The 87,963-nt window shown below is 30.2% G+C and carries 71 protein-coding genes and 1 tRNA gene; 19 read left to right on the forward strand and 53 right to left on the reverse strand.

The features are described 5' to 3' along the window. Window positions 1-130 precede the first annotated feature (130 nt). Window positions 131-961, forward strand: coding sequence for a BT1926 family outer membrane beta-barrel protein (locus tag HKP59_RS09640; protein WP_291806184.1), 831 nt, complete (start codon window positions 131-133; stop codon window positions 959-961). Window positions 962-1,037: 76 nt separating this feature from the next. On the opposite strand, the gene HKP59_RS09645 is transcribed toward HKP59_RS09640, so the two are convergent. The 3 genes from HKP59_RS09645 to metG form a co-directional block, all read right to left on the reverse strand. Further along, window positions 1,038-3,161 carry a Tex family protein gene (locus HKP59_RS09645; protein WP_291806186.1) on the reverse strand — a complete coding sequence of 708 codons (2,124 nt, stop codon included), beginning with the start codon at window positions 3,159-3,161 and terminating at the stop codon, window positions 1,038-1,040. Between the two features lie 269 nt (window positions 3,162-3,430). Then, the gene (locus tag HKP59_RS09650) at window positions 3,431-5,767 is read right to left on the reverse strand and encodes a T9SS type B sorting domain-containing protein (RefSeq protein WP_291806190.1); all 2,337 of its coding nucleotides are present in this window, start codon (window positions 5,765-5,767) and stop codon (window positions 3,431-3,433) included. Window positions 5,768-5,821: 54 nt separating this feature from the next. Then, complete coding sequence (metG, locus tag HKP59_RS09655; RefSeq protein WP_291806192.1) at window positions 5,822-7,879, reverse strand: methionine--tRNA ligase; 2,058 nt, start codon at window positions 7,877-7,879, stop codon at window positions 5,822-5,824. Between the two features lie 143 nt (window positions 7,880-8,022). Here metG and HKP59_RS09660 point away from each other — a divergent pair, with 143 nt between their 5' ends. Beyond that, the gene (locus tag HKP59_RS09660) at window positions 8,023-9,033 is read left to right on the forward strand and encodes an LD-carboxypeptidase (RefSeq protein WP_291806195.1); all 1,011 of its coding nucleotides are present in this window, start codon (window positions 8,023-8,025) and stop codon (window positions 9,031-9,033) included. A 23-nt stretch (window positions 9,034-9,056) separates the two neighbouring features. Continuing rightward, window positions 9,057-9,416 carry a YraN family protein gene (locus HKP59_RS09665; RefSeq protein WP_291806197.1) on the forward strand — a complete coding sequence of 120 codons (360 nt, stop codon included), beginning with the start codon at window positions 9,057-9,059 and terminating at the stop codon, window positions 9,414-9,416. On the opposite strand, the gene HKP59_RS09670 is transcribed toward HKP59_RS09665, so the two are convergent. Next, on the reverse strand, window positions 9,413-10,756 hold the full coding sequence (locus HKP59_RS09670) for a redoxin family protein (protein ID WP_291806200.1): 1,344 nt from the start codon (window positions 10,754-10,756) through the stop codon (window positions 9,413-9,415). The two genes, HKP59_RS09665 and HKP59_RS09670, sit on opposite strands and share 4 nt — an antisense overlap. 75 nt (window positions 10,757-10,831) lie before the next feature. On the opposite strand from HKP59_RS09670, the gene HKP59_RS09675 reads away from it, so the two are divergent. Beyond that, the gene (locus tag HKP59_RS09675; RefSeq protein ID WP_291806203.1) at window positions 10,832-11,626 is read left to right on the forward strand and encodes an SDR family oxidoreductase; all 795 of its coding nucleotides are present in this window, start codon (window positions 10,832-10,834) and stop codon (window positions 11,624-11,626) included. Here HKP59_RS09675 and HKP59_RS09680 read toward each other — a convergent pair. After that, on the reverse strand, window positions 11,623-11,976 hold the full coding sequence (locus tag HKP59_RS09680; protein ID WP_291806208.1) for a hypothetical protein: 354 nt from the start codon (window positions 11,974-11,976) through the stop codon (window positions 11,623-11,625). The two genes, HKP59_RS09675 and HKP59_RS09680, sit on opposite strands and share 4 nt — an antisense overlap. A 64-nt stretch (window positions 11,977-12,040) precedes the next feature. Between HKP59_RS09680 and HKP59_RS09685 the strand changes: the two genes are divergently transcribed. Both HKP59_RS09685 and HKP59_RS09690 read left to right on the forward strand, forming a co-directional pair. Then, window positions 12,041-12,556 (forward strand): CvpA family protein, encoded by a 516-nt coding sequence (locus HKP59_RS09685; protein ID WP_291806211.1) that lies wholly within the window; start codon window positions 12,041-12,043, stop codon window positions 12,554-12,556. A gap of 70 nt (window positions 12,557-12,626) precedes the next feature. Next, window positions 12,627-13,745 (forward strand): TlpA disulfide reductase family protein, encoded by a 1,119-nt coding sequence (locus HKP59_RS09690; RefSeq protein ID WP_291806214.1) that lies wholly within the window; start codon window positions 12,627-12,629, stop codon window positions 13,743-13,745. Here the strand turns inward: HKP59_RS09690 and HKP59_RS09695 are convergent. From HKP59_RS09695 to HKP59_RS09780, 18 genes are all read right to left on the reverse strand, one after another. Next, entirely contained in the window at window positions 13,742-14,494 is a 753-nt protein-coding gene (locus tag HKP59_RS09695; protein ID WP_291806217.1) for a tetratricopeptide repeat protein, read from the reverse strand. The two genes, HKP59_RS09690 and HKP59_RS09695, sit on opposite strands and share 4 nt — an antisense overlap. Window position 14,495: 1 nt before the next feature. Beyond that, window positions 14,496-16,256 carry a BatD family protein gene (locus HKP59_RS09700; RefSeq protein WP_363289134.1) on the reverse strand — a complete coding sequence of 587 codons (1,761 nt, stop codon included), beginning with the start codon at window positions 16,254-16,256 and terminating at the stop codon, window positions 14,496-14,498. Between the two features lie 10 nt (window positions 16,257-16,266). Then, window positions 16,267-17,082, reverse strand: a complete 816-nt coding sequence (locus tag HKP59_RS09705; protein ID WP_291806223.1) for a tetratricopeptide repeat protein — start codon at window positions 17,080-17,082, stop codon at window positions 16,267-16,269. A gap of 3 nt (window positions 17,083-17,085) precedes the next feature. Next, on the reverse strand, window positions 17,086-18,138 hold the full coding sequence (locus HKP59_RS09710; RefSeq protein ID WP_291806226.1) for a VWA domain-containing protein: 1,053 nt from the start codon (window positions 18,136-18,138) through the stop codon (window positions 17,086-17,088). 65 nt (window positions 18,139-18,203) lie between these two features. Next, window positions 18,204-19,208: a VWA domain-containing protein gene (locus tag HKP59_RS09715; protein ID WP_291806229.1), complete on the reverse strand. Its 1,005-nt coding sequence runs from the start codon at window positions 19,206-19,208 to the stop codon at window positions 18,204-18,206. Window positions 19,209-19,210: 2 nt separating this feature from the next. Further along, window positions 19,211-20,803, reverse strand: a complete 1,593-nt coding sequence (locus HKP59_RS09720) for a hypothetical protein (RefSeq protein WP_291806231.1) — start codon at window positions 20,801-20,803, stop codon at window positions 19,211-19,213. A 33-nt stretch (window positions 20,804-20,836) separates the two neighbouring features. Beyond that, window positions 20,837-21,709 carry a DUF58 domain-containing protein gene (locus HKP59_RS09725; protein WP_291806232.1) on the reverse strand — a complete coding sequence of 291 codons (873 nt, stop codon included), beginning with the start codon at window positions 21,707-21,709 and terminating at the stop codon, window positions 20,837-20,839. An 83-nt stretch (window positions 21,710-21,792) separates the two neighbouring features. Further along, a complete protein-coding gene (locus HKP59_RS09730) occupies window positions 21,793-22,800 on the reverse strand; it encodes a MoxR family ATPase (protein WP_291806234.1) in 1,008 nt (335 codons plus the stop codon). Window positions 22,801-23,056: 256 nt separating this feature from the next. Continuing rightward, window positions 23,057-23,809 (reverse strand): UDP-2,3-diacylglucosamine diphosphatase, encoded by a 753-nt coding sequence (locus HKP59_RS09735; protein ID WP_291806236.1) that lies wholly within the window; start codon window positions 23,807-23,809, stop codon window positions 23,057-23,059. Between the two features lie 57 nt (window positions 23,810-23,866). Continuing rightward, on the reverse strand, window positions 23,867-25,501 hold the full coding sequence (locus tag HKP59_RS09740; RefSeq protein WP_291806238.1) for a S41 family peptidase: 1,635 nt from the start codon (window positions 25,499-25,501) through the stop codon (window positions 23,867-23,869). A gap of 2 nt (window positions 25,502-25,503) precedes the next feature. Next, window positions 25,504-25,920 (reverse strand): dCMP deaminase family protein, encoded by a 417-nt coding sequence (locus HKP59_RS09745; RefSeq protein WP_291806240.1) that lies wholly within the window; start codon window positions 25,918-25,920, stop codon window positions 25,504-25,506. Window positions 25,921-25,977: 57 nt separating this feature from the next. Further along, window positions 25,978-26,562: a HupE/UreJ family protein gene (locus HKP59_RS09750; RefSeq protein WP_291806243.1), complete on the reverse strand. Its 585-nt coding sequence runs from the start codon at window positions 26,560-26,562 to the stop codon at window positions 25,978-25,980. Between the two features lie 51 nt (window positions 26,563-26,613). Further along, the gene (locus HKP59_RS09755) at window positions 26,614-28,101 is read right to left on the reverse strand and encodes an aminotransferase class V-fold PLP-dependent enzyme (protein ID WP_291806245.1); all 1,488 of its coding nucleotides are present in this window, start codon (window positions 28,099-28,101) and stop codon (window positions 26,614-26,616) included. A 61-nt stretch (window positions 28,102-28,162) separates the two neighbouring features. Next, a complete protein-coding gene (locus HKP59_RS09760; protein WP_291806248.1) occupies window positions 28,163-30,157 on the reverse strand; it encodes a cytochrome c biogenesis protein CcdA in 1,995 nt (664 codons plus the stop codon). A 411-nt stretch (window positions 30,158-30,568) separates the two neighbouring features. Further along, a complete protein-coding gene (locus HKP59_RS09765) occupies window positions 30,569-31,246 on the reverse strand; it encodes a response regulator (RefSeq protein ID WP_291806251.1) in 678 nt (225 codons plus the stop codon). Between the two features lie 4 nt (window positions 31,247-31,250). Then, entirely contained in the window at window positions 31,251-33,299 is a 2,049-nt protein-coding gene (locus HKP59_RS09770) for a sensor histidine kinase (RefSeq protein ID WP_291806254.1), read from the reverse strand. A gap of 100 nt (window positions 33,300-33,399) precedes the next feature. Further along, a complete protein-coding gene (locus HKP59_RS09775; protein WP_291806256.1) occupies window positions 33,400-33,561 on the reverse strand; it encodes a hypothetical protein in 162 nt (53 codons plus the stop codon). 141 nt (window positions 33,562-33,702) lie between these two features. Then, window positions 33,703-34,428 (reverse strand): LytTR family DNA-binding domain-containing protein, encoded by a 726-nt coding sequence (locus HKP59_RS09780; RefSeq protein ID WP_291806258.1) that lies wholly within the window; start codon window positions 34,426-34,428, stop codon window positions 33,703-33,705. A 262-nt stretch (window positions 34,429-34,690) separates the two neighbouring features. Between HKP59_RS09780 and HKP59_RS09785 the strand changes: the two genes are divergently transcribed. Then, window positions 34,691-34,840, forward strand: coding sequence for a hypothetical protein (locus tag HKP59_RS09785; protein WP_291806260.1), 150 nt, complete (start codon window positions 34,691-34,693; stop codon window positions 34,838-34,840). Window positions 34,841-35,002: 162 nt separating this feature from the next. On the opposite strand, the gene HKP59_RS09790 is transcribed toward HKP59_RS09785, so the two are convergent. From HKP59_RS09790 to HKP59_RS09800, 3 genes are all read right to left on the reverse strand, one after another. Next, a complete protein-coding gene (locus HKP59_RS09790; protein WP_291806262.1) occupies window positions 35,003-36,652 on the reverse strand; it encodes a RagB/SusD family nutrient uptake outer membrane protein in 1,650 nt (549 codons plus the stop codon). A 29-nt stretch (window positions 36,653-36,681) separates the two neighbouring features. Continuing rightward, window positions 36,682-39,807 (reverse strand): TonB-dependent receptor, encoded by a 3,126-nt coding sequence (locus HKP59_RS09795; protein ID WP_291806264.1) that lies wholly within the window; start codon window positions 39,805-39,807, stop codon window positions 36,682-36,684. A 487-nt stretch (window positions 39,808-40,294) separates the two neighbouring features. Continuing rightward, window positions 40,295-40,376: transfer RNA gene (locus tag HKP59_RS09800), tRNA-Leu, on the reverse strand. A gap of 149 nt (window positions 40,377-40,525) precedes the next feature. Here HKP59_RS09800 and HKP59_RS09805 point away from each other — a divergent pair. From HKP59_RS09805 to pth, 3 genes are all read left to right on the forward strand, one after another. Further along, window positions 40,526-41,467, forward strand: a complete 942-nt coding sequence (locus HKP59_RS09805) for a ribose-phosphate pyrophosphokinase (RefSeq protein ID WP_291806267.1) — start codon at window positions 40,526-40,528, stop codon at window positions 41,465-41,467. A gap of 23 nt (window positions 41,468-41,490) precedes the next feature. Further along, a complete protein-coding gene (locus HKP59_RS09810) occupies window positions 41,491-42,129 on the forward strand; it encodes a 50S ribosomal protein L25/general stress protein Ctc (RefSeq protein WP_291806269.1) in 639 nt (212 codons plus the stop codon). Between the two features lie 136 nt (window positions 42,130-42,265). After that, a complete protein-coding gene (gene pth / locus HKP59_RS09815) occupies window positions 42,266-42,832 on the forward strand; it encodes an aminoacyl-tRNA hydrolase (RefSeq protein ID WP_291806272.1) in 567 nt (188 codons plus the stop codon). A 38-nt stretch (window positions 42,833-42,870) separates the two neighbouring features. Here the strand turns inward: pth and HKP59_RS09820 are convergent, their stop codons facing one another. The 14 genes from HKP59_RS09820 to HKP59_RS09885 all read right to left on the reverse strand — a co-directional run bounded on the left by HKP59_RS09820 (window position 42,871) and on the right by HKP59_RS09885 (window position 58,941). Further along, window positions 42,871-43,323 (reverse strand): 6-carboxytetrahydropterin synthase, encoded by a 453-nt coding sequence (locus HKP59_RS09820; protein WP_291806274.1) that lies wholly within the window; start codon window positions 43,321-43,323, stop codon window positions 42,871-42,873. Between the two features lie 15 nt (window positions 43,324-43,338). After that, the gene (locus HKP59_RS09825; protein ID WP_291806277.1) at window positions 43,339-43,521 is read right to left on the reverse strand and encodes a hypothetical protein; all 183 of its coding nucleotides are present in this window, start codon (window positions 43,519-43,521) and stop codon (window positions 43,339-43,341) included. A gap of 6 nt (window positions 43,522-43,527) precedes the next feature. Then, entirely contained in the window at window positions 43,528-44,283 is a 756-nt protein-coding gene (locus tag HKP59_RS09830; RefSeq protein ID WP_291806280.1) for an enoyl-CoA hydratase/isomerase family protein, read from the reverse strand. Window positions 44,284-44,293: 10 nt separating this feature from the next. Then, complete coding sequence (locus HKP59_RS09835) at window positions 44,294-45,628, reverse strand: MATE family efflux transporter (protein ID WP_291806283.1); 1,335 nt, start codon at window positions 45,626-45,628, stop codon at window positions 44,294-44,296. Further along, window positions 45,621-46,127: a GNAT family N-acetyltransferase gene (locus HKP59_RS09840; RefSeq protein ID WP_291806284.1), complete on the reverse strand. Its 507-nt coding sequence runs from the start codon at window positions 46,125-46,127 to the stop codon at window positions 45,621-45,623. Before HKP59_RS09840 ends, HKP59_RS09835 begins: the two co-directional genes overlap by 8 nt. An 8-nt stretch (window positions 46,128-46,135) precedes the next feature. Next, the gene (locus HKP59_RS09845; RefSeq protein ID WP_291806286.1) at window positions 46,136-46,984 is read right to left on the reverse strand and encodes an alpha/beta fold hydrolase; all 849 of its coding nucleotides are present in this window, start codon (window positions 46,982-46,984) and stop codon (window positions 46,136-46,138) included. Between the two features lie 9 nt (window positions 46,985-46,993). Further along, window positions 46,994-49,735: a PD-(D/E)XK nuclease family protein gene (locus tag HKP59_RS09850; protein WP_291806288.1), complete on the reverse strand. Its 2,742-nt coding sequence runs from the start codon at window positions 49,733-49,735 to the stop codon at window positions 46,994-46,996. 114 nt (window positions 49,736-49,849) lie between these two features. Further along, window positions 49,850-51,214: an OmpA family protein gene (locus tag HKP59_RS09855; RefSeq protein ID WP_291806291.1), complete on the reverse strand. Its 1,365-nt coding sequence runs from the start codon at window positions 51,212-51,214 to the stop codon at window positions 49,850-49,852. A gap of 178 nt (window positions 51,215-51,392) precedes the next feature. Further along, complete coding sequence (locus HKP59_RS09860; protein WP_291806294.1) at window positions 51,393-52,700, reverse strand: OmpA family protein; 1,308 nt, start codon at window positions 52,698-52,700, stop codon at window positions 51,393-51,395. Window positions 52,701-52,814: 114 nt separating this feature from the next. Beyond that, complete coding sequence (gene kbl / locus HKP59_RS09865; protein ID WP_291806296.1) at window positions 52,815-54,008, reverse strand: glycine C-acetyltransferase; 1,194 nt, start codon at window positions 54,006-54,008, stop codon at window positions 52,815-52,817. Between the two features lie 31 nt (window positions 54,009-54,039). Then, window positions 54,040-57,213, reverse strand: coding sequence for an exodeoxyribonuclease V subunit beta (locus HKP59_RS09870; RefSeq protein ID WP_291806300.1), 3,174 nt, complete (start codon window positions 57,211-57,213; stop codon window positions 54,040-54,042). Window positions 57,214-57,268: 55 nt separating this feature from the next. Further along, window positions 57,269-57,895, reverse strand: coding sequence for an outer membrane beta-barrel protein (locus tag HKP59_RS09875; RefSeq protein ID WP_291806304.1), 627 nt, complete (start codon window positions 57,893-57,895; stop codon window positions 57,269-57,271). 107 nt (window positions 57,896-58,002) lie between these two features. Further along, entirely contained in the window at window positions 58,003-58,437 is a 435-nt protein-coding gene (locus HKP59_RS09880; RefSeq protein ID WP_291806309.1) for a TerB family tellurite resistance protein, read from the reverse strand. A gap of 63 nt (window positions 58,438-58,500) precedes the next feature. Then, complete coding sequence (locus tag HKP59_RS09885; protein ID WP_291806312.1) at window positions 58,501-58,941, reverse strand: TerB family tellurite resistance protein; 441 nt, start codon at window positions 58,939-58,941, stop codon at window positions 58,501-58,503. 99 nt (window positions 58,942-59,040) lie between these two features. On the opposite strand from HKP59_RS09885, the gene mfd reads away from it, so the two are divergent. From mfd to HKP59_RS09900, 3 genes are read left to right on the forward strand one after another with little or no spacing between them, the layout of a single operon-like run. Further along, window positions 59,041-62,403: a transcription-repair coupling factor gene (mfd, locus tag HKP59_RS09890; protein WP_291806315.1), complete on the forward strand. Its 3,363-nt coding sequence runs from the start codon at window positions 59,041-59,043 to the stop codon at window positions 62,401-62,403. Window positions 62,404-62,406: 3 nt separating this feature from the next. Continuing rightward, window positions 62,407-63,267, forward strand: a complete 861-nt coding sequence (locus HKP59_RS09895; protein WP_291806318.1) for a DMT family transporter — start codon at window positions 62,407-62,409, stop codon at window positions 63,265-63,267. A 1-nt stretch (window position 63,268) separates the two neighbouring features. Then, on the forward strand, window positions 63,269-63,637 hold the full coding sequence (locus HKP59_RS09900; RefSeq protein ID WP_291806321.1) for a hypothetical protein: 369 nt from the start codon (window positions 63,269-63,271) through the stop codon (window positions 63,635-63,637). Here the strand turns inward: HKP59_RS09900 and dprA are convergent. Further along, on the reverse strand, window positions 63,634-64,737 hold the full coding sequence (gene dprA / locus HKP59_RS09905; protein ID WP_291806324.1) for a DNA-processing protein DprA: 1,104 nt from the start codon (window positions 64,735-64,737) through the stop codon (window positions 63,634-63,636). The genes HKP59_RS09900 and dprA overlap by 4 nt on opposite strands. Window positions 64,738-64,833: 96 nt before the next feature. On the opposite strand from dprA, the gene HKP59_RS09910 reads away from it, so the two are divergent. Then, the gene (locus HKP59_RS09910; protein WP_291806327.1) at window positions 64,834-65,766 is read left to right on the forward strand and encodes an SPOR domain-containing protein; all 933 of its coding nucleotides are present in this window, start codon (window positions 64,834-64,836) and stop codon (window positions 65,764-65,766) included. A gap of 64 nt (window positions 65,767-65,830) precedes the next feature. Next, entirely contained in the window at window positions 65,831-66,340 is a 510-nt protein-coding gene (locus tag HKP59_RS09915; RefSeq protein WP_291806330.1) for an acyl-CoA thioesterase, read from the forward strand. 2 nt (window positions 66,341-66,342) lie between these two features. Here the strand turns inward: HKP59_RS09915 and HKP59_RS09920 are convergent, their stop codons facing one another. The 3 genes from HKP59_RS09920 to HKP59_RS09930 are packed head-to-tail and all read right to left on the reverse strand — an operon-like array spanning window position 66,343 to window position 69,307. Then, window positions 66,343-67,572, reverse strand: a complete 1,230-nt coding sequence (locus HKP59_RS09920; protein ID WP_291806333.1) for a peptidoglycan DD-metalloendopeptidase family protein — start codon at window positions 67,570-67,572, stop codon at window positions 66,343-66,345. Next, window positions 67,572-68,348: a DUF4292 domain-containing protein gene (locus HKP59_RS09925; protein WP_291806336.1), complete on the reverse strand. Its 777-nt coding sequence runs from the start codon at window positions 68,346-68,348 to the stop codon at window positions 67,572-67,574. The genes HKP59_RS09920 and HKP59_RS09925 overlap by 1 nt, the downstream gene beginning before the upstream one ends. Then, window positions 68,345-69,307, reverse strand: a complete 963-nt coding sequence (locus tag HKP59_RS09930) for a hypothetical protein (protein WP_291806338.1) — start codon at window positions 69,305-69,307, stop codon at window positions 68,345-68,347. Before HKP59_RS09930 ends, HKP59_RS09925 begins: the two co-directional genes overlap by 4 nt. Window positions 69,308-69,505: 198 nt before the next feature. Here HKP59_RS09930 and HKP59_RS09935 point away from each other — a divergent pair, with 198 nt between their 5' ends. Beyond that, a complete protein-coding gene (locus HKP59_RS09935; RefSeq protein ID WP_291806340.1) occupies window positions 69,506-71,365 on the forward strand; it encodes an ABC-F family ATP-binding cassette domain-containing protein in 1,860 nt (619 codons plus the stop codon). On the opposite strand, the gene HKP59_RS09940 is transcribed toward HKP59_RS09935, so the two are convergent. Then, window positions 71,362-72,081 carry a 3'-5' exonuclease gene (locus tag HKP59_RS09940; RefSeq protein WP_291806343.1) on the reverse strand — a complete coding sequence of 240 codons (720 nt, stop codon included), beginning with the start codon at window positions 72,079-72,081 and terminating at the stop codon, window positions 71,362-71,364. The genes HKP59_RS09935 and HKP59_RS09940 overlap by 4 nt on opposite strands. Before the next feature lie 22 nt (window positions 72,082-72,103). After that, window positions 72,104-72,898: a T9SS type A sorting domain-containing protein gene (locus tag HKP59_RS09945; protein ID WP_291806346.1), complete on the reverse strand. Its 795-nt coding sequence runs from the start codon at window positions 72,896-72,898 to the stop codon at window positions 72,104-72,106. A gap of 242 nt (window positions 72,899-73,140) precedes the next feature. Between HKP59_RS09945 and HKP59_RS09950 the strand changes: the two genes are divergently transcribed. Both HKP59_RS09950 and HKP59_RS09955 read left to right on the forward strand, forming a co-directional pair. Then, on the forward strand, window positions 73,141-73,839 hold the full coding sequence (locus tag HKP59_RS09950) for a response regulator transcription factor (protein WP_291806348.1): 699 nt from the start codon (window positions 73,141-73,143) through the stop codon (window positions 73,837-73,839). Further along, a complete protein-coding gene (locus HKP59_RS09955) occupies window positions 73,829-74,878 on the forward strand; it encodes an ATP-binding protein (RefSeq protein WP_291806350.1) in 1,050 nt (349 codons plus the stop codon). The genes HKP59_RS09950 and HKP59_RS09955 overlap by 11 nt, the downstream gene beginning before the upstream one ends. Here the strand turns inward: HKP59_RS09955 and HKP59_RS09960 are convergent. The 5 genes from HKP59_RS09960 to rnpA all read right to left on the reverse strand — a co-directional run bounded on the left by HKP59_RS09960 (window position 74,846) and on the right by rnpA (window position 80,960). Further along, a complete protein-coding gene (locus HKP59_RS09960) occupies window positions 74,846-75,790 on the reverse strand; it encodes a glycosyltransferase (protein ID WP_291806353.1) in 945 nt (314 codons plus the stop codon). The two genes, HKP59_RS09955 and HKP59_RS09960, sit on opposite strands and share 33 nt — an antisense overlap. A gap of 99 nt (window positions 75,791-75,889) precedes the next feature. After that, the gene (purD, locus tag HKP59_RS09965) at window positions 75,890-77,161 is read right to left on the reverse strand and encodes a phosphoribosylamine--glycine ligase (protein ID WP_291806356.1); all 1,272 of its coding nucleotides are present in this window, start codon (window positions 77,159-77,161) and stop codon (window positions 75,890-75,892) included. 32 nt (window positions 77,162-77,193) lie between these two features. After that, window positions 77,194-78,882, reverse strand: coding sequence for a hypothetical protein (locus HKP59_RS09970; protein ID WP_291806359.1), 1,689 nt, complete (start codon window positions 78,880-78,882; stop codon window positions 77,194-77,196). Window positions 78,883-78,949: 67 nt separating this feature from the next. Next, window positions 78,950-80,587 (reverse strand): S41 family peptidase, encoded by a 1,638-nt coding sequence (locus HKP59_RS09975; protein ID WP_291806362.1) that lies wholly within the window; start codon window positions 80,585-80,587, stop codon window positions 78,950-78,952. Next, window positions 80,580-80,960 (reverse strand): ribonuclease P protein component, encoded by a 381-nt coding sequence (rnpA, locus tag HKP59_RS09980; RefSeq protein ID WP_291806364.1) that lies wholly within the window; start codon window positions 80,958-80,960, stop codon window positions 80,580-80,582. Before rnpA ends, HKP59_RS09975 begins: the two co-directional genes overlap by 8 nt. A gap of 90 nt (window positions 80,961-81,050) precedes the next feature. On the opposite strand from rnpA, the gene HKP59_RS09985 reads away from it, so the two are divergent. After that, window positions 81,051-82,229: an acyl-CoA dehydrogenase family protein gene (locus tag HKP59_RS09985; RefSeq protein WP_291806366.1), complete on the forward strand. Its 1,179-nt coding sequence runs from the start codon at window positions 81,051-81,053 to the stop codon at window positions 82,227-82,229. Window positions 82,230-82,284: 55 nt separating this feature from the next. On the opposite strand, the gene HKP59_RS09990 is transcribed toward HKP59_RS09985, so the two are convergent. Both HKP59_RS09990 and HKP59_RS09995 read right to left on the reverse strand, forming a co-directional pair. Then, complete coding sequence (locus HKP59_RS09990) at window positions 82,285-85,056, reverse strand: GEVED domain-containing protein (RefSeq protein ID WP_291806368.1); 2,772 nt, start codon at window positions 85,054-85,056, stop codon at window positions 82,285-82,287. Window positions 85,057-85,158: 102 nt separating this feature from the next. Continuing rightward, window positions 85,159-87,963 (reverse strand): M14 family zinc carboxypeptidase (locus HKP59_RS09995; protein WP_291806370.1); only part of this gene is annotated, 2,805 nt, incomplete at its 5' end.

Consider the following 87,963-nt stretch of genomic DNA (forward strand, 5'->3'; position numbering starts at 1 on the left):
TTGCTGCTGAATATGAAGCTTTAATGTTAGCTGCATTAGGAAACTAAGATATTCTTTAAGTAAAATATATAAGGGCTGTTAAGGCAGCCCTTTATAAAACAAATTTTTAACTCTTAAAGAACTAAAACATATGAAAAAATATTTAATATTAAGCTTTATCCTACTGGTCTCACTTACGAGTGTGAACGCGCAGGGTAAAGATTCAAAATCAAGTTGTAAAAGTAGTGATACTTGCAATGTTGTTAAATATGCACCAGAGAAAGGAGACTTTACCGCTGCCATGCTTTTTGGTAGAGGGGCGTTTCTAAATGGAGGTCTTGTAGTTCCTAGTTCTAACGGTTCTGTTTCAGGTGTTGCACCCTACGCAAATGACGTAGATGCAAACTCAAACAGTATTGGCAATATGGTAGGTGCTGAAGGTAGATTTTATGTAACTGATAAATTTGCGCTTACTTTAAGCGGAGGTGCTATCATACGTAACACACCATCGCAATTATCAATACCAGCTGTTATTGATGGGAATGGAAATACAATTATCCAGTCTTACAATGCAGTAGTTGCTGATGAACGAATTGATGCAAACGCAACACTTGGTTTTCAATGGCTATTTAACACAAAAAATGATAGGCTATTTCCTTATGTAGGAGTTGCTCTTCCTTTTGATTACGCAAGAAGATCATTATTTGATCCATCTATTTCCGTTGATGACAACGGTGATGTGAACATTACAGATTTAACTGCACGCCACGTTGATATAACAGCGTTTGGAATACAAGCAGTTGCAGGTGTAGATTATTACGTACTCAAAGATGTATTCTTTGGTTTCGATATCAAACCAGTTTCTTATAACTATGCATTTAGTGTAAAATCTCCAGCAGATGGTCAGATTAAACTAGAAGCAGATACAAATACAGTTTCATTCTTTGCCCAATTTTCATTCAAACTTGGGTTTAAATTTTAACTTGTAGGTTAATATGAAATGTAAAAAGGGTTACCTAACGGTAACCCTTTTTTTATTTATACTAATAATAATGATACTAAAAATTTAAAGAAAGTTGAATTCTTTTCCGTGTACTATCAACTTCCAAAACTTTTACAATAACTTGTTGGTGCAAATGAACAATGGCATTCACATCACTCACAAAGGTATCAGACAAATTAGAAATATGAACCAAACCACTTTCTTTTATACCAATGTCAACAAAACAACCAAAATTTGTAATATTATTTACGATCCCAGGTAGCAATTGACCTTCACGTAGATCAGCAATCGTATGAATGTGTTGATTAAACGTAAAAACCTTGGCAGTTTCTCTTGGATCTAAACCAGGTTTTTCTAACTCACTAATAATTCCTTTTAATGTAGGTAAGCCAATATTTATTGAAGTATAGTTTTGAAATTCAATTCTTTGCAAAATTTGTTTATTTCCAATTAATTCTGAAATAGGTAAATTATAGTCATTTGCCATAGCAGATACAATTGGATAACTTTCAGGATGAACCGCAGAATCATCCAAAGGATTTTTGCCGTTTTTTATCCTTAAAAAACCAGCGGATTGTTCAAAGGCTTTTGCTCCTAAACGAGGAACCTCTAACATTTGATTTCTAGTTGTAAAAGCTCCTTGCTCTTTCCTATACTTAATAATATTTTGAGCTAATTTCTCACTAATACCAGAAACATAGCTTAGTAACGAAACACTCGCCGTATTGATATTAACCCCAACAGCATTTACACAACTTTCAACAACCATATCTAAACTGTGTTTCAACTTATGTTGATCGACATCATGTTGATACTGTCCAACTCCAATAGATTTTGCATCAATTTTTACCAATTCGGCTAAGGGATCCGCCAAACGCCTGCCAATCGAAACAGCTCCGCGCACGGTAACATCATAATTTGGAAATTCTCCACGAGCTATCTTTGATGCCGAATATATAGATGCTCCAGCTTCACTCACCACAAACACCTGAATATCCTTATTAAATCTTATTTTTCGAATTAATTGCTCTGTTTCTCTTGAAGCGGTGCCATTTCCAATAGCAATTGCTTCAATTTTGTAAGCATCAACCAAAGAACTAATTTTTTTTATCGCACCTATTCGATCGTTTTGTGGCGCATGTGGATAAATTGTTTCATTATACGCTAAACCTCCTTGTGCATTTAAACACACAACCTTACAACCAGATCTAAATCCGGGGTCAACAGCCAAAATTGCTTTTTCTCCTAAAGGTGCTCCTAACAATAATTGCTTCAGATTAGTTGCAAAAACCTCAATTGCAACATCATCAGCCTTTTCTCTTGCGATATTTAAAATTTCATTGGAAAGTGCAGGAAATAAAATTCGTTTATATGCATCTTTTATGGCAAGCTCTATTTGTAAAGCGCAATCATTGCTTGAACGAATGATTCGGCTTTCAATTTTAGAAAGCGCTATTTCATCATCAATCTCAATTTTTAAGCGAATAAATCCTTCTTTTTCCGCTCTTAGCAATGCCAATAAACGATGCGACGGACAACGTTTCAACAATTCAGAAAAATCAAAAAAATCTTTAAATTTTTGCGCTTTTTCATCATTTTCAACTTTTTTTATCACTTTAGTAGTAATCACAGCAAATTTATCCAACTGATATCGAATGATATTACGAATGTCCATTCGTTCATTTATCCATTCTGCCATAATAAACCTAGCTCCCTCTAGAGCTAATTCAATAGATTCTACCTCCTTATTCAGGTGTTTAGATGCTATACCATAAATATCAGTTGCTTTTTGACTCATTATGATTTTTGCCAAAGGTTCTAAACCATTTAAACGAGCTGTTTCAGCCTTTGTCTTACGTTTTTTCTTAAATGGTAAGTACATATCTTCTAACGCAATAAAGTCGGTTGTAGCTTTAATTTTTTGCCTTAAGTCGTTGCTTAAAACATCTTGTTCATCTAATGCTTTTAAAATGGTTACTTTTCGCTTCTCTAACTCCTCAAATTGACTCTTGTACTTTACTATTTCACCTATTTCAACTTCATCTAAATTACCAGTTCGTTCTTTTCTATATCGAGCAATAAATGGAATGGTACAATCTTCATTCAGAAGCAGAACCGTTTGATGTATGTTTTTTTCAGATAAATTAGTACTTGCTTTTATAAATTGTAGTGCGTTCATGTGATTCTAAGTAAGCTAAACTTTTGTGCTCTTATAGCGTTAGACAAAAGACCTAAAATAACAATTTTAAATGAAGAAACTGCTCAAATTAAAAAAGTTAAGAAGCTTTTTATAAAAGTACAAGTGCTTTATACAAAAAGTAACTGAGCTTTTTGAAAAAGTACAAGAGCTTTGCATGAAAAGTACAAGAGCTTTTTGAAAAAAATACAAGAGCTTTTTGAAAAAAATACAAGTGCTTTTAGCCATGTAAAAACATCACTTTACCTACATTACCTTTTTAATGAAAAGTGACCATTAAACACTTTGCCATTTTCTAATACAATCTTATACCAATAATCAGCACTTGGTAACATCACACCATTAAAGGTTCCATCCCAACCTAGTCCAAAAGGAATAATTTCTTTAACCATTTTGCCAAAACGGTCAAAAACATAAATTTTAGTCGCTAAATTTCCTCCAATTTTCTCGATTGATGGGCTCCAAGTATCATTATAACCATCATTATTTGGAGTGAAAAATTTAGGAAAAGTTTCTAACACCTCAACAAAAACCTCTACAGTTTCACAACCCTTATTATCTTTAATAAAAATAATATAATCTCCAGGAATTACATTTAAAAATACGTTACTCTCTTGAAATATTTCAATTGTATCTAAAGCATAGGTATAGTTTCCGTCACCTAACGTACTTACTTCAATGCTATTTAATCCGTTCACCTCTTCTATATAAATAGCATCAACTATTGCAACCTCAGAAATAGTCACGTCAATATTTCTTTCTGAAGTACAACCATATGGATTAGTTACAATAACATGATAAAGTCCCGTTTCTAGGACTTCAATCTCAAAATCATCGAGTTCTAACTCAACACCATCTTTTTCCCAAACAATTATGTAATTCTCATTATAAGTATCACTTAAGAAACCAGCATTTATAGTAAAGCTAGTATTGTTATCATCTAAACAAAAAGTAATTTCTTCATATGGTAACAGTTCTTCAGGTGAAAGTACTTTTAGAGTAACTATAGTAAATAACTCACAAGAAGTAGTTTGTGCTATTACATATATTTCTTCGATAAAAGCTGCACTATTAGTATATGAATCACTTAATTGATTGCTATGATTTACAGCATCTTCATAGGAAGCATAAAACATAATTTCTGCACTTTGAGATACCTCAGGTTCTAATAGAATTCGTAACTCATTTAAATTAAACATTGCAAACCCATCATTATCAACATCACAAACTTCAAAAGAAGTAATGTTTGAAGTGGTGTAATTTGCAGTTAACGTAAGTGGTTCCACCGCAAAACAACCATACTCATTTTCAAGCCTCGCAAAGATAATTTGATTAGGTAGTGTAGCACTAAACTTAGTTGTATTAGAAATAGGATTTATACGTTGAATAGCATCACTCTCCAATACATAATAATTTTTTACTGGTACCATTGAAAAAGAATCAATTGTAAATAAAGAATCGGCCAAATGTAAATCAAAGAAGGTCAAACCGTCGGTGTCATTATCACAAGATTCTAAATAAGCCTTAGTTGTATGAAGTTCTTCAGCATACTCAATCATAGTTTCTCCATAAGAAATGCAATTATTACCTAAAGTAGTTTCAAGTCTATAGGTTCCGGCTTCTGAAACCATAATAGTGCTATTAGTAGCCAAGGGAATTTCAATATTGTTTTTAAACCATTTATAAGTACTACCACTTGCAGGATTTGATTCACCAATTTCAATAATTTCTCCAAAACATAGTGGATTGTTATTTGAAATCAATCTATCTCCTCCCAAATCCATGCTAAGTTGAAAACTTCCTGCCTCTAAAAAAACAGCGGAGTCATACCTGTAATTTTGCTCATCAGCAATCACCAACTTCACGTGATACGTTTCATTTGGGATTGTAATTGCAGTAGCTGTTAATACTTTTGTTTGCCCATTAAAATTAATTGGGGCAGTAGCATCATTCCAACTTTCAAAATAGATATCGTTTTGAGCAGCACAACCATTAGGAATAAAAGGGTGAACAGTGGTAACTTTTACAGGTGTTTGCGTATTAGGAACTAAGGCAATATTTGTATATTCCGCACTGTTAATAGGCCGAATTAAAAAGCCAAATAAATCTGAATAATTACAAGTATTACTATTATTCTCTTGATATTCCTCTGAAGCAAAAATATATTTAAAACTAATTTGATTTGCTACTGAAGTAAAATCAAACTCAATAATTGTGGCATTGGTTGTGTTTGATTCGTTCAATGCAGTTTCTAAATCGCTATCTCCATCCCAATTTGGAGCATCATCATCACTTAATGTTGTATTAGGTCCTTGTGTGTTTTGAATCTTTCCAGTACTTAACATTACTCCTTTCTTAAAAGGAAATGATGTACCTGCTGCATCAAAAAAACCATAACTTTGATCTGCACCACTAAAATTGCCTCCAACAACGTTAGTAACTTCTACATTGGTAATACAATCACTATCAATTAAAATATCTTCTATTAGTTGTTGTGCAGTATAGGTATTGGTATCAACTTGGATATTTTGAGCATCTATTAAAAATGGTACTAAAAAAAATACAAAAACAATAGCATATTTCATCATTCAAATTGTAGGAAAATCGAGCAAACTATTACTTAAGCAGCTTGCAATTAAAATCTAGCTTACCTGTTCACCATTGGCTACAGAATCATTTTCAGGTTCAATAAACGCTAATTTACCATCAGGTGTATCTGCCATTAATATCATTCCTTGGCTTTCAACGCCACGTAATTTTCTAGGTGCTAAATTTACCAAAACAATTACTTTTTGGCCAATAATATCGTCAGGCTTAAAACTTTCTGCAATACCTGAAACAATAGTTCTAGTATCAATCCCAACATCCACTTTTAATTGGAGTAATTTTTTGGTTTTTGGAACTTTTATTGCCTCAATAATAGTTCCAACACGCATGTCTAATTTCGTAAAATCATCGAATTCAATGGTTTCCTTTTGAGGTTCAACAACTTTGTTTTCAGCTTCATTTGCTAATTTAGTAGCCTCTAATTTATCTAGTTGAGCCTGTACTTCATTATCTTCAATTTTAGCAAAAAGCAACTCTGCTTTTCCAATTTTATGATTTGAAGTAATTAACTCATTTGTATCAGCTACATCATCCCAAGCAATACTATTAGAAACATTTAAAATTCCTTTTAATTTGGTGGATGTAAATGGTAAAAATGGTTCAGCTACAATCGATAAACCGGTTGCAATTTGCAATGCAATATACATCACCGTTTTAACACGTTCTGGATCTTCTTTTATGACTTTCCAAGGTTCTTCATCTGCTAAATATTTATTCCCTAATCGTGCTAAATTCATTAATTCTTGTGAAGCTTCTCTAAATCTATATCTGTCTATTGAACTTCCTATAATAGAAGGAAATTTTTGTAATTTTTCTAACGTTTCATTATCAATATCAGAGAATTCATTTGGTTCAGGAATAATTCCATCGTAATATTTATTGGTAAGCACCACTACTCTATTAATGAAATTCCCAAAAATAGCAACCAATTCATTATTATTTCTTGCCTGGAAATCTTTCCAAGTAAAATCGTTATCCTTTGTTTCAGGGGCATTTGCAGTTAATGCATAACGCAATACATCTTGCTTATCAGGAAAATCTTCTAAATATTCATGCAACCAAACTGCCCAATTTTTAGAGGTTGAAATTTTGTTTCCTTCTAAATTTAAAAATTCATTCGCTGGCACGTTTTCAGGCAAAATAAAACTTCCTTCTGCCTTTAACATAGCAGGAAATATAATACAGTGAAACACAATATTATCCTTTCCAATAAAATGAATCAATTTAGTTTTTTCATCTTTCCAATAAGGTTCCCAATCTTTTCCCTCACGAGCTGCCCATTCCTTGGTTGAAGAAATATAACCAATAGGAGCATCAAACCAAACATATAACACTTTTCCTTCTGCTCCTTCAACAGGTACAGGAATTCCCCAATCCAAATCGCGTGTTACGGCTCTAGGCTTTAACCCATCGTCTAACCACGATTTTACTTGTCCTAGTACATTTGTTTTCCAATCGTTTTTATGACCTTCAACAATCCATTCTCGTAACCATTTTTCATATGTATCTAGGGGTAAATACCAATGCTTCGTTACTTTTGTTGTTGGCACATTTCCAGTAATTGCAGATTTTGGGTTAATTAAATCTGTAGCATTATGACTTGTTCCACAACTTTCGCATTGATCACCATAACTTTCTTCATTCCCACATTTTGGGCATGTTCCAACAACAAATCGATCTGCTAAAAATTGATTTGCTTCTTCATCAAACAATTGTTCACTAGATTCTTCAATAAATTTACCCTCATCGTACAATTTCTTAAAAAATTCAGAAGCAGTATTGTGATGCACTTGTGCAGAAGTACGAGAATAATTATCAAAAGAAATCCCAAAATCTTGAAAAGATTTTTTAATAATAGCGTGGTATTTATCTACAATATCTTGTGGTGTAACTCCTTCTTTTTTTGCTTTTAACGTAATTGGCACCCCATGTTCATCTGATCCGCAAATATAAATTACATCATTTCCGGTTGCTCGTAAATAGCGCGCATAAATATCAGCTGGCACATAAACACCTGCTAAATGTCCAATATGAACTGGTCCATTTGTGTAAGGTAATGCTGCTGTAATGGTATATCTCTGTAAATTGCTCATTAAAATATAATTAAGAAAGCACAAAAATAAGGATTAATGTTGATTTTTAGATTTGTTTAACTGCTGAATTGCACATAAAATGTTTCAGAGTTATACATTTGGGTTTCTACATAATAATAGTATTTTTACTAAAAAGAGCCACAATGCCTAAAACAATCCATATTTGTGTACTTAAAGTATTCATTTTTAGCTTATTAACAACTTGCCTTACATTTGCTCAACCAAGTACATCCAATGTATCTTTAATTAGACCAGACTATCTAAAAGTTGGTGATACCATAGCTATTGTAGCACCTGCTGGTATCTTAAAAGACCAACAACCTATAGAAGAAGCTGTTAAACTTGTTGAAAGTTGGGGATTGCAGGTGATTTTGGGAAAGCGTCTTTTTGGGAATAATTTTCATTTCTCAGGAACTGACAATGAGCGTATTCAAGATTTTCAAACAGCTTTAGATTCAAAAAATGTAAAAGCCATTTGGTGCGGAAGAGGTGGCTATGGTACTGTTAGAATTATAGACGGATTAGATTTTACTGAATTTAAGAAAAATCCGAAATGGATTATCGGCTATTCTGATATTACAGTGCTTCATAGTCATATACATAATTTAGGATATGAAACTTTACATGCAATGATGCCTGTAAATATGAACATTGAAGAAAAAAAGCGAATTAAAACTGTAAAAACGTTTAAAAAAGCACTTTTTGGTAAATCGTTGAGTTATAAAATTAAGGAATCAAGCTTTAATAAGGTTGGAGAAGCAAAAGGTCAGTTAGTTGGTGGAAATCTATCGATTTTACAAAGTTTATTAGGTTCTGTTTCTTCCATAGATACCAATCAAAAAATACTCTTTTTTGAAGATGTGGGAGAATATCTTTATCATATAGATAGAATGGTATACGCTTTAAAACGAAGTGATTATTTTAAAAATTGTAGTGGAATAATTATTGGTGATATGACCAATGTTAAAAAAAATACAACTCCTTTTGGACAAACTGTTGAAAAAATTGTATTAGAAGCAACAAAAGAATATAACTTTCCCATTTTATTTGGTTTCCCTGCGGGTCATGATGATGTTAATAAAGCCATTTTTTTAGGAAGAGAAATTGAAATGAAAGTTGGTAAAAAACACTCAACAGTTAAATTTAACGATTAAAGTAGCTTAAAAAAATTGCATAAATGGCTAAACATAATGAGTTAGGAAAAGAAGGTGAAAAACTTGCCGAAGAATTTCTTTTAAAAAATGGTTATCAAATCATAGAAAAAAATTGGAGGTTTAAAAAAGCAGAAGTTGATATTATTGCTAAAAAAAATGAAATATTAGCTATTATTGAAGTGAAAACACGCTCTAATAACTACTTTGGAAATCCTCAAGATTTTGTGAATCAAAAGAAAATTAAACTTTTGGTTGAAGCAATTAACCAATATGTAATTTCAAAAGAATTAGACCTAGACGTTCGGTTTGATATTATTGCTATTCTAAAAAATAACAATGCCTTAGAAATTGAACATTTAGAAGATGCTTTCCTTTATTTTTAATCCTCAAAAAACGCTTTTACGTCTCTAAAATAATCAGGTTTTGCAATAATTTTTTTATGCTCATCCAATATAAAATAGGTTGGTGTCGCTGTTATTTGATATTCTTTAACCATAGGATTTTGCCATTTTTCTAAGCCCAATATATTTGTCCATTTTTCATATTTAGGAGTGTATATGTTAAATCCTATATCATCATTCTCTAAGGTATGCCCAATTACATGAATATTTTCCTTTTCTTTTGTAAACTCATATAGTTGAGGGATTTCCACTAAACAATGCGAACATCCAGTACTCCAAAAAACAACAATATAAATTTTAGCAATGGATAATTCAGATAATTTCTTTTGAATGCCATTTTCCTCCCAAGTAATTTCTGGTGCTGTTTTCCCAATAGCAAGCCTTACTTTTTCATGAATTTGACTTAAAAATGATTGATCTTGCAGTTGTTCTGGAAGTTTTAAATAATAGTTATCCATCACAAAATCAAGTAAAACTGTATTTTCAATTTGAGAAAATGAATGTAATAATAACATTAACATATCACTTCTTAGATTCAAATCGTCACCTAATCTATTAATAACCTCATTTACAGATTCTTTATACAGTCCATTTTGCATTTCTACGTCTTCTGAACCATTTAAATAAAAAACATAGTCTATCACCTTCTCACTTAAAAAAGTCGAATTTAATAATTGCTTATCTGTAAAATCTAAAAAATCAAAATAATGTTCTTTTTCACTATTTAAATATTCTTGAGGTGTGTCAAAAAGTTGTTCTGAATAATATTTTTTATTCGCTTTTATAAAATGATTGGCTAAAAATTCTTTTGTTAAGGTTTCGTAAGTTTCCTGAATCTTTTGTTGTTTTTTAAATTCCGTAGTATACAAATTCAACGTATTTGTTTTGTCAATTTCATCTTGTACGCTAAAATAATTAACCTGCAATGAGTCTAATGTTTGTTGCTGATTGGAATAATCAATTAAATAGTTTTGATAGGTGCTATTCTCTTCTGAATTCAAAAACGCTACACTTTCTAATGGGTTATCTGGATTAAAACTTAATTCTACACTTTTTCCATTATAAATAAAATCAACAAACCCATTATTTTGCTGACTGTATAGCAAACGATACATTCCTTCTGGCGTATTCTCGGGTAGATCAATAGTGAATTCTCCATTAGTAATGGTTACATTTTTGATATACAACTGTTTTGTTCCTTGTAATTGGTATAACACAATCCAACTAAACTCTTGTGGCGGATTTAAAGTTCCTTTAATAAGTGTTTGACTTTGAGCCGAGAAAGATAGTAGTGCAATTACCACCAACATATTTTTAATCATGTTCTGTTTTTTATGATTTTTTCAATAATCAAGCCAAATGTAACTATTTTTATTATTTTGCGTAAAACTTAATGTATGAATTTTACGAATAAAACTGTTTGGATTACGGGAGCGTCTTCTGGAATTGGAAAAGCACTCGCTATTGAACTTTCAAAACAAAACGTTCAACTTATTCTATCTTCTAGAAATGAAGTAAAGCTTAAACAGGTACAAAACGAATGTGACAATTCTTCAACTATAAAAATACTACCGCTAGATTTAGAAAATTACAACAGTTTAGCGTCAAAAACTAAAGCCGCTTTATTGCTTTTTGATGGTATTGATGTCTTATTCAATAACGGCGGTATTAGTCAGCGTGCTTTAGCAAAAGATACTGAAATTGAAGTTGATAAACGCATTATGGATATTAATTATTTAGGAACTGTTGCACTTACAAAAGCATTGTTACCTCATTTTATCGAAAAAAATAGCGGCTATTTTGTTGTTACCACAAGTATTGTTGGAAAAATTGGAACTCCGTTACGCTCATCTTATTCTGCGTCAAAACATGCGTTACACGGTTTTTTTGATAGTTTACGTGCTGAAGTTTACAACAACAACATTAAAATTACCTTAGCTTGTCCAGGTTTTGTTCAAACGAACGTTTCTTTAAATGCATTAACTGGAGACGGAAGTCCTCAAGAAAAAATGGATCATGCAACTAAAAACGGATTATCAAGTGAACGTTTTGTGAAATTGCTATTATCAGCTGTAAAAAGAGAAAAAGAAGAAGTTTATATTGGCGGTTTTAAAGAAAAATTAGCGGTTTATGTAAAACGATTTTTTCCAAAATTACTTTCTATAATGATTCGGAAGTTAGCTGTAACTTAAATCAGTTCTTTTTCTTTAAAATACAATACAATAGCTTCTTTCATAAGAACAGTTTGCTCGCCTGCTTTTAATTCTGGTAATTCCTCTATTAATTTATAATGCGGCCAACCATCATCATCAAAATAATCAAATTCATAATATCCAAAAGGCTCTAGCAACCTGCAAATTGCTATATGCATTAAATTTACCTTATCATCTTTCTTATATTCAATAGTTCCTTTTCCTAATTCTTGAACACCAATTAAGTAAATAATAGCGTCTAAATTAAGTGTTTCTCCTTCACCAAATCTTGCCGTTAATATAGAGACTAACGTATTGTAATCTTCTTTTAATTTTTGATCTCTTGACATTTGAAATTATTAGTTAGGCTGCAAATATACAAATCGATTCATGTATATTTACAAAAACTATGATATGAATACTTTTGATATTATTATTGCCGTTCTTTTAATATTCGGATTTATTAGAGGTTTATTAAAAGGATTATTTGTTGAAGTTGCTTCTTTAGTGGCTTTAATTGCTGGTGTTTATGGCGCTATCCATTTCTCTTATTTTGTTGGAGATTTTTTAGCTGAAAAAGTTATGTGGGATGAACGCTATATCACAATAATAGCATTTGCAATCACATTTGCAATCATTGTTTTGGTTATTGCATTACTTGGTAAAATGCTTACAAAAATTGCTGATTTTGCTTCATTAGGTTTATTAAACAAACTACTTGGTGGTGTATTTGGAGCGCTAAAAATTGGACTTATTTTAAGTATCGTATTATTAGTTTTTACCAAATTAAATAACACTATTCCTTTTATTTCTGATGAACAAAAAGAGGACGCCATTTTATATGAACCTATTAAAAATCTAGCTCCAACTCTTTTTCCTAATTTTTTAAAAGTTGTTGAAGATGAGTCTGATAAAATTATTTCTGAATAGTTAAAGTCAACCTATTCTTGTTAGGAAATAAAAATACGTACGTCAAAAGTAACAATCAATTTAAATTTTTATGACTTTTAAAACTAGTAACTTATTAATCACATTTCTTATATTACTCTTTATTGGTTGTACACCAAAAAATAAAAATTCTTTTAGTATTTCAGGAAAAGTAGAAAATCTAACTACTCAATATATCGTGTTTTCTAAAATTGAAAATCTTCAAAAGAAAACCGTGAAAATTATTGATACATTAACAGTTAATAAACGAGGTGAATTTAATACAGCTTATTTGCTAGAGCCCAACATTTACACCCTAACTTTTGATAAAAAAACAATACAACTAGCAATTGATAAAGACCAGCATCTAACAATTAAAGGAACTTCGAGTGAAAATATCAGCATTGTTGGCTCACCTGATACTGAACTGTTAAATGCGTATGAAGTTTTTAGAAAAGAATCACTCAATCGCTTAGTAAGCTCTGTTCGAAAACAAATCAAAGAATTAAAAAAATCAGGGGCAAATCAAACAACTATAGCCGAACTCCGAGAGCTCGAAGTTGAAAATTATAACAAACACTTAAATGAACTCACTGGATTTATAAAGGAGAATATGGGAACTTCTGTAGCTATTTACCCAACATCAATTCGTTGGAATGGAAATGAAAATCTACCATTTCTCGAAGCATTAGTAGATGATTTTGAAGAAAAACGTCCAACACTAGAAATTACTCAAAAACTAAAAGATAAAATTGAACTACTTAAAAAAACGAGTGTTGGAAGTATTATTTCTAACATAGAAATGCCTGACTCAACAAATAAAAACATTGATTTAGATAGTATAAAAAAAACATATACGTTAATCGATTTTTGGGCTAGTTGGTGTCCACCTTGCAGAACTGAAAGCGTCTTATTAAACGAATTATATGCAGCTTATAAATCAGAAGGATTTGAAATTTATGGAATCTCTTTAGACTCAAAAAAAGATCGTTGGCTGAAGGCTTTAGATCAGGACAAAAGAGTTTGGGCTGAAGTTTCAACTACAGAAGGTTTTGACACTCCTATTGCTATTGAATATGGTATTACCGCTTTGCCAACCAATTTTTTAGTTGACTCAAATGGCAAAATTATTGCAGTGAATATTCACGGAAAAACTTTAAAAGAAAAGATTAATAGACTCTTTGCTAACTAAATTTCTTTTAAATCATCTGCATAAATCCAACCAACTTTACCATCGGCAATTTTAATTTTTCTCCACTTATCAAGTTCATCTAAGAGAATAACTTTTGTACCTTCGTGTAGCTCAAAAACAACTTCGCTACTTGTTGATGGTGCATTTTTTATTTCAACCTTAGCAACAAAAATAATAGCAGTTCTATCTTTTTGAACCGTTTTGTAATTATGGAATGCAAAAAACACGCTTATTGCTAACACAAAAATAGCAAAAATTGAAGTATTAAAGTACAATAGCTTCTTTCTAGATGAATAAGAGAAATAATATAGAAGGAATAATATAGCGGCTAAAAACGACGCAGAAACGGCGATAATTGCCCAAGTATCAAATGGTAGTTTTTGAATAACATTGGCCGAAAAACGTTGTAAAAACGTTTTAGGTAACTCTTCAATAACGTCAATTGACATTCGTTTTGCAAATGCCAAATTAATGGAAGCATCTTCATTTGCTGGATTTATTTTTAACGCCTTTTCAAAATAGTAAATGGATGGAGCAACTTTGTTTAATTTATAGTAACAGTTCCCTAAATTGAAAAATAAATCATCTGAAATTAATCCTTGCTTTTCAATAGTTGAATATACCTCAATAGCTTCTGTGTATTTACCTGTTTGATATAAAGTATTTCCTTTCGAAAATAAATCGTTTGATGTTTGAGAAACCGCTACCAAACTAAAAAGAAGTGCTATGCTAAAAACTAATTTTTTCATATTACAAATACTTATCAATTTTGGTAATTATATTTTTTGCCTTATCAAAATCCTGATTCATCAGCACATTTGTTGAAGGTGTATAACGTGCAAAATCACAGTTATTTAATACCGATACAAATTCTTCAATAACAGTATCTTCTACATTTTTATTTTTTAAAATTTCAGCAATTCGTTCCTGTGAAATTTCTGAAGTTTCAACATGTAATTTTGCTTTTAAAAAGTTATGTAAGGCCTTTTCCAGAGCAATGTAAAATGCTTCTTGATTTCCTAATTGTTTTTTAGCTGTTGATAGGTATTTACGTGCTAATTTATCAGCTTTTCTAATTTTATTTCCAAATACATCTCCTGCTCGTTTTGCCCTCCTATTACCAATAATAATGGCTATTGGAATTGCTAAAAATGGAAAAAGTAGTAAGACATAAAACAATGTTGAATTTAAAAATTCTTCTTCAATAATTGGCTTAAATGTTGTGTTCAATGCTATAAACCTAAAATTATTATCGTTCGAAACTACTTGTTGTTTTTGAATAGTATTTCCATTAGCAGCTACTGATGAAGGTAATTCCTTTCCTTCTGTAACATCCACAATAATAGCGTCAGTTGTAATGGTTTTATATTTTTTTTCTTTTGGACTAAAATAAGAGAATGTAACTTCTGGAATTTTATATTTTCCTTTGAATTGAGGAACTACCGTATAGGTATCAGAAATAGTACCTCTTAAACCATTTAATGAAGTTGCTACTTGTTCTTTATGTTCTGGAGTATAAACTTCTAATTCAGCCGGAGTGGTTATTTTTGGTATTTCAAATAATTTTAAATTACCTCTTCCAGAAATTTCAACTTTTATTTGTGAAGCTTCATTTGCTTTTAATACTTTCTTATTCGCTGTTACTTTAAAATCTAATTCACCTACTGCACCCGAAAAATCTATTGGTTTTCCTTCTTCTGGAAGTGCTTTCACCTGAATATTTTTTGTGGCTGATTTTGTAGAATAATTAATATTTCTGGTGATCATATTTCCGAAAAAATCACCTCTACCTGTTGGTATTCCTAATGAAAAATCCATTTCAATAGGTTCAATTACGAGTTTACCTGAGCGCTGAGGAATCAAGACAGCTTTTTTAAGAATTACATATCTATAGTCTTCCCCATTATACTTACCTCTTTTAAAATTTACATCTTTTACTAAAATATCTTGATTCCAAAAACCTTTATATTGAGGCGATTCAGTTATTCGTGAACCATTCAAATTAATATTTTCGCTGACGAATAACTTATAAACAACATAAATTCCCTCACCAACATAAGGACTTAAATTTGATACTTCTGCAACTAAATGAATACTTTGTTGTGCAACATATTCGGGATTATTAGGGTCTTTTGGAATTTCAACTTCTTTAGTTACTGTAATTTTAACAGCATTTGAAGTAAACGTTTCGCCTTTGTATTCAATTTTTGCAGGCTCAATAGTAAATTCGCCTATTTTTTTTGGCTGAATGATATAAATATATGCCTGAGAATAACTAGCTTTTCCATTAATCCAGGATTGATTTACAGACGAACTTGGTCCTCCAACAATTTTAAAATTAGTAAATGCTGGTGGTACAAAATTGTCTGCACCTTGCTTATTAACCGTAAACTCAATTTTAAAGCGTTGATTTACCCCTAATTTATTTTTGCTTACTTCTGCCTTAAACTCAATTTGAGCAATACTAATATGCGTGGTAAACAATAAAATAGCTAGTATGTAAAACTTCATAATTTTCATTCTACCAGTCTTTTTCTTGTTTTATTTTTTTGCCTTTGGCCTTTTCTGCATTTAATTTTTTCTGAGTTTTATTTTCCTCATTATTCATGGCTTCCAATAATTGCTTTATTTGCTCAGGAGACAATTGATTTGGTCTTGGTTTTTGATCTTGTTTTTTATCGTCGTCTTTTTTATTGTCTTGGTCTTTCTTTTCGTCTCCTTTATCATCTTCCTTATCTTTTCCCTTATCTTTTTCTTTGTTTTTATCCTCTTTCTTTTCTTCGTCTCCTCCTTCTTTATCTTTCTCTTTTTTGTCTTTATTTTTATCGTCTTTATTATCCTTATTGTCCTTTTTATTGTCTTTGTTATCCTTATTATCCTGCTGCTGTTGCTTTAAAAGCTCTTTTGCCAATGCTAAATTATAACGTGTTTCATCGTCCTTAGAATTATTTCTCATTGAATTTTTAAAAGCCTCAACCGCTTTATCATATTGCTTTTCCTTCATAAATGAATTACCCATATTGTGGTAAGCTTCTGCTTTGCTCATTTTCTCATTGAAGGTCTTTTCAACTAATTCAAACTGACTAACTGCCTCTTTATTTCTGTCTTGTTGGTAGATAGCATTCCCTAAATTGTAAGAAGCTTTTGGATAATTTGGATTTTTTGACAACCCTTTTTTATAGGCAATTTCAGCTTCTTTAAACTTTAACTGGTTATACAACTCATTTCCCTCTCGTATATTTTCTCTAGCTTCTCGCTCTAATTCTTTTTGATTTTTTTGCTGCGAAAAAACCAAGTTTGCAAAACATACAAATAATATAAATATGATATTTTTCATTTGTTACTTATTTTTTGATGTTTCAGTTTGATTGAATAAATTCAACTTTTGAACCCATTTAGTTTTCTTTTCAAGCAATAGTATGTCAATTATTAAAAATAAAATTCCGAAAGCAATAAACCACTGAAATTGGTCTTTATAATCTGAAAATTGTTTAGATTCAAATTCATTTTTTTCAGCTTTCACCAATACATCATTAATAATATCAATAGTCTCTTGAGTTTTATTCCCATTTATATATCGCCCTTTTCCTTCATTCGCAATATCTTTTAAAACTTGCTCATTCATTTTGGTTATTACCACTTCACCTTTACTATCTTTCTTATAACTAATTCCTCCACCAACATTTCTCATTGGAATTGGGCCTCCATCAACTGAACCTATACCTACTGTATATATTTTTATTCCTTCTTTCTGTGCTTCTTGTGCTAAAGTAATGGTATTTTCTTCATGGTCTTCACCATCCGATACTATAAATAAAAATCGATTTGTCTGCTCTTCATTATCGTAATAGGTAATTGCTTTTTCAATCGCTTCATTAATAGCAGTTCCTTGACTGGAAACCATATCTGGATTGGCATTTTGCAAAAACATTTTAGCTGCTGCGTGGTCAGTTGTAATTGGTAATAGCGGATATGAATTCCCTGCGTAAATAATAATTCCTACTCTATCACTACCCAGATTATCAATAATTTTTGTGACTATTTGTTTTGCTTTATCTAACCGACTTGGAGCAATATCTTCGGCCAACATACTTTTTGAAACGTCTAAAGCAAAAACAATATCTACTCCTTGGCGTTTTACTGTTTCTAATTTCGTTCCCATTTTAGGGTTTGTTAAAGAAACAATTAAAAATGCCAACCCTAAACTTACCATCACAATTTTTAAAAACGATTTAAAAGTGGATGAAGAAGGACTTAACTTTTGCATTAAATGAGCATCTGTAAAACGTTTTTGGGTTTTCTTTTTCCACCAAAACACTAGTAAAAACAACACAAATATTACTGGAATAATTGCTAGGTATATAAAATATGTTGGTTCTTCTATTTGATACATAATTAGTGTTAAATCTGTTATTTAGTAAATTGTATGTTTTAGTTTTAAATCCATTTTATTTAAATTTATATAAAACTTCTAAATATTGTATGCTTCAACAATATTTCAATTAAAATTAAAAATGCAGCAAGTGCCACTAAAATTCTGTATTTTTCTTGATAATTGTAATATTTAAACTCTTCAATTTCTGTTTTTTCTAACTTATTTATCTCGTTATAAATTGCTTTTAATTTTAAGTTATCTGTTGCTCTAAAATATTTACCTTCTGTTTCTTTTGCAATATATCGTAGTAAATCTTCATCAATCTCAACAGGTGAACTTCTAAACAGTAGTTTGCCTGTTGTGGGGTCTTTCGCATAAGGGAATGAGGCCGTTCCGTTAGTTCCTAAACCAATGGTATAAACTTTTATTCCAAGTCCAATAGCTAATTCTGTTGCTGTTTTTGGATCTACAAAACCCGTATTATTTACACCGTCAGTTAACAAAATAATAACTTTGCTTTTCGCTTTACTTTCTTTTAAACGGTTTACTGCAGAACCCAAGCCCATTCCAATTGCAGTACCACCATCTAAATCTCCCCATCTAATTTCAGAAATGGTGTTTCTAATTATTCGTTTATCACTTGTAATTGGAGTTCGCGTAAAACTTTCTCCCGCATAAACTACAATTCCAATTCTGTCATTAGGACGTTGATTTACAAACTCAGTAGCCACAAGTTTTAAAGCCTCTAAACGATTCGGTTTTAAATCACGCGCTAACATACTTGCTGAAACGTCAATTGCCATTACAATATCAATTCCTTTATTTGTTTTAGTTCGTTTACTTACTTCAACGTTTCTTGGTCTTGCTAATGCAACAATTAATAACGTTAAGGCGGCTAATCTTAGAATATAGAGTAGTGGCTTAAATTTAGTGATTATAGAAGGTTTTACTTTAAAACCTTTTGTACTTGCAATAGTTAACGTTGCACTGTCTGTATTTCTAATTAAAAAATACCATCCAGCTAAAAGTGGGATTACCACTAGTAACCATAAAAATTGCGGATTTAAAAATTCAAAATTCTGTAACATACTTATTGGTTTAAAGAAATTGATGTTACTATTCGTTCATTTACTTCTTTGGCATTTTCATCTTCAGCTAATTGAGTAATAATTACCTGACGAATGTTCTTGCTATCTTCAAAAAACAACAAGGTTAAAATATTACTACTTGTTTCTTGAGTGACTGGATTTTCAACTTCATAATTCGCAGTTACTATTCTACCCTCCACACCATTATTAATTCTAATTTCTTGATATAAATTTGTGAAATTAGTGTCAATTTTTTGCGCAATTTGTTGCAGTGTAAGTTGAATACCTGCATCAAAATCAAAATTTTCTAACTCATTTACAAAATTGGTTGTAGATACTTCTACATAAAAATCGCCAATTAAACTTCCGTAATTGTAGGTAGTAACTCCTTCTACAACACCCATTAAATCATCTGGAATTTCAACATTTTGTGCTTGTAAAATTTCTGGAGTTTCAATAGATACTGAAGGATTTCCATAAGAAGATGTATACCATTCACCAGCTTTCATTTCTGATGTGCTATTTCCAGTATAGGTATCTTTTAAATAGGTATAACCAAAATAGCCAGCAGTTCCAATAATAATCACAAAAACAGCAATAAAAATGAAAAGATACTTTGAAAAATTACTTTTCTTAACTTTAGGAACCTCTTCTTCAGTGAGCTTATCAGTAACTATATTGTTTTGCTCTTCAGCGTTCTTTGTTTGAACTGCATGTTGAGTGTTTTTTAATATATCTTCGACCGTGGTTCTATCATTCCTTATTTCATCAATAATAGGTTTAGATTTCGCAAATTTTACTAAATCGGCACTTTCTAACACCTCTTTTAACTGCTTAATAGTTTCTTTTGATATTCCTAAATTACTAGACTCATTAAAGTCATTAATTGTTTCAATTAATTCATTTGTTGTTGACTCTAGAGCTGGAATATGAATATCTTTCTCAATATATGTTCTTACAATATCTGTAAGTTCAGAATAGTATATTTTTATTTTATTTTGTTGAACAAGTTGTTTTTCATCAAGCTCTTTTAATCGTTGTAAAGCCTCTTGAATTGGAGCTACATATACTTTTGGAGTTAATATCTTTTCTTTTTTTCTAAGAACAACATATAAAATAACAGCAATCAAAATTAAAATTGGAATTAACCACCATAATAAGTGTCTATAATCATCAAAAGTTTTTGGTTCCTTTTTGATAGATTTTATAGGAAACATATTTTGTTTCAGTGTATCAACTTTTACGGTTGCCACATTTACCAAAAGTGAATCTGTAAAAAACTGTTTATTGTTAATGAGCACCATTTGACTTGGTACTACGTATTGACCACTATCAAAACTTGTGAGTAGATACTTCTTTTCTAATCTGTTTTTTAACGTATCTATTGGCAGCGATTCAACTACTTCAACTTTTCCTAAACTATCTAGCTGTAACTTTGGAAAAATAACATTGTTAATTTCATCTACGGCTATTTTGTATTGAATTTGCTCTCCAATTTTTATAGTTGTAGTATCTGTTTCAATAGAAACAGCGTTTTCTTGAGAAAACCCAAAGAAACCAATTAAAAACACTAAAAAAAATAATACTTTTTTCATTTTATCCAACTTCAAACTATTCAACATCTTCATTTATCTTGCGCCTTTATGTTTAAAATAGCCCAGTAATTTTTTTACATAACTTTCATCAATTCGGGTACTTATAACACCCGAACCACTATGACTAAAAGACTTCTCGAAATAATCAACCACTTTTAAATAATGAGCTTCATACCCATTTCTAACACTTTTAGATGCTGTATTCACCAACATTGTTTTTCCTGTTTCAGCATCTAGCATAGGAACCATTCCTAAATTTGGTATTGAAACATCATGTTTATCAAATACTCTAATTCCTGTTACATCATGTTTTTTTCCAGCAATTTTTAATGTTTGTTCGTAATTATCATCCATAAAATCTGATAACATAAAAACAATTGCTTTCTTTTTCATAACGCCTGACAAAAATTTCAATGCTTCAGAAATATTTGTTTTTGTGCTTTTTGGGTGAAACTCTATTAATTCTCTAATAATTCGTAAAACGTGACTTTTTCCCTTTTTGGGAGGAATAAATAACTCAACTTCATCAGAAAATAATAGTAATCCTACCTTATCATTATTTTGAATTGCAGAAAATGCTAATGTTGCTGCGATTTCAGTTATAGTATCTCTTTTAAATTGTTGTGTTGTTCCAAAAAATTCAGAGCCGCTAACATCAACTAGCAACATCATGGTTAATTCTCGCTCTTCTTCAAAAACTTTTACATAAGGTTCATTATAACGAGCCGTAACATTCCAATCAATTGCCCTCACATCATCTCCATATTGGTATTGACGTACTTCAGAAAAAGTCATACCTCGTCCTTTAAATGAACTGTGGTATTCGCCAGAGAAAATATGATCAGACAAACGGCGTGTCTTAATCTCTATTTTTCGAACTTTTTTAAGTATTTCTTTAGTATCCATGTTTTAAAGTTTACAGTATTCAGTTGCAGTATTCAGTTGAACAGTTTTAAAAACTGTTAACTGTGACTATTAACTGTGAACTACTAAGGTACCTCTACTTCATTTACAATTTTATTGATAATATCTTCTGAAGTAACGTTTTCCGCTTCGGCTTCATAAGTGATTCCAACTCTGTGACGTAAAACATCATGAACAACAGCACGAACATCTTCAGGAATCACATAACCTCTTCGTCTAATAAATGCATAACATTTAGCAGCCATTGCTAAATTAATACTTCCACGAGGTGAAGCTCCAAAACTTATCAATCCTTTTAAATCTGGTAAGTTGTACTTTTCTGGATAACGAGTTGCAAAAATAAGATCAAGTATATATTTTTCAATTTTTTCATCCATATACACTTCTTTCACTGCATTTCTTGCTCTATTAATTTGCTCTACAGATGCAACAGCATTCACGCTATCATAATTTCCAGTTAAATTCTGACGCATTATTATTTGTTCTTCATTCAATTTTGGATAATCAATAACTGTTTTTAACATAAAACGGTCAACTTGTGCTTCAGGTAAAGGATATGTTCCTTCTTGTTCTACCGGATTTTGAGTTGCCATCACCAAAAAAGGTTCTTGTAACTTAAACGTTGAATCTCCAATAGTAACTTGACGCTCTTGCATGGCTTCTAATAAAGCAGATTGTACTTTAGCTGGAGCGCGATTAATTTCGTCAGCTAATACAAAATTTGCGAAAATAGGACCTTTTTTAATGGTAAAATCATTGTCTTTTACACTATAAATCATTGTTCCAATAACATCTGCTGGTAATAAGTCAGGCGTAAACTGAATTCTACTAAATTTTGCATCAATAGCTCTTGACAAGGTGTTAATTGCCAATGTTTTAGCCAAACCTGGAACACCTTCTAATAAAATATGACCATTTCCTAGCAAGCCAATCAGTAATCGCTCGATCATATGCTTTTGACCAACAATTACTTTATTCATTTCCATCACTAGCAAATCAACAAAAGCGCTTTCCTTTTCAATTTTCTCATTGATAGCCTTTATATCTATCGAAACATTATTTTCTTCAATCATTTTTATTGTTTTTAATCGCGTGAATTTAATATACTTTATTAACCCATGCAAATAGCTGAATTTTTTTTTGAAAATCTTGTTAAAAATTGGTTAAAAATAATAGTAAAACCTAAGGTTTAGTAAGAATTTAACAACTATTGGTCAATCCAAATCAGGTATTACTTTTTTTAAAATATGTTATATTTTAAATCATTTTTCAAAAAAATGAATCTTCAAAAAAATTGAACTAAAAAAAGAGGCAAATTTGCCTCTTTTTTTAGTTTTTAAAGTTTTCTAAACTTAGTTTATTTCTTTCGAATTTAGCAAAAGTATAATGCGTAATCCAATCTCCTGTATTGATATATTTTGAATTTTCCGAAATTGCTATTTCAAGTGGCAAATGTCTATGGCCAAAAATAAAATAATCGTAATGTTTTTCCGTTAGTTTTTTCTTACAATACTGAACCAGCCATTCATTTTCTTCGCCTAAAAATTTCACATCTTCCTCACCTGAAATTAACTTGTTTTTAACTGATAAATATTGGGCTAACCGTATTCCAATATCGGGGTGCAACCATCTATAAAACCATTTAGAAATTGGATTTGTAAATACTTTTTTCATTCGTTTATAACCTTTATCTCCAGGTCCTAAACCATCGCCATGACCAATTAAAAAGGTTTTATGGTTAAATGTGAATTCCTTTGGTTCGTAATAGGTTGGTATATTTAATTCTGATTCAAAATAATCACGCATCCAAAGATCGTGATTACCTACAAAAAAGTGAATTTGAATTCCACTATCTCTTAATTCAGCAAGCTTTCCTAAAACTCGTACAAATCCTTTAGGAACTGCTTTTTTATATTCGAACCAAAAATCAAATAAGTCGCCTAATAAAAAAATAACTTCAGCATCATATTTTATGGTATCTAACCAAGCTACAAACTTTTGCTCTCTAATTTTACTTTTCTCAATAGTTGGAGCACCAAAATGTTGGTCTGAAGCAAAGTATATTTTTTTATTGATTGTCAAAAGATTGAATGATTTTAACTTTTAAAATGATATAAATATATAAAGTTACTATATTTTTTATTCATTATTTGATTTTTCATCTAGCTCTAACACCTTCATAATCATCGGGTCTTTCTTTTGTGTAATCATGTAAAAACCTGTTTCTTGAAATAAATTTCTGGCTATAACAGCTTTCAAATACATTTTTAAATTTTCTCTTTCCTTTGGAAAAATTGGCGTTGTTAGATCTAGCTGATCTATATATAGGTTATATATTTTAGCGTCTTTATCAAAATTATTTACAAAATTTTCCAATTCCCATGTATTCATTTCTTCTCTATGATTATCAATGTATTTAAATACAAAATCATTAAGCCTTCTATACAATCTGTTGCTATAAGTACTTGCAGTATCAATAGCTACAAAAACATCAGGAACTATACCTCCACCGCCATAAACAACTTTTCCTTTTGGTGTAGTATATTTTAAATCTTCATCAACTTTAATACTATCCTTATAAATTAATTCACCATTATGAATTCTTTCTACATAATCATTTTTATATTTTTTAGTATCTTTTTCACTGTAGGGTTTTTGAATTGACCTGCCTGTTGGGGTATAGTAACGAGATGTTGTTAGCCTTACCGCAGAACCATCGCCTAAATCCATTTCTTGCTGCACCAATCCTTTTCCAAACGATCTACGACCTACTATAGTCCCTTTATCATTATCTTGAAGCGCGCCTGCAACAATTTCACTTGCTGATGCTGAGTTTTGATCAATTAAAACATATACTTTTCCATCTTCAAAATCACCCTTACTGGTTGCAAATGAATTATCAACTTCTCCTGTTTTATTTTTAGTAAAAACAATTAATTTACCATCTTCTAAAAATTCATCAATAATTCTGTTGGCAATATCCATAAAACCTCCCGGATTGCCTCTTAAATCGAGCACCAGCGAATTCATTCCTTTAGAAATTAATTCATCAAGACCAACTTTAAACTCTTTATAAGTGGTTCTTGCAAATCTATCAATATTGATATATCCTAAGGTTTTATTAATCATATAATACGCTGAAACACTTTTTATAGTCACTTCTCCTCTTTCGATAGGTATGTTTAAAATTTCGTCACTAGAACGTCTATAAATTGCCAAATTAACCGTTGTCTCTGGTTCTCCCTTTAGCGATTTCATAACGGCATCACTCACTTTTCTATTTCCAAAAGTTGTTCCAATCTCTTTTTCCTTTAGTTGAGCTTTATTTATAATGCTCTTGCCAAATAAGGTATCAGTATCAGCAACTAAAATTCTATCTCCATCTTGCAATCCTGCGCGTTCACTTGGACCTCCTTTAATTACACTTGATACTACTACAGAATCTTCGTGCATTAAAAAAGTAACTCCAATACCAACAAATTTACCTTGCATACTTTCAGTAACTCGTTTCAATTCTTCTTTAGGTATATATACAGAATGTGGATCTAGTTTTACCAGCATATTTGTAATGGCATCATCTAATAAACTATCGGTATCTACTTTATCTACATAGTCATATTGTATGTAGTTGATTAACTTTTTTATTTTAGCTTCATTTGTATTGGAACTAAATAAAACCGATTTATTTTTATAATTAAATGTACTTCCTATTAGAATACCTATAGCAATAGATAGTCCTATAAAAAATGGTATACTTGCTTTTCTTTTTGTCATTCTTAATTCTTAAGGTGTGTAAGTTCTACTCCTGCTTTTTCTAAAAACTCCAGTCCTGAAGTATCTTTATAAGCTTTTGCGTAAACTACTCTTTTAATTCCTGATTGATGTATTAATTTACTACATTCTTTACAAGGTGATAATGTGATATACAAGGTAGAATTTTTACATGATTGCGTTGAACTTGCCACTTTTAAAATGGCATTTGCTTCAGCGTGTAAAACATACCATTTTGTAAGTTCATTCTCTTCACAGGGATTTTCAAACCCTGTTGGTGTACCGTTAAAACCATCAGAAATAATCATTCTATCTTTTACTATTAATGCACCAACCTTTTTTCTTTCACAATGCGATAATTTAGCCCATTCTAGTGCCATTCGCATATAAGCCTGATCGTATTTTAGTTGTTTTTTATTCATAAATTATAATGATACGCACGAATGTAAAAATATTCTTTTTAAATCCACGTTAAATGTTTACCAAAATATAGCTGCTTTTAATATTGGCAATACTATCCCAATTACAATTGAGGATATTATAAGTATCCAATCTCTCCTTGAAAAACGAAAAATAGTTTGGAAAATAAAACCAAGTAGCAAAACAATAAATACAATAACTATTTGAGCTATTTCTATACCTAGTGCAAACTCTAATAAGGGAATAAACTTATTGTTAGAACTACCTATAAGCATTTTAAAATACCCTGAAAATCCTAACCCATGAATTAAACCGAAAAATAGCGCAAAAAATAAATTTATATTGGTTTTTGCGTTTTTAGTAGTTCCTTTTGCGTACAGAATATTTACCAATGCAGTAATAATAATTGTAACAGGAATTAAAAACTCTATCAAGTTTGAATTTATTTGAACAATTTTATAGGCGGCTAAAATCAAGGTTAGTGTATGACCAACGGTAAACAAAGAAATTAACCATAATACTTTTTTCCAATTTTTAAAATCATAAATAACTGCCAACGCAATTAAAAATAAAATATGATCATAAGCATTCCAATCCAAAACATGAAAAAGACCTTGCTTCACAAAAAAAATAAAATTATCCATTCACTATTTTTTTAACATTTAAATATTGAAGAAACTTTTGCTGAAAAACCATTACTTAAACCAATTGTTAACGATATCAATTTCAATAAGTTTAGCGGTTTTATGAATAAACTCATTTTTGCTGCTCTCATAACTATAATCTTCAGACCACTTTGAAATATTTTCTGCCACTTGTTTTATACTATCGCAAATATAAAGAACTTCACTATTAGTTAATGTTGGATGAATAGACATTCGAATCCATCCTGGTCTATCAATCAAACAACCTTCAGTAATTTGTTCTTCAATAGTTTTTGATGTTTGTTGGTCTACATTTAATAAAAAGTGACCATAGGTTCCTGCACAAGAACAACCTCCTCTTGTTTGAATTCCAAATCGATCGTTTAATAATTTTACTACTAAATTAAAATGTGCATTTTCAATAAAAAATGAAAAAATCCCTAATCGATCTTTATGTTGCTCTGCTAATATTTTTAAATTAGGTATCTCAGAAAGTTTTTCAAAAATAAGCTCGTTAATTTCGTGCTCTCTATTTAAAATATTTTCAATACCCATTTGCTCTTTCAATTGAATAGAAAGGGCGATTTTTATAGCTTGTAAAAAACCAGGGGTTCCGCCATCTTCCCTAGTTTCAATATCATTAATATAATCATGATCTCCCCATGGATTTGTGTAATTCACAGTTCCTCCTCCTGGATTATCAGGAACAACATTATGATAAAGTTTTTTATTAAAAATTAAAACACCTGAAGTTCCTGGTCCACCTAAAAACTTATGTGGTGAAAAGAAAATAGCATCTAAATAAGCTTGTTCATTCTTTGGGTGCATATTCACTTCAACATAGGGTGCTGAACAAGCAAAATCAACAAAGCACAAGCCACCATGTTGGTGAATAATTTCTGCAATCTTATGATAATCGGTTCTAATACCTGTAACATTAGAACACGCAGTTACTGAGGCTATTTTTATAGGCCTGTCTTTATATATATCTAATAATTTTCTAAAACTTTGAAAACAAATTAAACCTGAGTCTTGACAAGGAATAATTTCAACATCTGCTATAGTTTCTAACCAAGATGTTTGATTAGAATGATGTTCCATATGAGTAATAAAAACGATTGGCTTTAATTCATCTGGAACCTTTGTATACTGTTTTAAATTCTCTGAGACTTTTAACCCAAGAATTCGTTGAAATTTATTAATCATTCCTGTCATTCCAGTTCCAGAAGTAATTAAAATATCATCTTCATTTGCATTTACATGCCTCTTAATAATACCTCTAGCTTTATGGTAAGCCATTGTCATAGCAGACCCCGTAACAGAAGTTTCGGTATGTGTGTTTGCAACAAACGGCCCAAATTCGTTTATTAATTTTTCTTCAATTGGGCGGTACATTCTTCCACTAGCAGTCCAGTCTGTATAAATAATTTCTTTCTCTCCATAAGGTGATTGAAATGTTTTATTGACACCGACAATATGTTTTCTGAATTGTTGAAAATAGGTTTCTAATTCAGTTGGAGTATTAGATTTAGCACTCATTATTCCTCATTTTTAAAAAAATTTCTTGCCATTTTAACTTATAAAATCGTGTGTAAATTAATCAATTAAAATCAAATTTCTTAAAGTTACTTAAACCATTTTTTAACCAAGTATAATATTCATCAACATCAGGTGTATAAGCAGCTGGATCATTTAAATTTTCTTCGTTGTGATTCATTAAAACATAAAACGGTTGCGCATTTGCACCGTATTTTATTGTTTGAAATTCACTCCATTTTTGCCCAATATATTTTAATTTTTTTCCAGGTCGAAGTTTTGACTCTATAATTTCATTCTCTGAGAGTTTTCTTTTGTCATCAACATATAAAGATATTAAAACCACATCATTTTTTAATATCGGTAATATTTTATCTTTTGCCCAAACATTCTGTTCCATTTTTCTACAATTCACACAAGCAAAACCCGTAAAATCAAGCATTACTGGTTTATTTACTTTTTTAGCATATGCCAATCCTTTGTCATAGTCATTAAAAGCCAAAATATTATGAGGTGCCATCATATGAGCTCCATCAGGTATTTCACCATGGTTTGCACCTTCGGCTATGCCTCCTCCAGTTTTAGTGAATCCTACACCATAAGGAGATTCAGCATAATGTTGTGCTGGTGGAAATGCACTTATTAAATTTAAAGGAGCACCCCATAAACCAGGAATCATATAAATAGTAAAAGCCATTGTAACTAATCCTAAACATAATCTTCCTACTGAAATATGTTCTAAAGGAGAATCATGGGGTAATTTAATTTTACCAAATAAATAAAATGCCAAGGCTCCAAAAATTGTAATCCAAATTGCTAAGAAAACTTCACGTTCTAACCAATGTAATTGTAATACTAAATCGGCATTTGATAAAAATTTAAATGCTAGTGCTAGCTCTAAAAATCCTAAAACAACCTTTACCGTATTTAACCAACCACCAGATTTTGGTAAAGAGTTCAACCAACCTGGGAATGCAGCAAATAATGCAAAAGGAATTGCTAATGCTAAAGAAAATCCTAACATTCCAACTATTGGACCTATTTGGTTTCCTCCTGCTGCTGCTTCAACAAGCAAAGTTCCAACTATTGGACCTGTGCACGAAAAAGAAACAATAGCCAACGCTAACGCCATGAAAAATATACCAATTATTCCTCCTTTATCTGCTTGTGCATCTACTTTTGTTCCCCAAGAACTTGGTAAAACTATTTCAAAAGCGCCTAAAAATGAAATTGCAAAAATCACTAATAACAAAAAGAATATAATGTTAAACCACACATTTGTAGATAACGCATTTAAGGCGTCAGCACCAAAAACAGCACTTACTAGAGTTCCTAACAATACATAAATTATAACTATTGATAAGCCATAAATAATAGCATTTCTAATTCCAGATGCTTTACTTTTACTTTGCTTTGTAAAGAAGCTTACTGTCATTGGAATCATTGGAAAAACGCACGGAGTTAACAATGCAGCGAAACCAGAAAAGAAGGCTATAATAAAAATGGTAAGTAAACTTTTATCTGGATTTTTTTTTGATTTTTCTTGTTTAATTTCTTTCACTACTTGCTTGGTAGCTGGCTCATTCAAATTAACCTTTTTAGAAGTGTCCCCATTAAAATTAAATTCTAAATCTACTAATGTTGGTGGTAAGCATCTTTCATCATCACAAACCATAAACTCTAATTCACCAATAATCGCTGAGATTTCTTTAGATCCTATTTTAACGCGTTGCTTAAAAATTGCTTTCTCTTCAAAATATTTTATTTCCATTTGAAAAACAGGATCAAAAACCGTTTTCCCATCCTCTTCTACTACACCTTCTACTAATTGAAAACTATCATTTTTTTCAAAATTAAACGAAGTTGCAATTGGACCATTTTCAGGGACATTTTGTGAATATAAATGCCAACTTTCCTCTATGGACGCAGTTATTATTAAATCATATTCTGACTCTGAAATTTTATCGACAGATGTTTCCCATTTTACAGGATCGTAAATTTGTGAAAAACTTGAGAGACTAAAAACTAATAAGGATAGAAGTACAACTATTTTTTTCATATGTTTAAATTTTATTTTTTAGCGGTAACATATGCTGTTCGCTATTAATCATTCCGCAGTGTGTCAACATTTGACATGCTCGTTTCATATTAAAAGCTTGTTTCTTTTATTATAATTTGTCAAAAATAAACAATATTACTTACTATGTTGTTTTGTTCGTCTTTTTACCTTACTGAAAGGTGTTAAACTTTTCTTAATGTATAACAATTATAGCCTTTAATTTATAAATACTTCAAAAAAAAACGATTTTTCCATACCAAAAGAACGTTAAAACCATAAACATTGAGCAATTACTCTAAATAATTTGAAAATAATTTTTTGTAGTTAAATTTTAGTATAAATTTGGTTTAGCTATAAGGATAAATAAATCATCCCCAAAGACATTTTTTATAGCAAAAAGGGTTTATTTAATTAAATAAACCCTTTTTCTTTTGCTTTTAATACCAATGCTCTATCATCACCCTCATCAACATCGAAAATTATTTTTAGGTGTTTTTTTCTTTTTTCTAAACCAGTCATTGACATAGGTATAACATTTGGTAATTCTTTCATTTTTGTCCCTATTGACATTTCATATAATAACTGCCTATCTATTTTGTCTAACTGAAAATCAACTGAAGATTGCTTGCGGAATAATTCTAAAACAGATTTACTATAATAAGGCGAGTTATCTAGCACCGTTTTTATGGATGTTACTAGCTCATCTTTATTAATGTCGTTTTTAATCAAAAACCCATTTGGATTTACATTTTTTAGAATAACTTGTATTCTGTAATTATCGTTAAAAGTTGTTGCAACAATAATTTTACACTTAGGCAATAACTGCTTGATCTTAATTCCTATATCTTCTCCAGATAAAATTTTACCATCAGCTGACGGCGGTATTGAAATATCAAGAAATACAAAATCAATTCTATTATTTTTAGAGGCTTTTGTTATTTTTTGAATAGCATCGTCTGAGTTGTGAACAATATCTATTTTAAACTTTACATTTTCATTTTCCGTTTCAATAAATTCAAAAGCACTCTTATAAGCGTCTGCTATAATAGGATGATCGTCAATTATTAGTACTTTATAAATTTTTTTCATAATCCTAATTTTCAATTAAACATGATACAAAGATAGTTGTTCCTTCGTTAATTGTCGAATCTACATAAAATAACCCATTTAATTTCTGTGCTCTAGACTGCATGTTTTTTAGTCCTATCCCTTTTCTTTTATCGTTAAATTTAAATCCAACACCATTGTCTTTTATGGTTAGTTTTAGTAGTTCATCATCTAAATCAAATTGAATAGCTACTTGAGTTGCTTTTGAATATTTAATACAGTTTTGTAATGCTTCTTGTATAATTCTATAAAAATTAATTTTTATATGATCACTTATTTTATCCCAAAAAATAGTATCACGAGCGTCTAAATTACATTCAAAATTTCCTAATTTACTTTTTTCAGTAATCAAGCTTTCTACAATTTTTAAAAAATCTACTTTTGATGATAATACTTCACTTTTTAATTCATGAGAAATTGCTCTTATTTCTTTTTCTATTGATTGAAGTTCATCTATATAAAATTGATGCTTTTTGGTGTCACTTTCATCTCCTTTAACACTTAAAAAACCTAACCCTATTCTTGTTCCAAAAATTTTACCAAGTACACCATCATGTAAATCTTCTGATATTCGATGCCTTTCTTTTAAGCGACCTTCCTCTAACTTTGATTGTTGCTTAAGCATTAAAGAAAAAATTTCTTCATTAGATTTTTGTTGCTCTCGCTCAAATAGTAATTCCTTATTTTTTGTTCTTTGAACCATTAAAAAATACGAGAGTGAAATAAATAAAAGCGCTATAAAGGTTCCGATTAAAATTAATACTTTTTGTTGTGAAAGTTTTTCAGTTTCTTCAATATATTCATCAGTTTCAAAACGAATTCTTGTAAACTTGTTTCGTGCTTTTCGCTCTTCTACTTGAAGGCTATCTTCTAGGTGAACATAATATTTTAAATATTTACTAGAATTTAGCTTATCTATTTTTGAAAGTAATAATAACGACTCTAACTTATCTCTATTGTTTTCAACTTTATTAGCCAGGTTTAGCGCCTCTGTAGCTAAATTAATTGCTTGTAAGGTATCTGATTTTGAAGCAAAAAATTCCGATAAATGTCTTTTAACAATAACAATTCCTTGAGAGTTTTTTAAACTATCCCTTATTTTTAGTGATTTTTCTAAATCTTTAAAAACATTTAATGTATCTCCATCTAAAAACTTAGTATATGCAATATTATCGATTAAGCGTGCATAAAAATTAATATCACGTTCTTTTAAATTGCTATTATTTAAAGCCTCTTCAAAACTTTCTATTGCTTCATCGTACTTGCTAAGTTTTTGATAAACCAACCCCAAATTACTTAAGCTCCATTCTCTAAAGGTACTTTTATCGTTGATTTTTTTTAAGTATTCTAGGGCTTTTTTATTGTAATATATGGCTCTATCAAATTCTTCCAATTCCATATAAATCAATCCTAAATAATTATAACATTGATATAAGTCTTTATCTCTATTTAGTTTTTTATAAATTGTAAGCGCTTCAAACATGGAAATTTCGCTACCCGTATAATCTTTTAAACGTCCTTGCGCAAATGCCATATTATACAGCATTTTGGCAGTATAAAGCTCATGCTTTATTTTCTTAAAATTTTCATAGGCTTTGTGGTAATGGTAATATGCACTATCCACTACCTCGTTTTTAGAATAATAAAAAGCATAGTTCCAATGGGCTTCCCCAATTTTTAAGGTATCATGTAACTTATTTGATAAAGACAACGATTTAGCGTTAACTATTTTAAATAAGTTTACACTATTTAAATTTACAGCTTCAAATGAAATTTTAGAATAATAATTATTTTTAACTGAATCTGAATGAAGTATATTGGTATTTTCAAAAGCCTTCTCCAGAGCTTTTTGCCGATCACTTATTACAAGTTTTCTATTTTTAGATTGTTGTATCCAACTATTAATGCTATCAGTAAGATCATTATTAAAAGAAACACTAAAATTCGATGTATCAGAGCAACTCACTATACAAGCAAATAATAAGCTTGCAAAAATAAATTGAATGTATTTAAAACTGTACAATGAAGCTTTCAATTTTCTGACTTTGAAAAACAAAGCTACTAAAAAAAGCCTTAAATAAATTTCAAGGCTTTTTTAAAACTATTTCGTACTATTAAAGTATGTTTAAAACTCTTTAGTCTCTTGTGTTATCCCAAGTCGCACTTCCATCATCACCTGTTGCGAAAAGTTCATCTTGTGAATAGAGATCTTCATCTGCCGATAAATTATCAGAAGTACAAGAAGTTAATGCTATAGATAAAATAGAAAATGCGAAAATAAATTTTAATGCTTTCATAATATTGGGGTTTAAAATTTGTAATTACTTAATTAGTAAACCCAAAATTAACGAACTAAAAGGTTAAAAAATAATTTAAATACCTTTTATTAGTGTAAACATACCTTTTGTTAGTATAAACATACCTTTTGTTATGTAAAACTAACTTACCGACAAATAAGAATATTCGGATAATGCTTTATTTATATTCCTAATATTATTAATATACGTTTTTGTAAATGGAACTTCGTAACTATTCCGTTTTATTGTACAAATAGATTTTCCAAACTGAATTCTTGATATAAAATTTTTATTAATAATATAACTTTTATGTATTCTATAAAAATTATTAGGTAATACGTCTTGAAAAGTCTTCAATGTTTTAAAAGCGGTAATTCTATTTCCATCATTCATATAAAAATCGGTACTATTATTATCTGCTTTTAAAAAAAGTATCTCGTCAGTTTTCAAATATTGATAATCTTTATATGATTTTAAGCAGATGTTTTTTCTTGACTTTGCAGGGATTCGTTTCAAAATTTTTAAAATTGACTTTCTTATCTCTAATTCTTCTATAGGATTTAATAAAAAGTCGAAAAAACCATTTTTAATAACATCATATACCTTCCCTTTAGAGGAAGATATTGCAATAAAAATTGGAAAATCATCATTAAACAAATTAAGTTCTTGAGCAAACTTAAAAGGATTATTAAATGTAGAATCAATATTAAAAAAAACTAAATCTGGTGTTTCTCTTAATATTATGTTCATTGCTGAATTGTAGTCACTAGAAGTTCCAATACAATTAAATTCAAAGTAATCTTCTAAAACATCTTTAATACTTTGAATGGTAAAATTATCGTGGTCAATAATAAAGTAATTTCGCATAATTTGGAGGGGACAAATTTTGTTCTTAGCAAATTTACTAAAAATTTCAAGAAATATTGTATGGTTTCTCCTTCCTTTTTTTATGGTAAAATCTTTAAAGACATGGATCAATAGTATTAATTTTATAGATATAATCTATCTATGATAGATTCTTTTAAGTTAACCCCCTTTTAAGACATACTTATCTATTAATTAAATTTTAGGTTAACACAAAATGAAGAAGAAAATCAATAAATATAAAAAATCAAAAACCCCTACAAACATGAAAAAAAATACTAACACAAATTCTAAAAATAGCAATTACTGCTCAGAAAATTCTAAAAATAGTACTTCTGAAAATAATCAAGATCTTAAAAAAAATAGCTATCCAAGTGATATTCTAGGTTTATTTCAGCGCTTAGGGATTGAGTAAATCCACTATTAAATAGTCTAAACTAACTAATAATGTAAGTCTATACTCCTAAAATTTAATTCATTATTTTAAAAGTTCCATAAATAACAAAAGCTGAATGACGTTAACATCATTCAGCTTTTAATCTTCATATAAACTTTAATTACATAAAGTTCCTATTCATTAATTTTGATCACCAGGTCCAATATTTGGATTGGCATCAATTTCCTTTTGTGGAATTTTAAAGATCCAATTATTATTTAGTGATGGTTTTTCTTGACGGAATCCATCTTGGTAAAGTACTTCAGATGCTCCAGATCCACCATTTGCAGCGTGGTCAATACCTTGATCCCAACGTATATAATCAGTATATCCAAATCCTTCTCCCCATAATTCTAAACCACGTTGAAATTTAATATGATCCATTAATGAAGATTGGCTATTATAGATTGAAACATCGTATGCACTATCACGTGCTTCACCTAATGGTCTTAATGCATTTTGTGCAGCAGAAACATTATTTAGCATAGCTTCTGCTTCTGCTTCAATTAAGTACATTTCAGAAGAACGCATATAAATAATATCATCTGGGTCAATAGATCCAGGATTTTTTTGTCTTTGTTTCATGTGCATATATGGGTGCGTTCTATGACCAGAAACCATTCCATACGTAGCTTTAATAGCAGCAATAGCCGCATTAAATTCAGCTTCAGTAGTATATAAAGGGTTTGTATTATTGGCCCAACCACCAGTACCATTAGACGCTGAACTACTAGAATTTGGTGCATCTATTAAAAATACATTTTTTCTATAATCAGTATCAGGAATTGCATCAACCAATCTTCTATCAGCAATTTTAGGATTACCTCTAATCTGACTTCCATTGAATGTATTACTCATTAAATAAAAATAAGAACGGAAGTAGGTAGTTTCTGCATCAATTACATTACTACCCCAAATAACTTCAGGAAGTGTATTTTTATTAAATCCATCCATCCAATCACTTTCATCCATTATTGGATAATTTTGACGCGCTAATTTAGCAGCATCAGCAGCAATTCTCCATTGTCCACTATTTAATGCAATTCGCGCTTTTATACCATAGGCAACATCAATGTTTAATTGTGATTTGGCAGCAGCAGTTCCAGTTGGTCTAGCTGTAGCTCCTTGGAAATATCCAATTGCAGTATCAATATCTAACATACATTGATCATAGATCTCTTGTACTGTAGATCTTGGTGCACTTGTAAATGGTGCTTCAGAAGCAAATAATAATGGTACTCCTGGATCAGTAGATGGGTTTCCAATCAAATATCCTTTAGCAAAATGCTGAATTAACGATAGATACGCATAAGCTCTATAGGTATAAGCTTGTCCAATAATTTCTTTAAGTCTAGCATCTTCTGGAATACTTCCGTCAGTTGCTTTATTAATTATGGCATTTGAACTAGCAATAATATTATAACGGTGATACCAAAGTATTTCATTCGTTAATGATGTTTCTTGCGTATGATCTATCCACTGCGTTGTATTTTGCCAGCTTAAATTATTCGCTCTAGCTGAATGTATAACACCACCTACTAAGTTATCTCCCATAGGCACCCAATAGTGCTCACCTGCTCTTGCAGTATTCCCTCCAGGCAGTATAGTTTGAGATTGAGAATACAATCCTCGGTGTAACCCTTGTAATATTAAAAACATATTATCAGCAGTTGCCAAGGCATCAGCAGACGAAATAGCGTCTGTTGGTTTAGTTTCCAGAAAATCTTCTGAACACGATGTTACTGTAATAGCTCCTATTACGAATAACAATAAAATTAGTTTTTTTAACATAATTATATTTTTTTATTATTATGAATCAATTAAAATGATACGTTTAAACCTACTGAGAAAATTCTTGAAGGATTAAAATCATTACCTGCTGCAGTTCCTGCTAAAGAGTATTGAGGGTCTAAACCATCCCTTTTACTTTTCAAAAATAAATTTTCTCCAGTAACAGAAAGTCTTAAATTGTCAACTCCTATTTTGTTAGTAATAGAACTATCAAAAGAGTATCCTAAGTTAATATTCTTAAGTGCCCAAAACGAAGCATCTGTTAAAAAACGAGTAGATTGAGATTGTACTAAATCAACATTTCCATTTTCTAATCTAGGTACACTTGTAACATCTCCAGGTGCACGCCATGCGTTTAAAATATCTGGGTGGTAAGATCTTCCAAAAGTACCACTGTGCATCATTGCTGAATATCCATTATCTAAAACTTTTCCTCCAATACCATAAGTTATTAAAACATTTAAATTAAATCCTTTATAACTAAAGCTATTTGTAATTGAACCTAAAAGATCTGGCAAGGTAGAATCTCCTGTGTAGGCTCTTTCTGTATCTTGCCAATCGTTTGTTGTTTCTTGCTCACCATTTGCATCTAAAACAGGTACACTGTTACCATCATCATCTATTTCAAACATTAAAAATAATTGATCACCTGTTGCAGGGTCTACACCTGCTGTATGAAGTAAGAAGAAATCATATCTTGATCTACCTATTTCCCATCTTTTAGAACCATTTACAAATGGATCTGGCAAACTTGTAATTTCGTTTTTAAATGTTGAACCTTGTAATGTTAAGTCCCATTTAAAATCAAGCGTATTTACTAAATGTCCTGTTAAACCAACTTCCCATCCTGAATTATACATATCAGCTACGTTTGCAGGATATGAATTCAATCCATTACTCAATGCAATTGGTAAATCATATAAAAGATCTGAAGAATTTCTTTTGTAATATTCTATCGATCCATCTATTAAATTATCGAATAAACCAAACTCTAAAGCTACATCAAAACTTTCAACAGTTTCCCATTGTAAATTTGCATTCCCTATTTCACTCCATATAATTGCAGGACTGGCAGCATTAGATGTTAAACCATATCTAGGTTGTGATAAGAAAAAGTCTCCTAAATCATCATTACCAACTTCACCGTAAGATCCTCTTAATTTTAAATCATCTACAAATGTTACATTTTCCATAAAATCTTCTTGATCAATTCTCCAAGAAGCACCTACAGAATAAAAGTTACCCCATCTTGCATCTGCACTAAACACAGAAGAACCATCTCTTCTTGCAGAAGCACTTAAATAATATTTATTATCAAAATTATAGTTAGCTCTTAAAAAATAACCTTCGATAGTTTTATTTGTTGTTGCACCACCTAAACTAATGATATTTGCAAAATTGTCAAATTCATAAATTCCTTCAGCAGTTTGTTCAATAGCCATACCATTCATAGAAGAAAATTGTCTGTCAAAACTTTCATGTCCCGCCGTAATTTCTAAATTATGCAGATCGTTAAAAGTTTTATTGTATGATAAAATTTGATTGAAGTTTTCTACCTCTCTTCGAGATCTTGTTTCTGCGTATCTTCCTGTAGGTTGCGCATCTCCAATAATATTATTTTCGTATTCCTTACTTAGTAATTCATTGATATCTCTACCGTAGTTAACTCTAAAGTTAAGACCATCTACTATTTTGAAGTCTGCGTAATATCTAAAACCATACGTATTATTTCTAGTACGTTCATCATTTAATAATAATTCTTGAAGTGCGTGACGACCTTGACTAATTGGTCTTGTATTGATATTATATTCTGAATATCCTTCACCATTATCAAAAACAGGATTTCCAGCTGCATCAAGTACTAAATTTCCTTGCAAATCATTCACATATACTGGATACACTGAACCTATGTTTTTAGCAAAACCAAATGGGTTTACTATACTTCCAGAACCTGCAGATGTTGGGCCTGTAGAATTAGAAATAGTAATATTAGCACTACCTCCCATACTTATTCTGTCATTCACATCAAAATCAGCATTTAAACGAGTTGTTAAACGGTCGAATGATGTTGTAACCACATATCCTTCTTCATCTAAATAAGAAGCAGAGAAAAATACTTTATGCTTGTCTCCACCACCTGCAATGTTTATATTGTAATTTGATCTAACAGCATTTTGTTCCATTTCATCGTACCAATCTAAACCTTTATAAATTACATTTGCATTTGGATTTAAACGCCCGTCAGTCCCTACAATTTGATCATTAGGCACATCGAAAGGATTATACCCTAATTGACTAAAAATATTTGCTGATGCATATGCTGGATCTCCACCACCTGCACTTGAATTTTTAAGCGCTTCCCACATAGTTTCATAATACTGACCAGGGGTAATTTCTTCAAAATTAGGTATACCTCTATCTACTAAACCATACTGAGTTGAAACACTTGCTTTTATATCTCCCTTAGTACCACTTTTTGTTGTGATTAAAACCACACCATTTGCAGCCCTAGAACCATATAATGAAGTAGAAGCAGCATCTTTAAGTATGGTAAACGATGCAATATCTTCTTGGTTAATTGTACTTAAAGCACCTTCATATTGCATACCATCTACAATATATAGTGGCGTTGCGTTACCATTAAGAGTTCCAACACCACGAATAATAATTCCTGGAGACGAACCTGGCTGCCCAGAAGCTGAAGTAAATTGTACCCCAGTTGCTTTACCTTCAATCGCTGCGATTGGAGAAGTAACATTTCTAATAGCTAAATCTTCTGATCCAATTACACTAGCAGATCCTGTAAAGGCTTCTTTTGTAGATGTACCATAAGCCGTTACAATAACTTCATCAAGTAAATTTGCATCTTCTTGCATTGTAACATTTAATGTACTACTTGCCCCAACTTTGACATCCTTAGATTTCATACCCATATATGAGAATCTTAGAACATCACCAACACTTGCCATAATAGTAAATTTCCCATCAAAATCTGTTTGAGTTCCATTCGAAGTTCCTTTAACTAAAACGGTTACACCCGGCAAAGGGCCACTACCATCTGTTACAGTACCTGAAATTGTTTTCTCTTGTGCAAAAGAAAATTGCACCACCAACGCTAATAAAAGCGTTAAAATTCCATTAAACTTTGTTTTCATATTTTAATTATTTGAATTAATTCTTTCACAAGTTTAAGGAATTTTTAACTGTTATTTAAGAACTTTGTTAAATTCCTTCATTTTATTAACATAATTTTGTGTTTTTTTTAACAAAAACAGGTTTAAGGGCAGGTTCCAAGCTGTTCTTTACAATATATACCCCTTTATTTGTAATACTTCTTAAGGAACATATTTATAAGTATTGACGTGCTTTTTTTGTAAAATAGTACATTTAAAAATAAAAAAATAGAATAAAGTGATTTTTTAAAGTTCAGAAAAGAGCCACAAATAGGTTTTACTTCAAAAAAAGTTATTTATTTCAAATAATAATTAAGTAAGTGAGCAGTAAAGTATTTTCAGTAACAATATAGTCCCAATTAATAAAAAAATGGTCATAAAAAAGGAAAGTAATAGAAACTTTTTTAAATTAAACAGCTAATTATTAGTGTTTTAAGTTTCTTTTACTTTCCCTTGGTTAGTAAACTAGTACCTCGAGCGGGAATCGAACCCGCACTCCCGAAAGAACTGGATTTTGAATCCAGCGCGTCTACCAATTCCGCCATCGAGGCAATTCACAATTGGAATGCAAATTTAATAATTATTTTTATCTAATTGATAAAAACTTTATGAAGTTATACTATTAACATATAAATAATTTTAAATTTGTACCTAACAAACAACAACACAAAAAAAATCAATCAATTAACACAACTAAAAAATGGAAAGACCTTATCTAGAACCTAAAATTTTTGCTTGCTCACAAAGTAAGGAATTAGCCAAAAATATTGCCAAATATTACGGTGTAAAACTTGGAAATGTAGTAGTTACAAGATTTAGTGATGGTGAATTCCAACCAGCTTTTGCAGAATCTGTTAGAGGAAGACGAATATTTATAGTAGGTTCAACTTTCCCATCGTCTGATAATTTAATGGAGATGTTGTTAATGTTAGATGCTGCAAAAAGAGCTTCCGCTAGACATATTACTGCAGTAATTCCTTATTTCGGTTGGGCAAGACAAGATCGTAAAGACCAACCTCGTGTGGCCATTGGAGCAAAATTAGTAGCAAACCTTTTACAAACAGCTGGAGCAACTAGAATAATGACAATGGATTTACATGCAGATCAAATTCAAGGTTTTTTCGAAAAACCTGTTGATCACTTATTTGCATCTACCATATTTTTACCATACATACATAGTTTAAAACTAGATAATATTACAATTGCTTCACCTGATATGGGTGGATCTAAACGTGCTTATGCCTACTCCAAATATTTAGAAAGTGAAGTGGTTATTTGTTATAAGCAACGATTAAAAGCTAATATCATCTCTACCATGGAATTAATTGGGGAAGTTAAAGATCGCCACGTAATTTTAGTTGATGATATGATTGATACAGGGGGAACCTTAGCAAAAGCTGCCGATTTAATGATAGAAAAAGGCGCTTTAAGTGTCCGTGCAATATGTACACATCCAATACTTTCAGGAGAGGCTTATGAAAGAATTGAAAAATCAAAATTATTAGAATTAATAGTCACCGATACAATTCCTTTAAAAAGAGAAAGTTCTAAAATAAAAGTTGTATCTTGCGCCCCTTTGTTTGCAGATGTGATGCATAAAGTACAAGATAACACATCAATAAGCGGGCAATTTTTAATGTAAATAATTAATAAATAGATAAATAAATGAAATCAATTACAATCTCAGGATCTAAAAGAGAAAGCGTAGGTAAAGTAGCTACTAAAGCCTTACGTAATGCTGGAAAGGTACCTTGCGTTATGTACGGAGGGGATAAACCATTACACTTTTCAGCGGATGAAACATCATTCAAAAAATTAGTGTATACTCCAAACGTTTATACTGCTACGATTGAATTAGAAGGAACCAAATACCATGCAATTTTGCAAGATATTCAGTTTCATCCAGTGACGGATAAAATTTTACATATAGACTTTTACCAATTATTTGATGATAAATTGGTAACAATGAATATTCCAGTAAGATTAATTGGAACTTCTCCTGGAGTTATTAATGGTGGGTCTTTAAGTTTCCCAATGCGTAAATTAAGTGTAAGAGCTTTACCTGCTAACTTACCTGATTTTATTAATGCTGATATTTCTAAATTAAAGATTGGAAATAAATTAGTAGTTAGTGAAGTAGCAGATGACTCATTTACCATTTTACATCCAGAAAACACTGTTGTTGTTCAAGTTAGAACTGCACGTGCAGCACTTGTAGAACTTGGTGATGAAGAAGATGAAGAAGATGGTGAAGAAGGTGCAGAAGGTGGAGAAGAATCATCAGAAGAAGCTGCTACAGAATAATTCATTCTTAGATAAAACAATAAAAAGCGTTGCATTTTGCAACGCTTTTTCTTTTTAGTACTTTTGCTATATGCAATTATTTAGGTTTATTAAACTACTTTTTAAATCAGAAAAAGAAATCACATCTAATACTTCTATGAAAAAATTCTTAATTGTTGGCTTAGGAAATATTGGTTCAACATATGATGATACTCGTCATAATATTGGTTTCAAGACTATAGATGAATTAGCTTCAAAAGAAGCTATTCATTTTGAAAGTGAAAAATTAGGTAGTATTGCAACATTTAGGTTTAAAGGAAGAACTTTTATTTTATTAAAACCTTCAACTTTTATGAATTTAAGTGGAAAATCAGTAAAATACTGGCTTACAAAAGAAAAAATTCCTATTGAAAATTTATTAGTTATTTGTGACGACTTAAATCTAACTTTTGGAACTATTAGGCTGAAGGCAAAAGGAAGTGATGGTGGTCATAATGGGCTAAAAGATATAAATACGGTTCTACAAACTCAGCAATATGCACGATTTAGATTTGGTGTTGGATCAGAGTTTTCAAAAGGTCGACAATCAGACTTTGTTCTCGGAAAATGGGATGAAGAAGAAAGCAAATTATTACCTGAACGACTAGAAGTAGCTTGCAAACTAATAAAATCGTTTGGTACTGCCGGCTTAAATAATACAATGAATACTTTTAACGGAACTTAATTCTCATTAAATAATTAGCAGCTAAGACCTGATTTAGGCTAACTTTGGTCTGAAGCATACCACTCAGCACTAGATGTACCTGTCTCTTGTAATTTTAATGAGTGTAATTCAATGGTTTTAGGTAACCTTTTTTTAATTTTATCAGCAAAATCAATTAACATCATTTCGCTTGTTGGCTGATACCCAACCAAAATAACATTGTGACCTCTTTTTTCTAGTTCGTTTGCCAACTCAATATGAGGTGTGTTTTTATTAAATACTGTTGCGTGGTCAAATTTATCAACAATTTCTGAAGCCACAATTTTTTTTAAATCACCAAAATCTATCACCATTCCAAACTTAACATTGTCAGAATCTGCAATTGGAGTACCAATTACAGTAACCGAAAGCTTGTAACTATGACCATGCACATTTTTACATTTTCCATCATATCCATATAACGCATGGCCTGTCTCAAAATAAAATTGTTTTGTTATTCTAATATTACTCATTTAATTGTATCTAAATTAATCATCCAAATCTTTTCTGTTTTTTGCCTTGTAGTACACAAAATAAGCAAGTAATACTAACAGAACAAACGGTAAATAGGTTCCAATTATTACACCAATTTCATATCCTCCATCTGGCGCATTCTTCATTTTTTCTTCAACATTAACTTGTTGTAAAATTGCTATAAAATTTGCAAACATAACCTGCTATTTCTTAAATTTTTGTAACGCTTTTTTTGTGAACTCTGAAAGAACTAATTTTCCGCTAATTTCAGCACGTTCTTCTAATAATTGATTCCAACTATCAGTATGTTTCCATAAAATATTTTTCATTTCAAATAGTGCTTCCGGATTATATTTAGCGAGCTTATTAGCTAAAACTTCTACTTCAAAATCCATTTCTTTTATTGTTTCAAAAACTTTAGCATATAATCCTTTTTCTTTTGCCCAATAGGCATTTTGCCAACTTGTAGCATCTATTGTAAGTTCACTAAAAGCTGCTAATCCAATTTTTCTTGTTACAACTGGCTCTATTACAAACGGACCAATACCAATTGTAAATTCTGAAAGTTTAATTGAAGCTTTTTCTGTGGCAAAGCAATAATCACAAGCAGCGGCTAAACCAACCCCTCCTCCAACAGCTTTTCCTTGAATACGACCCACAGTTAATTTTGTGCAATTTCGCATGGCATTAATAACATTTGCAAAACCTAAAAAGAATTGCTTTCCCTCCTCAAAATTCGAAATTTCTACTAATTCATTAAATGAAGCCCCAGCACAAAATGTAGTATCTCCTTGACTTTTTAAAACTATGACATGAACGTCATTATTAGCACTCAATTCATTTAGTGATACCGTTAACCTATTCAGGAGCTCACTTGGAAGCGAATTGCTTGCTGGATGTACAAACTCAATAGTAGCGATATTATTTTGAATATGTGTATATAAACTTCCGTTGCTCATAATGCCAAAGTTACGTGTTTTTATGTAAATACTTACGCCTAAATTTCACTACTAAAATTCCTGATCTTAATAACATCCAAACGGTAAAGGCTATCCATATCGCATATAACTTTAAATTAAAATAATCTCCAATCAAAAGTGCGGGCAAAAATCCTAAAAAAGTAGCAACTAATAGTAAATTTCTTAATGTAACCGCTTCAGCTAATCCTTTAAAAATTCCATCATAAACAAAAGCAACTGCATTTATTGGTTGCATAACTAGTACGATCCAAAAAATACCATAAAAAGAATCTAACACTAATAAGTCCTTAGAAAAAAGTATTCCTATTGGGTAATAAAAAATAGCACAAAAAATAGCGAGAATTAATGAAATAACTATTGAATATCGGCTTAATTTAATACTTAGCGCCCACATTGTACTATAATCTTTTTCGCCTAATAGTTTTCCTGAAACTATATTTCCAACACTAGCGTAGCCATCAATAAAAAAAGCAAAAAATAACCAAATTTGAAAAGCAATTGTTTGAGCTGCAATATAATTATCTCCATATTTGGTTGCATAAGAGTTGGCTAAATACAACGCAACATTTAAAGCGATAGCTCTTATAATTAAATTAAAACTTATCGCTAATAAGTTTTTTATTTCTTTATTAAAAGGAAATGATAGTTTTAAACTGAATGGCGTTTTTTTCAAGATTAAAATAAGGGCAAAAATTGCCATTACACCTTGCGAAATTACACTTGCCCAAGCAGCTCCTTTTACATTCATTGGATTGATAAATCCTTCAATTCCATAAACTAGTATAAAATCTAAGCCTATATTTAAGACTGCGCCAACAATACTAATTACCATTGGCCAAAATGTATTTTGAAGCCCTCTAAAAACACCAAATGAAGAAAACACAAACAAGGTTAAAGGAAAACCTAAAGCGCGAATTTTAAAATAATCAACAGAATAGTTTAAAATAAGCCCCTCAGCATTATATAACTGAAATATTTGATTGGCAAAAATAATGGTTGCAACATATATTATACAACTTAACACTAAATTAATTGCTATAATTTGAGCAGGTAATGTGGCAATTTCATCTAATTTTTTCGCTCCTAAATACTTAGAAACTGTTGCTGAAATAGCCGAACGAGTTTGGGCTAATATCCACACCAAAGCCGATATAAATGAACCCGCAATACCAACTGCCGCTAACGCTTCGGTAGGATTTACTTGAATATTTCCTACAATGGCAGTATCTGTAATTGAAAGTAGTGGCTCTGCAATACCAGAAATTATTGCTGGTATCGCTAATTTATTAATTCCTTTAAACGTAATATTTGATTTTTTATACATTTAATACTTTTTCATAACAAAAAAATGGAAACTCACTTTGGTTAGGAAAATAAATAGACCCCAATTTTTTATACTTTCGTTTTTTGTAAAATTTCTGATTTCTTTTATTCTTGCTATACGTATCTAATCGAATCGATTTGTAGCTATTTTTACTTGCAAAATTTTCTGCAAAATCCATTAATTTTTGAGCATATCCTTTTCCTTGAAAATTTGGATGCACAGCTAAGCGGTGAATATATAGGTTTTTGTCATTTTTAGTAAGCCATTTAACTCCTGCATATTCCTTATCTTCAATTTCAGTTAAAACAATAATACCTACAATAGTGGCTTTATGAGTTAATTTCCATATTTGTTGTAATTCAATATCTTCTTGCAATACCTGCTTAGACGGATAACTATCATTCCATTGAAAAATAGCATTCTTAATCATATAATTTGCACAACTTTTTGTTATGGTATGTAACTCTTCTAAATCATCTAATAAAGCTTTTACAATCATACTTCTATTTATTTCTTAAGTATAAAATCAATACTTTTCATAACTACTTTTTTTAAATGAATAGGCATTGAAGAACTTTTGTGAGGTTGAGAACTTCCTAAAGGATGATTCATTTCTTTAATAAAAAAAAGTTCACTTTTTGGATTCCATGAATGTAAATTTTTGGCTTCAATTGGTAAAACAACTTCATCATTTTCTCCTTGGATGATTAAATGTGGAATTTTAATTTTATTTACAGCATTTTTAATAGTTAATCGAGTTTCGTTTTCTTTAAAGTTTTGAAAAAAGCTATATAAATGAGGCATCTTTTGGTTGGTTCTAGAATTTAAAATATAAGAAATACCTTGTTCTTTCCAAGCCGCTAACTGTTCACCTCTTGGAAATCTAGCTCCAAAATCTGAAACTCCAGCCCAAGAAATAAGCTTTGTTATTTTTTTGTTTTCTGAAGCTTTTATAGTTACAATTCCACCGCCGCGTGAATGCCCAATTAATGTAATGCGTTCTGGATTAATTTCATTTTTAAACATTGGATTATTAAGTACCCAATCAATAATATCATCCAAATCATCTAATTCTTTAATGAAGTTATTTTCACCAAATGCCTGTAAATCTGGAAAATCTATTGGGTTTTCAATGGTACCTCCATTATGGGAGAAATTAAACTTTACAAAAAAAAGTGATTTTTTAGCAAATACTTTTGCGGCTAAATTCCAAGCGCCCCAATCTTTATAACCTTTATATCCATGACAAAATATAACTAATGGTTTTTTAGTATTATTTTTTATAAAAAATACATCTGTTGCAATTGGTTTCGCATGTTGTGTACTGTTTACTGCAATGTTTTTTATGATTTTCATCTATTATATTTAGAATGGTAAATTAATATTTTCGATAAAAGGTTTTTCTGAGTCTAAAATTTCCTTGATCAAATTTTTAATTTCAATCATAAAATCTTGAATTCTCTCTTCTGAAATATCATTATCTATTCCTTTATATTTTTCAGAAAAATTCATTTTTAAAAACCCTGAATTTAAATTTTTAAATGAAATTACCCCACTTTGTAATGGTTCAATTACTTTATTTATGTTAGCCGTATATAGATATGAATACAACATAACTTGTATGGCTTTTGTATATTTATAATCGTCCTTCATCATAGCAAAGTTTGTAATTTTTAATTGATTCGCTTCAACTTTACCTGTTTTGTAATCTATAATTCTTGTAACACCGTCTAATTGATCAATTCTATCAACAATTCCGTGTATTTTTATAGGAAAATCAATCTCTTCAATTTTAAATTGACATTCCAATTTCTCTTCTAAAGCAATAATTTTTAATTTTTTATTTTGTTTTAACAGCGCTAATTCTTTTGATAGAAATCTATTGATATGGTTTTTACTTACCTCAAAAATTAGCTTGTTTTTACCCGTTTCAATATTACCTTTTAAATAGTGTTTTTCAAAATATTTAATAAGCAATGTATTGCTTCTTTTTTGCATTTTAACAATATTTTCTATCGTTAAAAATTTTCCAATAAAGGGTTTGAATAATTCTTCAAGTACATCATGAATTACTGATCCCATGGTATTCACAGCAATGGTTTCTTCAACATCATTATCTTCTCTAATATCAAGTACTTTTTGCTCGTAAAAACTAATAGGGTTATAAATATACGTTGCAAGAGCAGATGGTGATATGCCTTTTTTAAAGAGTTCTTTTAATTTTTCTAAAACTGCTGGAGTTTTTACTAATTCAAGTAACGGATTTTTATGGTGTTTAACTTTAGGGCTAATAAAAATGTGTTTAATTTCTGGGTTACTAATTTCAAGCTGCGTTAAAAATCTACTTTTTTCACCAGCACCGTAACCATCGTTTTCTGTATTATAAATTAAGTAAATGTTTTTTGCCCGTTGCGCTAATCGTTGAAAATGATAGGAGAAAATAGCATCTTTTTCTTGATAGGTCGGTAAACCGAAATATTTTTTAACGTCATAAGGAATGAATGAATGATCATTCTTTCCTGCTGGTAAAATTCCTTCGTTAACAGATGTAATAATTACCGTTTCAAAGTCTAACACTCTAGTTTCTAACATACCCATTAATTGCAGTCCTTGTAATGGCTCTCCCTGAAAAGATAGCTTTTCATTTTGTAGTATTTGGTTGAAAAATAAATGAAGTGTTTTTAAATCGGAAATATGCTTATAGTTAAAGTTTAAGGTCTCCAATTGCTGAAAAATAGTATAAAAACGAAATAAATATTCCTTTTCAATACCAACAGTAAATTCCTTTAACTCACTTATTAAATTGCAACATTGCTTAATAATGGCATTAATATTTGTTGAAAATTCAAACAGACAAAATAATATAGAAGCTTCTTCTTGTTCCTTCGAGATAATTAAATCTTTTAATGTTTCTAAATTGATAAAAACGCTATTTTCACTTTTTATTTTAGCGTCTATTTTTAAAAGAACTTCACCATATAACTTATTTAAAAAAGGATCATTTACAAGGTTTAAAACATCTTTATAATAAAATTGTTGGTCTGTTACTTTATTAAATTTTTGTTGGTTTAAATGCAATTTAAACAGTTTATTAAACAAACTTGCAATGGGAATATCTTTTAATGCATACCCCATAGTAATATTAATATTCTTTACGTTATTTGGTAATGAATTTAACGTAAGGTTTAATAAGTTTTCATCTGCCAAAACCAAAGCTACCTTATTAAAGTTATCTAAATTAGAAAGTAATTCTCCAGCATACTTTATTTGAGAAATATTTTTAGGTGCTCCAATAAAATTTATATTTTTTGAATCCAATATATTGCTGTCGCACCATAAAAAATCATTCTTTTTATAATAATCCCAATCATTTTTATATTTTCTTAAAAATACACCTGCTTCATTCGAAGTGTTTAAAATCTTTTCATTGACATCCCAATATACAGAAGCTATATTGCTGTTTAATAACTCTTGAAATATATGCTCTTCAGCTTTATTTAGTGCGTTAAACCCAACAAAAACAATATGCTTGTTACTATTACTTTTTATATACGCTTCTAAATTATCTTTAGCTTCTTTATAAATTAAACCTTGGTAACCAAATTTATTGCTTTTAAGTTTATTGTTTAACTCGTAGTATAATATATGTAGATACTCAAAAAATTGAAGGTAATTTAATGCTAACTCACTTGGTTTCTTATCTTGAAACCATTCTTCCAATCGTTTAACGTCTCTTAGATTTGTAAAAAAGTATTCAGCATTGACTAAATAACTATCTATTTCATTAAAATCATGCAAAGCAATTGTTGCCCATTGTGAAAAGGCATCAAATGATTCAATATTTTTATTAGGAAGGCATTTTTTGTAAACACTATAAAATTCAAAAAGTAATTGTGTGGTATCAATTAATTTAATTTCACTTATTTCTTGAATATAATTCTCAATACTTATAATTTTAGGCAAAAAAGATGCTTTAGGTAATTGTTTTAAAACCTCTTCTTTTAGAAAAACACAAGAACGTTGACTAGGTAATACAAATATTAAATTTTCATAATTCTTTTGCTTCCTAAAAATATCATCAACAACCTTTGCAATAAATGTATTCATTTAGCGATTTTTAGACTTGATAAAAATAAAAAAACCATTCGTAAACGAATGGTTTTTTTAGAATTAAAACTTTTTATTAAATCATCTAACTTGATTTAAAAATTTTAAAGTTTATTAGTTCATTAATTTTACTTCAACTCTTCTGTTTTGAGATCTACCAGATCTTGTATTGTTTGAAGCAATTGGCATGTTTGGACCAAATCCTTTAGCGGTTAAATTACTAGAAGAAACTCCTTTAGAAACTAAATAATCTTTTACTGCATTAGCTCTGCTTTCAGATAATTCTTGGTTTCTTGATTTACTTCCAGTACTATCAGTATGACCTGAAATACTAAATTTAGCTGTTGTAAATTTTGCCATTATTGAAGCTGCTTCATCTAATTTAGAAATTGTTTCTGACTTAAATGTATTTTTCCCTGAATCGAAATAAACAGTTTTGAATAACTCTTCTAATTTTGCAACTTCAGCTTTTGAAATCTCTGGACAACCACTGTTAGAAGCAGGTCCTGCTTCATTAACACAATTGTCATCTTTATCTAAAACTCCATCACCATCAGTATCTGGCCAAGGGCAACCTTTATTTGCAGATGGACCTGCTACTTGTGGGCAACCATCATTTTTATCTACAACACCATCGCCATCAGTATCAGGGCAACCTTTATTTGCTTTCGTTCCTTTAGCATTAGGGCAAGCATCGTCAGCATCTGTAATTCCATCTTCATCAGCATCAGGACAACCGTTTAAAGTTGCTAAACCAGCAACATTAGGACAATTATCTTTTGAATCAATAATTCCATCACTATCTGAGTCTGGACATCCGTTGTATTCAGCTAAACCAAATACTTCAGGACAAGCATCAAAATTATCATAAACACCATCACCGTCTGAATCAATTCCTCCAAACTTAACAACTAAACCTAAAGAGTGTTGAAAATGTTGTACAATGTTACTTTCGAAAGAATGCTTATATTTTGATTCTAGGTTTAAACCAACTTGTTCAGAAAACCAGTAATTAATACCTAAACCTGCGTTAAAAGTAGCAGTTCCAAAATCATCCAACCAAGTGTAACCTCCACCAACAGAAGCATAAGGATTAAAAGCTCCTGTATCTCCAAACGCATTGTTAAGGTCTAATCTTAAGGCTCCATCTAAAGCATAATACGTTAAATCACTTGCAGTATTATCTCCAACTTTAGTTATTTGATTGATAGATCCTCCTACTTCAAAACTAAAACCATCAACTAAATATTTGCTCACTGTAAGTTTACTTATATTTGGAAGAATATTATAATGATCTCCAACATTCACAAACTCGTCAAACCAAGCTCCATGACCTGCTAAACCAGCGTTAGTTGGATAAAAATCTACAGCATTTGTAGCAATTCCAATTGCCCAAGTATTGTTTTCATCTTGTGCATTTACATTGTTAAAACCTGCAATTAATAATAAAGCCATTAAGGCTACTTTTAAATGTTTCATTTTATAAAATTTAAATTTCTTTTTATTATTTTAAGCATTACTAGCTTAAACATTTCTGCAAAAATACAAAATTATCTTATATTTATTATATTTTATTCTTACCTCTTTTAATTATAGAATTAATAAAAAAAAAGCCAACTTAAAAAAGTTGGCTTTTTTTTATTATTATTAAATGAAATTATTTCATTTCTTTAATTTCAACCCTTCTGTTATTTAATCTCCCTGCATTTGTAGCGTTTGTATCAATAGGCTTTGATTCTCCATAACCTTTTGTTACTAATCTGCTTGCATCAACACCTTTACTAATTAAATATTCTTTTACTGCATTTGCTCTATTATTTGACAATGTCATATTTAGAGCTTCTGAACCAGTACTATCAGTATGACCATCAACTGCAAATCTAAACTGTAATGCATAATCTTGGTTTAAAAGAACAGCTACATTGTCTAAAATTTCTGTTACACCAGGTCTGAACGAGTATTTACCTGTGTCAAAATTAATTCCTTTAGCAGCTAAGTCAACTGTTTCTTGATCAAGGAAATTTTCTGGGCAACCTTCGTTTGAAGCAGGCCCTGGTACAGTAATACATTTATCTAAGATATCAATTACTCCATCCCCATCATTATCAATGTAAGGACAACCACTATTTGGCTCTGGTCCAAAAACATCTGGACATTTATCTTCTGCATCTGTAACACCATCACCGTCTTTATCTGGACAACCATTCAATTCCATTAGACCTGGAATTTCAGGACAAGCATCTTCTCTGTCTTCTACACCATCACCATCGGTATCAGGACAACCATTAAATTCAGCTAAACCAGCTACATCTCTACATTCATCACAACAATCTTCAACACCGTCATCGTCAGCATCAGTATCTGGACAACCATTCAACTCCGCTGGACCAGCATCTCTAGGACAAGCATCATCTCTATCTCTAATACCATCACCATCAGTATCAGAATTACCAAATCTAAACGCTAGACCAAGTGAATGTTGAAACATTTCAAAATCTATTGGAGTATTTACTTTTCTATATTCACTTCTAAGAGTTAGTCCTACATTGTTATTAAACCAAGTATTAAATCCTGCTCCCAATTTAAATCCTAATCCGTCTTCATTTGCTAAGAAATTTTGGCCTATACCTGTGTATAAAAATGGATCAAACCATTTTGTATCTCCAAATACCTTATTTAAATCATATCTTACATTCATATCTACTGCAAAAAATGTAGCTTCAGCACCTGTACCCCAAGGTCTATCAACTCTATTACCTGAAGCGGCTAGCTCTAAGCTAAAACCTTTTCCAAGATATCTTCCTAATGAAGCATATGGAAGAAATGTTCCTGTATCTCCATCTTTAATATCAATGTAATTTGCTCCAAAAGTTGTCATCCAAGGATTTCCTTCATCCTGTGCATTAACGTTACTATAGGATACAATTAGCAACAAAGCCAGTACGGCAATTTTTAAGTGTTTCATTTTCAAAAATTTAAATTTAATGTTCTTTATTTTTTTTTTAGTAAGCCGATTTATCTTAAGCTTAATGACAAAAATACAAAATAATATGAAATATTGTGTTTTTTTACTGATTTTCTATACGATATTCAATTTTTTTCCAACCTTTATAAATGCATTTATAGCTTTATCTAAATGTTCTTTGTCATGTGCAGCAGATAATTGAACTCTAATTCTAGCTTTTTCTTTTGGTACTACTGGAAAAAAGAACCCTATTACATAGATTCCTTCTTCTAAAAGCATATTTGCCATGTCTTGAGATAATTTTGCGTCGTAAAGCATCACAGGAACTATAGCTGAATTTCCTTTAACAATATCAAAACCAGCATTTATCATACCTTCTTTAAAATAGTTTGTATTCCATTCTAGCTTATCTCTTAAAGAAGTGTCATTAGAAATTAATTCAAACACTTTTAATGATGCCCCAACAATTGCTGGTGCTAAAGAATTTGAAAATAAATAAGGTCTTGACCTTTGTCTTAACAATTCAATAATTTCCTTTTTACCAGTTGTATAACCACCCATAGCGCCGCCTAGAGCTTTTCCAAGAGTTCCAGTTACAATATCAACTCTACCCATTACATTTTTTAACTCTAAAGTACCTCTTCCGGTTTTTCCAATAAAACCTGCCGCGTGACATTCATCTACCATAACAAGTGCGTCATATTTATCAGCTAAATCACAAATTTTATCTAAACTTGCTACAATACCATCCATTGAAAAAACACCATCAGTAACTATTATTTTAAACCGATGCTCTTTTTTATTGGCAGCAATAAGTTGATCTTCTAATGAAGTCATGTTATTGTTTTCATATCTATACCTTGCTGCTTTACATAAACGAACTCCATCAATAATTGAGGCGTGATTTAACGAATCTGAAATTATGGCGTCTTCATTTGAAAGAAGAGGTTCGAAAACACCTCCGTTTGCGTCAAATGCCGCTGCATATAAAATTGTATCTTCAGTTTGATAAAACTCTGCTATTTTATCTTCTAATTTTTTATGAATATCCTGAGTCCCACATATAAAACGAACGGATGACATTCCAAAACCGTGAGAGTCTAACGTATCTTTTGCAGCTTTAATTATTTCCTTATTATTTGAAAGTCCCAAATAATTATTAGCGCAAAAATTTATTACTTCTTCACCTGTACTAATTTTAATTACAGCATCTTGTGATGTAGTGATAATACGTTCTGATTTAAATAAACCAGCCTCTTTAATTTCCTTTATTTCTTGTTGTAAATGTTGTTGTATTTTGCCGTACATTGTTATTGTATTTTTTACAAAATTATAGTAATTAAATTTCTTCTACTAGTATTTTATTATTTATATATACCAATAATTTTTTTTCTATCACATAGCCCAAGTTCATTAATGTTCTAGCGTAATTCTCAACTTGTCTATGATATTTTTTATCTGACTTTCCTGTTTTATAATCAATAATTGTTATTTTATTTTCTTTTAAAACCAGTCTGTCAGGAATTAGAATATGTTTATCCGAAGTAACTATTTCTTGCTCAGTAAAAACTTGAATAGATTTTTCAAAATATTGCTCCAATTGGTGGTGATTTACAACTTCTAATAAAATAGTTGTAATTTCTTTTTTTTGAAGTTCATTTATTGTTCCCTCAAAAATATATTGATTTACAATAGTTGAAATATCTTCCTTACTAACAATTTTTGATAAAATCTCATGAATCAAATTACCATAAATAATAGATTTACCCTGCTCTGTATCCCAGAGTAATGATGAACTTGCAACAATTGAAATGTTGTGATTCTTCCACGAATTAGTAATAAAACTTTGTTGGTTACTTATGGTATTTTCGTCAACTAATCTAACGTAATTTGGTGTTTTATCACCAAATTCATATGTTGTATTTTCATCATTCCAAAGATTTAATTCCTTCAAATAATTAATAAATAAACCTGAAGTATGACTTAAATTTTCTTGATTGGTTTTAGAAATATTTTTTTCTGAAACAATATATAATTGCTCAACCGCCCTAGTAAGTGCTACATATAAAACATTGAAATTATCTAATTCCAACTCATCTCTTCGCACATTATATAATTGCTCACCTTGAGTTCCTGTATATTTCAATTTACTACCATAGTTCACTAATATAGATTTTATGGTGCTTGTTTGATTATAGTTATACCAAGCTTTTGGGTTTATTTGATTATAAATATATGTTGAATACGGATAAATTACTACTGGAAATTCCAAGCCTTTGGCCTTATGTATTGTCATGATTCTAACTGCATTTTTAGCTTCAGGTGCTACAATACTTAATTTATCTTTTTTCAGTTCCCAAAACTCTAAAAAAGTCGAAAGTGAAACTTCTTTCTTTTGCTGAAATTCAAAAATGACGTCTAAAAAAAATTGAATATTAGAATCTGATTCAGAAATTAGGTGAAAACTTCTAATCACATACTCTATACTTTCGTAAAACGGACATTGAATAAATTCATTATAATTAAAAAAGATATTTAAACTTTTCAATTCTTCAAAAAAGTTTAAGTTATCCAAATCAATAAATTTAATAAAAAATGAATGCCTTAGTTCTTGAATTTGTAATTTTTCATATAAAAAATATAGTACTTTTATTTTAAACTCCTTATTTAGTGGATTTTGCAAAACATTTAATAAGTTAATTATAAAATTAACCTTTGAACTATTACTTAAAAGTAATGTTTCTGAAGAAATAATTTCAATTCCGTTTTCAGACAAATATTTCGCAACTGCAACTCCCTGTTTTCTAGTTCTAACTAAAACACATACATCATTATTTTGAAATGCAGTATCTAAATTTTTAATAATATCTAACACTTTTTTGGGGTAAACTAACGCTCGTTCTTCATCATCCTTTTCCTTTTCCACAAAGGATAATTGCACAAAACCTCCTTGCTTACTTGTTGATTTTTGGTTATTACCCTCCAAAAATAACTTCTTAAAACTCTCATTGTTCAAAAATTTTGAAATATGTTTAAAAAACGAGTTATTGAAATCTATTATTTCTGAAAAACTACGGTAATTTGTTTCTAAGTTAGCTACGTTTTTTTCAATGTAAAAAGGGTTGTTTTTTTGTTCATTTTCTTTAGAAGAAAGTGAAATAAATTGTTCTGCCTTTCCTCCTCGCCAACGATAAATGGATTGTTTTGCATCACCAACTAGCAATAGTTTTCCTCGTTCTCCATATTCGTTCTCTGAAGTAACCACATTATCAATTAACGGAATCAAATTTTTCCATTGCAACTCTGAAGTATCTTGCATTTCGTCAATAAAATAATACCTGAATTTTTCACCAATACGCTCGTAAATAAAGGGTGCTGGTTCATTTTTAATAGTATCATTTATTTTTTGATTAAATTCTGCATTCAATAAAATATTATTTTCACTTTTAATATCATCTAATGAGCTATTTATAAAATTAAGAACCGCTAAAGGAATCAGACTTTCAATAATTAAACCATTTAATATATAATTTTTGTAAGTATCAATATATACTCTTTTTGATTTGTAATACAAATCTTTTAAATCGGTTGCAATACTTTCAATAATTCGTTTTGAGCTATTTGTACATTTGCCAGCAAATAAATTTTTATTTTCTTCGATAACTTTATTTAACCTACCCTCAAATTTTAAATCATCGACCTTTAATCGTTTAATTTTAGTAAGTTTTACAAAATGATTTGGAAGTTCACCTGAGTTTGCAAACTCAGTGATTTGAACCCCACTTTCCTTAATAATTTTTAAACCAATATTTCCAATTTCCAATAATTTAGTTTCAATTTCTTTATTTTCTTTTTGAAGTTTTGCTTTAAGCAATTTAAATTCTAACATTGATACATTGCTTAATTCTTTTAAATAGCTGGTATTATTTTCATTTAAAATAACTTTGGCAAAATCTTTTAATTCTCTTGAAATATCCCAAGCTTTATCATCATCAAGTCTTTGTATCGAATAACTCACCAATAAATCGGTTAATTCTCTATCCTCTCCAATTTTAGAAATAACAATGTCTACCGCTTCATTTAATAAACTTTCTGCATCCATTTCTACTTCAAAATTCATAGGAAGTTTCAAATCATATGCAAAAGTTCTAATTAATTTGTGTGTAAAGCTATCAATGGTAGTAATACTAAATGCCGAATAATTTTGTAAAATAGCATTCAAAATCAGTTTTGATCTATTAAAAACAGTTTCTTCAGTTAAATTTGACTCTACACAAATTAACGAAAGCATATCATTAGATTTTTCTTCTGAAAATAATTTCAAATTTTCAATAACACGACCTTTCATTTCGCCAGCTGCTTTATTAGTAAAAGTAACTGCTAAAATTTGTTGAAACTTATAACAATTAGAACTTGATAGAAGAATTTTTAAATATTCTTTTACCAATGTAAAGGTTTTTCCGCTACCCGCAGATGCATTATAAACTTGAAAAGATATTGTTGATTTTTGCATTCATAGAAATTAATAATGCAAGTTAGTAAATTATTAAAGTACTAAATAATTTTTATTATCTACCTCTCCATTTAAATTTTGAAGTGCTATTTAATTTAAAAACTACCCCAATACTATGCTGAAAGTAATCTGTTGCAGTGGATTGTGGATTGTGGTTATAATCTGATTGAATATTCACACCAACAACGCCAGAGAACCAAAAATTACATCCCCAGCCTGCCGCTATATTAAAATTACTTGTTTCACCTATTTTAGAATAACCTCCTCCAACTAAAACATATGGGTCAAACCAAGGATTATCACCTATCAATCTATTTAAATCGTATCTCAGTTTTGCATCCATTGCAAAAAATGAGTCATCTATTAAATCTTCTTTTGTGCTATATCCAAATCCTTTTTTTACTGTATTGCCAGAAGCTGAAACTAGAATACTTATATCGTTTTTTATATGTCTTCCAACAAAAACTCGAATAAAGCCTCCATTCATATTTAAATCTTCTATATCCCCATTAAAGTAGTCTTTTGTAAACCCAACAAAACCATCAGGTGTTCTAATATCTACTGCATTCACTCCAATTCCAACTACCCATTTATCATCTTCATCTTGAGAATAAACTGCATGATTTATTAAAAATAATAATACAAAAAGATATACTATTTTTCTATATACTCTAAAATTCATAGTTTTCTTGGGGGTTTTGTTATTAACAACCATAAACGTAAATTACGGATATAAATTTTGCTAAAGATAATAAAATACTGCTTCAATAATAAAAAATAGAAGAAATTCTAAATTCTATTTACATATTTTATTGCTTTCGTAAAATCTTCAAGGTTATTGTTATTTAATATTAAATGAATTGTTTCATCAGCTACTTTTTCAACATTATCTAGAGGAAAACCTAAGCCTACACATATTTTTGTTAAAACTTTTGCTTCGACTCCTGACACTTCTTCATCTGCATAAATCATTTTCCCCAAATCGTATAAACGTTCTATACGCTTATCGTACTCGTTTGGTGTGTGGATAGGATACTCTGATGGGTTTTCAACTATTTCATTATATTTTTCATCTAAAATATGAAAATGTTTAGCTAACCTTTTCAATAATGTCTCCTCTTCTTCTGTAATTATATTATCAGCCAAAGCCAACATCACAATACTTGAAAAATGTTCAATATTTCTATTTTGATCACCACTTAAATTATAGTCTGATAATGCCATTTATTAACTTTTTAAAGCAAATATAAAAAAATCATCAAAACAATTGATATTTAAAATGTTAGATTAATGATTTATTGGGTTTACTTTTTTTATGGCTGATTTAAAATCTTCAATATCAGGCTCTTTCAAAAAGAATTTTATTGCTTCTTTTACAATTTCTCTTGCGTTATCAAGAGGGAAACCTAAACCGACAGCAATTCTATCCATCATAGAGGTTTTATCTATAGTGGGGTTTCTATCTAAAAAAAGCATTTTTGTTAAGTCATATAAGCAAACTAAACGGTCATCATAACTTATTGGAGAAGTAGCTGGATAATTTGATGGGTTTTTTAAAATACGCTCAAATTCAACCGATGTAATATCAAGTCTAGCTGCCAATCGTTTTAATAATTTATGCTCTTTATCACTAATTTTATTGTCTAACAATGCTAATTTAACAATAGTAGCGAAATGGCCAATATTTCGTTCGTGCAATCCTGTTGGATATAAATCTGAAATAGACATAATTCATGTTTTTAAATTCTCTCTTATAAATTTAAGGATTTATGACTTAATATTTCTATTTTTTTGATAAAATGCTACCTTTGGCAAAATTTGCAACTTTTGAGCAAACAACATATTATTAAAACTTTCGAACAAATTGTTCAAAAGAAACAGTTAGTTCAACAATTATCAAAACAAAGTCACCATTTTCAACTTACGAATTTGGTTGGGTCTTCGTTGTCTTTTATTATTTCTGAAAGCTTTAAAAAAGCTGAAAAACCATTTCTTTTAATCTTTAATGATAAAGAAGAAGCTGCCTATTATTTGAACGATTTAGAGCAACTTTTAAATGAAAAAGATGTACTTTTTTATCCAGGATCCTACAGAAGGCCTTATCAAATTGAAGAAACTGACAATGCCAATGTTTTATTGCGTTCTGAAGTATTAAACCGTATTAATTCTCGAAAAAAACCAGCAATAATAGTAACCTACACCGAAGCGCTTTTTGAACAGGTTGTTACGAAGGCTGAATTAAACAGAAATACACTAAAAATAAGTTTAAATGATAATTTAAGTCTAGATTTTGTGAACGAAGTGTTATTCGAATACAATTTTAATAGAGTTGATTTTGTTACTGAACCTGGTGAATTTTCAGTTAGAGGTGGAATTATTGATGTATTTTCATTTTCACATGATGAGCCTTACAGAATAGAATTTTTTGGTGATGAAGTAGATAGCATTCGAACTTTTGATGTCGAAACTCAATTATCTACCGAAAAACTAACTAAAATTAGTGTAATGCCTAATGTTGAAAACAAAACATTAGATGAAAAACGAGAAAGTTTTTTAACATATATCTCATCCAAAACAATTGTTTTTTCTAAAAATGTTGAACTACTTACCCATAAATTAGATCAACTTTTTTTAAAAGCTGAAGAAGCGTTCACAAAACTGTCATCAGCCATAAATCATGGAAAACCAAATGAACTATTTTGCAATGGTGACTTTATAAAAAAACAATTAAAAGAGTTTACTTTTGGTGAGATTGTTAATGCACAACTTTCAGAATCTAATGAAAAAATGCTGAATCAAATTCAGCATGATGTTGTGTCATTCAACACAAAGCCTCAACCTTCATTTAATAAGCAGTTTGAATTGTTAATGGAGGATTTTCATAAAAATACTGAAAATGGGTTTAAAAATTATTTGTTCTGCGATTCGCAAAAACAAGCAGATCGTTTCCATGATATTTTTAAAGACATTGATGCTGAAATTGAATATAAAACAATTGTTTTTCCATTATATCAAGGTTTTATTGATATTGAAAATAAATTAGTTTGTTATACCGATCACCAAATTTTTGAACGTTACCATAAATTTAGATTAAAAAACGGGTACGCTAAAAAACAATCAATTACCTTAAAAGAACTTACTAATTTAGAAATAGGTGATTTTGTAACACATATAGATCACGGTATTGGGAAATTTGGAGGCTTACAAAAGATTGATGTTGAAGGTAAAAAACAAGAAGCTATTAAATTAATTTATGGCGATCGTGATATTTTATATATCAGCATTCATTCACTTCACAAAATTTCAAAATATACAGGGAAGGATGGAAAAGCTCCTAAACTTTATAAATTAGGTTCGGGTGCTTGGAAAAAATTAAAACAAAAAACCAAATCTCGCATTAAACATATTGCATTTAATTTAATTGAATTATATGCAAAACGAAAAATGCAAAAAGGTTTTCAATACAATGCTGATAGTTACTTACAACACGAATTAGAAGCTAGTTTTTTGTACGAAGACACACCAGATCAATCTGCATCTACACAAGATGTAAAAGCAGATATGGAAAAAGAACAACCAATGGATAGATTGGTTTGTGGAGATGTTGGTTTTGGAAAAACTGAAATTGCCATTAGAGCTGCATTTAAAGCAGTTGATAATGGAAAGCAAGTTGCTATTTTGGTACCAACCACAATTTTAGCTTTTCAACATTTTAAAACATTTAGCGAGCGTTTAAAAGATTTTCCTGTAACTGTAGATTACCTCAACAGATTTAGAACCGCCAAACAACGAAAAGGAGTTTTAGAAGGATTAGCAAATGGTTCTGTAGATATTGTTATTGGAACGCATCAACTCACAAATTCAAGTATTAAATATAAAGATTTAGGGTTGTTAATTGTGGATGAAGAGCAAAAATTTGGTGTCGCCGTTAAAGACAAATTAAAAACCATAAAAGAAACTATTGATACGTTAACACTTACCGCTACTCCAATTCCAAGAACATTACAATTTTCATTAATGGCTGCTCGTGATTTATCAATTATTAACACGCCTCCTCCAAATCGTGTACCAATTGAAAGTCATATCATTCGTTTTTCAGAAGAAACAATAAGAGATGCACTTCGGTATGAAATTCAACGAGGTGGACAAGTATTTTTTATTCATAACAGAATTGAAAATATTAAAGAAGTTGCCGGGATGCTTCAACGATTAGTTCCTGATGCAAAAATTGGGATTGGCCACGGACAAATGGAAGGTAAAAAACTAGAGCAATTAATGCTGTCTTTTATAAATAATGAATTTGATGTATTGGTGTCAACTACTATTGTAGAAAGTGGTTTAGATGTACCAAATGCCAATACTATTTTTATAAACAATGCGAATAATTTTGGATTGTCAGATTTACATCAAATGCGCGGTAGAGTTGGGCGTTCAAATAAAAAAGCGTTTAGTTATTTTATAACTCCACCATATCATATGATGACTGATGATGCCAGAAAACGAATTGAAGCCATTTCAATGTTTACTGAATTAGGAAGTGGAATTAATATTGCTATGAAAGATCTTGAAATTCGTGGTGCGGGTGATCTATTGGGTGGTGAGCAAAGTGGTTTTATTAATGATATTGGCTTTGAAACCTATCAGAAAATTTTAAATGAAACGATTGAAGAATTAAAAGAAAATGAATTTAAAGAATTGTATAAGACTGATTCAGATGAACCAAAAGAGTATGTAAAAGATATTCAAATTGATACTGATTTTGAAATTTTATTTCCTGATGACTATATCAATGTAATTTCTGAACGATTAAATTTGTATAATCAATTAAGCGACCTAAAAAATGAAGATGAATTACAAAAATTTGAGTTAGAGTTAATAGATCGTTTTGGAGAAATTCCTTTCCAAGTTGAAGATTTATTAAATAGTGTTCGCATTAAATGGGTTGCAAAAAGTTTAGGACTAGAGCGCTTGATTTTGAAAAAACAAAGAATGATTGGTTATTTCGTATCAAATCAGCAAAGTTCATTTTATCATACACCTACTTTTACAAGAGTTTTACAATTTGTTCAACAAAATGGAACCATTTGTGTTATGAAAGAAAAACAAACCAAAAGCGGGTTGCGTTTATTAGTAACTTTTATCAAAATTAATTCAGTTAAAAAAGCATTAGAAACGCTTCAAAAAATATAACACTTGAAAAATCAGCACCTAAAAAACATTTTAGAACTAAATATTGCTGTACTTTTAATAAGTACTTCGGGGATTTTAGGAAGATATATTTCAATGCCTCCTCCAATTACAATTTGGTTTAGATGTTTGCTTGCTGCCCTTTTTTTAGGACTATTTATTTGGCACAAAAAGATTGATTTAAAAGTAACAAACAAAAAAGATTGGAAAACAATTTTGCTTAGTGGTTTGTTTTTTGGAATTCATTGGATCACCTATTTTTATGCGTTGCAATTATCAAACGTTGCCATTGGAATGCTTTCGTTATTTACATATCCAGTAATTACTGCTCTTTTAGAACCTATTTTTTTTAAAACCAAATTAAATAATAAGCACGTATTTTTAGGCATCTTAGTATTAATTGGAATCTACTTTTTAACACCAGAATTTAACCTCAAAAACAACTATACACTCGGTGTGATTTTTGGTGTAATTTCATCTGTTTTTTATGCATTAAGAAATATTTTATTAAAAAAGAAAGTTGCAAATTATAATGGTTCTATGCTTATGTTTTACCAAATGCTAACGGTGACTTTAATTTTATGGCCAGCTTTTTTTATTTTTGATGTAAACCCCATTGCAAATGATATCCCAGCATTAGTTGTTTTAGCTTTAGTTACAACTTCAATTGGTCATACTCTTTTTGTAATGAGTTTTAAAAATTTCTCAATTAGCACAGCAAGTATCATGAGTAGTATTCAACCCATTTATGGTATCATTTTCGGATTTTTAGTTTTAAGTGAAATACCTGCGTCCAAAACTTTAATTGGTGGTTTTTTAATACTTTTAACAGTAATTTTTGAAAGTATTCAATCAAAAAAAATATAATATGGAGTTTTTTAGAATTATTGATAAACAAACCACTGAAGAATTTATTCAAGAGAAAATTAATCCGAAAGATTTAGAAAAGTTTACTGAGTCTATGTTTTTCCTTGAAAAAAGTAATAATAACTTTAAAGGAGCTACACTTTGGGGAGAATTTGAAATTAGTTTTGATAAAATTAATGGCGGAATACGTTTTACCTTATTAAATTGCCCTAATGCGCTATCTTGGACAATTACAACTGGCTTTCCTCCTGAAAGAACTAAAATTATAATTCACTGTACCATAAACAGAACGCAAAAACCAACTGAGTTTATTGAAGAAATTGATGAGTTTTTAGATGAATGGGTAGCTGGTATTGAAAGAAATTTTTAAACTGCTTCAAATAATTTTCCTGGTAATGGTTTTACAACACCTTTCATTTCCAAATTAAATAAAATAGTTGTGGTTTGGTGAATTGGCAACTTGCAATTCAAAGAAATTAAATCTAATAGTTCTTTTCCGTTTTCAAGTAGAAAATCATATACTAATTGTTCAATTTCTGATAGTTCAACAAATAGTTGTTTTTGAATTGGATTAGATTTTATTTCCTCTAATTCCCAATTTAAATTTTCGATTAAATCTTTGGCCGAGGTTAAAATTGCAGCTTGGTTTCGTTTAATTAACTCATTACAACCTTTGCTATAAACATCAGTACTTCTACCAGGAACTGCAAACACATCTCTACTATATGAATTTGCGATGTCAGCAGTAACCAATGAGCCTCCTTTTTCAGCTGATTCTATAATAATTGTTGCTTCAGAAATACCTGCAACTATTCTATTTCGTTTTAAAAAGTTTTCTCGTTGAAGTTCATCATTATGCCAAAAATCAGTAATAAATCCGCCATTTTTATTGACTTCAGAAACATATTTTTTGTGAGATTTTGGATATATTTCTTCAAACCCATGAGCCAAAACACCAATAGTTTGTAGGTCATTTTTTATAGCAGCTCTATGAGCACAAATATCAACACCATAGGCAAAACCACTTACAATAATTGGATTGTATAGCGCTAAATCTGAAATTAGTTTTTCGCAAAAATCACGTCCATAACTCGTTATTTTACGGGTTCCAACTATGCTTATTATTGGCTGCCTTTTTAAATTAATATTTCCTTCTTTAAAAAATAAAATAGGCGCATCTACACAGTGCTTTAATCTTTCTGGATAATTAGCATCTCTAAAATACACGGTTTCAATTGAATTCTCCTGAATGTATTTTAACTCAGTTTCTGCTGCTTTTAAGTTGGTAACATCAAATAAATTATTAAGTAAAAAAGAACCAATTCCATTTATTTTTTCAATGTTTTTTCTTTTTTCAGTAAGCACGTTTTTTGCACTTCCACAGTGAGCAATTAGCTTTTTAGCATTAATATCTCCAATACCTTTTGCGCGTTGTAACGCCAATACATAAAGTAATTCTTCTTCTAGCATGTTTTTAACAATTTGATTGTCAATATATAAAATTATTGTTAATAAAAATTACCAATAACTCGAATTTTAAGTATGCTTTTTTCTATATTTGTTTAGATGACATTAGCTAACTACATAAGTGAATTATTATACAGATACGAATGCGTAATTATACCTAGTTTTGGTGGTTTTGTAACAAATACAATTTCGGCAAAAGTAAATCATTACACTCATACTTTTTATGCACCTTCTAAACAGTTAACTTTTAATTCTAACTTGCATAATAATGACGGCTTGTTAGCAAATTACATAGCTACTTCTAAAAATATTTCATACGCTGAGGCTATTGAGTTTATGAATAAAGAAGTGTTTAAATGGAATAACTCTTTAAAAACAGGAGAACTTGAGTTAGAAAATATTGGTTCGTTTCATTTAAATAATGAGCAAAAACTAATTTTTGAGCCTTGCAATACGATCAACTACTTAACATCTTCATTTGGGTTAAGTTCTTATGTGTCGCCTGCTGTAAAAAGAATTTCATATAAAGAAAAAGTAGCTCAATTAGAAACTGTTGCTCCTATACTATCTTCAGACGAAAACAAACGAAAAACTCCTGTATTTATTAAATATGCCGCAGCTGCCGCAATATTTTTTGCTTTAGCTACTGTTACTTGGAAAGAATATCAAAAATACGAATACAATAATTTAGTTGCTAAAAGTGAACAACAGCAACAGCAAGTTGAAAAAACAATACAAGAAGCTACGTTTGTAATTAAAAATCCACTACCTACAATTACTTTAAATGTAACTAAAAAAACGCATAAATATCACATTATTGCTGGTGCTTTTAGAGAGCCTTTAAATGCTGAAAAAAAACTACAACAATTAATTCAAAAAGGTTTTAATGCTAAAATTTTAGGCCTTAACAAATGGAATTTGACACAAGTTGCCTACGAGAGTTTTAGTTCAAGAACTAATGCAATAAATACCTTAAATACCATAAAAAAAACGGACTCGGAAGATGCCTGGTTGTTAGTTAAAGAATACTAAAATCAATATTTTTTACACTTACTTTTTCATAAAATAAAAATACCTTTGTAAAAAATTGAACCGTATGATAAAAACACCTAAAGAATCATTAACTATACTTACAGATATTGTGTTACCTGGTGAAACTAATCCGTTAGGAAATTTATTTGGTGGAGAATTACTAGCAAGAATGGATAGAGCTTGCAGCATAGCTGCTCGTCGTCATTCAAGAAGAATTGTGGTTACCGCATCTGTAAATCATGTAGCCTTTAACAAAGCCGTTCCTGTAGGAAGCGTAGTAACTATTGAGGCTAAAGTATCACGCGCTTTTAAATCTTCTATGGAAATTTATGTAGATGTTTGGAGTGAAGACAGAGAATCTCAAGAACGGAGTAAAGTAAATGAAGGAATTTATACGTTTGTAGCGGTTGATAATACTGGAACTCCAGTAACTATTCCAAAAATTAAGCCTGAAACCGATTTAGAAAAAGAACGTTTTGAAGGTGCTCTAAGAAGAAAACAATTGAGTTTAATACTTTCTGGAAAAATGGACCCTCTAGAAGCTACAGAGTTAAAGGCGTTATTTTTAACTTAAAATTACATTTTATAAATCCAATTTCTTGGATTTTCAGTTTTTGTGTTATTTGAAAGTACAAATCCTAAAATTGTTTTATCCGTAATTTTATCAGTAAAAATAGTTCCTATAATTTGTTTAGTTTTTAACTTATCACCTTTGTTAACCGTAATATTTTCTAAATTTTTATATACAGTTATATAATTTCCATGCTGAATTAAAACAGCTTTTTTATTTCCTGTCATTACTTGAACTGCTAAAACAGTACCTTCAAAAACAGCTCTTGCTTTACTTCCTTTATTTGTAGTAATTCTAACTCCATTACTTTGAATTGTAGCTGTTTTAACAATTGGATGCGGCTGTTTTCCATAATAAGTAGAAACATATCCCTTTTCAACCGGCCAAGGCAATTTCCCTTTATTTAAAGTAAACTTTGATGCTAATTCTTTTGCCTCAGCAGTTAATGTAAACGTTGCTGTTTTATTTGAACTTCCGGTTGTTGTATTTTTTTTGTTAGAAGCAGCAATTGCATCTCTAATAGCTTTTTCTATTAACGCGTCTATCCTAGCTTCTTCTTTTTGAAATTGTTTAATTTGTTTTTTATATTTATTTTCCTTTTTCTTTACTTGACTCAATAAATTTTCTTGTTCATTTTTTTCTTTTTCTACAGCATTTTTTTCCTTTTGCTGTTCTAATAAAAGTGCCTGTTTTAACTCTTTTTTTAACTGTAAAGTATCTGTTAATATTTGTAGATTTTCAGTCCTTTTAAAAATTTCTTCTCCTTGTTTCTTTCTAAAAGATGTATACTGTTTCATATACTGAAACCTCTTGTATCCTTGATAAAAATTTTCTGAGGAAAGTAGAAACATTATTCTACTATTTTGAGATTTACTTTTGTAAGATTGAAAAATCATATCAGCATAATCCTTTTTTAATGCTTTTAAATCTCGCCGGTTTTGATTTATTTCAAGCTGATTTAAATAAATTTCGTTATCCAACTCATTTGCTTCATTTGAAATAGCAGTGATTAAATTTTCACGAATCTTAATTTTATCTTTTAAATCACTTAAATCACTTAATAAATTCTTTTCCTTTCTCTTTGTGTTCGAAAGTAATGCGTTTATATAAATTTGATCTTTCTGGTTTTGAACTCTGCGCGCTTCTAAAACTTGACGTTTTGTTTTTTGTGCAAAAATAGGTGCACTAATAAGTAGTGAAAAACTAAAAAGTAAGTACTTTAATTTAAACTGCATTATTTTAAACTAATTTCTTTATATCCTTTTGGTATTGAAAACGGAAACGTTAACTCTCTATTAAACTCAACTGAGCGATATTCTATATCAATAGTTGTTAAATTTTTATCATCTGAAGCTCTAATATAAATGTTTTTAGGGAATTGTTCTCCTTTAATTTTATTATAATTTGGATATGATACCGATAATAATTGTTGTTTTTCAGGATGTCGAATTTCTTGCTTATCTAATTTAAAATTCTCTGGATTCAGAAAAAACAAAATACCAAATAACTCATTATCTTTTTTAGGTGATAATTGATACGAATTTTTGTCAATAACTGAATTATATTTTCCTTTTTTTAAGTTTAAAACGGCTTGTCCTAATAAAATATTTTGAACTTTTTCATAATCTAATTCTGCCCCTAACCATTTACTTAATAATGAAAAATCTCCATCAAAATAAGTTCTTTGCAATTTTTCATAATAAACCACTCTATTAGGTGTAATTTTCACTTTCGCTAACGGAATTCCTAATTTAGTGGCACTCATCCAAATGGTTTTATCTTTTTCTAAACGTAATTTAATACTTACAGAAGCTGATGTTTTTTTATCTCTATATTTTGCATTTAACTTTGCATATATCGTTTGCTGATGAAAGTTATTATTGTAATGATTGCTAATTATTTTTTTAGTAGAAATATTATTAATTTTAGTTGAATTTACAAGGTCCTTATTAGACTTACAAGAAGTTACAATTAGTAAAATTACTATCAATATTTTTGTAAAATACTTCATTCAAATTTATTTCTTAGTTCTTGAGCTTTCTGTTTAAATTTTAAAGCTTCCTTCTGTTTCATTATTCCTTCATAGCTTATTGAAAGCTGCTCGTAAAAATCAGCTTCCATTGCAGGGTTATCTATAACAAAATCAATGCCAAGAGTTAAAACGTCAATTGCTTCATTATATTTCCCTAATTTATTTAAGGCTAACCCATTCATTTTATACAAGTATGGTTGTGCCGGGAACAATTCTAATCCATTTTTACTATCTAATTCTAAAGCCTCAAAAAGTTGCTTTTTCTCTTCAATAGTTAATATTGTTTGAAGTAATTTATAATCTTTATTTTTCTTGTACTTTTCTTTCAATATTTCAATATCCTCATTATCAGTTGCTAAAACTACTTTTAAGTTTGTTTTTTTTTCTATTTTATTTCTGTTTTCGAGATATGATTTTAAACTTTTTATTCTTTTACTTGCTAAAGCATTTTCTTCAATTTCAACAATTAAATGTTCTGCTTTTTTAAAGTCTTTATTCTGAATATACAGTAAGACTAGTTTATCTGAATTTTTTGGATTTATTTCAATTAATTTTTTTTGAATATCAATGGCTTCTTCAAGTTTTTGCTGTTCTTTTAAAATCTCAACTTTATGAGTCAATAAATAACTGTTATTTGGTTCTTTCTCCAAAGCTTTATTGACAAACAATTCAGCTTCAAAATAACTTTTCGTTAAAAAATAATTTTTAGAAAACTCAAACGATACACCAATATTTGTTGAGTCTATTTCATAACACTTTTCCAAAGACTCTATTGCTTTACTAAAGTTTTTTATAGCTTTTTGTTTTAATGCTTCAAAAAAATATTCTTGAAATTTTAACTCATTTTCTTCCTCAATATTTATAAGTTGAGCGCTAGAAAACGTGGAAATTAACATCATTCCAACTATAACTAGTATGCTCGTTTTGTTGCTTTTCATATGAGTGTGCAATATACAATTTATTAGCCTTACTAATAATGAAGAATTTATAACAAATTTCTTCAATCCTTTTTATATATTGAAATAATAATATCGCTTTTAAAACAAATTTTTAATTGAGTTTTCAATTTTAATTTTAAAAAACCTGAAAATTACTTCTCGGGTTTTTTTATGTAGCTTTGCCAAAACTTAGATTGAATGAATTACCTATCTGTTGAAAATATCTCAAAATCATATGGAGAAGTTGAGCTTTTTAATGATATCTCCTTCGGAATAAATGAAGGTCAAAAAATTGCTTTTATAGCTAAAAACGGAACAGGAAAAACAACTATATTAAACATTATAGCAGGTATTGATAGTTCTGATAGCGGCCAAGTAGTTTCAAGAAAAGGTTTAAAAATTGAATATCTAGCACAAGAAGACACTTTAAATGATAGTTTAACAATTGAACAAACCATTTTTGATTCTGATAATGACACGTTAAAGATAATTTCTGAATACGAACATGCACTAAAAAACCCTTCCGATGAAAAAGCTTATCAGCACGCTTTTGAAAAAATGGAACAACATAATGCGTGGGATTTTGAAACACAATACAAGCAAATTTTATTTAAATTAAAACTAGAAGATTTATCCAAAAAAGTAGGTTCTCTTTCTGGTGGTCAACGCAAGCGATTAGCGTTGGCCGTAATTCTTATTCATAAACCAGATTTATTAATTTTAGATGAACCAACAAATCATTTAGATTTAGAGATGATAGAGTGGCTTGAAAACTACTTTAAAAAAGAAAAAATTACCTTATTTATGGTAACACACGATCGCTATTTTTTAGAACGTGTTTGTAATGAAATTGTTGAATTAGATAATGGTGAATTTTATACTTATAAGGGGAATTACTCTTACTATTTACAAAAAAAGGAAGAACGAATAGCTGCTGAACAAGCAAGTATATCGAAAGCTAAAAATTTGTTTACCAAAGAATTAGATTGGATGCGTAGACAGCCAAAAGCTAGAACTACTAAATCTAAATCTAGAATTGATGATTTTTATAAAATAAAAGAAGAGGCTCATAAAAGAAGAGATAATCACCAAGTTCAATTAGAAATAAACATGGAACGCATGGGTTCTAAAATTTTAGAATTGCATCATATTTCTAAATCGTTTGGTGATCTAAAAATTTTAAACAAGTTTGAGTATAATTTTTTACGTGGTGAACGAATTGGAATTATTGGTAAAAACGGAACAGGAAAGTCGTCATTTTTAAATCTTATTACTCAAAAATTGCCTGTTGATTCCGGTAAAGTTGTAGTTGGTGAAACCATAAAATTTGGATACTATACTCAGGACGGAATTAACCCAAAACCGGGTCAAAAAGTAATTGAAATTATTAAAGAATATGGTGAACAAATACCATTAACAAAAGGCAGGAGCCTTTCAGCAGGTCAATTACTTGAACGATTCTTATTTAGTAGAAAACGCCAATATGATTTTATTGAAAAATTAAGTGGTGGCGAGCGTAAACGTTTGTATTTATGTACCGTATTAATTCAAAATCCAAACTTCTTAATTTTAGATGAACCCACAAACGATCTTGACATTATTACACTAAACGTTCTTGAAAATTTCTTATTAGATTTTCCTGGTTGCTTATTAGTAGTTTCCCATGACCGTTATTTTATGGATAAAATTGTAGATCATTTATTTATTTTTAGAGGTAATGCTATTGTTGAAGATTTTCCTGGAAATTATTCAGATTATAGAGCTTACGAAGATTCTAAACCATCTCAAGAAATTGCTCAAACCCCTAAAGTTGACACTCGCCAAAAAAACAATAAAAAAACCACTCTTACCTTTAAAGAGAAAAAAGAATACAATTCTATTGAAAGTGAAATAGAGACTTTAAACAATGAAAAGAAAGAAATTGAGGCTAAATTTTTAGATACTACTATTTCTGGTGATGAAATTAATAAACTCTCCATAAAACTTCAAGAAATTCAATCAAAAATAGAACAAAAAGAAGAACGTTGGTTTGAGCTTGAAGCTAAGTTAGAGGATTAAACACTGATAATATTTTTATTGACATTAAGAAGTGGTTCATTGTTAAAACGAAGTAATAACTGAGCAACTGAAATAGTATCTTTTTCGCAATATTTCACAATTCGTTCAATGTCATTCTCTTTATAATAAACAGTACTTACTTCACTTCCACTAATATCATCTTTTGGCGAAGGAATCCCTAAAATTGATGTTAATAATTGTAAGGAAGTAAAATGTTTGTAATCACCAAATTTCCATAATTCCATAGTGTCTAAATGTGGAATTTCCCAAGGCTTTTTTCCAAATAAATTTAGTTTTTCTGGCAATGCTATTTGATGGATTATCATGCGTCGAGCTATATAGGGAAAGTCAAATTCTTTACCATTATGACCACATAACAAGTGTTGAGATTTATTAAAATGATTATTCAATAGATTTTTAAAATCTTCTAAAATTTTAATTTCATCTCCAAAAAATGAAGTAACTCTAAAAACTCTATCGTTCGTATTAAAATTAGTAAAATAACCTACAGATATGCATACAATTTTACCAAACTCAGCCCAAATTCCAGCACGTTCATAAAATTCCTCTGGTGTAAATTCATCTTTTCTCTGATATTGAGTTTTTAATGCGAATAGTTGTTGTTTTGACTCAGATAAATTCGAAAAAAGTTCAACTTCTGGAACCGTCTCAATATCTAAAAATAAAATATTTTCAAAATTAATTTTAAGATTCATACTTTGTTGTGTTTTTTAAGTTTTACTCAATAATAAGTTTTCGTGTAGCTATTTTGTTATCTTCTTCCACTCTTATCATATAAATTCCAGCTGGTACATTTGGGATATTCATAGGATTATTATAATTAGTTTCATTTTTATAAACACATTTTCCGAACATAGAATATATTTCAATTTTAAAAATCGATTTATTTCTTGAAGTAATAAATAATTTACCATTTGAAACCGGATTTGGATATAATGTAAAGCCTTCTATTTCATTTTTAACAACAGGTAAAGTTTGAGTTGTGTTTGGCAAGCCAGGAGTTGCAACTATTGGTACACTCCAAGTAAAATCCGTGTATTCTGAACCAGAACCAATGAGTTGAAGGGAGTAACCAACAGGAGTAGTAGCTTCTGTTTCTACTACACCAATATTTTCTGAAATCATACCTGCCGCGGGACCATCAATAGCAGTAATAATACCTCCATAACTTAAAAATTGAATTACATTCCCAGAATTATCTACAAGAGCAAATCCATCTGGGTTTCCGTTTTGAATTTCTTCCTTTGGAAACCATAATGTACCCATATTATTTTGTTGGTTTGGAATAATACCTGATAAATTTAAAATTGTATCGTAAAGACCTCCATTTGATCCATTGTACAACCTTACCTGATAACCTGCTAAATCAATTCCAGCTGGTCCACAAATTTCAACTCCTTCACCAACATCTCCACCAGTATTATCGTAATGAATTTCATTTATAAAAATAGTTTGTCCAAAACAAATAGAGGTCACAGTAAATGCAACCCAAAATAGGTAGTTCTTTTTCATATCAATTTATTATAGTTAACTTTTTCAAGTTAAAAATAGAAAATTCGAACTAAAAAATATAATTTATCACTAAATAATTCTTTTGAAAATTTGATTTATCATCAATTCCCGCTTTAAATTAACATACTGTAAGTTTAATGTTAGTAAAATGTTATAATTTTAAATACATTTACTATGAATTACTTAGCTCCTATTATTAATCGCTATTTTTGAATGCTTTTATTGATAAACAATTAGTACATATGAAAAACTCAGAGATAAAAATCTTGTTAGTTGATGATGAACCAGATATTTTAGAAATTGTTGGTTACAACTTAAAAAATGAAGGATATACTGTGTATACCGCAAAAAATGGTCTTGAAGCAGTTGATAAGGCAATAAAACATACTCCTCATTTAATTATCTTAGATATTATGATGCCGGAAATGGATGGAATTGAAGCTTGTGAAAAAATTAGAGGAACTAAAGGTTTAGAAAACGTACTAATTACTTTTTTCACAGCTAGAGGTGAAGATTATTCTCAAGTTGCTGGATTTGATGTTGGAGCTGATGATTATATTACTAAACCAATAAAACCAAAAGTTTTAGTAAGTAAGATTAAAGCTCTTTTAAGAAGAATAAAAGTGACAAAAACTATAGAATCAACAACTACTGTTGTAATAGGCGATATAACTATTGATAGAGAGGAATATGTAGTTATAAAAAACAATAAAAAACTTTCACTTCCTAGAAAAGAATTTGAACTATTCTCATTATTAGCCTCAAAACCAGGAAAAGTTTTTAAACGTGATGATATTTTAGACAGTGTTTGGGGGAATGAAGTTGTTGTTGGTGGCAGAACTATTGACGTACACATTCGTAAATTACGTGAAAAAATAGGCGATAACTATTTTAAAACCGTTAAAGGTGTTGGGTATAAATTTACACTAGATGAAGATTAAAAAAACATATTCTTTTGCATTTTGGACCTCATTATATATTTCTTTTATAGCACTACTTGCATTGTTATTAGCAACTAAGTTGTTTTCTAATGTTAGCATTACTCTTAGTTTTTCATTTGTGCTAATTGGTGTTATTTTTATCATGACTTTTATTATAAGTCAATATAGGCTTGAAAAATTTATTTTTCAGCGTTTAAAAAAAATATATGACAGCGTTTCAATTTTAGATTCTTCAGACTTTAATAAAACATCTATTACATCTGACGTTGATAAACTCTCTAAAGAAGTTCAAAAATTTGCTGAAAACAAACAAAAACAAATAAAAAGCTTAACGCTTCGGGAAAGTTATCGAAGAGAATTTTTAGGGAATGTTTCACATGAATTAAAAACACCACTATTTACAGTACAGGGTTATTTATTAACGTTGGCTGATGGCGCAATAAACGATAAAAATATTAGCCATAAATATTTAGAAAGAGCCAATAAAGGTGTTGATAGACTTATTGCAATAGTGAAAGATTTAGATTTGATCTCTAAATTAGAATCAGCTGATTTTGATTTAAACAAACAACATTTTAATATCATTGAAGTCATTCAAAATGTATTTGATTTACTTGAAATGAAAGCAAAAAAAAGAAATATCTCATTACTTTTTGATAAATATTATGAATTTCCAATTATGGTAATTGGGGATGTTGAACGCATTGAACAAGTTTTAACAAACCTATTAGTAAACTCAATAAAATACGGAAAAATTGGAGGTATTACCATTATTAGTGTTGAGAATTTAAAAAAAGAAAAAATACTTGTGAAAGTAGCTGATAATGGTGAGGGTATTAAAACAGAACATCACAAAAGATTATTTGAACGTTTTTATAGAGTTGACCAAAGCAGATCAAGAGAGCAAGGGGGCTCTGGCTTAGGACTTTCAATTGTTAAACATATTGTTGAAGCGCACAACGAGCAAATTTTTGTTGAAAGTGAGTATAAAAAAGGTTCAGTATTTTCATTTACGTTGGAAAAAGTTGAAAAAATTTAGATCAATACTCGATTCTTCTCTTTTAAATCCTTTAAAAAATTTTAACTCTTTAAAATTTTCTATTTTAAAATTATCTTGAGTTGAAAAAGGTATAATTACTTTTTTATTTAAAATTTCAGCTAAATATTCTTGTTCATACTGACCAGGAGTTGGAATAAAAAAAGCTTGTTTTCCTAAAACTGCCAAATCCATAATTGTTGAATATCCAGAGCGAGCAAGTATAATTTCACTTTGATTCATTGCTCTTTCTAAATCTTTGGTCAATAAATAATTTACTATTTCAATACTACTAGAAGCTGCTATTTTTTTCTCCGCTAAAACACCTCTCACGAATAGCACGTTTCCTTTGTAATTTTTTAACTCAACAAGTAACTTGTTTTCTAGCAAAGATCGTTGTGGTTCTGGTCCTGAAAGTACTACCAATAAATTGTACTTAATCTCTAATTTTTGATAAGTAAATCTGCTTAAAACACCTACATATTTCAAATTTAAATTATGCTTTTCCAAATGTCCTAATTCTCCTGAATAATTTGGTTCTCCTTTTATATCAGGAATCCAACATTCATCAAATTTTTTAATAATTTTTTGATGTATTTTTGAAGTAATCCAAGTAGTTATTCCTGAAAATACTTTCAATTGGTGCGTGATATAAACTGAAGGAATTTGTTTATTATATACTCCAAATCTGTTATCAGATATAATTCCAATAATGTTTTCCTTTTTAATAAGTTGCTCAACTATTTTTTGTTCTTTTTTTGAAGCTGAAACCACTGAAGGAATTTGAACTAAAAGTTTATACCTTAGATTTTTACCATTCCGTGTGTACTTGATGTTATAAGACGGAAGTGAATAACTTTTTAACCTAGGAAATTCTTTTTGAAGTAATAATAAAGCATCACCATCACTCGCCAAAATTGGCTCATAATTTGCTTTTATTAGGGCGTGAATAATGGGTATGCAACGTGTAGCATGACCTAATCCCCAATTTAACGGTGCAACAAGAATTTTTTTTTACAAGTCAAAACCAATATCTGTTCTAAAATTCATCTTATCAAAACTAATTTTTTCAATGTTTTGATAGGATTGATTTAATGCTGACCTAAAATTATTTCCATAAGAAGTAATCGCAATTACGCGTCCTCCATTGGTAATAATTTTGTTTTTTTCTATAGTTGTACCCGCATGAAAAGCAATTGAATTTTTAACTTTCTCAAGCCCATGAATTTCTTTTCCCTTTTCATATGCTTCAGGATAACCACCTGACACTAACATAACAGTACAAGCACTATCTTCTTCAAAATTAATAGTTTTAGTATGCAATTCATTCTGTCCTGCAGCAATTAGCAGTTCGAGTAAATCACTTTTAATGCGCGGTATCACCACTTCGGTTTCCGGATCTCCCATACGGCAATTGTATTCTATTACCTTAGGCTCATTCCCAACTTTTATAATTCCAAAGAAAATAAACCCTTTATATGGAATACTATCTTTTTGCAAGCCCTCTATCGTAGGTTTGATAACGCGCTCTTCTATCTTTTGCATAAAGTCATCATCTGCAAAAGGAACGGGTGAAACTGCTCCCATACCGCCCGTATTAAGGCCAATATCTCCTTCTCCAATTCGTTTGTAATCTTTTGCATTTGGAAAGTTCACATAGCTTTTCCCATCGGTTAAAACAAAACAACTCAACTCAATTCCATCTAAAAACTCTTCAATTACAACTTTACTACTTGCTGCTCCAAATTTTTGATTGGTTAGCATTTCTTTTAACTCGTCTTTAGCTTCCTGCAAATCATTTAAAATTAATACGCCTTTTCCTCCTGCTAAGCCGTCAGCCTTTAAAACATATGGTTTATTTAATGTTTCTAAAAATTGGTAACCTTCTTCCAAATTTTGACTTGTAAAACTTTTATAAGCCGCTGTTGGAATATGATGACGACTCATAAATTCTTTCGCAAATTCCTTACTTCCTTCTAATTGAGCAGCGTACTTTTCTGGACCAATAACTGCAACACTTTTTAAGGTTTCATCATTTAAAAAGAAATCATGAATTCCTTTTACCAAAGGATCTTCTGGCCCAACTATAACTAATTCAATGTTATTTTTTAAAACTACTTTTTTAACAGCCTCAAAATCATTTGGATCTAGCATTACATTGGTTCCAAGTTCTAAAGTTCCTGCATTACCTGGTGCAATAAACAACTTAGTCAATAATTCACTTTGTGCTATTTTCCAAGACAATGCATGTTCTCTTCCTCCAGCTCCTAAAATTAGTACGTTCATTTGTTCGTTGATTTTTATTTTGAAAAATAGTTTTAAAAAATTTGTTCTAAAATCTTTTCAGTTATTACATATGTTGGTAATACTCCTGTTGTTCCTAGGCCTCCTGAGGCCAATGTACTCCCCGTTTGTAATGGATTATCTGATGCATAATAAGCATAGCGCACCTTAACTTTACTCGAAATATTCCCTCGAATTTTTGAAGCCGCTTGTATTGCTTTTTGATAATGTGCTCCTTCCATTTCTAACCCGGTAACTTTCCAAGTAGAATCATAAAAGAATTTTAGAATATCTTTATTTTGAAGTGATGTTCCAAGAACGGTAACCATCGCGCCAGTATACACGTTTACTCCACAACCTTCAAACATTCTTTTTTTAAGTTGATTCTTGAATGGGTAGTTGTCTGCTGTTCCTTCAAAAATATGAGAAGACGGTATCATGATATCTCCTTTTCCACCCTCCAAAATACCTGCTTTTCCCATAATTGAAATAGACTCAATATTGAGGTGATAATTTTTACTGTTTTCACAAACATATGGCTTTAAAAGCTCATCCATTGTTTCATAAGCTTGCTCACCAAATGCATAATCCATGACAATTAGTACAGGTTTTTCTTCATTTTCAAGAGTTCCATCAAAAGAATATTGAGTTTTACTCATATCAATTTTCGCAGTATCAATAATTTGAACATTAATATTGGTTCCTGAAGTATCTTTTATAAATGTTAGGCCGTTGTCAGCAGCATAATCCATCACTTGTTTACGTAAATCTTCATTCTCATCATCACTTAGCAATTCATATAGCGAAATAGTATCATTATTTTTAATTTGCTGCGGTAAAACAATTGGTGCATAAAGAGAGTTCATTACACTATGCATATTAGCGCTAATAATATGAAGTGGGCGTTTTAGTAATTTCTGTTGATTTAAAACGTCTTTAATATTTGTTGCCCAAACTTCTCCATAAATATGATGCCCAATTCTTTCTCTTAAAACAGGGCTAAAATTAATAGCTCTTTTTATACCATAAATTTTCTCACTTAGCGCAATATGCCCTAACCAATAAATAATTTGAAAAAAGCGATCTGGATTCTTTTCTTCACCTAATTCTTGGTGGATACTTTGTGTTTCCTCAAAAGTTCTACCCAGAATACTTGCCATATGGGCTAACATAATATCTCTATTGTCTCTAGATAGTTTTCTATTATGTAATACTGTATCTTCTAATTTTTTCCACTCCCTAATAGTTTCACCCTCATCATTTACTAAAACTTTATTCGCAATTTTATATGATTCAACAAATAAAAAGGTAAGATGTGTTAGTATGTCATAAATTTCAGATCTTCCACGTGTTACTTCAATATTCATTTGATCCTTGTCTATTCTAAAACAAGTTCTTCTTCGTTTAGGCGGAATAATAGGTTTAAAATGTGAATTTGAATACCCTTCATCGGCGGTTAAATTAATGTATCTACATTCTTCAATTCCCTGAGGTAAACGCTCGATAGCGTAAATTAACCCATTTAATTCTACTTTTTCTTCAGCAATTGATCCGTATATTTCTGGTCTAAGTACCAGCAAAGCTTCTCTTAATGCATCTCCTGAAATTCCATTTGGTTTATAAAAACCTCTGGTAAATAAATGGCGCATTGATATGTATAAACGCTCTATGGCTTTTGATGATTCTTGAGCGCGAGTTCTTCCTTTAATTGTTGAATGTGACATATTCTAAATTTGAGGTATCAAAGATACAACTTAATCTATTTATTTAGTGAATTGTAATCTGAGCAATTTATATTTTTAATATTGAATTGTACTTTTGTGAATCGTATAAAATTGAGGACGCTTTTATAATAACATTATCAAAAGCAGCTTTTTGTTTATAAACGCCTTCATCATAGTAATAACGCTTTACAATTTCCTCGGTTAACTTATGTAAAATCTCTTCTTTATTTTTGTCTAATTCTTTTAATTTTTCTAGCTGTATTTTCTTTAACAATTCAGAATATGTTTTATCTAAATCAAGACTTAATCCTTCTGAAATTGCTTTCTTTTTTGCTTTATTAAATTCAACTTCTGTATCGGTTTCAAAAGCTTCATTATTTTTAGATACGTATAACTTCAGTGAATTAAAATCGCTATCACCTAACTGAAATGTTGAAGGTTCTGTAATTGTTGTGTGTTCATAAAAATAATTTGTAACAAAATTTAGAAAAGCATCAGAATTAAATAAAGCTTCTGTAGTTTTTGTTGTTGTTGGTTTTTCAATTTCAATATCTGGTAAAATACCACCTCCACCATAAACGGTTCTTCCAATTTCAGTTTTATATTGTTCTCTTCCTGCATCAGAAAATTTTGGAATATTTCCTTCTTCATCTCTATTTGTATAATCTAATTCTTGAATACATCTTCCGCTAGGTGTATAATATTTAGAAATAGTTAATTTCATTTGTGTTCCATAAGAAAGTTCTCTGTACCGTTGAACTAAACCTTTCCCAAAAGAACGCTCTCCAACAATAACTGCTCTATCATAATCTTGTAACGAACCCGCTAAGATTTCAGATGCTGAAGCTGATCTATTATTGACAAGTATTGCAATTGGTATTTCTAAATCTAATGGTTCTTCACGTGTTTTAAACGTATCACTCCACTTTTCAATTTTAGCTTTAGTGGTTACAACAATTTTATCTTTAGGTATGAAATAATTGGTAATTTTTACCGCTTCCATCAATAAACCTCCAGGATTACTTCGAACGTCTAAAATTAATTTTTTCATTCCTTCATCTTTCAATTCTAAAAATGCTTTTTTTACTTCAGAAGCTGCCTTTTCATTGAACGTGGTGAATGAAATATATCCAACCTCAGCATCTAACATGGTATAATATGGCACTGGGTTAATTTCAACTTTTTTACGCGTTAACTCAACTTCAATCTTTTTATTTTGACGTTCAATTTGGAGTTTTATTTTAGTGTTTGGCAATCCATTTAACAATGTTGAAATACCATTTCCTTCAAAATCTTTTACTATAAAATCATCTATTTTTAAAATCTTATCTCCGGCCTTTATTCCAGATTTTTCGGCTGGAGAATTCTTTAAAATTTCTTTAATTACGAGTGTTTTATTCTTAAAATTTGTAATGGCTCCAATTCCACCATATTGACCCGATTGCTCAATTCTTGCACCTTCCACTCCTTGCTCGTCATAATAACGAGTATATGGGTCTAAATTTTGAAGCATATGATTTATTGCATTGCTAGTAAGTTTTGCCGGATTCACTTCATCAACATAATACATATTCAACTCTTTAAACAATGTAGTGTAAATATCTATTTGCTTCGCAATTTCAAAAAAGTTAGATTGAAAACCGATAGAAATTAAAACAGAAATACTTACAAAAACACCAACCCCAATTTTTTTAATTTTATTCATTTTTGGTAATTTTAACTAAAAACTTATCACATAACTTTAAAATAGATTGCTCTAAATCATTCAAACTAAGTTCCTCATTTGACATATAAATAAACATAAATATATATTGCTTATTTAAATTTTTAACAAAACAATGTTTGTTTTTTCTATAAACTTCCCTCATCAATCGCTTTATTCTATTTCTATGTACTGCTAATTTTACAGCACGTTTTGGTACTGTAAATCCAACTTTCACAGGAAACTGAGAATAATGCTCTTTTTCCAAATACACTAATTGAAGTGGAAACGATTTTATACGAATACCTTCTGCAAATAATTGCTCAATTGCAGCTTTACTTTTTAGTTTTTCGTCTTTTCCTAAGGTATAACTCATTAACACAAATGTAATGAATAAAAGATTTTAAAAAATCAATTGGTAAAGACTTTAATTCTTAAATTTGTAAAAAACATTAAACATCTATTTATGTCTCAAGATTTATACCAAGCTCCAGATTATTTTCAATTAGATGAATTATTAACTGAAGAGCATATTTTAGTACGAGATGCAGCTCGTGAATGGGTAAAACGTGAAGTTTCTCCAATTATAGAAAAAGCCGCACAAGACGCGAAATTTCCAACTTCAATTGTTTCTGGATTGGCTGAAATTGGTGCTTTTGGGCCATATATTCCTGAAGAATATGGAGGAGCGGGACTAGACCAAATGGCGTATGGATTGATTATGCAAGAAATTGAAAGAGGTGATTCTGGTGTTCGGTCAACAGCATCTGTTCAATCTTCATTAGTTATGTATCCTATTTGGAAATTTGGAAGTGAAGCGCAAAAACAAAAATACCTGCCAAAACTAGCGAGTGGAGAATTTTTAGGTTGTTTTGGATTAACTGAGCCTGATTTTGGTTCAAATCCAGGCGGTATGGTTACCAATATTAAAGATATGGGTGATCACTATGTACTTAACGGCGCTAAAATGTGGATTTCAAATTCGCCATTTGCTGATATTGCTGTAGTTTGGGCAAAAAATGAACAAGGCCGTATAAAAGGTTTAATTGTTGAACGTGGTATGAAAGGGTTTTCTACCCCAGAAACGCACAATAAATGGTCTTTAAGAGCTTCTGCAACGGGTGAATTAATATTTGATAACGTAAAAATTCCAAAAGAAAATATATTACCTAATAAAGATGGTTTAGGAGCACCTCTTTTATGTTTAGATTCTGCTAGATATGGAATTGCTTGGGGAGCAATTGGAGCTGCCATGGATTGTTATGATACGGCTTTGCGTTATGCAAAAGAACGTGTTCAATTTGACAAACCAATTGCTGGTTATCAATTACAGCAAAAAAAATTAGCTGAAATGATTACTGAAATCACAAAAGCGCAATTATTAACTTGGCGATTGGGTACGCTTAGAAATGAAGATAAAGCTACAAGTGCACAAATTTCTATGGCAAAACGAAATAATGTTGAAATGGCTATTAATATTGCTAGAGAAGCGCGACAAATTTTAGGTGCTATGGGAATTACTGGTGAATATTCTATTATGAGACATATGATGAATTTAGAAAGTGTAATTACCTATGAAGGAACGCATGATATTCACTTATTAATTACCGGTATGGATATTACGGGACTGCCTGCATTTAAGTAATTGATAAACAATTAAACATAAAAAAAGGCTTTAAAATTAAAGCCTTTTTTTATGTTTATTCAACAACTATTTTTTTAGAAAAAATTTCACTATTAGCATTAATATATACCAAATAAACTCCGGTATTTACTTGTAAAGGAAGATTCATTTCAACATCGAAAATAAGATTGTCCCAATTTGAAACAAGCTGTCCCATAGTATTAAAAACTTGGACTGTATTAATTTTATTGTTTTTAGAGTTCTTTACAATAAGTTGACGGTTTACGTTATCCATATAAACAATAATTTCATCACCCAAAATAACCTCTTCAACTACTGGTTTATTTGACTCAAAAACTATTGAAAATCGACCCAAATATTCTCCTGGTTCAAGATAAATCTCGAAATCATTTGCAGAGATATTATGTAACATTCCCGTAACATTATCTTTTACATATAATTTTGTATCCTCTGAGACATTTAATAGCTCATCGATTTTAATAGAAATTTCTCCCCCGTTTTCAGTTTGAATTCCTAATTGAAATTCTTTTTTGCCTAAAATTTCATTCGTAGCTTGAATCACATATTTTGAGTTATCAAGCAACCAAAACATATCATCATCAAATAATTGATACATTGCCGCATCATAACCCCAATCAATTGCATCAGAAGCGTTTTCATCAATAGTAAGTAGTAATTGTCTATGATTAATTTCAGGTGCATCAAAACCAATTCTAAATTTAGGTCTTAGGTCAATTGTATTATCATCTGTTAATTTACCTTTTGTAGTTGAACCTTTCATAAAAACTGAGTTTCCTGACGATTCCGTTACAAAAATACGCTGTCCATTATTAAACTCAATGTCTCCACCATCTGCATCTGCTTCAATAAAAAAACCTTGTCCCACAGGAATATATCTTTCTGGAGCACCTTTAACTGAGGAGCCTCCACTTAACCCTGGGTATGAAGATGCTGGTACACCTCCAGACAAACTATAAGTTGAATAACCTGCTTGATAATCTGCAAGATTATGAGAATTACCACCATAATGCTCCCAGAAATACAATGCGCCACTACCACCTATTGAACCCGTACCAGACGGACTATTGTCCATTAAAAATTGATTGGCATCTAATGCTGAAGGATACGGATTTCCAACAAGGTAATTATTATCCGCTCCAACTGATAACAAAATCGTACCATTATTAGGCTTCCCAATAAACACATAGTTTTGCTCTCCAATTGCTCCAGTTCCTTTTAAGCTAAAACCTTCTGCTGAATAAATCTTACCTGAGTTCCCAATAAATTGCCATTGGCTATAATCACTATTTCTATCAGAAAATTTATACATCCAAATTGTACTTAAAGTAACCGGTGAAATACTACCATTTAATCCAGATGTGTATACTATGGATCCTGGAGTGCTATTTGTTCCATCTCTTAATGCATCATTTATTGTTGTATAATTTCCATTAACATCAGTAGCTGTGTAAACGGGTGATGACCAATAATTATATCGATATAAATTACCTTCTCCTTGCTGTTCTATTTCAATACTTCCAGTACTTGCATTATCAAAAACACTACCTGTTGTTTGAATTAATTGTGATTCACCTTCTAAATCAATAATTCCATCAAGTACTATTGTTCCAGCAATTTCAAAACTATTATCTAAAACGGTAAGTGAAGACCCATTTTCAAATTCTATATTATTCACGAAACCTGAATTTCCTGCAGCATAAATGATAGGGTATCTTGAAAGACCTGTGGGTATTAATACATCGGTATTATTTGTTATTGAAGGTACTTCACCACAACTCCAATTACCATCTATATTCCAGTCATCACTTACTGTACCTGTCCAAATATTAGAACTCCCACAAGTTACATTAATACTATAATCTTCAACTTCTCCATCAAAACCTGTTTCGCAACTTGTTGGATATTCATTCCATTCAGCAGATACACGCATTCTTGTGTTTCCAATTACTGCATTTGAAGGCACAGTTATTGACAATGGAGATAAGTTTGTAGCTCTATTATCATTATTATTTCTAAAACCTAATTCATATCTTTCATTGGCATCATTAAAAACACCATCCTGATCCCAGTCAATCCAAGCTATAGCATAAACTCTATAATTCCCATCCGTATTCACATTTACTGTTAAAGGGTAAGTTGTTCCTCTCACAATTGTAGTTGAAATTGAAGTAAAATCTGAATACCCATCATAAATATTAATAGGTGTTGGATTTGAAATGGTATTAAAATCAACTAATCGAATACCTGTAGTATATGGATCTGTATCATCTCCTGTAGAAAAACAATACATACTTCCATAAATTATTACATCATCTATAAAAAACCTGTCATTATTATCACTATTGTCAGGGTCAACTACAGAAAATCTTATTTGAGCATTTGAAGGTAAATTAGCAGGCGCAGCAATTGTAACTGTATTTAAAAAATAATTTGTACTTTCTAAATAGTAAACTCCATCAATTACAATAGAGCCCATAATTTGCCAATTAGAACCATCAAAAAATTCAACTCTTAGTTGCTCCCCAGTCTCCATTTGTCTGGCTCTAAAACTGAATGAAACTGATATAAAATTAAATGAACTAGCATCAAATATAGGTGAAATTGCTACTTCACCTTTTAATATACGTAAAGAAGAGGTACCTTGAATGGTATTTCCATTACTCACATAATTTAATTGCCCTCCATTTGTCCAACTAGCTGGCCTCGTATCAAAATTTTCAGTTATTATTTGAGAAAATAATGTGTATGAAGAAAACATTAGCATTAAAAAGAATACCTTCCTTAGAATGTATAAACTATTAAACATTGATAATCTTAATTTGATAACTTTTGCAAAAATAGTAATTTTTAAGTAAACTTTAAATCTTCAACTCTATACAAATTCATAAATGTATACATACGAATATATTTACTGAATAATCATTTTTTTTGTGGCCATACCTAAGTTAGTGCTTACAGTTACAAAGTAGATTCCTGGGTTTAAATTAGAAGTGTTCACTGTATGTGCTGTGCTATAATTGTCATTTATTTTTCGTTCAAACACTGTTTGACCCAATACATTTGAAATTACCACATTAAAATCTGTAATTTCTCTTGGTACATTTAATTTTAATTGTCCATTTTTTACTGGGTTTGGATATAAAACAAACTCACTTAATAGTTCATCTTGGATACCTAATGTTGAATCTATAATATTTATTTTATAATCTTCTACTTCACCAGAAAACCCTGTTTCACAACTTGAAGAAGTACTACTTGCTTTAGCTGAAATTCTCATTCTAGTTGCACCAGTTTTCGAGTCATTCGGAACTAATATTCCATAATTAGAAATAGTAGTTGGGGTAGTATCACTAAATGTTCCAATATTATTAAAAGTTTCTCCTGAATCTAAAAAATCGCCATCACCATTAAAATCTATAAAAACACTTACATTTAAGGCTGGGGTTTGGCCTGTTATTTTTTGTGTAAGTCCTGTAATAGATAAATTATATGTATTTCCTATATCTACAGTTGAAAAAATATCTGTAAAATCAGAGTAATCTACTGATGAAATTGATGTTTTATTAATAGTTGTCTCACCTACAAAAGTAACATTTGTAATTCCTCTATTTGATGTGTCTCCTGAAGAATCACAATAATTTGGTTCTAATGTAGTGAATAATGATGAACTGCTATAACTTGATGAAGTTGCTCCACAGACGCTTCTCACTTGATATTCATAATTAGTATTTGAAGTTAACCCTGTTAAATTATGACTATTTGTTGCCATATCTAAAACATCTGTCCAAGTTGAAGAACCGACCACTCGATAGCGCAAGTCATAAGTTGCAGAAGATATTAAATCCCATCCTACTGTTGCGCTAGAGGATGTAATTAATGATGAATTTAAACCTGTTGGAGTACTAACGACGCAAGGAACTGTAATTTGAATTATTTTAAAATCATCTAAATAAAACCCCTCATAAGTACTTGAATAATTTACTTCACCAATATTATTACCATCTGTTCTAAAATTGAATCTGAATTTTGCATTAGATACATTTTGTAATGAGCTATTATTTGAAGCATCTATTACTATTTCTTCCATCACCCAATTATCCATTTGATCTCCATCATAAACTAAACCTGAACTAGTAGCTTGTGAATTAAAATAAACACTTTTATCACTGCTATAAGAGCTTCTAGCGCTATTTGTAAATGAACTTGATTCTGGTTTATTGTATTTTCCATTCAATTTAACCCAAGAAGAGCCATTATATCCCTCAATTTCAACAAAATCAAAGTTTCGTTCTAAATCCCATTTTGAATAAAATTGAATTAGAATTTCATTTCCTCCAGATAAATCAAATGAATTTGTAGTTGTTAATGTGTTATTAACGTTGCTAGCATATGGTATAGCTGCACCTGCTTTTATTGCCCTAGATCCTGACCAAGAACTTAAATTTGAGTTTACCCAATTTGTAGATACTACCCAATTTGAGATTGAAATATCTGTATCAGGATTGTCTTCAAATAGTACACTAGGTTGGTAATATTTCACAAAATTAGCTTCATAAATAATTCCATCATCATTACTTAATGATACTTTATATTCAATCTTTTCATTTGCCACAATACCACTATTTAAAACCAATGCTGCTGTTACATTTCTTTGCTCAAGTACTGACATTCCGGCTAAAGTTGCAGGTAATGGGGAAGTAATTGATTGAATATTACTAGAAGTTGGTGTTATTTGTAATGTAAAATCACTTGAAGTTTGCCCAATACGTTCTACACCAAAAGTTAAATCTGAACTTAATGTAGCTACATCACTTTGTGTTAAATCATGAAATTTAGCATATTTACCGCCATAATAAGCATTCATAAGGTTAATACGAACCATTCTTTTAGCTATAGGAATAATATCACTTGGAGCAGGCCAAAAACCACCCTCACTGCTATCATTAGCTCCATTTTCTGGAGTGGTTGCTAAAATATTCATTCCTGAACCTGTTGAGCCATTTCCATCAACTGTTCCTCCTAACATCCAATCATCTGCAATTCCATTTGCTGGTGATAATACTTGCGCTCCTGATATGTATCGGTTGTACCTTGTCATATCTTGGTGCCAACGTGCCATTTCATCTTCTCTTAATGAAACTTTTGTAGGAATTCCACCGTAAGGATGTGGTATGGCATTGGCATATGAATGTTGCCAAACCGCAGTTTTGAAATTTTTAGAAAGTATAAAATCTCTCATTATTTGCGATTCTGGTTCTGAAAAAGCAGAAGGTCCTCTATATGTAGACCACCAATAATTACTACTGGAGCCACTTGCGTCTCCCGCACTTCCCCATAAGTAATCAAAGTTCCTATTAGGGTCTACTCCATAATTTTCTATGTAGTTACTATTGTTGGTTGGGTCACTAGTTGAGTAACCTCTTAAATTGGTTCTATTCATTCCACCTCCATTTGGGTCTTCTTTTTCATTCCATCTCAACCCATCAGGATTAACTATGGGTACAAAAAATAGCTCATTATTATCTACCAAATGTTTTATAGCTGAATTTGTAGCATAATTTTCCAACAAAAACCACATAAAATAAATATTTCCCATTAAACTGCTCAATTCTCTTGAGTGAATCATAGAAGTATATAAAATATCTGGTTCATTTGGGTCGTTTACATCGATTCCTGTTGTTGGCGAAATTCCGTCTGAAATCTTTACATAATA

Origin of the sequence: Lutibacter sp., assembly GCF_013041805.1 — a bacterium.
GTDB lineage: Bacteria > Bacteroidota > Bacteroidia > Flavobacteriales > Flavobacteriaceae > Lutibacter.

Excerpts from the sequence above, each read along its gene's own strand:
- HKP59_RS09640 (WP_291806184.1), top strand. The coding sequence starts at position 131 with ATGAAAAAATATTTAATATTAAGCTTTATCCTACTGGTCTCACTTACG.
- HKP59_RS09645 (WP_291806186.1), bottom strand. The coding sequence starts at position 3,161 with ATGAACGCACTACAATTTATAAAAGCAAGTACTAATTTATCTGAAAAA.
- HKP59_RS09650 (WP_291806190.1), bottom strand. The coding sequence starts at position 5,767 with ATGATGAAATATGCTATTGTTTTTGTATTTTTTTTAGTACCATTTTTA.
- metG (WP_291806192.1), bottom strand. The coding sequence starts at position 7,879 with ATGAGCAATTTACAGAGATATACCATTACAGCAGCATTACCTTACACA.
- HKP59_RS09660 (WP_291806195.1), top strand. The coding sequence starts at position 8,023 with ATGCCTAAAACAATCCATATTTGTGTACTTAAAGTATTCATTTTTAGC.
- HKP59_RS09665 (WP_291806197.1), top strand. The coding sequence starts at position 9,057 with ATGGCTAAACATAATGAGTTAGGAAAAGAAGGTGAAAAACTTGCCGAA.
- HKP59_RS09670 (WP_291806200.1), bottom strand. The coding sequence starts at position 10,756 with ATGATTAAAAATATGTTGGTGGTAATTGCACTACTATCTTTCTCGGCT.
- HKP59_RS09675 (WP_291806203.1), top strand. The coding sequence starts at position 10,832 with ATGAATTTTACGAATAAAACTGTTTGGATTACGGGAGCGTCTTCTGGA.
- HKP59_RS09680 (WP_291806208.1), bottom strand. The coding sequence starts at position 11,976 with ATGTCAAGAGATCAAAAATTAAAAGAAGATTACAATACGTTAGTCTCT.
- HKP59_RS09685 (WP_291806211.1), top strand. The coding sequence starts at position 12,041 with ATGAATACTTTTGATATTATTATTGCCGTTCTTTTAATATTCGGATTT.
- HKP59_RS09690 (WP_291806214.1), top strand. The coding sequence starts at position 12,627 with ATGACTTTTAAAACTAGTAACTTATTAATCACATTTCTTATATTACTC.
- HKP59_RS09695 (WP_291806217.1), bottom strand. The coding sequence starts at position 14,494 with ATGAAAAAATTAGTTTTTAGCATAGCACTTCTTTTTAGTTTGGTAGCG.
- HKP59_RS09700 (WP_363289134.1), bottom strand. The coding sequence starts at position 16,256 with ATGAAGTTTTACATACTAGCTATTTTATTGTTTACCACGCATATTAGT.
- HKP59_RS09705 (WP_291806223.1), bottom strand. The coding sequence starts at position 17,082 with ATGAAAAATATCATATTTATATTATTTGTATGTTTTGCAAACTTGGTT.
- HKP59_RS09710 (WP_291806226.1), bottom strand. The coding sequence starts at position 18,138 with ATGTATCAAATAGAAGAACCAACATATTTTATATACCTAGCAATTATT.
- HKP59_RS09715 (WP_291806229.1), bottom strand. The coding sequence starts at position 19,208 with ATGTTACAGAATTTTGAATTTTTAAATCCGCAATTTTTATGGTTACTA.
- HKP59_RS09720 (WP_291806231.1), bottom strand. The coding sequence starts at position 20,803 with ATGAAAAAAGTATTATTTTTTTTAGTGTTTTTAATTGGTTTCTTTGGG.
- HKP59_RS09725 (WP_291806232.1), bottom strand. The coding sequence starts at position 21,709 with ATGGATACTAAAGAAATACTTAAAAAAGTTCGAAAAATAGAGATTAAG.
- HKP59_RS09730 (WP_291806234.1), bottom strand. The coding sequence starts at position 22,800 with ATGATTGAAGAAAATAATGTTTCGATAGATATAAAGGCTATCAATGAG.
- HKP59_RS09740 (WP_291806238.1), bottom strand. The coding sequence starts at position 25,501 with ATGACAAAAAGAAAAGCAAGTATACCATTTTTTATAGGACTATCTATT.
- HKP59_RS09745 (WP_291806240.1), bottom strand. The coding sequence starts at position 25,920 with ATGAATAAAAAACAACTAAAATACGATCAGGCTTATATGCGAATGGCA.
- HKP59_RS09750 (WP_291806243.1), bottom strand. The coding sequence starts at position 26,562 with ATGGATAATTTTATTTTTTTTGTGAAGCAAGGTCTTTTTCATGTTTTG.
- HKP59_RS09755 (WP_291806245.1), bottom strand. The coding sequence starts at position 28,101 with ATGAGTGCTAAATCTAATACTCCAACTGAATTAGAAACCTATTTTCAA.
- HKP59_RS09760 (WP_291806248.1), bottom strand. The coding sequence starts at position 30,157 with ATGAAAAAAATAGTTGTACTTCTATCCTTATTAGTTTTTAGTCTCTCA.
- HKP59_RS09765 (WP_291806251.1), bottom strand. The coding sequence starts at position 31,246 with ATGAAAAAAATTTATAAAGTACTAATAATTGACGATCATCCTATTATA.
- HKP59_RS09775 (WP_291806256.1), bottom strand. The coding sequence starts at position 33,561 with ATGAAAGCATTAAAATTTATTTTCGCATTTTCTATTTTATCTATAGCA.
- HKP59_RS09780 (WP_291806258.1), bottom strand. The coding sequence starts at position 34,428 with ATGCGAAATTACTTTATTATTGACCACGATAATTTTACCATTCAAAGT.
- HKP59_RS09785 (WP_291806260.1), top strand. The coding sequence starts at position 34,691 with ATGAAAAAAAATACTAACACAAATTCTAAAAATAGCAATTACTGCTCA.
- HKP59_RS09790 (WP_291806262.1), bottom strand. The coding sequence starts at position 36,652 with ATGTTAAAAAAACTAATTTTATTGTTATTCGTAATAGGAGCTATTACA.
- HKP59_RS09795 (WP_291806264.1), bottom strand. The coding sequence starts at position 39,807 with ATGAAAACAAAGTTTAATGGAATTTTAACGCTTTTATTAGCGTTGGTG.
- HKP59_RS09805 (WP_291806267.1), top strand. The coding sequence starts at position 40,526 with ATGGAAAGACCTTATCTAGAACCTAAAATTTTTGCTTGCTCACAAAGT.
- HKP59_RS09810 (WP_291806269.1), top strand. The coding sequence starts at position 41,491 with ATGAAATCAATTACAATCTCAGGATCTAAAAGAGAAAGCGTAGGTAAA.
- pth (WP_291806272.1), top strand. The coding sequence starts at position 42,266 with ATGAAAAAATTCTTAATTGTTGGCTTAGGAAATATTGGTTCAACATAT.
- HKP59_RS09820 (WP_291806274.1), bottom strand. The coding sequence starts at position 43,323 with ATGAGTAATATTAGAATAACAAAACAATTTTATTTTGAGACAGGCCAT.
- HKP59_RS09825 (WP_291806277.1), bottom strand. The coding sequence starts at position 43,521 with ATGTTTGCAAATTTTATAGCAATTTTACAACAAGTTAATGTTGAAGAA.
- HKP59_RS09830 (WP_291806280.1), bottom strand. The coding sequence starts at position 44,283 with ATGAGCAACGGAAGTTTATATACACATATTCAAAATAATATCGCTACT.
- HKP59_RS09835 (WP_291806283.1), bottom strand. The coding sequence starts at position 45,628 with ATGTATAAAAAATCAAATATTACGTTTAAAGGAATTAATAAATTAGCG.
- HKP59_RS09840 (WP_291806284.1), bottom strand. The coding sequence starts at position 46,127 with ATGATTGTAAAAGCTTTATTAGATGATTTAGAAGAGTTACATACCATA.
- HKP59_RS09845 (WP_291806286.1), bottom strand. The coding sequence starts at position 46,984 with ATGAAAATCATAAAAAACATTGCAGTAAACAGTACACAACATGCGAAA.
- HKP59_RS09850 (WP_291806288.1), bottom strand. The coding sequence starts at position 49,735 with ATGAATACATTTATTGCAAAGGTTGTTGATGATATTTTTAGGAAGCAA.
- HKP59_RS09855 (WP_291806291.1), bottom strand. The coding sequence starts at position 51,214 with ATGAAACATTTAAAAGTAGCCTTAATGGCTTTATTATTAATTGCAGGT.
- HKP59_RS09860 (WP_291806294.1), bottom strand. The coding sequence starts at position 52,700 with ATGAAACACTTAAAAATTGCCGTACTGGCTTTGTTGCTAATTGTATCC.
- kbl (WP_291806296.1), bottom strand. The coding sequence starts at position 54,008 with ATGTACGGCAAAATACAACAACATTTACAACAAGAAATAAAGGAAATT.
- HKP59_RS09870 (WP_291806300.1), bottom strand. The coding sequence starts at position 57,213 with ATGCAAAAATCAACAATATCTTTTCAAGTTTATAATGCATCTGCGGGT.
- HKP59_RS09875 (WP_291806304.1), bottom strand. The coding sequence starts at position 57,895 with ATGAATTTTAGAGTATATAGAAAAATAGTATATCTTTTTGTATTATTA.
- HKP59_RS09880 (WP_291806309.1), bottom strand. The coding sequence starts at position 58,437 with ATGGCATTATCAGACTATAATTTAAGTGGTGATCAAAATAGAAATATT.
- HKP59_RS09885 (WP_291806312.1), bottom strand. The coding sequence starts at position 58,941 with ATGTCTATTTCAGATTTATATCCAACAGGATTGCACGAACGAAATATT.
- HKP59_RS09900 (WP_291806321.1), top strand. The coding sequence starts at position 63,269 with ATGGAGTTTTTTAGAATTATTGATAAACAAACCACTGAAGAATTTATT.
- dprA (WP_291806324.1), bottom strand. The coding sequence starts at position 64,737 with ATGCTAGAAGAAGAATTACTTTATGTATTGGCGTTACAACGCGCAAAA.
- HKP59_RS09910 (WP_291806327.1), top strand. The coding sequence starts at position 64,834 with ATGACATTAGCTAACTACATAAGTGAATTATTATACAGATACGAATGC.
- HKP59_RS09915 (WP_291806330.1), top strand. The coding sequence starts at position 65,831 with ATGATAAAAACACCTAAAGAATCATTAACTATACTTACAGATATTGTG.
- HKP59_RS09920 (WP_291806333.1), bottom strand. The coding sequence starts at position 67,572 with ATGCAGTTTAAATTAAAGTACTTACTTTTTAGTTTTTCACTACTTATT.
- HKP59_RS09925 (WP_291806336.1), bottom strand. The coding sequence starts at position 68,348 with ATGAAGTATTTTACAAAAATATTGATAGTAATTTTACTAATTGTAACT.
- HKP59_RS09930 (WP_291806338.1), bottom strand. The coding sequence starts at position 69,307 with ATGAAAAGCAACAAAACGAGCATACTAGTTATAGTTGGAATGATGTTA.
- HKP59_RS09935 (WP_291806340.1), top strand. The coding sequence starts at position 69,506 with ATGAATTACCTATCTGTTGAAAATATCTCAAAATCATATGGAGAAGTT.
- HKP59_RS09940 (WP_291806343.1), bottom strand. The coding sequence starts at position 72,081 with ATGAATCTTAAAATTAATTTTGAAAATATTTTATTTTTAGATATTGAG.
- HKP59_RS09945 (WP_291806346.1), bottom strand. The coding sequence starts at position 72,898 with ATGAAAAAGAACTACCTATTTTGGGTTGCATTTACTGTGACCTCTATT.
- HKP59_RS09950 (WP_291806348.1), top strand. The coding sequence starts at position 73,141 with ATGAAAAACTCAGAGATAAAAATCTTGTTAGTTGATGATGAACCAGAT.
- HKP59_RS09955 (WP_291806350.1), top strand. The coding sequence starts at position 73,829 with ATGAAGATTAAAAAAACATATTCTTTTGCATTTTGGACCTCATTATAT.
- purD (WP_291806356.1), bottom strand. The coding sequence starts at position 77,161 with ATGAACGTACTAATTTTAGGAGCTGGAGGAAGAGAACATGCATTGTCT.
- HKP59_RS09970 (WP_291806359.1), bottom strand. The coding sequence starts at position 78,882 with ATGTCACATTCAACAATTAAAGGAAGAACTCGCGCTCAAGAATCATCA.
- HKP59_RS09975 (WP_291806362.1), bottom strand. The coding sequence starts at position 80,587 with ATGAATAAAATTAAAAAAATTGGGGTTGGTGTTTTTGTAAGTATTTCT.
- rnpA (WP_291806364.1), bottom strand. The coding sequence starts at position 80,960 with ATGAGTTATACCTTAGGAAAAGACGAAAAACTAAAAAGTAAAGCTGCA.
- HKP59_RS09985 (WP_291806366.1), top strand. The coding sequence starts at position 81,051 with ATGTCTCAAGATTTATACCAAGCTCCAGATTATTTTCAATTAGATGAA.
- HKP59_RS09990 (WP_291806368.1), bottom strand. The coding sequence starts at position 85,056 with ATGTTTAATAGTTTATACATTCTAAGGAAGGTATTCTTTTTAATGCTA.